This window comes from Haliscomenobacter sp., assembly GCF_041740695.1.
GTDB lineage: Bacteria > Bacteroidota > Bacteroidia > Chitinophagales > Saprospiraceae > Haliscomenobacter.
In genome coordinates this window covers 57,672-155,687 of record NZ_JBGSLK010000053.1, presented here as the reverse complement: position 1 = coordinate 155,687, position 98,016 = coordinate 57,672, and the positions used below count along the sequence as shown (strand labels likewise).

Here is a 98,016-nt window from a genome sequence, read left to right as displayed (position 1 = left end):
TTTCAAGACTAACCTTTAAGTTTTCCACATTTTTTTGTGGAATTAACAAAAGAAAAAAGAACCAAAAAAGAAAAACTATACATGATTATTATCTTAATGTATAAACTTTTTCTTTTTTACAAACCTAAAGGTCGTCGTGTTGAAAGATTTGGCGAAGCCGAATCCAATCCATTCGTTGTATTTATGCAACTAATAAGTCTTTAGATAAAGAAGTAAGTGAGGAGTTACCGCACCAGCGTAACGCCCCCATACCGCACATGTTCCCGCCCATCCGCCAGAATGAGCGTAGCCACATAGGTATACAAGCCTTCGGGAGCGGGTTTGGTGCGGGCAGAACCGTCCCAAAACGCAGCCTCATCCCCCGGTGGCACATCACGGGCGGACCAGACCAAACCACCCCAACGGTCAAAAACATGAAAGGAGGCAATCCTTTGTAGTTCTTCACCGCCATAAAAGCCAAAGCGGTCGTTTTTACCGTCGTCGTTGGGACTAAAGCCCGTGGGGAAGAATATTTTGTAAAAATCAAGGTGAAGCAGCACCGTACTGTCACAACCAATCGTCGATTTGAGGGTGGAGAGAAATTGCCCTGGGGAGCCGTATAACCGACTGCCTACCTTAAATTGTTCTCCCTCCAAAATGCGGGCCTGAACGGTATCCATCAAATCGTCTTCAATGCTCAAACTCAGGCGTACAATGCTGTCACAATTGTAAATGGTCTTGACGGTGTCGATGTATTCCCCCGCATTGCGGAGCAACCTTTGGTTAAAATTGTAACTGGTCCCCGGACAGATTTTTTCAGCGATAAAATTGGTGGAACGGGGAAACAAATGCACGTAAGGCACTGTAACCCGGCAGCCTTCATCGTCACTAATGCGCACCTGATATCGCCCCTCGCCAGTTTTGACCTGAAGGCTGGCTTTGGTTTCGCCAACCAGCGCTACCCCTTCTTTGTACCATTGGTAACTGGAGCCTTCTACCACAGGGACTTCCAGAAAAAACTGATCATTGGTACAAGGAAAACCTTTGGCGCTGATGCGGTAATCGAAATTCCGTCGTTCGTCAAGGACTAAGTTGTCGAAAAAATAATAGGGATCGGTGGCTTGAGCAGAAACCGCGCAGTCTGGCCCAATGGCCATGGCATGAATATTTTGCTGAGGAGTGACGTTGATTTCATATTGGATCCACTGATTGACCCCCTGAATGGATACCCGTCCCAGTTCAACCCAACCAGGGCCATTGAGCGGACAACCATAGGCCGTGTTGCCTTTGCCAAAAGGAAGTACCGCACAATCGGTAGCACCGTAAAAAACAATATTGGTAGCTGGTGATTGACTTGCAACAGTAAAGCCAACCCAAAATTTAAATTTATAAGCCGTTTGGGCTTTTAATGGACCCAGCAAACAAGCCCCTGCGTATTCTTTCCAGTTTGGATCGTCCATTTGTTGATTGAACCGGCCATTGCGAAAACCCACTACGGCGTTGCCATCTGGGAAGGGGAGCGGAACGGGCAAATTTTCCCACCCCATCCAGCCACAAGTGTGTAAATAATCGGTGGTGGCTTCGGAAGCCTGGATCCAGGTTTCAGCACAATTGAGTTGACTACGGGTTTGGGGGCAACAGCTGAATTCTTCAAAAGAGGGATTGGGAATCAGAGACTTGGGTTGAATGAGCGCACAGGCGCAATCGGGATCATTGAGGTCGACGAGCCCGTCGCGATCGTCGTCGCGGCCATTGTCACAAATTTCACCTGCCGATTGACCAAAACAGTTCAGCGGTAGATGAAACATACCCAGGCAGAGTAGCAAGACGATACAATAGGGCAATTTTCTCATGGCAATCGCTGGTTTCAATGTTGACATCACTAAATTAAGGTACAACAAAACTTGGATAAACTTGTTGCAAACAATTGATTTTCAGGCAAAATGCGCCACTTTGTTATTCTCGGCCTTTTGTCATATACACCCATTTGACCATTTTATTGTATCCAAAAGGTTTACTCACGGGAAATGTCGGCAACTCCCCCTGCAAATTGCCATCACTACTTTTTGAAACCGCAAGCCGCGTAAAAGAATACACCCCTTTTTCATAATCAAAACTCACCCCATCATCGTCGTACAACTGAAAACTGCCCGTAGACTCACCATAATGGCGAACCTCTAGCTGCAAAATTTCACCAGCTTTGGGTGCCTGACGACGAGTCGGAATCATCGGAATAATTCCTCCATCTTTTACAAACAGCGGAATTTTGTCCAAAGCGGGGCTGATGCTGATTTTTTGGTTTTCACCAACAAATGCACCAGTGTAAAAATCGTACCATTTCCCAGCAGGCAAATAGACCTCCCGACTACTTTCCCCGGCAAACATGGGCGCAACCAGCAAACAGTCGCCCATCATGTACTGGTCTTTGATGTCTTTTTTGATGCTCATGGCATAGGGATTGGCCGTGGCATCCAATTGGCCTGCGGTATTGGTAGCAGTGAACCCGAATCCCTCCACGAGGTTCATGGCCCGAAAAGGTGGTTTGCCTTCAAAATGGTACTGCGCAAAGGTGGAATACAGATAGGGTAGGAGCTGCATGCGCAAACTGGCGACCTCATTCACCGCTTTTTCTACCTCAGGGAAAGACCAAGGCTTGGTGCCATCCGCCCAGGCATTGAGCATGGCCATGGGGGAAAAACAGACGGACTGCATGCGGCGCACCCATTCCTCGGCGGTTTTGGATGCGCGTACTTCGGGCGTCCACAATACGCCAATGAAGCTGCTATTGACCAGCGCCGTGATGAAATCCTTATGGCTGTAATAATCGTTGTAAATCACGTAGGGAAAATTGCTGGAACCCGCGTTGGAAGCGCGCACCAGGCCATAAGTGCGTTTGTTGATTTCCTTGTACCAGGAGGCAGTCATACTTTGTACCAAATTGCCATAGACCTGCCGCATTTGTTCGGCACTAAAACCGGAAGGGAAGGTTGCTACATCGGGCCATACCCAAAAATCGTAACCATCTACTTCGTCCACCTTGTAGCCGCCCACGCCAATCGCCAAGTGGTTTTTCATAAAATGGTCCTTAAACAGTTGCCGGGTTTGGGGTAGGGTAAAGTCGGGCACAATGCCATTCCAAACCGTATGCGAGCCCGACAAGGGTTTGATTTTAGGATACAAACTGGCTTTGGGCGAAACATAAGGGTTAAGCCAAAGATTGGCACTGAGCCCCTTTTTTGCCAAGGCATCCAAAAAACCTTTGGGGTCGGGAAAACGGCTTGGATCCCATTCAAATGTACAAGGGTAGGACATGCTGTGCCAGCCGGGCTCAACACCGATGAAATCGAGCGGAAAATTGTGTTCCTCAAAACTGGTTGCTTCTTTCAAAATGTCATCCTGAGTATATAAAGTAGGTACACGTTGAGTGAATCCCAAACCCCATTTGGGAGGCAAGTAGCCGCCGCCATTCATCAAATTGTAGCGCTGAACAGCTTGCATAGGGGTAGGGCCGGCAAAAACATAAAGAGTTACGCCCTCGGCAGGCACCAGGATTTCGACTGCGTCAGAATAAGGCTGGGCGTCCCATTCCTTATTGGTGTTGCGGTCGTACAACACCGGTGGATGTTGGCTCTCCCGGCGCACACCCGTACCCGCGTATACGGTCAGGTAGCGCGCAGCATCGATCAAAACGCCGTAACCTTTGGAAGAAACATAAAAGGGGACTGGTGCGTGAGTGCGGCCATTGTCTTTGCCGCCGTAATGGTCGACGTGCAGGTCCAGGATACGTCCACGTTGGTTAACGGTTTGGAAATTGAGCCCCAGCCCAAAGAGTTGTTCAGCCTGATCTAGAGGAAAACGCAGGTAGACTTTATGGTCGATGAGTTTGACGCCGATTTCGGCTTGGTTCAGCGGGAAACTGCTTTTGGGCAATTTGGCCAGAGCTGCTACATTGGCACTGGCCCCAGCAGCGCTGAGCAGACTGATTTTTTCAGGTTGTCCAACCGTGGCTTTCCAAATTCCGGGGTATTGCTCCCGCCATTGCAGTTTAATTTGGGCAAAATTATAGCATGGAAAAAGGAGTAAGCAGAGGAGAATCTGAATGAGTTTCATGTGTTGATTTTTCATTTGGCTACATCCGTTTTTACATACTGCCAGTCTTGATCAAAAAAACCAGTCGCTTTGATGGCTTTGGCTCCTACTCCGGGCATTTCAGCGTTAAAAATGAGGTAATCAGGAAAACCGCTGCCTGCGGCAAAATACTGATTTGCCCAGGCCGCTTTCATGCCCATTGCCCCCGTACCTGCCACCACCGAAACGGAAGCAGTCTCACTATCTGCTCGAGGGTAAGTAAAATACACCCCCAAGTCAGAGCCCGAATAGGTTTCATCTCCCAATTTGATGCTGCCTCGGGTGACTTGTAGTGGGCAGTTGGTCAACAATTTAGACCAGGCTTTATTGGTAGTGGCATTGCCAAAAAGAATGACGCCCCGATCGGGGTAGGCGGCTGGATTGAAGTCCTTGTCCGCAATTAAATCCACTGCGCCATTGCCCCGATAATACCAGCTTTCAGCATCAAAAACCGCTTTTTGGTAAGCCCATTCATTTTCCTCCTGATTGCCTCCTGTGCCGTAGACAAACAGCATGTGGTGGTTGAACGCTTCCTTGAAGCTGCCATTGCGTTGGGCATTCCGTTGTTGAGGTCCAGGAGTGGAAGTCGCTTCCCAATTTGTATTTTTGGTAAAAAACAAGGGCGTATCACTCGTTTTACAATTGCTACATACCTCTTGACCATCAATGCTCAATTTGAAGGGTTGATCTTTGGGAAATGCAGCGGGTAGGAGTTTGAGGATGCGCACATTATCTGTTTTGATGGCAATGCTTTTGGCAGCGGAATTGCGTTTGACCGAAATATTGCTGTACACCAGTGGGGCAGTTTGCTGCTCAATGCCAATCCAGTGATAAGTAGCCGAGATGGCTGGGTTGGCGGTGGTGAAATTTAGACTATCCACGTCCTGTGCTTTGGGGATGCTGTGCCATTTGAAAAAATCAAACAATGCAGGCCAATCTACGCTGTGGTCGCCGTACCAGTGGGCACCATTGGGGTATTCGTAGTAGGAAAAATCATTGTGAAAAGTGCCCAGCACCTTGCGCATTTCGCGGGCGTATTCCACCGAAACGGTGCGGTCGGCGTCGCCGTGTAGGATGTAAATGCCACTGGCTTTGTAATTGGGTGCCAGGGCCAGCACGTTGCTGGGATTACTCGCCCGCAGGAGCATCCGTTCAGCTGGATTTTGGCTGCTTTCGGGAATTTTACCATCGGCTGAGCCATAGCCCATCAAGGTGGGATAGCCAGCACAAGGGGCTACTCCGGCCCACTTTCCCGGATAAGTAGCTCCCAGGTACCAGGAGCCGTGGCCCCCCATCGAATGCCCGGTCAGGTAGATTTTTTGGGGGTCGGGTTGGAATTGTTTTTGCGCGATTGCCAATACTTCCAGGGCGTCCAAACGACCCCAGTCTTCCCAGTTGAAGCCACGTGGCCGCCGATTGGTGGGGGCGACCAGAGTACCCCAATCTTTGGGTTTGTAGGCGCGAGCTTGCCCGATGGCTTCTACCTCGGCTCCGTGCACGGATAAAAACAGGGCCGAACCCGGCTTGTTGCCACCTACCTGAGGCGCCACGGCATAGTATTGTACACTGCCATCAATGTCGCTGATGAAGGTATTGCTGTGGTGTTCGCTGGCGGAAAGGGCAGCTAAGGTGATGTTTTTTTCATCGATTGGCTTTCCATCTTGTAGCAGAGTAAGGGTACAGGTTACGTTGCCTTTTTGGGTCACAGCGGCAGGATTCATCTGGAAAGGCACTTTGCGGGAGGTCATCGCACTGATCAAAGGTACATCGCTCAGCACCTTATTGCCGCCGATATTGGCTTGCAATTTGAGGTTTTTCAAGGATTTATCACTCAAATTGATCAAAACAATACCACCCCAGAGCGGATCTGTCGTTTTTTCAATCAGGATATGGGGCAAGGTTGCGTCGGGGGTACTGATGGCCACTGGTTTTTCGGGGAAAATCAATTTCGCAGTGATGCCTTGAAAACGGCCTCCTTGCCCGACCCGTACGTACAATTCATTCAGCCCTTTTTTGAGCTTGATGGGGTGAAACAACCAACCGTAGCGGTACATGTCGCCGGAAAAAGGCACGCCATTAAAAAACAAACCACTGTGCCCAGAAATCTGTAGCAATGCTGTTTTTTCTTCACTTGAGGGGTAAGTCAGATACAAATAGCCATTGGTCAAACTGGCGTCGCGCAGTCGATTGGCGGTATCGGCCTGGACGGATTTCCAGAGGATGGCTTTGCCCGTTTTATCTGTGGCTAGGGTGCTGCCCTCGTTGGGGGTGTTGAGTTTGCCTTGAATGAGTTGATGCACCAAAAGGTCGGTGTAGAGGGCTTCTCGGCCGTATTGATGGCAGGGCCCTGCTGCAAGGCCTTTGGTGAAGATGTAATTACTTTGAGCTAAAAGGGTGTGGCAAAAGAAGAAGAGGAAGACAAAGTAGCGCGATGTTTTCATTTGGCTTTATTTGTTTAGGCGGATACAATTGGTAGTGGGGCAAAAATAAGTGCTCATTTTTCTTGAGCCAAAGGATTAGACAAAACACTTGAAATGAATCGTTTAATTGTCTAATCCTTTGGCAAAATGAGCACTTATTTTTTTATCGCCCCTTGGCCAGTAAAGTAGCGAAAAGAAGCGGCACTTCAATACGATAAGAGTCAATTTTTTGGCTGTACTTCTCCTTTTTTCGGGCTAAGCAACCCTGATTCTTAGTTGCTTTTTAGAAAGGTTTCGATTATATAATTTTCAGTAAAAGATTTGTTTTGAGCTATTTGTACCAATTTAGCCTTAACCTGTCCATTTAAAAGCTGTCGATTTTCAGCCAGGTAATTCAAAAAAGTGCTCAATTGGTTTTTGGACATTTGTTCCAGGTCATTCACCAAACTATTTACCACGCTGGGATGGGCATATTTTAAATTATTGAGCAACAAAGTTCGGGTGTTGATGTCAACACCTGCAAAGGTTTGAAAAAAAGACTGGCTTATTTTTTCATCCTTCCATAGCTCCTTGGGTAATTTCTTGAGGATGTACAAACGAATACCAGGAGAGGTGCGGTTAAAAATTTCCTGGACTTGGGGAAGCAGCCGCACTAAGGTATTTTGATCCAATTGTTTGAGGGCAAACAACTGGTAATCTTCAGCAGGGGAACCCAAAAAGGTCTCGGCCAATGTCGCATCATAATACGTGAGTAAGTTTTGTTCAATTTGTTCTTTGATGTTGCCATGGGCCAAATGCCAGGCGGTAAAACAGGAATACAAAGCCCCTTCAACGACGGACTCTTTGATCTCTGCCCGGGTGGCACCGGATACCGCATCGACCTCTTCCCCGTTAAAAGTGATTTTTTCTTTGGCGGCGATACTTTGATCGAATAAGTCGGCCATGGTTTTGCGCTCCAGGATCGAGTGTTGATCCAGCAAAAGGGTGTGGAGTTTGGCATAATCCGTCGGGGTAAAGGCTTCATGGTCAAATTTGGTCAACAAATTGTCCTGAAATACCCCATACCCCACGTAATGCCCCACTAAATTCCAATACAGGGTGATGTACATCGGTTTGCAAAGGCCGTCGATGCACACCGGAGTGATCACGTCGGAGCAATACAATAAGGGCCGCTGCTGCGCATCGGACAACAACCAGACCTGGTGTTGCAGGAGGCTATCGGTTCCTGGCAGTGTAAAGACCATTTTTTCATGTACCACGCGGGCATACTCCTGGGGCATGGCCATGTGTAGCGGTGCATTTTTGGCCAATTCAATGGAGCTGGAGTAGAGCAATACTAGCCCTAAGCTTGTCAAGAGTACAAGACGGGACAGCAAAGCTCCAACTCCGATTCCTCGCAACATGGTTTAAGGTTTTATAACTTGTTGTGCTGTGATTGTGCCCATATACTCTTGCAAATGTTTTTCATACACGGCCCGTGGTTGCACTTTGTACTTGTGGCAAATGGCTGCGGCAAATCCTACGGCTGCACCCATTTGCCCGGTCGTGCGCATGACCCTGGGGCCACCCAAACCGATGTGAGAGCAACTAAAACAACGACCCGCCATAAACAGGTTGCTGACATTTCGGGAATACAAACTGCGGTAAGGAATGTAGTAGTTTTTAGTTTTGTAAAACAGCGCTTCAGACAAAAAATCCGGGTTTTCTTCGTCTTGCAAGTTGCGTTGGAAATGCACGTCAATGTCTCGGGTTTCTACCACTACCGAATCGGGAAACTGGGTATGGTTGACCACGTCATTAAAGGTAAAAACGTGATCGCCGATCAGGCGGCGCGATTCGCGCTTGCCCAACAAATACGAGACCCATTGGAGGCGGTATTTTTCATTGCCAGGCTGTTGTTTGGCATTGGAAAAGGAACCGTAAATGGCGCGAAGCAGATGGTCACGGATTTCTTCTCCATCATCAATCTGGTGCAAGTCATTGCGAGAAAATTCCCAGTACCATTCGCCAGCCGTAGCTTTGTGTTCTTTTGCAACGGTTACAGCCCAGGGCACTGCCTGGAATGTTTGAGCTTGTTCGGCCACTTCTGTGCGCCAGAGGATGGAAGAGCCCATCACAAAATTGTCGGCTTCTTCGGGGCTCCAGAGCTCGCCCCACTTGTTCCATGCCTCTCCGTATTTGTGCACACTCTCCCGTCCGTACGAGTACTCCGCACCGGCCCAGTAGCCGATCCAACCATCTCCAGTGGCGTCGGTGAAGAGTGGGGCTTTGAAGCGGATACGTTTCCCATTGGAAGTATGTTGAGCGTCAACGTATTGGATGACGCCACTGTCCGCTACCGCATTGTAGGCCCGCCAATTGTAGTGGATGTCGATGTTGGTATACTTTTGGACGTTGCGGTCCCTTTTTTCCTGGTCTTTTTGCGCTTCCGGGGAACCGTTAGGATAATGCTCGGTATCGATCATGCGCAGGATGCGTTCAAATTTGCCGTAGATGCCCAGGGTGTGGACCCGGATCTCGCTACTGGCATTGCCACCCAAAACCGGGCGGTCGTGGATCAAAGCTACTTTTAACCCTTTCTCCGCCGCTGCAATGGCTGCTGCACAACCTGAAATCCCACCACCACAAATGACCAGGTCGTAGGTTTTGGTTGTTTCAGGAGCGAGGGGTTCGCGCAGCTTTTTTTTGCGCCATTCCACCAGTTCAGTCCCACCTTGAGGCGGTGCTTCCTTGATTTTACTCAAATAAATTGCATCACAACGGGCATTGAAGCCGGTGAGGTCAATCAATTCGAGGTTGAGCTCCTTGCTGCGGAGTTGCACTTCTCCGGCATATTCCCAGGTCCAGTTGGGGATTTTCCCAAAGACATGGTTTACCTTTTGGCCATTGACGGCGATTTGAAATTGCCCTGGAGCGTCCCAATTGCCTGGTGCCCAGTTTTTGGTTCTGGCCCACAGGTGGTATTTTCCTTTGGCGGGCATGGCTACTTTGGTTGACGCATTTTTAACCGGAATGCCCATGCCATGTGCCATCAGGTAGGATGAGCCCATCTGTTGCACGAATTGGGGGTCGGTCACCCAGTAGCCTTTGTCGATGAAGCTCTCGGCTTCAATGAGGGCGTCTTTTTGGGCAAAAGTTGTGCATGGCAATAAAAAAAATAGGTAAAAAAAGGAGCGACAAAGGTTTTTCATGGCTTGCGATTGAGTTGATCGATTTTGCCCATAAGAGAGCAGCTTACTTCTGCGGGATGAAGTAATTTGAAGCAAGATGGATAAAAATAATTTCACTTCGGAGGCCTGAATCGGAATTAAATATGGTTTTCCTATCGGGAACCTTCCCATTTTGTAAGAAAAACTACGAATGCAATATTATTTTTAGAAAAAAAGAAAAAGAGGCCACTAAAGACACGAGTCGGAGCGCTGTCAACGTCTAACTTTGTGTCCTTGGTGTCCTCTTTTTTTCCTTTGTGCTAATTTTCTTCGTTTTGGTTTTACCTTGAAAATTCGGGATGATTCGTACCTACAATTCCATCGGCACTTCCATCAATAAAAACTCAGTGTCACTGCTCGCCTCAATCGAGAATTTATCGGTATCCCAAATACCCAAGCCATCGCGGGTATTGAGCGCTTGACCGTTGATGCTGACATCTCCCTTTAGCACAAAGGCGTAGACTCCATTGCCAGCCTTGTGTACCTGGTATTCCGCCGTTTTTCCGGCATCAAAATCGGCCAGGTGAAACCAGGCATCCTGATGAATCCAGACTCCGGCGTCATCTGCATTGGGCGAGATGATTTGTTGGAGTTGGTTTTTACGGTCAGCGGCATTCAAGGTGATTTGGTCGTAACGGGGCTGCACGTTGCGTTGATTGGGGTACACCCAGATTTGCAGGAACTTGACCAAATGGTCGCGGTTTTTGTTGTACTCGCTGTGTTGTACGCCCGTACCTGCACTCATCACCTGGATGTCGCCATTGCGGATCACGGTGGTATTGCCGATGTTGTCCTTGTGTTCCAGGTCTCCTTCCAACGGGATGCTGATGATTTCCATGTTGTCGTGGGGGTGGGTTCCAAAGCCCATACCCGCTGCAACAGTGTCGTCGTTGAGCACCCGTAGCGCGCCAAAATGCACCCGCTCAGGGTTGTAATAATTGGCAAAACTGAAGGTATGATAAGAATTGAGCCAGCCGTGATTGGCGTGGCCTCTGGTTTCGGCTTTATGGAAAACGGTATTGGCCATTTTATTTTTTGTTTGAATGAACAATCAAATTGACAGTACAAAGATCGGGGCAGTTGGGGGGTGATGCCAATAACCTAGATTAAGAAATGCTGATTAATTACTTTGCTTGCCAAGCATAAACACGATCTACACCTACGTTTTCTAATCGTTTTACCCCCGCCTCACTAAGCTCCGTCTCATTCAAATTCACCGCTTCCAGATGTTTTAACCCCGCCAAAATTTCCACGACTCCGTCCCCAATTGGATTCTTTGCCAATTTCAATTTCTCCAGGTTCTGGCAGGTTTTTAACCACTCCAAATCTTTTTCCGAAAACCCATTATCCGACAAATTCAACCAAACAATACTCGGCGCTACCGCTTGTAAGGCTGGCATGAGTTCTGAGGCAGGTTTTCCCGCTTGGGCAGGCAAGGTAATGTCCAGCATGACGGGCCGTTTCAACATATACCGCACATTAAAACCCAATTTGCGCAATTGTTCAACCGCTTTAACATCCACTTCCAAGGGCAGATCGGGATTGACTTTGGGCAATTCTAAGGCGGTGCTATCCACTACAGTAACCCTGCGGATCGGTATTGCTGGTGCATTCGCCGCCCGCCAGGAGAGGTAATCACTGCCATGGGTCAAACTACCACCTTGGTGCCCGGTATAGGCAATCACTCCGCCCAGAGCCAACAACAAGGCACTCAACCAGCGCGAGCCTGCCTGGCTTTGTTTCCGAAAAAATACGCCGCTGAGCAACCAAAGTACGCCACTCGCACCTGCTACCATCCAGCCTCCTTGTTGATGTACTTGCAAACTCGCGGGCTCATAATCGCCCGAACTTGCCAGCAAATATCCCGTACCACAGGACAAAAGCGCCGCCACAAAACCAAAAAATAAAGTACTGGGCACCGCAGCGCGGTACTGAACAAACGCGCTGCGGTAAGCCAACAGATCCATCAAAATGGCCAGCAGCAAAAAGCCGATGGGCAAATGAACCAATAGTGGGTGGAAATAGCCCATTTAGACTCTGGTTAGTTTAACGGGAGTACTATGATTGGCATTCCACTGACAGACGTAGACGTTTTTGTCATTGTCCACACAAACATCGTGGCCGTGGTGGAATACCCGCTCGCTCAGCGCCAGTGAAGGCTGCAAAACGCCATTTTTGTAAGTAGGCGCGGTGCCGCCAGGGTTGGAAACCACCTTGTTGTTGGCATCCAGAATGGTTACAAAACCGGAACCATTCTGCCGATTGCCTGTCGCGTCCTTAGACCAACACACCCCAGCATACAGGTTTTGACCATCCAGCACTGGACGGCATACGTATAAACCAGGAAGGTCGATCCGCTTGATGTATTTGCCATCGAGGCTGAACACTTTGAAGCAGTTTTCTTCCCGTGAGGTACAAACCAACACTGGATTTTTCGGATCACGGGTATCGACTACAACGCCGTGGGCATTGACCAGGTTGTGTTCCTTGTTGGCGTTGTTGCGGCCACCAAAATGGCGGATGTATTGCCCCTTGCTGTTGTATTGGATGATGTAATCGGAGCCATACCCATCGGCTACGTAGAGGTCGCCATTGGGGGCTACTGCGGTTTCGGTGGGTTGAAAACGCTCCTCATCTTTGTAAATACCGATGGTGCGGGGGTGACCGATGCTGAAGAGGATGCGCCCGGTCAAGTCGGTTTTGATGACTTGTCCAGACTGGGCTTTCCCAGCGCCGTACTTGTCCTGGTAATACCCACAGTCGACGATCCACAAAAAGTCTTCGCCCCCTTCTTTGCTGATGGTCAACCCGTGGCCACCGGGGTAGGAATGCCCCCAGGAATCGAGCAAGTTGCCCGATTGGTCAAAGATCAGAATGTTGTTGTTGGTATGGTCGCCAATCATGATTAAACGGCCTTTGCTGTCCTGAACCATCTCGTGGCAGTTGATCAGTGGGTTGGAATTGGCGCTGATTTTAGCCCAACCTTTGTTGACTTTGTAGGTGAACTCGCCATGCCCGATGATGGTGTCCTCAGGTTGAAGCTCTGGATGCAAAATTGAAAAGCCAAAGCTGGGACTGGCCACTGCGGCAGCGGAGGCCAAAGCGGCATTGCGAATAAATTTTCTGCGTGGATGCATAACTGATGTATGTTGGTGTGAGGTTGAGGAAAGTTGAGGAGGTTGAGAAGGTTGAGGCTACCGCAACGATTGTGACAAAGCCGTCTAAGTCACTGCGGTAGCCTCAACCTCCCTCAACCTTCTCAACCTTTCTCAACCAAAATTTAAGCCAAAATTCCCTTCACCACTTTCCCCTGCACATCCGTCAAACGGAAGCGCCGCCCCTGAAACTTGTAGGTCAACTGCTCGTGGTCAATGCCCAGCAAGTACATTAAAGTCGCATGAAAATCATGCACATGCACCGGGTCTTTGACAATGTTGTAACTGAAATCATCGGTTTCACCAAAACTAAATCCCGCTTTGACCCCAGCACCTGCCATCCACATCGTGAAACAACGCGGATGGTGATCCCGACCGTAATTGTCAGCTGTAAGAATACCTTGAGAGTACACCGTACGCCCAAATTCCCCACCCCAAATCACCAGCGTGTCCTCCAACAAACCCCTCCGTTTGAGGTCGGTGATGAAGGCCGCCGTAGGCTGATCGATGGTTTGGCATTGCTGCTTCATGCCGCCAGGCAAACCGCCATGGTGGTCCCAGCCTTGGTGGTACAATTGTACGAACTTAACATCTTTTTCCAAAAGTTTCCGAGCCAAAATACAATTGGCGGCGTAAGTTCCCGGATCCCGGCTCGTTGGCCCGTACAATTCAAAGGTTTCGTCCGTTTCTTCGGAAATGTCCATGACTTCGGGTACCGAGGTTTGCATGCGATAAGCCATTTCGTATTGGGCAATGCGGGCATTGACTTCAGGGTCGCCATAGGCCTCATTTTGCAGTTGATTGAGTTGTTTGAGGTAGTCGAGCATCTCCTGGCGATCGGTACCGTCGTAACCTTCGGGGTTGTTGAGGAACAAAACGGGGTCTTTTCCCGATCGAAACTGCACACCCTGGTGTTCGGAGGGCAAAAAACCATTGCCCCACAAACGGGCATACAGCGGCTGATCGCGCGGAGCATCTTTAGACACCAGGACGATAAAGGTTGGCAAGTTTTGATTGTCAGAACCCAGGCCATAACTGATCCAGGAACCAATCGAAGGCCGCCCCGGGAGCTGATTGCCAGTTTGGAAAAAGGTCAAAGCTGGATCGTGGTTGATGGCTTCGGAAAAAACCGATTTGACGATGCACAAGTCGTCGACTATTTTGGCGGTATGGGGCAACAAGTCGCTGACCCAGGTTTGGTTTTGCCCGTGCTGATTGAATTGGCAAAAAGCAGGAGCGATGGGTAAACTGGCTTGATTGGCGCTCATTCCGGTCAGGCGCTGGCCTTTGCGCACCGAGTCGGGCAAGTTTTGGCCCAGCATGTTTTGGAGCTTGGGTTTGTAATCAAAGGTTTCAAACTGCGAAGGGCCACCACTCATGAACAGGTACACGATCCTTTTGGCTTTGGGGGCAAAATGTGGTAATGCGTCCAACATCGCTTTTTGAAAATCTGCGCCTGGATTGCTCGAAGCTCCTCCTGAAATCGAGCGGGTGCCCAATAAAGTCCCGGTGGCTATCGCCCCCAAACCCAGCGCCGTTTTGAGCAAAAAATTGCGCCGATCCCATTGTTTGTTCAAGGAATCAAATTCGGGGGTATGGAGCCGAAATGGGTCGTGGTTATGGGTGGACATTTTAGTTGTTTTGAAGTTGAGGAAGGTTGAGGAAGGTTGAGGAGGTTGAGGCTACCGCAGTGACTTAGACAAGAGCTAAGTCAAAAACGCTTGCGGTAGCCTAAACCTTCTCAACCTCCTAAACCTTCCTAAACCATTTTATCGTTTACTCAGGGTCGCATCCGAATTCATAATCGTATTCGCCACCACCGCATTCGCCGCCAGCATCGCTTTATCCAGTTTGGAATTCAGTTTGTACAAACCCGCATCAAGCCAGCCCTTCGCTTTTTCAGGATGAAGTTTGAAATTTTCCTGCTGGGCACGTTGCATTTTTAACAACAAAGCCAATTCCGCCTTCGAAGGCTGCAAACCCGTCAACTTCCGGTATACCGTAGCAATGGCCTTCGGCGCATCCGAAATCTTGCACATTTGTTCCCCCAATACCTTCGAAGCTTCAATAAAAGTTGGATCGTTCAAGGTCACCAGCGCCTGCAAGGGGGTATTGGTCTTTTGCCGCCTAACCACGCAATAGCTCCGCGAACCTGCGTCAAAAGTCGCCAGGGTCGGATTGGGCACGGAACGTTTGATGAGGATGTACAAACTCCGACGGTACACCGCATCGCTGGTATCCGCGGTGTAGCTTGCACTGTTGATTTCCCACAGGCCCGCAGGTTGGTAGGGTTTGATACTTTTGCCCCCAATTTTTGGATTCAACAAACCACTGGCCAACAGGGCATTGTCGCGAATTTGTTCTGCTGAAAGCCGAAAAGCCGGGCCTCGCGCCAGCAGGCGATTTTCGGGGTCTTTCTCCCGCAAGCTTTTGTCCACCCTCGAATCCTGCCGATAAGTGGCCGATAAAACGATGAGTTTTTGCAGGGCCTTGACATCCCAACCCGATTCAATAAAACGCAGCGCCAGCCAATCCAGCAGTTGCGGATGGCTGGGCATTTCGCCCTGGTTGCCAAAGTCTTCCGTGGTTTTGACCAGCCCCGTGCCAAAGTAGTTTTGCCAGAATCGATTGACCGCGACCCGAGCTGTTAGCGGATGTTCAGGTAGGCACAGCCATTGGGCCAAACCCAGGCGGTTTTTGGGTAGATTTTTAGGCCAGGCCAAAATGGAGGCAGGAGTATTGGGAAAAACCTGCTTGCCGGGCATGTCGTAGTTGCCCCGATTCAAGAGGAAGGTCTTTTTGGGGTGTTTCATTTCCTGCATCACCATCAATTCTTCGATCTGCTCGCTGGAGTCGGAGAGTTCGGTGCGGCGCGACTGGAGGGTTTTGCGGGCTTCTTGTAGAGGGGGCGAAACGACCTGCTGGTAATAAGCCAATAAATGCCCTTTTTTAGCTTCGCTCAATTGTGCAACGGGTTTGTTCGAGACCTTGGCCCAAGTCTGTTTTTGCGCCAGCACGCCCACCTCAAAGGGCGTCAACTCACGCTTGTACACGCTGATGTCGTCCACCTGCCCACCTTTGAAGCCGAGGCCGCGCCACCAGGCACCGATTTGTAGGCCAGGTTGGGGATTGCCAACCAGGAGGATGTCTTTGTACAGTTGATCCATGGTCGTTTCCATCGCGAGCGCTTGTCCATCCAGGTACAAGTTGAATCCCGAAGCGCGTGCCGAGCCATCATAAGTGAGGGTCAGGTGCAACCAGCGATCGCGCGGCACAGGCGCTCGACTCACCCGTGTAATCGCATTGGAGGGGGCGGTATGCGCCATATTGATTTCGAGGCGATCGTTTTTGAGGTAAACGTGAAAGCCCCGGAAATTGTACAAACGTTCGGCGCTGCTTTTGTGGAACAATACGCCTTCGTTCAAAGACTTTGGAATCAAAGCCTTGATGCCGATGCTGAAGGGTTCGGATTTGCGGAAAATGCCCACTTCGCCAAGGTCGAGGTACACATCGCCGTCGAGTGCGAGGGCTTTGCCCGCGTTGGCGTTGATGAAGTTGGGTTTGTCTCCGGTCATGCCTGTTTCCCGCTTCATGATGCCGACTTGTTTGGCGTTGACCTGGTTTTTTAAGTCCCTGGCATCGAAGCTATAGTGGGCTTGCAGGCCGGATTGGGGGATTTTTTCAGCGGCCAGTTTTTGCTGCTGACCTTTGTTTAGCCATTCCTGAAATGCCGCTATCGTTTGAGTGCTGAGTTTTTCCACCTGCTGTTCTTGCTCGACAATGGATTTTTGGATGGTGGCCAGCATTTTTTCCTGCTTTTTGGTGGGCAAAAGCAAAGTTGGTGTAGGCAAGGCGCCATCCCAGGAGATCTGACCGGCCTCTTTGACGTTGTTGAAAAAGGAAAAAATTTCTTAATAATTCTCCTGCGAAAGGGGATCGTATTTGTGGTCGTGGCATTTGGCGCAGCCCAGCGAAAGTCCTAAAAAAGCGTCGCCAAAGGTGTTGGTGCGGTCGATGACGTATTCGGTTTGAAACTCTTCTTCGATTATGCCACCTTCCAGGTTTTGGGGGTGGTTGCGATTAAAGGCAGTGGCGATCAACATGTCGCGACTGGGTTTAGGCAGCAAGTCGCCGGCCAATTGCCATTGGATGAATTGGTTGTAAGGTTGGTTGCGGTTGAAGGCCTGGATGACCCAATCGCGGTAAGGCGACATGTCGCGCAGGCGATCCACAGTGTAGCCATGAGAATCGGCAAAACGCGCCAAATCCAGCCAGTCCACCGCCATTTTTTCACCGTAATGGGGCGATTGGAGTAAGCGATCTACCTGTTTTTCGTAGGAATTGGGCGATTTGTCTTGTTCAAAAGCGTCGATTTCGGCCAGGGTAGGAGGGAGCCCGGTCAGGTCGAGGGACAAACGGCGCAAGAGGATGGCTTTGGGGGCTTCTGTGTTGGGCTGGAGTTTTTCGGATTCCAGTTTTTGCAACACGAAGTTGTCGATGGGGTTTTTGACCCAGTCCTTACTTTTTACGTTGGGAATTTTAGGTTGTTTTGGTGCTACAAAAGCCCAGTGGGGCTGGTATTCCGCCCCATTTTTGATCCATTGGATGAGGATGGCTTTTTCCCGATTGCTCAAACTGAGGTGGGACTCGGGCGTGGGCATGAGGTATTCAGGGTCATCGGAAATGATGCGGTGAAACAGCTCGCTGCGGCGCAGGCTGCCTTTGCTGATGGCGACTTTGCCGGGGCTTTCTTCCAGTTGAGCGTAAGCACCTTCGGGTAGGTCGAGACGCAGGCCCGCTTTTTGTTTGGCTTTGTCGGGCCCGTGGCAGGCGAAAAACTTGTCGGAAAGGATGGGTTTGACGTGGAGGTTGTAGTCCAGATCAGGGGGGAGGGCAGCGAGCTCTGCTTCCAGTTCCGGCGGGAGCTCGGTGGAACAGGCACAACATATGAGCGCGACGATGAGGCCAAAAAACCATTTTTTTTCTAACATTCTAAATTTCCTTGATTCAGCTATGCCAAAATAAGAAAATTTAGAATGATCCAACCCTATAATAAATGAATTATTTGTTTTGTTTTTTTATTGAATAAAACTAATTTTGGGTTTTGGCAAAACAAAACACCTGTCTTTATGGCCAAACCCATTGATTATGACGCTTTATTAAAGGATTTCATCAATGATTTTTTCCCAGATTTCATTGCTTTCGTAAATCCAGCACTTTTTGAAGCCATCGACTGGAGCCAAGGATATGAGTTTTTGGAACAAGAACTCATCAATGCCATGAGGGGAAAGTTCAAAATACGTGGCAAAAGAAAACAAACGGATAAACTGGTCAAAGTACACTTAAAAGTTGGTGGCGAACATCATGTTTTTGTACATGGAGAATTTCAGCACAAACCGGAACCAGGATTCTCCTACCGAATGTACAACTATCGAGCTTTAATTGGATTGCGCTACAATATTGAAAACATAACCGCAATCGCTGTTTTTACAGGTGCTCCACCCCCTCAAGAAGAACGAAGCTATAATAATTTGACCTTTGAAACGACCCTAGAGTATAAATTTAAATCTGTTGTTGCGATAGAACTGGATGAGCAAGATTTGATTAATGCATCTGATAACCCTTTTGCCATTGCTATGTTAGCCGCTCAATATGCCTTTCGTAGTCGCAATGATTCCAAACTTCGGCTTCAATTGAAGGTTCAGCTCTTCAATTTGGTTCGATCCAAGCAACGCCTTTACATTGACAAAGTTATCAAATTGCTTATCTTTGTAAGAGATTTTGTAGATTTACCTAAGGACTTGGAGAATGAATTTCAGCAAACTCAATTTTCATTGGCATTTCCAAACGAAGAAAAGATGATCATCAGTGAAGGAACCAAGGACTTTGCATTAGGCTTGTACGAACACATCTTCGGGTACAATCCAATTCAGGCATTGAAAGAAGAACGCCAAAAGGCGGAAGAAGAACGCCAAAAGGTGGAAGAAGAGCGCCAAAAGGCGGAAGAAGAACGCCAAAAGGCGATTGAAGAAGAGCGCCAACGCATCAATACCACGATTCTCAATCTCCATCAATTAGCCAAGATGCCTGCAAGCGAAATAGCCACTATCGTAGTAATGGATTTGGAGTATGTTGAAAAATTGATCGCGGAGTATCAAAATTCAGTGCACAACTCGTGATTAGGGCTGCTTTCCTGAAATTAAAATTTGGGCTGATCTCTATTTTTTCAAATCCAAAACGACCACCGTATCCTCCGCCAGTTCAGTAAAAGTGTAAATTTTCACCTTCCCAATGTGCATTTTGCTTATAAAACCTGGAAATGCATTAAAAGCCTCGACCAGCTCTTGAAAAATTTATCGGAGCATTCATCAAAATTTTACTCGCCACACGTGGGCGCTCGTCGATCTTTTACTGACGCCAAAGGCGTCAAGCTCGACGGTCGCAGGTGCGAAATCCTACCTCGCGCTCGATATTCGGAATTGCGCTAAAAGGAGTAAGTTCTATCACCGCCCATAAAAAAACTCCAAACCCCGCAACACTTTCCGAAACACCCGATCCTGAATCAGCATAAAATCCCCTGAACTATGATCTACAAAATAGCGCTCCACAGTAGCTCCATCGGCGCTGATCCATTGCCCTGTTTTGGGGTCAAGCGACAGGATGGCGTCCGGGAAAATGGGGAACAATTTGGCTTGAGTGGTTTTGCCCTGTTTGTTGGTCAAGGTAATCACGCTGAAGGGGATAATTTGCCGCACGGAATCTTTGGCTGGGGTTTCGTTTTCAAAAGCTTCCGCCACCAGGCTTTCAAAACCAATCAAAAAAGCCTCCGCGCTGCCCTCGCGATAAGGCAAACGAAGATTGGGCGTGATTTCGTAAAAAGGCCGGATGTCAAAACTGCTGCCGCCCTTGCGCTCTAGTTTAAAGGAGCGATTTTTTTGTTTTGGGTATTCAATACTCACGCTTTGGATGTTTTCGGGATCTTCGGCGAACACTGTTTTGTCGCGCCAATCATCACCCCGTAAATTGTAGCGGTAGCGCAAATTGCCTTCCCAGCCGGGGATGTGGCAAACGAAGGGCTGATCAAAACCATCCATTATCATGTACACGCCGCGTTCGTCCTGTGTGCCACTGCCGATGTAGTAGGTTTTGATGGGTTGGTCGCCCGATTCGTACAATTCCACCTTGATACCTTCCCCTGCCAGGTTTTTGACGATGTTTTTGATGGCTGCTTTGGCGGGGATGTGGTCGATTTCAACCCGTTGAATGGCATCGAGTAAATTTTCCATGGCATTGGGACGGGCTTTGAACTTGCCGTTGTAGAGCCACTCTGCGCCTTTTTTTTCCAATAGTGTCGTCTCCCCATCGCGTTGAGCGATGAAGATTTTTTGCAGACGGCTAACGTCTTTGACGGCAAAATTGCGCTCGGCTTTGAGGCCACGCATAAGGGCGTCTTCGCGGTTGAAATAGATATAACCCACGGCAATAACGCCGAGGATAAAGAAGGAGAGTAAAAGCCAGGTGGTACGGTTCATGTAAACAAATTAGTTAATTAACGCAGAAAAATTAACTTCCCGATTTTGGGTTTTGAATAGGAAGTCGAACGTTTCATTTCAAGTGAGCTTCCTATTCAAAAGCCTCCTAAAAAATCGGGAAGTAATTTTTTGCGTCATAATAATCCGAAATGGTGTGCAAAATTGGAAAAAATCTACATTGGGTTTTAGCTTTTGGCAGTCATTTAATGAAATTATTTGCTTTATTTTGAAGAGGAGGGAACCCATGTTTAGTATTTCACGTTAAGACGGCATTATGAAAAATCAAGACATATTTGAGCAATTTGACGCAATTCTAAGTTCTAAAGACCCTCAGAAAGCTTACGAATTTTATCAACTAGACTTTTCTGGATGCACTGAAGATGAGGTTATCCAGATGGAAATGAAATTATTTGATGAGACTTGGCATACCCTCCACGATGAGTTGGCTAACGGCTTTCAAATTAAGCGGAACCCAGCGGTAGTTCAACTACTCTGCAAAACGGTATTAGATGGCAAGATTCCAGAGTTAGAATACAAACCTATTTCACGGAAATGTACGTGGGCTTTAGCCGATATTGGTACAGAAGAAGCACTGGAATGTTTAAAAGCCATTGCCCAATCAAAAGATGAAGTCCTTGCCGAATATGCGCAAAAGCGTATCCGACTATGGGAAGATGAATTAGATCGAAAAGGGCAAATGATTCGAGCTTCAAGGGTGCCATTTGGGAAAAGAATACGCATTGAACCTTATTACTCGTACCTCGATCGAATTCCCAAAACGGGTAAAAGGATCATTGGTTTCCAAACGGACGATGAAATGGTGGTGTATCAGGCTTACAAACCTTCAATTGCCGAGTATGCAGTTGAAAAGCAAACTTTGGGAGGGCTAGGTTTTAGTTTCAAGCGTATGTCCTGGATCAAACCCAATTTTTTGTGGATGATGTTTCGCTCTGGCTGGGCAGAGAAGATAAATCAGGAGCGTGTTCTGGCAATTTGGGTGAAAAAGAAAGCTTTTGAACAAATTTTAAATCAGGCCATACTTACCACTTTTGATGAAGAAATCTATGGTATGCGTGAAATTTGGCAAAGGCAACTATCTGTTAAAAGAGTAAGGGTACAATGGGATCCTGATCATGACCCCCAGGGCAATAAATTAGAACGCAAGGCCATTCAACTGGGTTTGGCGGGCGAGGCTTTGCATTTTTTTGCAAACGAGGCCATTCAATACGTCGAGGACATTACTCCCTTTGTCAAAAAGCAAAGCTTGTATGTGAAACGGAATGAATTGGATAAACTGTGGGTTCCAGTGGAAAGTGAAAGTGATTACACCATCAATTTTCACTAGGCTTATCTACACATGATCAAATTGTCCACTGGTCATGGACGATTGCAACCAAATATATTTTGTCATCCGAAACCTTGTAGACCAAACGGAGGGCTCCCCAATCCATAAAGCTGTATTTGTCTGAGCCTTTACAGTAGTATTCTATAAAATCGTAACCAGGAAAAACTTCTTCAAGATTATTAACCGTATTACCTACTGCGGTAGTCTCATTGATTGGGTTGGCACCACATTTTAAATAATCTTTGTCCGTTACAAATTTGTCGAAATATTCAGCTAGATTTAATTCAATCGGATCACCCGTTCCATCGTACTCGCCCCAATTGATTTTCTGTTGCTGAGTTGCTGCTTGTTTTAGTTTTTCTTTGGAAAATCTAATTGCTGAGGTAGTGTCGATATACCCATAAGGGGAAAACAATAAATCCTGCCCCATTTCAATTTGTTCAGCCAGAGCAACGAAGTCTTTACGAATTAGGATATCCATCACCTTAGCGGCATGCTTTTCAAGGCTTACATTTTTATCCTCTATTTGGTTTGTTTCAGCTTGAGTTTTTTGAGTCCCCTGGTTTACACAGGAAAAGCTCAGTAAAAGCATGCTATAAATTAAGTTTTTCATTGGTGTAAAATTATACGATTATAAAACACTTACACTCGTGCATACTTCCGTTTCCGCCACCAGCTATACCCAAAACCAAACAAAGCAATCAGTAGCAAGGGGAACACAATATTCACCAACTGCCACCAAGTTTTTTCATCCTGAGCACGAGTCGTGTCCAACATGCGCAAGCGCACCTCTTTGCCTCGCGCTGCTATGATGCCATTTTTGTCCAAAAGGTATTCCACTGCGTTTTGCAGGAATTCCTTGTTGGCGTAAATGAAGTTTTCCACGTCGTTGTAGCCGAGGGGAACTACTTGTTCGCGGGTGGGCAAATACTTGTTTTTGGCCACGTCCCCATCGGACACGACGATCTGGCGGGTCGGAACACTCACACTTTTGTATTGTAAGCCCAATTGGGTCAGGCCACTTACCATTTCTGGTGTCAGGCGGTTTTCGTACATCGAAGGAAAAGTACCTTCCATGGCTACTGCTACCACTTGTGGCCCTTTGTTGAATTTCTCAGGGTCGATGTAGCGCAAAAAATCCAAACCCAGGCGTGCAGGCAGGTATTGCAGGCGGGTGCGGGGAGTGGTGCTCAGCAGCGCCGTTTTTTTAACCGGAGTTTTGGTACGAATGGCCGTATCGATGGTACTCGCGAAGAGCAGATTTACCGGAGCGACCGATTTGGATACCGGATGATCAGGGTTGGACAAAGTTAGGATATGGTAAGGGAAAGCAATCGGCTGGCGCTGTTGCTGCGTGCCTTGTTTGCCCGTTGCGATCCAGATGGGCGAGCATTGTAGGTCGAGCACCAGATTGGGCTGCACCCGCACGCCGTAACGAAACAGCAGGTCATCCAGATTGAGTTGGTAGTCGCCGGGGATGTATTCGGGGTGAGCGAAGAGGCTGTCTTTGTCCATCCTCACCATGTCGAGCAGCCAGAGGATTTTTCCGCCGCCCATCACGTATTGGTCAATTTTGAACTTGTCTTTTTCGGAAAATGGGCGGAGCGGTTTCGCGACAATCAATGCCGAAATCTCGGGACTGATGGAAGTGACGCTGTCCAAGAACAGAGTGCCCGTATTGCAAAACTTGCGCAGCGAACCTTCAAAATCTTTGCGCTCATTTGTACCTATTTCACCGTGGCCCATGGTGAAGGCCACATTTGGTTTGTTGGTTTCTTGTAACTTTTGAATGGCATTAGCGATTTTGTATTCAAGCAGGGATACAGCGTTGTTGAGCACTACATCCGAGGATTGGGTCATGTCCTGATTTTCCATCAGGTTCACTGGATAAGCTCGGCCTTTGTAGTTGACTATGGCATACGGGAATATCGGGGTCTCGTCGCGTTGGGCTCCTTTCTTCACGGTAAAGGACATGGGGAACATGCCTTCTTTGCGCAGTTGTTCCATCCGCGCATTGACCTGTTCTGGTTTACCAGCCATGGGATTTTCAAAGTCGTAATCCACCAAACTGGATTGACCACGAAAATCATCCAGGATGTCGATGGTGGAGGCCCGCAGGCGCTTCAACTCGGCGGGCAGTTTGCCATCCAGCATCACTTTGACATAAACCACCTCATCCAGATTGCGCAACAGATTTTTGGTGCCATCGGTGAGGGTGAAACGTTTTTCCTCGGTGAGGTCAAAACTGCGGTACAAGGCGAAATTGCCCAGTCGGGCATTGGCCAGGATATTTATGAAGACTACAATCCCCAGGAAAAGCCCCATTTGAATCAGGGATTGTGTTTTTTTACTTTTACTCATGTTTACCATTTTCTTCTTTCCAGTGAAAAGAGCGTTAAGGCCAAAAATAAAGTGCTCACGGAAAAAAAGTACACCACATCCCGCGTATCCACAATACCTCGACTGATCGAGTTGTAGTGGTAATCGATGCCCAATTTTTGAATCAAATCATCAAAACGCCCTACAAATACAGGCAATTTGCTGAAGTAATAAAATCCGTAATAAAACAAAAAACAGAGGAAGGTGGCCAGCAAAAAGGCCAAAATCTGATTGCTGCTCAGGGAGGAAGCAAAAATCCCAATCGCTGCAAAAATGGCGGCCAACAAAAACAAACCAATGTAAGAACCCAGGATTGCTCCGGCATCCAGATTCCCCTGCGGTGAGCCCAATTGATACACCGTGTAGTAGTACAAAACGGTGGGCAATATTGAAAATAACACCAGCGCCAGGGCCGCAAAATATTTCCCCAAAATGATGTCAATGTCGCGCACGGGTTTGGTGGCCAGGAATTCGATGGTGCCCGTTTGTTGTTCTTCGGCAAACATCCGCATGGTGACCGCCGGGATGAGGAACAAAAACACCAAAGGTGCCGTGTCAAACAAGGGGGCCAGGGTGGCAAACTTGTTTTCCAGAATACTGGTGTCGGCAAACACAAACACAAACAGCCCCAAAATCACCAAAAAAACGGCGATGGCAATGTACCCAATCAGGGAGCTGAAAAACGTGTTTACTTCTTTTTTAAAGATCGTCCACATAAATGTTATGGTATGGGTTGAGGAAGGTTGAGGGAGGTTGAGAAAGTTTAGGCTGCCGCAGCGACTTTAGCTAAACCTTCTCAACTTCCCTCAACCTTCCTCAACCATTCATTTTAAATAGAACGGATTTCGCTCATTGTAAGACAGTACCATCCTGGGCAGTTGCTCGGCAGTTTTATCTGGCGCAATGGCCTTGACCGCCTTTTGCAAATCGGGGTAATCCGCCACCCATTGGGTCAAAGTTTGTTGACTTAAAGTGGCCCATTCGCCATTCTCCAAGCGCAGCATCTTTTCCTTGATCAGCGTTTCGCTATTCCGCACTTTGCCTTTGCGAAAAGGGATGCCAGTATCGGGAAAATAAGCTTTGATTTCGACCAATCTTTCTACCTCTGTTTCGTAATTGAACAAACAGATGTTGCCAACCACCTGCAACTCAGCAAAAATAGCCAATTTACGCTGTACACTATCCGCCGGAATCCGAATATAAGGCCGCCCACGCCAACAAATGCCCCAAATGGAATCCAGATGCAAAGTATCGCCACGTTTGTGCCGAATCCATTCCACCTGCACTACCTTTTTTTCTTCGTTCACCACGGCTGAAAACTCCACATTGAACATAGAATACTGCGGTTTGTCCGCTTGGAATGCCGCCAAATTGGGGTATATCCCGTCCTTGAAGGTGTAATTGGGTTTTACAGCAGTGCGGTTTTGAGCGCTGACCGTGGAACTCCCCAAGAAGCAAGCAAAGATGCAGAGGTAGGTTAAAAGTCGAATCATTTTGTTTGAGTAGCGGGACAAAAATGTTATCGCCCCTTAGCGGTCAATTTTTGGAAAACATCTTCTACGGAATAAGCCTCCTTGTGCATTTCAATCAAGGTCAAACCCTGATCAACTGCAAAACGGAACACTTCCGGGCGAATATCTGCTTTGGAGTCGCTTGACAACTGCCAAATGTTTTGGTTGATTTTTTTGACGGAATTTACCCCTTTGATTTTTTTCAACAACTCGGCTTTGACTTCTTCCAAAAACGCCACACTGACCATGGCTTCCCCCTTGATCAGGTTGGGCAATTGTTCGATGCGGTCATCGGCCACAATTTTACCATTGTTGATGATCAAAACCCGGTTGCAGATGGCTTCTACCTCCTGCATGATGTGGGTGGAGAAAATCAGGGTTTTTTCTTTGCCCAATTGTTTAATTAGGCCGCGGATTTCGACCAATTGGTTGGGGTCAAGGCCGGTGGTGGGTTCGTCGAGGATGAGGACTTCCGGGTCGTGCAACATGGCCTGAGCCAGACCCACCCTTTGGCGATACCCTTTAGAAAGAGCGGCAATGGGCTTGTGTTGTTCTTTTTCCAGACCAGTCATGTCAATCATTTCCTTGATTCGTTGCATGGGTTTTTTCAGATGGTGCAAACCCGCCACAAACTCCAGGAACTCCTTCACATACATGTCCTTGTACAGGGGATTGTGTTCGGGCAAGTAGCCGATGCGTTTGCGCACTTCCAGCGGGTTTTTGATCACATCAAAACCACATACTTCAGCATCACCTTCCGTTTGAGGAATAAACCCGGTGATGATTTTCATGGTGGTGGTTTTCCCGGCGCCGTTTGGCCCCAAAAAACCTAAAATTTCACCCTTTCCCGCCGTGAAAGAAACCTGATCAATGGCTTTTTGCTCTCCGTAAATCTTGGTCAACCCTTTGACTGTTACCGACATGCTCTGTTGTTTAACAAACTCTGATGGATTTGCGCGCAAAACTATAAAAGTACAAGCATTTCCAACTAACTTATTTTGAACTTGATCCTAAGGGCGATAAAAAAATAAGTGCTTCATTTTGTCAAAGGATTAGATAAGTAAACGGTTCATTTTAAGTTTCTTATCTAATCCTTTGGCTCAGGAAAAATGAACACTTATTTTTGCCCCACTACTAACGGTGAAATTGGGGGTGTTCAGTATGTGGCAGCAATTTTTTGTTAATGTCCGGTTGACTACTTTTTTAGCCCACCAATTGTAACCCCGGGAACATTTCTGCCGTATAAAGCTACCTAGTTTTGCCCCGGTTATCAGCAGTCAGCTGTCAGCAATGAGCGATCAGCCAACTCTTCACTAATCATTCATCACTAATCATTAATAAAACACCTAATCATGCCAAAAATTTCAATTTCCCTTATCCTTGCCCTGGTCGCTGCGGTCATCATGCTGCAAACCTTGTATTTCAAATTTACCGCTCACCCGGACAGCGTCTACATTTTTACACAATTGGGGATGGAACCTTACGGTCGCATTGGGATTGGGGTAATGGAACTGATTACCTCTATTTTGCTGCTGATACCCCGTACCCGGCCTTTTGGGGCAGTTATTGGGGTTGGTATCATCAGCGGGGCCTTGTTTTTTCACCTGACCAAGCTGGGCATCAACGTCAACAACGACGGGGGGAACCTTTTTGGCCTGGCTTTAGCTGCCTTTATTTGTTGTGCCATTCTGGTGGTTTTGGAACGCAAAAAACTGCCGATTCTCAACAAGTTATAGAGTAGCGAATCAAAAGGATGGTTGGATTCCGGGTGAATTTTTTTTCAACCATCCTTTTGACCACCAAAACTGACTTTTTGTAGGGCTACATCAAGATGTAGTTGTTGAGATTGAATTATTCTCTATCTTTACTGACCGCTTTCGAGCATAAACGAGCGCTTATAATCCTGCAATGATGAAACCCATATTGATCGTTTTTAGTCTTTTGTGTTTTTCTCATTTTTTAATTGCCCAGGATGTTGTTGCCATTGCCGAAAAAAAAGTACAACTCAACCAGTACCTTTCTCAAGCTCAACAACTCTCTGCCCAAGGCAACCATTCGCAAGCCGCTGAAGTCGGTGAAAAAGCGGTAGCGATTGCCTCCGAGCTTTACGATTTCTCCTATTTGGCGACTGCCCTCAATGTGTACGGCAAAGCCCTAAACGGCATGGGTGGAAAGCAAAAAATCAAAGCCATTGCCAATTTGGAAAAAAGTTTACAGTTGGCGAGAGGCAAGAGGATGATTGAGCTGCAAAAAGAAAACCTGGAGGTTCTCTCGATCATCGCGCGTGAACGGGGCAAAGACCGGGATTTGAAGGAATACACCGATCAATTGATGGCCTTGAATGGGGTAGCTATGCCATTGCCACCTAAAGCTCCCACCGTTATTTTGGACAACAAGTCCATTCTCAAAGATGAAAACGCCAAATTGTACGAGCAGGTAGCGGTATTGTCGTCGGAATTGTCCAATAGCCATCAAAATAAATCACAAAGCCAGGAATCCATCAATCGCGAACGCCAAAAATTGGTGGACATCATCAGCACCCAGCAGGAAGCGATCAAATACATGAATGAAAAGCAGGCCAAAGATGCCTTGCTGCTGATGCAACAAAAGAAAATGGTCGACTCTCTATCCTTTCTCAAGGCATTTGACTCCATCCAGTTGGCCACCAATAAAATGGCTTTGAGCCAAAAAGACGCTGAATTAAAACTCAAACACAGCGAACGCAACCTCTTGCTGGCCCTTGCCGGGGTCATTTTTATCATCGCAGCAGGCTTGTACAACCGCTTCCTCAATTTCAAGCGCAACAACGCGGTGCTGGAAGAAAAAAACCGCATCATCCAGGAAGAACGCCAACGTTCAGAAAACCTCCTGCTCAATATCCTTCCTTCCTCCATCGCCGAAGAACTGAAAACACTTGGCCATGCCAATACGCGTCGTTACGACAGTGTGTCGGTGCTCTTTGCCGATTTTAAGAACTTCACCAGCATCGCGGAAAAATTGACTCCGGAGGAACTGGTTTCTGAACTCGACTTGTGTTTCAGAGGTTTTGATAAAATCATGGGCAAATACGGCATGGAAAAAATCAAAACCATTGGCGATGCGTACATGTGTGCGGGTGGTTTGCCCGATCCTTATCAGTCCAATCCCACCAAGGTGATTCAGGCTGCATTTGAGATGCAAAACTTCCTGGAAGTGCTCAAAGAGCAACGAATGCGTGAAGGTCGGCCTTTTTTTGAAGCCCGTATCGGGATTCATACTGGCCCCATCATTGCCGGGGTAGTGGGCGAAAAGAAATTTGCCTACGACATTTGGGGCGATACCGTCAATGTGGCTGCACGGATGGAATCCAACAGCGATGCGGGAAAAGTCAATATTTCTTCCTCAACGTATGAGTTGGTGAAAGACAGCTTTAAGTGTGAATACCGGGGCAAAATCAGCGTGAAAAACAAGGGTGAAGTAGAGATGTATTGGGTGGAGAATTGAGAGCCGCCAAAAATCGCTCATATTCGCCATTATCATAATTTTTTACAGGCTCTGAACTTAATTATCATGCGCCCGCCCCTGAATTTTTCCCTTTTTTAAAGTAGCCTCCAGCGCCTTCATTTCTTCCAGTTCCTTTTCATCAGGCTTGAAACTGAGCTTGCGCAAATCCGGCTTGCCCGCATCTACCCAGGCACTGTACCAGGCACTGCTCACCGCCTGAATGGATGCCCGCCAACGGGCTTCAACCATGCCCCGCATTGCCTCCTGGTACGCCTGTGCAAAGGCCGTACATTGGGTGCGAATGGTCACGCCGAGCCGTTCTTCAAAACAAAATTGCTCATCGGGCCGCAGGGTTTGTTTCAGGCGTTTTTCAATCAGCAAAACTGAATCGACCAAACTGTTGCTAGCCAAGACCATTTTCCAATAATGATCTTGCGGATTGGAGATGTACTCGGCGACCCCCACAAAGTTGTCATACACTTTATCTGCAAACAACTCCGGAATGCGGCTTTCCCAAAAGGCATGGATGCCGTTTTGATCAGTTAATTGGCCGTTGTAGTTTTTGGTGGTGTGCAGCGGCACATGGGCATCGCCGATGTAATGCCCAATTTCAGCGGACAAACGTAGGATAGCGGCTACATTGCGCGTATAAAATGCTTCGGTCAGGCGGCGCTGCATGTGCAGAAGGTTGTAGGGCAAGACGCCGTGTTCGGAAAGCCGATCTTCAGCAAAAACGCTGCGGCAGGGGAGTGGCGCGCCTAATAATTTGGCTAAACTGTCGGGGGCGACCTGCCAATTTTCTTCGTAGTATTGGGGAAAGATGTTTTCGTTGTAAAAACTTTGGTAGTCTTTCCAACTGATACCCCTATTGTTGATGCTCCGGTTGTTGTCGAGGCCAATCAGCCGTTGGTTTTCGAAACGCGTGGCTCCTGTTCCAATGATTTTGATGGTGTCGCCCTGCAGATCAACAAGAAAAACATCGGTATAACGAGCCAGTGCCTCGTTCCAGCCCCTGGGTAAATCCGGAAAAGGCGCTTGACCATACTGATCCAGGTCGATAAAGTGCCGAGGCCCCTCGTGGCGGCTGGCATAGCGCCGTTTGTCAGGATCCACGGCGTGTTCGGTGATGTACTCGATATTTTGTTTGTAAAATGGAATCAACTCTGGTGGCAGCGCAAAAACGGCCAGGCGATTGATGCGGCGGTGGCCAAAAAAGCCCCAATCTGGCTCTGGACCAGGATCGGTGCCATTGGCGAAGCAAGTGATGGACAAAAGGAATAGGCAAGAAAAAAACTGAATTTTCATGGTGGATAAGCTTGGGACAACAATTCTGCCTCAATTTAGGATGTTCTGCGCTTATTTTGCGCAAGTCGGGATAAGCTTTTTGTAAAAATAAGGCTGGTGCATGATTGCAATGCACCAGCCTTAGACATACTCTTAGTTATCTATTTTAAGGTAAACCCAGCCTCCTTTACCTCACTGCTACTCGTTCCCACAAACACCAGGAACTCACCTGGCTCGGCTACGAATTTTAGTTCTCCGTTGTAAAATTTCAAATCTTCCACACGAAGTGCAAAAGTCACGGTCTTGGATTCCCCTTTTTTCAAAGCGATCTTTTGGAAACCCTTCAGTTCTTTTACGGGTGGCGTAATGCTGCGCACCTTGTCGCGAATGTACAATTGCACGACCTCTTCGCCGTCGTAATTGCCCGTATTGCTGATGGTCACACTGACATTAATGACGTCCTTGGGAACCGCCATTGCCAGGGTATTTTTGCTCAAAGTCACCGGGCTGTACTCAAATTTGGTATAACTCAAACCATAGCCAAAAGGGTACAAAGGGCTATTGGGCACATCCAGGTAATTGGATTGAAATTTTGCAAAATCCACCCCGTTGCCGCCATAAGGACGACCGGTGTTTTTGTAGCTGTAATAAATCGGGATTTGCCCGGCATTGCGCGGGAAGGTAGCCGATAATTTACCCGAAGGATTCACATCGCCAAACAACACATCAGCGATGGCATTACCCGCTTCAGTACCGCCAAACCATACGTTCAGAATGGCGGGAATGTTGTTGTGCTCCCATTGAATGGCCAGTGGGCGGCCGGTGAAAAGTACCAAAACGACAGGTTTGCCGGTTTTGATGAGCGCTTTCAACAAGTCGCGCTGGTTTTCCGGGATCTCGATGTCCGAACGGCTGGAAGCTTCCCCACTCATTTCAGCGGCTTCACCCAGAGCTGCTACCACCACATCCGCTTTCTGAGCAGTGGCTACGGCTTCCGCAATCATGTCCGCATCGCTGCGGGGATCGCGGTTGGTTGCTTTGCCAAAGATGCTCACGTTGGCATCCAGGCGGGCATCGCTGTAGATGTTGCTGCCACGAGCTTTGAGGATGGTGACATTGCCCGCTACACTTTTGATGCCTTCTTCGAGGGAAACACACTTGGTAAAGTCACCAGATACGCTCCAGGTACCCGCCATGTTTTCCTTGTTGTCGGCAAGTGGGCCGATCAGGGCAATGGTACCGCGTTTGGCCAGAGGCAAGGTTTGTTTGTCGTTTTTCAGCAAGACAAAAGATTTTCCAGCGGCTTTACGCGCTTCGGCGCGGTGTTCGGCGGTGAAAATTTCCGTTTTGGCCCGGTTTTCATCACAATAGCGGTAAGGATCGGTGAACAAACCCAGGTTGTATTTCATCTCCAAAACCCGGCGGCAGGCCAGGTCAATTTGAGCTAGAGTTACCTTTTGCTCCTTCAGCGACTTACCCAGGGTATTCACGTAACTTTCACTGACCATGTCCATGTCGTTGCCAGCCATCAGGGCTTTGGCAGCTACGGTTTGTGTATCGCCCACTCCGTGGTAGACCATCTCGGGTATGCCCGTATAGTCGGATACTACCAGCCCTTTGAAACCCCATTGGCGGCGCAGCAGGTCGGTCAGCAACCACTTGTTGGCGGTGGCAGGCACGCCGTCAATCTCGTTGAAAGAAGCCATGATCGAACCTGCTCCTGCATCCAGTGCGGCTTTGTACGGGGGCAAGTATTCGTTGTACATGCGCACCTTGCTCATGTCGGTGGTATGGTAATCACGGCCAGCTTCGGCGGAGCCGTAAAGGGCAAAGTGTTTGACGCAAGCCATAATGGTGTTGGTCTGGTAAAACCCATTGCCTTGATAACCTTTGACCATCGCTCTGGCGATTTGGGATCCCAGGTAGGGGTCTTCTCCTGAGCCTTCGGCAATGCGGCCCCAGCGTGGATCCCGCGCAATATCGACCATCGGAGAGAAAGTCCAACAAATGCCATCCGCTGAAGCTTCTACGGCAGAAATCCGTGCCATTTTTTCAATCAAGCCCAAGTCCCAACTGCTGGAGATTCCCAGCGGAATGGGAAACAAGGTTTTATACCCGTGGATCACGTCCATCCCAAAAAACATCGGGATTTTGAGGCGGCTTTGGTTGACCGCCAGCTCCTGGGTTTTGCGGATGCGGGTGGGGGTGGACATGCTGAAGATACCCCCAATTTTGCCTGCTTTGATTTTGGTTTCCACATCGGTGCTAACCGCAGAGCCAGTGGTGGCTTCCCCTCCAGTGACGAGGTTCAATTGGCCCAGTTTTTCGTCCAGGGTCATTTTTTTCATCAAGCCAACTACATATGCCTCACGTTTGGCAAGATATGCGGCATTAGGTATTTGTGCAAAAAGACTCAGCGCGGTGCTGAATGCTAAAAAGAGTGCGAGTTGATGCTTCATGATGTAGTTTGTATTTGTGAGTTGCTAGGTTAGCAGCTCTGAAGGACAATTTTGGGGAATCAAGTTAAATCAAAGATTGATGAGCGTAGTCTTTATGGGGAGGTTTTTGTCAATGAAGTAGTCAGAGTGAGGTGCCCTCCAGGCCATGACCTTTCTATTAGTGAAATGGAACGCCTCAATAAAATGTTCTTTTTGTATCTGTATTTTACGAAATAGTCCTTGTATTGCATTATTATTCCTATCAATTTTGTGCCTTCAAGCATTCACAATCAAGCTCAATATTTAAGGTTTAAGCGACTCAATGGTAGCCATTCGAGCAGATATGGCTATTTATTTATGTTGCTTTAGTATCCACGATTCTCTAATTGAAACCACCTGTATGAGAACTTCGATTATGTGCATGCCTTTAGTCCAGTTTTTGGCGGGAAAGAACTTTGGATTGCCCTGGGATTTGGGCTGAACACAAATCCTTTTTCTTCAAATTTCAAAACCAAAAATCATGAAACCCAATCCTTTTCTTCAACTCGTTCTATTAATGGCCATCATGCCCATTTTTCTTGGTTGTCAACCACCTTCAGCCAATACCTCTTTTGTTCAGAAAAAATTGCTTGATGTTGCTTACGCCAGTACTTCCGCAGCCCAAAGAATGGACATTTATCTCCCCAATGAGGGTCCGGGACCTTTCCCCGTGATCGTTCACATTCACGGAGGTGCGTTTAAAATGGGGACAAAGCCGATGGCCAATTGACGCCTGTATTGGAAGCACTCAAACGTGGCTATGCCATTGCCAGCATCAATTACCGTTTGAGTGGCGAGGCCATCTTTCCTGCTCAAATTTTTGATGTGAAAGCAGCTATTCGTTTTATTCGCGCCAATGCCAAAAAATACCAGCTTAATCCTGATAAAATAGCAACCTGGGGTGGTTCAGCAGGTGGACATTTGGCAGCCATGGCAGGTACCACAGGAGGTGTTGCTGCATTGGAAGACCTCACGCTGGGCAATGCCAACGAATCAAGCAGAGTACAGGCGGTAGTTGATTGGTTCGGCCCCATCAATTTTAATACGATGGATTTGCAATTTAAAGCATCGGGCAAGGGCCGCGCAGATCATGATGAGGCTAATTCCCCAGAATCCCTTTTGGTGGGTAAAAAAATCACCGAAGCTCAGGATTTGGTCGCCAAAGCCAGCCCCGCTAGCTACATTACGAGAGATGATCCCCCCTTTTTTATTCAGCACGGCACTGCTGACCAACTGGTTCCATTTGAACAATCGGTAGATTTTGCCAAAATTTTGACCGCAAAATTGGGCAAGAAAAAAGTGCAATTTATTCCACTGGAAGGTGCCAAACACGGAGGGCCTGCCTTTGGTACACCCGAAAACCTGGCAAAGGTATTTGTCTTTTTGGACAAGTTGCTTAAATGATTTCACTGCCCCTTTCCTTTGCCCGGTACTCCATCGGAGAATACCCAGTGTATTTCTTGAACAGCCTGGCAAAGTAATTGGGGTATTCAAAATTGAGCTGATAGGCAATTTCCGAAACCGAGTAGGAAGTATGGGTCAGGTATTTTTTGCCTTCACCAACCAAGTGTTCCTGCACCAATTGGATGGCTGGCTTGCCAGCAACTGCTCTACAAATGCGGTTTAGGTGTACCGTAGTAATGGCGAGCTCGGCGGCGAACTGCGGAATACTTTTGGGGAAACTGGCACTCTTGATGTTTTTTTGAAACTTCCGAAAGTAGCTCATCATCAAATTGTCTTTTTCATGTGCAGCATGATCAACGATTTGTCGGTAAAACTGGATGAAAAAAGTTGCGAAATGAGCATGAAGCAATTGCTCGCGGGCAGGTTTTTCGCTGAATAACTCTTGTTCAATGGATTGAATGAGCTGAATGAATGCGGAAAAAGGAAAATCTAGCTCGAAATCCTGGAGGATTTGAGCCTGCTGAAAAGTTTGCCACAAAGGGGATGATGTTGGAAAAATAGCCTCAACGATGCTTTCTGAAAGCGTCAGAATATGCCCGTGTACATCTGGACTATAGACCAGCCCGTGCAGTACAGTAGGTGGGAAAAGTAGTATGCACGGAGCGTTCAAATCCAAACTCGTCGTTTCACTTTGAAAACACACCTTCCCTTTTTCAATGATAAAAAATTGAAACAGATGGGTATGCAAATGTGGGGCAATGTTCCAATCAAAATCCTTGCTCCGGGTAGCAATGAGCTCCAAAAAGATGTAATCAGCTGAATACTTGGTGCTCAGGTCACCGTACAAGCCTTCAAAATTGAGCAAGGGTTTGATTTTGCCCATCTGATGTTCGATTTTTATCTACAATACTAAGGATAGTTTTCGTGGATTCTGAACAAAGCTGCCGAAATTTGACCTTTACATCAGCAGCAGTTACACCAACTTATGAAAACCATCATTCGCGATTTGGCCCATTTGGCGCATGTAGAAATGTACACGCCCAAGCTGGATCAAAGTGCCCGTTTTTTTACCGAAATCATGGGCATGTCCGTCAGCGAGGCGAGCGGAGACTCTATCTACCTGCGGGCTTACGACGACTATGAGCACCATACGCTCAAACTTACTGCTCATCACCAGGCGGGCATTGGCCATTTTGCCTGGCGTACCCAAAGCCAGGAGGCGCTGGAGCGAAGGGTAGCCGCCCTGGCCAAAAGTGGAGCAGGAATTGGCTGGCACGAAAGTGAGGGGCATGGCCCCGCCTATCAGTTTCGTTACCCTAGCGGCCATCTGGCAGAGTTGTATTTTGAAAGCCACAAGTACAAAGCCGAAGGAGAAATGGCATCGGCTTTAAAAAATACTGCCAGCAAGTTTCCTGCCAGGGGCATCAACGTGAGGCGCATCGACCACCTAAATTTATTGGCACCGGATATCCGCGCTTTCCGCGATTTTCAGTTGGAAACCCTGGGGGGAGTCCTGACCGAAACCATCATCGACAACATGGAGGATGAAAATCCCTTGGCGGTTTGGTTTCAAGTCAATTCTAAATCCTACGACCTGGCCGTTACAGGCGACCACCTCGGCTTGGAAAATCGGTTGCACCACGTCACTTACGCCGTGAACAGCCGCGAAGAGGTGCTGATCGCCGCCGACATTTGCCTGGAAAATGGCATTTTTATCGAAACGGGTCCCCACAAGCACGCTATTCAGCAAACCTTTTTCCTGTACGTATACGAGCCCGGAGGCAACCGTGTCGAAATTGCCAATACCACCGCTCGTCTAGTCCTTGATCCCGACTTCGAAACGGTCAAATGGACCTTGGAGGAGCGGAAAAAGGGGCAGGCCTGGGGCTTGGCTACGGTGGCGAGTTTTCATACACGGGGTACACCAATGCCTGATATTGAAGGTTGATTTACCACCTTAGAAATTATGCGCCTACGGCGCGTGTAGCTGTTAAGAGTTGAGGTATTTCCTAAACAATCACCTATGAAAAAGAAACTATTGGTCGTCGGAGCCCACTCCGGCGATTTCGTGTGGCGCGCTGCGGGCACCCTCGCCAAAACCATCGAAGAAGGGGCCGAAACCCTGGTCATCGCCTTGTCTTATGGAGAGCGTGGAGAATCCGGCGAACTCTGGAAAGAAGACCCCAAGCGCAGCGAAGAAAGTGTGAAAATCATCCGCCACGAACAAGCCCAACGCGCGGCGGACGCCATTGGAACTCCCATTCAATTTTGGGATTGGGGCGATTATCCGATGCTCTTGTCAGACGAGCGAATTGCACAATTGACTGCACTGGTGGGCGATTTTGAACCAACAGTCATCTTGACCCATTCGGAAAAAGACCCTTTTAACCCCGACCATCCCCTGGCTTTTCAGGCCGTGCAACGTGCCCGTCTGCTTTCCTCCGGCGCCGGGGTGCCCAGCGCTTTCAAAAACATCGACCCGCCCGCCTGGTACAGTTTTGAGCCGCACCAACCAGAATTGTGCGGCTTTGTACCTGATACTTTTATCGACATTACTTCAGTGATGGACAAAAAGTTGGCTGCGATGGCCTGTATGGGTGCTCAAAACTACCTGCGCGACTACTATGCAGAACTGGCGGCTCGTCGGGCCAACCACGCCCGCCGGATTTCCGGGCAAAAACAGGTTCAATTTGCCGAGGCGCACCAAAGTATGGTGCCCCGGATCGTTTCAAGCATTTTTTGACATGGATGCCATTCAACAACTCAGTCAATTTTCGGCAGCGACCCTGCACGAAGCCCTGGGGCGAACGGGCAATCTGCCCTCGGCCATCAGACCCATTCAGGCTGGCATGAAGGTCTGCGGCCCCGCTTATACGGTACAAACCATGCCGAGGGACAATGTCCTGCTGCACCGCGCTTACGCCTATGCCGGGCCAGGATCAGTGCTGGTCGCCAGTTGCTCCGGCTTTTACGAAGCTGGCTATTGGGGCGACTTGATGAGCCTGGGTGCCAAAACCAAAGGCATCGCTGGCCTCGTCATCGATGCTTGCGTACGCGATGCCGACGACATTGAAGCCATGGGTTTTCCGGTGTTCAGTCGGGGCCTTTGTATTCGTGGAACTACGAACTATGGCGAAGGCACCCTCAACGAACCTATTATCATTGGTGAATGCCTGATCCATCCCGGTGACATCATTGTGGGGGATCGCGATGGGGTAGTGGTGGTACCCCAAAACCGGATTGATGAAGCCATCGAAAAAGCCAGTGCCCGGGAGGCCCGGGAGGAAGCGGTAAGGGTTCAATTGCGTCAAGGTAAAACGTCTATCCAAATTTATGGCTGGGATGAAAAATTCGGATACTAACCTGCGCATCGCCATTTTAGGGTTAGGGGAAGCGGGTAGTCATTTTGCCCGGGATTTGGCTGCACTGGGTATCCAGGTGCAAGGTTGGGATCCCAATCCTCAACGACCCTTGCCTGCCGATTTTATTCTGGCAGAAAATAATGCCGCTGCAGTAAAAGGTGCTGATCTTATTTTTAGCGTCAATCTTTCTACGGTATCTGAGCAGGTCGCTCGGGAGATTTTGCCGGTATTGTGGCCCGAACAAGTGTTTTTGGAAATGAACACCTCAGCACCGGAGAAAAAACAGGCCATTGCAAAAATCCTCAATCCTTCTGGAGTACAGTTTGTGGACTTAGCGATTATGGCTCCGGTGCCACCAACGGGCATTCGAACGCCCATGTTGGCTGCTGGACCCGGTGCAAGTTTGTTTCAGCAAAAAATGACGGATTACCCCTTACAAATGGAAGTGTTGCCGGATGCCGCCGTTGGTGCCGCTGCCGAACTCAAACTCTTGCGCTCGATTGTCTACAAAGGTATTGCTGGGGTGATTTATGAAGCGGTTGAAGTAGGTCTAGCCTTTGGGCAGGAAAGGTACATCCGGGAGCAGATTAGCTCCATCATTGGCGGCAAAGATGAGTTGATTGATCGTTTTGTAACAGGGACTTATATCCACGCTGCCCGTCGCAGGGAGGAAATGGCCGCGGTGGTGGAGATGCTGGAAGCACAACAACTCGACCCTTTGCTGAGCAAGGCTACGCGGGATCAGTTAGAAAAATTGGTGCAACAAAAAATTTGACATGCTAAAAGCCATTCCATTCATGCAATTCAGAGGTGGCAGCTCAAAAGGCCTGTTTTTTTTGAGCCAAGACCTACCTGAGGACAAAGAAGCCATCAAACGCACCGTTTTGCTGGCTATGGAAGGTACCACCGAGGGAGATCCCCGCCAGATTGATGGCTTGGGCGGCGCACATTCACTGACCAGCAAGGCCGCCGTCGTTGGCCCTTCAACACATCCTGATGCTGATGTGGATTACCTTTTTTTGCAGGTGGTGGTGGGCAAAGGGCAGGTTTCGACGGGACAAACTTGTGGGAATATTCTGGCCGGGGTGGCCCCATTTGCGATTGAGACGGCTTTGGTCAAAGCGAGCGAGCCAGTTACTCGGGTGCGCGTAAACATGCTGAATACCGGGGGGATTTGTGAAGTGTTGGTAGAAACGCCTGATGGACAAGTAAATTACGCGGGGATAGCAAGTATTGATGGCGTTCCAGGCACGGCAGCTCCGATCATTTGTAATTACCTGGATGTGGCCGGAAGCACTTGTGGGGCTTTGTTGCCGACGGGGAATGTGCTGGATGTGGTGGATGGGCATCAGCTGACCTGTATTGATAACGGCATGCCAGTGGTGCTGCTCCGCGCTGCTGATTTTGGCCTGAGTGGCTATGAATCGGTGGAGGATTTGAGCAAGAATTTGGAATTGAAAGCCAAAATTGAACAAATTCGGCTCAAGGTTGGCCCTTTAATGAATTTAGGTGAAGTGGCGCAAAAAACGGTGCCCAAAATGTGCCTGATTGCTCCACCACTCCAAGGCGGCATACTGCATACCCGCATGTTCATTCCGCATGTGGTGCATGATGCCATTGGAGTATTGGCAGCGATTTCGGTGGCGACGGCGGTGGTGGTTCTGGGGAGTATTGCAGAAGGAATTGCACGGTTGCCGAATTCGGACACCCAGCTTTTTTCCATTGAACATCCTTCGGGGGAATGTAGTGTGCAGTTGGATTATGAGTTGATGGAGGGGAAAATAGTGATGAAAAAGGCGGGGGTGTTAAGGACGGCGCGGTTGTTGAGCAGGGGGGAGATGTTTTTTTAAATTTTGGGGCTGATGTTGTTGGACTATTCAAGAGTATGGTTACTTTGCAATGTTTTTAAGACTAAACGACAAAATAGTTATGAGTAATGTTCCTTTAGTGGTGGGTCGAATAAGTTGGCTCGGCTTGGCAGTACAATTTGCCATTATTTTTGGGTTGTATTGGCTTTTTAGACAGATTTCCATTTTTGATCCGATTTTACTTGCTGCAATTGCCCATGCAATTTTAGCCAGGGTATTGAGAAGCCTGGTAGCTAAAAACCATCGTAAAGGCATGCGTTTGGTGCATGCTAGTCAATTTGAATCGGCAATTCCTGAATTTGAAAAGAGTGTTGAAAAATTCAAAAAGCACAAATGGCTGGATCAGTATCGGGTGATTACAATGTTGAGTTCAGCGGGAACTTCCTACCTTGTAATGGGGTATACCAATCTCGGGTTTTGTCATAGTCAAATTGGCCATAAAGAGGAAGCCAAGCAATATTATCAAGAGGTTTTAGCGCTTGATCCAGGTAATGGTAGTGCAAAGGCAGCGCTGAATATGTTGAATTGAGGCTGCTTTGGGCATAGAAAAAGAATTCTGCGCTTTCCTACAGCGGCAGCGCCGCGAAACGTCATTAGAAAGTATAGTTGCGTTTTTGGATGGAGGTGCAGCGCACCGGAACAATCCTATTCGCATTTTCTGGGCATTGTTCCGGTGCTGCACCTCCTATTTAATAGCTTACCTTGAATTCTAGTGACGTTTCGCGGCTCTGCCGCTAGCCGTTCGTGCAAAACACTTCAACTCACTTCGGATACACCCAAGGCTTCCGATACTCCCTCACCAACAATTTATTCGCCGCCTTATCCCCCACAATCATGTCCTTCTCATGATCCCACTCAATCGAGCGACCCAATTTGGCGGAAAGGTTGCCCAGCAGCGCCATATTCGTCGCATGCCGGCCCCGCTCAATGTCTGCAAAAGGCCGTTTGCCGGTCGGGATACAATCCAGTAAATCCTTCCACACCAGATCGATGTTTTGCTGATCGGGCTCGTTCATTTTGGCCGCTTCTTTGATGATTTCCTTTTTGGTATCGTTGGGGTAAAAAGCCCAGCCTCTTTGCCAGCCCATGTGGAAGACGCCCTCGGTACCGTGGAAATAAACCCCTACGTTTTCTCCCTGGCGTTCGGGGTGGTTGCTGAGCAGGGTGTGCTCCCAGGTGCAGATGAAGGATTCAAATTCGTAAACCGCCCGTTGCTCCTCTGGTGCATTGGCCAGGGAGTTGCGGATGTCCGATTTTTGGGTGGAGTAAATTTTGCGCGGCATTTTTTCCTCTGTCCACCACAGGATTTGGTCAAACCAGTGTGGCCCCCAGTCGCCGATGTTGCCGTTGGCAAATTGGGTGTATTGGCGCCAGCCGCGCGGGTGCATGCCGGGATTGTAGGTACTCAGTGGGGCTGGGCCACAGTAGAAATCCCAATCCAGGCCAGCTGGCGGGGCACTTTCTTCCTCTTTTTTACCGGGGCCATTGTTGTAATGCACAAATGCTCGGACGCTGTGGATTTTACCCGCTTTGCCCGACTTCAAAAAATCCATGCCACTCACGTTGTGGGGGGAATAACGGCGGTGAAAATCGACGATGCAGACCTTTTGGGCGTCGCGGGCCGCTTTTTCAATGGCGCTGCCTTCCTTGACGGTATGCGAAATGGGTTTTTCCAAAAAGACGTGGGCACCACTGTGCAGAGCCTCTATGGCGATCAGGGCATGCCAATGGTCGGGGGTGGCATTGATGACAATATCGGGGCGCTCGGCTTTGATGCATTCGCGGTAGTCTTTGTACACTTTGGGTTGGTCGTTGCACAATTTGTCGACTTCAGTTTTGCACTTTTTGAGTTGGTTTTCATCCACATCACAAAGGGCTGCTACCGTAACCTGTCCACTGCGGATGGCTTCGCGCAGGATATTGAGGCCCCACCAGCCGCTGCCGATGAGCACGGTTTTGTATTTGGCGGGTCGATGAGGAATGAGGTAAGGCGGAGTCATCAGTACGGCGCTGGCCATCCCGGTCTTTTGAATAAACGATCTGCGATCCATGCTTTTGATTTGTTTACGTTGAAGCGAAAATAGGGATTAGTCTTTGAAAAGCGGACTGCCAAAATTGCGACTTTTTGGCATGAGGTTTCAATATTTGCATGACAGTGTGGCTGAAAACAACATTTGGAACCAGATTTGTAATGCAAAGACTAAACTAAACCGCATCATCAACCCGAATTCTACAACTATGACTGTACAACATTTCACGGAAGGAAAAATTTACTTCGATGATGAGCTGAGCAAAAACGCCTGGGAAATGGCGCAACAACTCAACCCTCCATCGCTGAGCCCCAATCCCGCACTGAACATCAAGGAGAGCACCAAAGCTTTTTTGATTGAGCTAGTGGTGCCTGGATTGACCCACGAAGACCTGAACATCCACTTAGGGGACAACAACATGTTGGTCCTGCAATACAATCGCGATAATAATACCTTCGAATCGGTTTTGACTCAACGTCATTGGCGACAAGAGTTCAAAATGCGCTCTTTTGAGCGGCAGATTCCGGTTCATCCCGAGATGGTGGAGCTGGATCAGATCAAGATCACTTCCAAAAATGGCATCGTATCGATTCGTTTGCCCAAAACGGAAGCATTGAGTGGAAAGGTGATGCCCGTCATGCCTTTCTCCAATAACTAAAGAAGTATTTTTGTAGATTCTTAGCCTTAGGTGTCTCTTAGGTGTCTAAGGTTTCTTAGGTGGTGAAAAATACGCTGCCTGCTCCGCAGGCTTTTTTCCTCACCACCTAAGAAACCTTAGACACTTAAGGGGCACCTAAGGGGAGCGTTATTCTTGAAATAGCGGCAGGTCAAAATAGAAATTCGCTCCCTGCCCAAGCTGACTGGCTACCCCAATTTTGCCCCCCATCGCCTCCACAAAATCCTTACTGATGGCTAGCCCCAAGCCTGTACCACTGGATTTGCTACCCGGGGCTTTTACATATTTTTCAAAAATTTTCTCTTGATATTCCGACGCAATGCCTGGGCCTTGATCCTGGATCGAAAAATGAATCTGTCGATCCGCCGTTGCTTCAATTTCCACCCTCAAATGATCTCCCTCAGAGGCATGCCGAATGGCATTGGACAAGAGGTTGATCAGCACCCAAATGGTTTTTTCAGGATCCGACCAGACCTTGGGCAATTGGGGCGCAAACTGCGTGTTGATTTGCAATTTTTTGTCCTGACTTTGCGGATAAAGTGCTTGTAAGGCGGTACGCACCAAATCGGCGGGGTCATTGGCCTGCAAAGTCAAGTCAATTTTCCCGGTTTCCAATTGCGTCATGTTCAACAACTCGCTGGTGATGCGCAGCAGGCGGTCACTTTCACCGTGAATGTCGTGGAGAAGGCGCAGTTGATCGGGGTTGAGGGCACCCGTTTTGGGGTTTTCCAGCAATTGTAAACCCAGTTTGATGCCCGAAATCGGCGTTTTGAGTTCGTGCGAAATGGTTGCCAGGAAATTGGTTTTGGCCACATCTTTTTCCAAAAAGGTGGTGATGTTTTTGAGTACATATACCGTGCCGGGCTCTTCATCTACCTGGATTTTATATGAATCGAGCAGAAAGTAATTCTCTCGATTGTCCATCACAATTTTGAAGGGTGAGGTGCCGGAAGGATTGTCAAGTATGAATTTGAGTAAATCATTGTGTGGAACGATGTCTTGGGCGGCTTGCCCAATGGTGTTTTCGGCATCTAAACCCAACAATTGCAAAGCTTTTTGATTGGCAAACAGGATGGTTTGGTTTTTGTCCATGCCGATGCTCGCGTCATCCAGGCTGTTGATGACCGCTTCGGCGCGTTTTTTTTCAAACATCAATTGGGCCAAATTGCTGTGTTCGTACTCGTCCAGTTTGCCCGCCATTTGATTGATGGCCCCGGCTAGCTCTCCAAACTCATCGGCTGTATCGATGTGCATCCGGTAAGTATAATTTTTGCGACTCAGCTCTTGAATGGCTTCGTTGAAACGACGGATTGGCCCGGCAATCAAACCCGGAAAATTGAGGACAAAAGTGAAACCAATCAGGAACAAAAAACCGGACAGGGTTGAAATATAAAATTTAGCCTGTTGGGCGGCACGGATGGCAATGTCGTTTTTGCGTCGAATGGCCTGGAGGTTGATTTGCAGGATTTGCAGGATGTTTTGGCGTACTTGCAAGATGGCACTAGTGTCAAGTTTGAGCTGATCGAAAGCTTTGCGCAGCGCGACTGTTACGGCAGCCTCTCCCTTTTCAGTGACGTTTTTTTCTTGCAAACGCAAATAGGCATCAAACCTGTGATGGGCTTTTTGTTGAGCCGGATTTTCCCGATTGATCACGGCCAGCATGCCGTGGCAATAATTTAGACTTTCATAATTGTCTTTCAATACCTCCTGCGTGACACTCTTTTGCTCTGAAATGTAATACATGCTGATGCCGCCAATCAAGAGCAACATCAGGAACAAAAAAGTGGTGCCGAGGGCTATTTTGTTTTGTAAGGTCATATTTTGGGGGAGGTTGAGGAGGTTGAGAAGGTTGAGAAGGTTGAGGCTACCGCAAGCTACTTAGACAAGGACTTTGTCAAAATCGCTCGCGGTAGCCTCAACCTTCTCAACCTCCTCAACTTTATGATAAAATTACCACATCCACTTCATTTTCTTTTAAAGCTCGCAGCAATTGATTAAAAATGCCTGTGTGCAAGACGATTTGCCAAAAACTCAAATGCGGCTTGCCAATACAAATGGTGGTGATTTGTTTTTCTTTAACTACCTCCAAAATGGCTTTACCAATGTCGGGCACTGCTACGTTGATGGCTTTGAGGGGGATGGCAACGGGCACCAACCAACGATTCAAACGATTGGCTGCCTGGGCCTGAAGCACTTCCGCGCCAAGTTCAACGGCCAATTGGAAATTGTTGATCAGGTGCCGCTGCTTGTCCAGGGGGATTTTGTCGAGGCTTTCATTGGGGGTTTGGACGTACAAAACGTACCATTTGCTCTGATAATACCGCGCCAGTCGGGCTGTTTTGCGGATGATTTTACGGGCGGTGGCCTCATTGCTGCTGATGCAGGCCAAAAACCGTTCGTGGCGTACTTTGGCGTTGCGTGGCACTTCCTGCTCCACTTTGCGCTCTACCTGGGTCGCCACTTCCTTGAGCGCCAACTCGCGCAATTGCAGGATTTTTTCAGGCTGAAAAAAATTGCGCAGGGCCGTTTCTACCTTGGCCGGATCGTAAATTTTGCCCTCTTTCAAGCGGGTAATCAGGTCTTCGGCACTCAAGTCAATATTGACAACCTCGTCGGCTTTTTGCAAAAAATCGTCGGGCACCCGTTCCTGCACCTGAATGCCCGTGATGCGATGCACCTCATCGTTGATGCTTTCGATGTGCTGGATGTTGACAGCCGTGATCACATTGATGCCTGCTGCCAGTAGGTCCATTACATCTTGCCAACGTTTGGGATTTTTGCTCCCCGGGATATTGGAATGCGCCAGTTCGTCGACCACCACCCAGGTTGGATGCAAGATCAGAAGGGCATTGAGGTCGAGCTCGGTCATTTTTTTTCCCTTGTAAAACACTTCACGGGGGGGCAGGATGGGCAAATCTTCCAGCAGCGCTTCGGTTTCCTTACGCCCGTGCGTCACCACCAAGCCGAGCACTACCTGAATGCCTTGTTGTAGCATTTGTCGGGCCTCCTGGAGCATCCGGTAGGTTTTGCCCACCCCGGCACTCATGCCAATGTAGATTTTGAGTTTGCCTCGCCCAGCGCTACGGAGCTGGGCCAGGTATTGATCCGCCAGTTGAGTGCGTTCGTCATTCATGCCTTAAAAAGCTATGGCTAAAGCGGTGGTGAAAAAGGTGTTACTGGAACTGCGCTGGCCATCCCGATTAAAAAAGTAGTCTAGTGCATTAACTCATAGGTTGTGATACACTAAAGCGTAGCAATTTTGAGATCAGGCTAGGCGTAAAAAAATGCGCATAGCCAAAGCTCTGTAAGTTTTTTTCAACGAAGCCTGGCCTCGAAAGAGCAAGCTAGAGTGTGGCAGAACTTATGAGTTAATGCACTAGAATCATCCATCAATTCTTGCGTTGCCCCGATTTTATCAGGCATTCATTTGAGTTGATCTAGTGCAAGGTTCAAAGTTAGCACATTTACCTTTTCTGGACCGAACAAACCGAGTAACGCTTGTTGGGTGTGTTGTTCGATCAGCTGCTCCAATTGTTGCGCTGGAATACCACGGGCTGCACTGATGCGGGCGACTTGAATTTTTGCCGAGGCTGGGGAAATGTCCGGGTCGAGGCCACTCCCGGAGGCGGTAACCAATTCCGCAGGGATGTCTTTTTTGGTTACTTGAGGATTGTGGACCAAAAAACTGTCAATTCGACTTCGTACCAGCACGAGGTAATCGGGGTTGGAAGGCCCTTTGTTGCTCCCACCTGAACCTGCACCATTGTAATCGACGGCGGAGGGGCGGCCCCCAAAATAGCGGTCTTGGCTAAAGCTTTGCCCCACTAATGCTGCGCCTACGGCTTTGCCATTGTGGTAAACCAATTCGGCCTTGCCCTGGGCTGGGCCAATGAATTGGGCAAAACCCCAGATTAGCAAGGGATACAATACGGAGACCAAAATTAGGCTCACCAGGGTGAGTCGGATTGCAGGAAGAATATCTTGTTTCATGGTAAAGTTGAATTTTAAACCCCGAAAGGGTGAAATGATTATAGAAAAAATCAATGAATTAGGATTTTCCAAGAGAAACCCCGAAGGGGTGGTATTTTTGGATTGTTTTTCGGCGTTTTATAATGCCACCCCTTCGGGGTTTCTCTTGAAAAACGGTGGTGCCTGCTCAATTGCTATAATCATTTCACCCCTTCGGGGTTTGTATTGAAAAATGATTAAAACCAAATGGCGATCAACAAATCGATCAACTTGATCCCGATAAAAGGCAGAATCACGCCACCTACACCGTACACCAACAAATTACGCCGCAAGAGCGCCTCCGCACCAATTGGGCGATAAGCCACCCCCCGCAGCGCCAGTGGAATCAGCATCGGAATGATGATGGCATTGAAAATCACTGCCGATAAAATGGCACTTTCCGGGCTGTTCAAGCCCATGATGTTGAGCGACTGCAAGGCTGGCAATGAAGCCATGAACAAAGCCGGAACGATGGCAAAATACTTGGCCACGTCGTTGGCAATGCTGAAAGTGGTCAGCATCCCTCGGGTGATCAGCAACTGTTTGCCAATTTCAATCACCTCAATGAGTTTGGTAGGGTCATTGTCCAGGTCCACCATGTTGCCTGCCTCTTTGGCCGCTTGGGTACCGCTGTTCATGGCTACCCCTACGTCGGCTTGCGCCAGGGCGGGGGCGTCGTTGGTACCATCGCCCATCATGGCTACGAGGCGGCCATCGGCTTGCTCGCGGCGGATGTAAGCCAGCTTGTCTTCGGGTTTGGCTTCGGCGATGAAGTCGTCTACTCCCGCTTTTTCGGCAATGTACTTGGCGGTGAGTGGGTTGTCACCAGTGACCATCACGGTTTTGACCCCCATGCGCCGCAGGCGTTCAAAACGTTCGCGGATGCCGGGTTTGATGATGTCTTGCAACTCGATGACACCTTGCACTTGACCATTTTTGGCGACTACCAGCGGGGTTCCACCATTGCTGGAGATGTCTTTGACCGCTTGGCTAGTCTCAACGGGGAAAGCATTTCCAGCTTGTTGCACGAGGCGCAAAATGGCATCTTGGGCGCCCTTGCGGATGTCGGTCTGGTCACGCAGAACGACCCCACTAGTGCGGGTTTCAGCAGTGAATTTGATCAGTTGTGCGCCAGTGATGCTGGCACTTTTGACCACCTGTTCACCCGCCAGTTCCAGGATACTTTTGCCTTCGGGTGTATCATCCGCCAATGAACTCAGTACACAAGCTTCAATGAAGTCGGTTTGATTCACGCCAGGAGCGGGGTAGAAGCGCGTTGCTTTGCGGTTTCCGATGGTGATGGTTCCGGTTTTATCCAATAGCAATACGTCGATGTCGCCAGCGGTTTCTACTGCTTTACCTGATTTGGTGATGACGTTGGCCCGCAAGGCGCGATCCATACCCGCTACACCAATGGCCGACAACAAACCTCCGATCGTGGTGGGGATCAAACAGACAAACAGGGCCACAAATGCGGCAACGGTAATGGGCGCGCCTGCATAATCCCCAAAAGGTTTCAGCGTTACACAAACCATGATGAAGATGAGTGTAAAACCAGCCAACAAAACGGTCAAGGCGATTTCGTTGGGCGTTTTTTGGCGGGAAGCCCCTTCGACCAGGGCGATCATTTTATCCAAAAAAGATTCGCCTGGTTGGGTGGTGACTTCCACTTTGATGCGGTCAGAAAGCACTTTGGTACCCCCGGTAACGCTACTTTTGTCGCCACCCGCTTCCCGGATCACGGGTGCAGATTCTCCAGTGATCGCCGATTCGTCGATGGTGGCGAGTCCTTCAATGATTTCGCCGTCCATGGGGATGGTGTCCCCTGCTTCGCAGATGAAAACATCTCCTTTTTTGAGGACTGACGAACTGACCATTTCCTGTTTGCCATTGCGCAGTACTTTGGCGGGCGTATACTCCCGGGTTTTGCGCAAGGATTCGGCTTGGGCTTTGCCGCGAGCTTCGGCGATGGCTTCAGCAAAATTGGCGAACAAAACCGTCAAAAATAGGACGATGAAGACCATCAGGTTGTATCCAAAACTACCCTGGCTGCTGTCCCCGCTGAGCAAGGCGCAGATGCTCATGACGAGCATAATGGCTGTGCCAAGCTCTACGGTGAACATGACTGGATTGCGGTACAACAGGACCGGGTTGAGTTTTTTAAAAGCCTCCACTAAGGCCGGGCGCACGAGCTCAGCGGCAAAGAGCGAAGGATTTTTTTGATGCGTTGACATATGATTAGCGAATTAATACATGGAAAAATACTCGGCCAGTGGACCTAGCGCCAAGGCAGGGAAAAACGACAAGGCCGCTACGATGAAAATCACCGCAAAAGTCATCAGTCCAAAAGTTGGGGTATCCACCCGCAGGGTGCCCGAACTTTCCGGGATGTATTGCTTTTGGGCCAACAAACCAGCGATGGCTACTGGACCGATGATCGGCAAAAAACGCCCCATGATGAGCACAATGCCGGAGCTGAAGTTCCAAAAGAAATTGTTGTCGCCCAGCCCTTCAAAACCACTGCCATTGTTGGCCGAAGCAGAAGTGTATTCGTACAACATTTCGCTGAAACCGTGATTGCCGGGGTTGTTCAGCCAGTTGCCTGGTTTTACGGCCCAGGCCATGTCTGGATGATGTACCACCAAATAACTACTCAAGGCTGTACCAACCAGAATCAGGAAGGGGTGCAAGAGGGTAATCAGGGTGGCAATTTTCATTTCCCGGATCTCGACCTTTTTACCCAACAACTCCGGTGTTCGCCCCACCATCAACCCACTGATGAATACAGCGATGATGATAAAAATGTAGTAGTTGAGCAAACCCACGCCGACTCCACCATAAAGAGCGTTGATCATCATGTCCAACATTTGTAAAAAGCCGCTGAAGGGTGTCATGCTGTCGTGCATGGCGTTGACCGAACCATTAGACGTGGCAGTGGTGGCGATCCCCCAAAGCGCGGAAGCTTCGGCACCTAGACGAACTTCTTTGCCTTCCATGCTACCCAAGCTTTGATCAATGCCCATGGCAGTGATGGCTGGATTGCCAGCGGTTTCCGCTCGGATGGTACCGACTACAAAGCTCAGAAAGCCAATCGACATCACCCCGAAAATGATCCAAGCCAAGCGTCGACGCCGCAGGTAATACCCCAGGGCAAATACTATCGCCATGGGGATGAGCAGAATGGAAACGGTTTGCAGGATGTTGCTGAGGAAATTGGGGTTTTCCAGCGGGTGAGCCGAGTTGACCCCAAAAAAACCGCCACCATTGGTTCCCAATTGCTTGATGGCAACCATAGCCGCCGCGGGGCCTTGAGAGATGCTTTGCTGCACACCTTGCAGCGTGGTGAGGTTTATTTTTCCATCAAAAGTCATCGGTGTGCCAGAGGCAATGAGCACGATCGCCAGCACAATTGACAGGGGTAACAACACCCGAGTGATGCTTTGTACGAAGTACACATAAAAATTGCCGATGGTATTCGACTGCTTTTCCTGCATGGCTTTGTACACCCCCGCCAGGGCCGCCATCCCGGTCGCTGCGCTTACGAATTGCAGGAACATAATCACGCCCGTTTGGGTGAGGTAGGTAAGCCCGGATTCGCCGGAATAGTGTTGAAGGTTACAATTGACCACGAAACTAATGGCCGTATTGAAGGCCAAATCGGGCGTCATACTGGCATTCCCGTCGGGATTGAGTGGCAAAACGCCCTGAAGAAACAACATCAGGAACGCAAAAATGAACCACAACATGTTGATGGTCAACAATGCCCGAATAAAGCGTTGCCAGCCCATTTCTTCGCCAGGATTTACACCACCTAGGCGGTAAATCAATCGTTCCAGCGGTTGCAAAAAATCGGTCCAGACCCGCTCGCCCTGATAAACTTTGGCCAGGTAGCGGCCCAGTGGAATGGCCAGCCCTACACTCAGGGCCAAGGTGGCAAGCACGCCAAGTAAGTTGGTATTCATTGGTTTTGAATTGAAGGATTAGAATTTCTCTGGCCGTAAGAGTACGTAAATGAGGTACCCAAACACCAGCAAACAAAGGATGAATAGTGCGCTGAACATGGTGATGGTTTAGATGTGATCAAAGCGATTGGTGACCCAGTAAAAGAGGGCGAAACAAATCAAGCCCCCGAAAAGCAATGCTGCTGCAATGAGCGTGTCCATATGTTTGGATTTTGATACGCTGCAGTAATGCCAAAATTGGTGCCGAAAAAATGGTGGGCGATTTTTGGGTTGAAAATCAGAGAGATGTGGAGAAATGGGAGGGAATGGGGCGAGGGGAAAGTATGCAGAAATGGAAAAGGGTATGCGGAAATGGAAGGGTGGGGGATAGGTTAAACATTGAACTCGTATGCTTGATAGCCATGCTTTCCGAACTTGTCAATAAGTTGGAAAAGTAGTTAATGATGTATTTTGCTGTTTAGTTGTCCACGTTACCTCCGTTAGGGTTGGTAGCTAACACCTGTTAGCGGCTGCCCTTTTTCGTACTTGGATTATATTTAGTCAAACTTAAAGGCACTCATAGAAAGGTTTTTCCATTGAAATGCTTCGTAAATCTTCGTTGGTTGTCCACCGAAAGCACTTGCAAATACTAAAGGTAAAAAATGTTCTGATGTTGGGTGTGATTTGAAAAACTGCTTATGATTGTATGCTGAAATTATTTTGTCAGCATAGTTTGTGTTTGATTTGTCGGCCAGTTCCTTTGTAATAAAGTCGTCAAACTCTTTTGCCCATTTATCTGGCTCAATTTCGTGTCCACCAAATTTTTGAATTTCGCTGCGATTATGCACTAAACCGCCACTGCCAATGAATAAAATATTTTCATTGCGAAGTGGATTTAGTATTTCGGCAATTCTTTTGTGAAATTCTGGGTCAATATTATAGTGTTGTGAAATTTGCAAAACAGGAATATTGTCATTTGGGAAAAGTAGCATTAAAGGAATTAGAGCACCGTGGTCAAGTCCACGATTATTTTCTGCTTTTGCTTTAATGCCATTTTCTGTAAGCATTTCAAGGATGCGTTTGGCTAATTCAGGGTTCCCAACTGTTGAATAATTCGTTTGAAACTCTATCGGAAAACCTTCGTCCATCTGAATCATTTTTTCAGTTGTTGTTATAGAAATAGTTTCCGTCTGCCAATGTCCCGAAAAAAGAACAATTGCAGAGGGAGTATTTTTTAGATGTTCCTTACGAAGTTTTAGGAAGTTTAATTTTAACTGATTGCTTTTGAAGGCTTCATAAATTGTTCCGTGAGAAACAAATATGCTTGGTTGCTTTAGTTGCACCATAGTTTTTGTTTATGAAATTGTGGTGGTTTAAAGAATACCTCCATTTACTTGTATTACTTGTCCATTAATCCAATTCATTTCAGGCATACATATTTTGTTGTTTATTTAATTGCGAGTTGCAAAAGTAATTCCTTCACTATATTTTTGCAAGTGGTTACCATAAAGTATACTAGTATACTTCTAGAAAGTATCGTTTATAATCAAAGGTTTAGTAATGGAAAAAAATAGAAAAAATGTTTGTGCAGTAAGTCACGCTATGTCGGTAATAGGTGGTAAATGGAAAATTGTTGTCATAAGCAATTTGGTCAACAAAGGAATGCACCGCTACAAAGAGTTGGAAAGGGCAATTCCAGAGGTTACACCCAAGATGCTTGTCAAGGTGCTAAAAGAATTAGAAGAAGAAAAATTGATTTTGCGTAAAGTCTATGCAGAAGTTCCTCCAAGAGTTGAATATTCTGTCACGCCTCTTGGTCTAACTTTAAATGATTTGATTTTAGAAATAAATAAATGGGGTGAATATCATTTGTCCAACAGTTAGTTCTCGGTCGGGGTCTGTCGGTAGGGTTCTATTGATTCAGGGTGGACAATCTATACTACAAACCGGGCCATTTACAACTTTTGAACCGCGCTAGCGGTGGCAAGATGAAGCTGTTTTTCAAGTAGAATCTCTGATATTGGGCCAAATCAGTGTAGCACCCCCTTTTTAACCCCAACGCACCCAATTCGTCATTCGTCATTCGAAAAACTCGTCATTTGCTCTAATGCAGCGGCCGCTTCTTAATCATCCCCCCCTTTGTATCATTAATACTATGCATCAAAATAAACGCATTGGGATCGATTTTTTCAATTTCAGCTTTGAGGTTGCTCAATTCCAGGCGGGTAATCACGGTAAAAATAATGTCGATTTCACTGTCGCGGTGGCCCGTTTTGCCAAAGCCCCGTTCACCTTTGTAGATGGTCACACCCCGGCCAATGTCGTGGATGATCATTTGGCGGATGTCTTCGGATTTGGGGGAAATGATCGTCACTCCGGTATATTCTTCGATGCCTTCCACAATAAAATCAACCGTTTTGGAGGCAGAAAGGTAAGTCAAAACGGAATACAAGGCCGTTTCGATAGACAGCAAATAGGCCGCAACCGAAAAGATGATCACGTTAAAAATTAAGATCAAATCGCCAACGGATAGTCCGGAACGTTTACTGATGTTGAGCGCCAGTACTTCTGTCCCATCGATCACGCCGCCGCCGCGCATGGAAAGCCCAATCCCGGCCCCCAGAAAAAAACCACCGAAGACTGAGACCAACAATTTATCCTCCGTAATTTGTGGATAAGGAATCACTTCTACCGCAATTGCCAAGGCGATGATGCCAATGGCTGTTTTGATAGCAAAATCAACCCCGATTGTGCGGAGCCCTAGTACAACAAAAGGAATATTGACCAGGAGCAACAACAAAGAAAGTGGCCAGTCGGTAACCACGGAGATCAACAAGGAAATCCCCACTGCTCCTCCATCGATGAAATGATTGGGCAACAAAAATCCTTTCAGGCCAAATCCCGCCGACAAAACCCCCATACCCAACAAAAAGAACTGAATGAGACGCCGTTTGAATACGATCTGGAATTGCTTCAAACCTTTGGCGAGTACATAATTGCTGTATTTACTCAGCTTTTTTTTGCGCAGGGTGGTGTTGAGGATGATTTTGGTCCATAGTGAATTCATGTTTGCGATAAGTTTGGTTCAGAGCATGTCTAAAATTTTTGTTTAAGCCTTATCTGCGATCCTGCTAGAGGTGGGTTTTTAAAACTTAACGCCCCCGGCTTGGGAAAAGTTTGCATAAGGCACTGGTCAATATCCTGTTTTATAACTGGTACTCCTTGATTTTGGCATAAAGTGTGGTTAATCCAATGCCCAATAATTCCGCGGTTTGGGTCTTATTGCCATGAGTATGTTCCAGCATGCGCGAGATGTGCCGTTTTTCTCCTTCCCTCAAAGACATTACCCTGGTGATGTCGCTGTTGACTTGATGTAAAAAATCCCAGGGCAAGGCATCACTTTCCAGTTGCGAGGTCTCGCTGAGGATACAAGCGCGTTCAATGGTATTGCGCAGCTCGCGGATGTTGCCCCGCCATTGGTGCTGTTGCAGCGCTTTTAAAAAATCGGGATGGGCACTGCTGATCTTTTTATTGAGTTTTTGGCTGAATTGTTCCATAAAATGCTGGACGAGTAGGGGGATATCTTCCGGCCTTTCGTTCAAGGAAGGCAAATGAATGGCAAAGGTGGCCAGGCGGTAGTACAAATCCATCCTGAACTGGCCATTGTTGCTGTCTTGTTCGAGGTTGCGATTAGTGGCGGCAATGATGCGGACGTCCACTTTTTGGGTTTTGGTTTGGCCGACTTTCAGAAATTCTCCATTTTCCAGCACCCGCAGCAACTTGGTTTGCAATTCCAGAGGCATTTCCCCAATTTCATCTAAAAAAAGCGTGCCTTCATGGGCTTCTTCCAATAAACCTTTTTTGTCTTTAATCGCCCCGGTGAAGGCACCAGCTTTGTGGCCAAATAATTCACTTTCAATGATTTCTCTGGAAAAAGCGGCACTATTGAGCGCAACAAAAGCTTTGTCTTTGCGCAAACTAGCCTGGTGGATGGCCTGGGCAAAAATATCTTTTCCCGTGCCCGTTTCTCCTGTAAGCAAAATGCTGGCATTGGTGGGCGCTACCTTACAGGCCAGCGCAATGGCCTTTTGAATGGTTGGAGATTGACCAATGACATTTTTGAAATCAGCGAGAGCTTTGGCCTGAGTACCTGAACTGGAACTTGCCCTGGCCCGCAGCGCTTTTTCAGAAGCCTGAGACAATAGGGTGATGATGCGGTTGTTGTCGTCACCTTTTACCAAATAATCAAAAGCGCCATTTTTGATCGCTTGCACCCCGTCGGGAATATTGCCGTAGGCGGTGAGCAGGATAACCTCGGTAAGCGGATATTTTTGTTTGATTTCTGCGGTAAGTTGTACGCCATTGCCGTCGGGCAGTTTGACGTCACAAAGCACCACCGGGAAATCTTGCTGGGCCAGTTTTTTAAGCCCGGATTGGCAATCACCTGCCTCACTTACTTCGTAATCCTCCAATTGCAAAAGGCGGGAAAGCAAACTGCGGAGTTTGACTTCGTCGTCGATGATGAGTACTGCCGTTTTCATATCCTTGATCTTGACTCAAAAGTAAGGCAGGAAGTGGAAAAGAAATCGAAAATAAAAGCAATTAAAAGTGTTTGTTTTTGTGTTTTATAAATTTTTTATTTTTATTTTAGCGCTTGGTATAAAAAATTGTCCTGACACAAATGCCTAATGCCATGCCTACCGTCAATGAAGTCATGCAGGTGCTGCAAGAGTACAACAGCCCCAGTACCAAGAATACTTTGATGAATCACGGCGCCCGTGAGCCTTTTTTCGGCGTAAAAGTGGGCGACTTAAAAACCATCACCAAGGAACTCAAGCTCAAAAAAGAGTACCAACTCGCTCTTGATCTTTATGATACTGGCAATTCTGATGCCATGTACCTGGCGGGTTTGATTGTGGACGAAAAAAAAATCAGCAAAGACGATTTGCGCCATTGGGCCAAGGCGGCTTATTGGCACATGTTGCACGATTATACGGTAGCTTGGGTGGCCGCAGAATCGCCACATGGCCTGGAATTGGGCTTGGAGTGGATTGAATCGCCAGAAGAAACCATTGCTTCGGCAGGTTGGGCAACACTGTCTTATTGGGCACAACTGCGACCGAATGCCGAATTAGACCTGCCTTTGTATCAAAAACTATTGGAACGGGTGCAAAAAAACATCCACCAGGCCCAAAACCGGGTGCGCTACACCATGAATGGTTTTATCATCATGGTCGGCTCACAATTCCCCGAGCTAACCGAGCACTGTATTGAACTTTCAGAATCCTTGGGTACCGTCTATGTAGATATGGGGGGAACCTCCTGTAAAGTACCCGATGCCGGAGAATACATTTACAAAGTCCAAGAAAAGGGAACCATCGGGAAAAAGAAAAAAATGGTAAGGTGTTGATTATTTTGAACCCGTTCCTCAGTTGGATTGCCGTGGTAGTTACTTCCGCTTAACCATTTTCATCAAACGGCCTTTACCCGCATCGCTCATCCTGAGGTGTAAGGAATCGGGAGTCAATAGCAAGATTTCCACTGCTTTTTCCGTAGAAGCCCGATTGAGGGTGTCCATGGTAAACAGTCGTTTGTCGAGGATGTAATAAGTACCTGATTCGTGGTAATTGAGGGTGCTTTTGAACGTGTAGCCTTCATTTTTGTTAAAGGTAAATTGGACTACCTTAGGGTCTATTTGTAGGGAGTCTCCTTCTTGTGAGATGGCTATGGCCTGCCATTCACCAACCAAATCACGTTGGCGATAAGGTGAACAGCCCAGCAATAGGCTCATGATAACGATCAAAACGGGACTAGCAAACGATTTATACATTTTCTGACTACTTGTGAATAAACATGCACGAAACAAAGAAAACACAAAAGTAAAGCCCCAGGTGTGTATCCTCACTACAATTAACAGGATTTTAAGTAAAATTCCACAAATTGGAATTTTTTTGAAGCCCGATTGGTTAAATCAATCTATTTTTGCCCCACTTTATAATGCACAAAAGGGATATGGTAAAAATTGCGCAAGTTGAATTGGGAGAATTTCCCCTGCTTTTGGCACCCATGGAAGATGTGAGTGATCCACCTTTCCGGGCTTTGTGCAAAAAGCAAGGTGCAGATATGATGTACACCGAGTTCATCTCGGTGGAAGGTTTGATTCGGGATGCGACCAAAAGTTTGCAGAAACTCGACATTTACGATGAAGAACGCCCCATCGGCGTACAAATCTTCGGCGCAGAGCTCGACTCTATGATGCGCGCTGCCGAAATCGTCGAGGCGGCCAAACCCGAAGTACTGGACATCAATTACGGTTGCCCGGTACAAAAAGTGGTGTGCAAAATGGCGGGGGCAGGCATTCTGCGCGATGTCAAAAAGATGGTGGAACTGACTGAAGCCGTGGTTAAATCGACCAATTTGCCAGTGACCGTAAAAACCCGTTTGGGTTGGGATTCCAATACCATCTTTATTGAAGACGTAGCTGAGCGACTGCAAGATATTGGCATCAAAGCCCTGTCCATCCATGCCCGTACCCGCGTGCAGATGTACAAGGGAGAATCTGATTGGAGTTGGATTGCCAAAGTCAAAAACAACCCACGTATTCACATCCCTATTTTTGGCAATGGTGACATTGATACCCCGCAAAAAGCCAAGGAATACCGCGACCGCTATGGAGTGGATGGCATCATGATTGGGCGGGCGAGCATCGGTTACCCTTGGATCTTCCGCGAAATCAAGCATTATTTCGCCACGGGTGAGCTTTTAGCTCCACCCGATATTCACGAGCGGGTAGATGCGGTACGCCAGCACCTGCAACACTCCATCGATTGGAAAGGGGCCAAACTAGGGGTGGTAGAAATGCGTCGGCATTACACCAATTACTTCCGGGGATTCCCGGGTATAAAGGAGTTTCGTGGCCAATTGGTTACCGAAGAAACGCCCGCGATTTTATTTGAAATACTCGACCGTTTGGAAGATCAGTACAGCGCAGTCGAGGCCGAATCGGTATTTTAACCTAAAACGTAGTGGTCTTTAAAATTCAAGATAACGAACGCAAGATCCTGGAGATCGTTAGCCATGCTGCCTCAAAGATGCAGGTGCCTGCTTATGTGGTGGGTGGATATGTGCGAGACCGTTTGTTGGCGCGTACTTCCAAAGACATCGACATTGTTTGTGTAGGCTCTGGTATCGAATTGGCTGAGCGGGTGGCTGGCGAATTGCATCCAGTACCCCGGATTGCGGTTTTTCAACGTTTTGGAACGGCAATGATCAAACACCGCGACCTGGAAGTGGAGTTTGTGGGCGCGCGCAAAGAATCTTACCGCCACGATTCGCGTAAACCGGCGGTGGAGAATGGCTCTCTGGAAGATGACCAAAACCGCCGTGATTTTACCATCAATGCCCTAGCGGTTAGTTTGAATGAGCCGGATTTTGGCAACATCATCGATCCATTTGATGGGCTAGGAGATTTGGAGCGAAAAATCATTCGTACCCCCCTGGAACCAGGCAAAACCTTCTCGGACGACCCCCTAAGGATGATGCGCGCCATTCGTTTCGCTACTCAGCTGGATTTCATCATTGAACCGGATACGTTTAAAGCCATCAGTGTTTATAAAGAACGCATCAAGATCATTTCAGCGGAACGCATTGCCATTGAATTGAACAAAATCATCCAGGCGCCCAAACCTTCGGTCGGTTTCAGACTCTTGTTTGATTCAGGGTTGTTGCACATCATTTTTCCAGAAATGACCGCCTTACACGGCGTGGAAATCCGCAATGGCCGGGGCCACAAGGATAACTTTTACCACACGTTGCAAGTACTGGATAACCTTTGCAAAAAAACTGAAAACCTCTGGTTGCGTTGGTCGGCCATTCTGCACGACATTGCAAAACCACCCACCAAACGGTTTCATCCAGAGCAAGGTTGGACTTTTCATGGGCATGAAACCTTGGGTGCCAATATGGTCCCGATCATCTTCCGCCGTTTCCGCCTGCCGATGGATCACAAGATGAAGTATGTGCAAAAGTTGGTTCGACTGCACCTGCGCCCCATCAGCTTGACCAAAGAAGAAATCACCGATTCCGCCATGCGCCGCCTATTGGTGGATGCAGATGAAGACCTGGAAGACCTAATGCTGCTTTGTGAAGCGGACATCACCTCCAAAAATCCCGATAAAGTCAAACGTTACCTCGAAAACTATGAGTTGGTGCGCCAACGCCTGCAAGTAGTGGAGGAACGCGACCAGCTGCGCAACTGGCAGCCACCGATTACGGGCGAAATCATCATGGAAACCTTTGGGATCGGCCCTTCACGCGAAGTGGGCGATATCAAAAACTATGTGCGGGAAGCCATTTTAGATGGGGTAATCCCCAATGAGTTCGAGGCAGCGTATGGGTTGATGGTGGAAAAAGCTGGGGAAATGGGTTTGGTGAAGGTGGGATAATACTTTAAAAATAATGCCAGCTTACACCTCCTTCATCGCCAAAATCGCTGGATACTTCGCACTCGTATGCATCACCAACTCTCCAAATAAGGTATTCGCCCAGGCAAACCACTTCCGCGTAAAATTGTTTGCATCATCCTTGTGGAAAGCTTCGTGCATGAAGCCAGTGCCCGCGTGCGTAGTCTTGAGCATGTGCAAACATTGCGTTACCTCAGCCGCATTGTTCGAGGTCAAACCACGCATGGTTACACTCAGTGGCCAAATCATGTTCATCCCGGCGTGAGGGCCACCGATGCCCTCGGCTGCTTTGCCTTTGAAAAAGAAAGGATTGTTGGCAGACAACAAGTACTTCCGCGTATTCTGATACACCACATCGGTGTTTTTGACCGCGTCCAGATAGGGTAGGGACAAGAGACTGGGAACATTGGCATCGTCCATCAAATTGAAACTGCCGTAGCCGTTGACCTCATAGGCGTACAAGCGCCCATACGTTTGATGGTTGATGATGGCGTGTTGTTGCAGGGCTTTTTCCACTTCCATGGCCAGCACTGTACATTTTAGGGCGAGGGCCGTATTGTTGAGCACTTTATTCAACAATTCAGCAGCTTGGCGCAAAGAGACCACTGCAAAGAAATTCGCCGGAATGAGGAAGGGGTAAATGGTCGCGTCATCACTAGGGCGGAATACCGAACAAATCAAACCCACTGGTTTCACCGGATATCCATAACCGGAAAGCGGCACCCCATCGGTTGCCCAGTAGGTGTTGCGCTGAAAAGTATAAGGGCCATTGCCATCCTTGCGCTGCTGTTCTTTGAAGGTTTGTAGGGTCAATTCGATGCTGCGGACCCAATCGGCGTCAAAAACGCTGGTATCCCCCGTCGTTTTATGATAATGATAAGCCAGGCGAATGGGGTAGCACAAGGAGTCAATTTCCCATTTGCGTTCGTGGATGCCGGGCTTCATGGTGGTGTAGTCCTTTTTCCATTCACTCTCCTTATTGACATCCTTATAAAAAGCATTGGCGTAAGGATCGAGGAGGATGCATTTTTTCTGGCGATTGATGACGCCAGCAATCAGCTCTTGCAATGGTTTATCCTCCTTGATCAAAGGCAAATAAGGCCAGACCTGGGCGGTGCTGTCGCGCAGCCACATGGCGTCAATGTCGCCAGTGATGACATAGGTATCGGGTTTGCCATCAATGGTTTCAAATTCAACAGTGGTATCCAGCGTATTGGGGAAACAGTTTTCAAACAACCAAGCTAGTTCAGGATCGGCAATTTGTTTTTTTAATCTATCAATGGTCGCTTCGACCGCCACACTGCTGAATTTCCGGTCGCTCAACGCAGGGCGTTTGCTTTCAAAACTATGGTTATTCCAAGCCCAAGCGTGGGACTGACTGAACAAAACCCCACTGCTCAATAAACCGGCTTGTTGGATGAATTTTCTTCTGGATTGCATGATGGAAGCGATTTTGCCCCCAAGATAAGACAGCAGCAATGAAAGTGATTTTTCTCCAAGCTGATTATTTTTTTATCGCCCCAAAGGAACTCCTTCGCAGGAAGACTTGTACCTTTGATTTTTTAAATCAATCATTGACAATGGCAATTCTCGACGGGAAACAATTGGCCCAAACCATTAAAGCGGAACTCCGCATAGAAGTGGATCAACTCAAAACCCAAGGCGGCAAAATTCCTCATTTGGTCGCAGTATTGATAGGTGACAATCCAGCCAGCCAGGCTTATGTGCGCAATAAAGTGCGCTCCTGCGAAGAAGTAGGCTTTCAATCCACTTTGATTCATCGCCCAGCGGACACCACGGAAAAAGAATTGCTCGAAATTGTAGAACAGCTCAATGGCGACAGTTCAGTTGACGGTTTCATCGTACAATTGCCCTTGCCTAAACACATTGACGAGCACAAGGTGACTTTGGCCATCGAACCACGCAAGGATGTGGATGGATTTCATCCAGTCAATTTTGGTCGGATGGCGCAAGGCTTACCATGTTATTTGCCTGCTACTCCAATGGGAATACTGGAGATTTTGCGCCGTTACGAGATTCCTACTTCCGGGAAAGAGGTGGTGGTGGTGGGGCGCAGCAACATTGTTGGTACACCCATCAGCATCCTATTGTCGCGCAAAGGCTACCCAGGAGACGCGACGGTTACGGTTTGCCACAGTCGTACTGCTGATTTGGCTGCACATACCCGCAAGGCCGATATTCTGATTGCGGCCATTGGTGCGCCCGAATTTGTCAAAGGAGACATGGTCAAAGAAGGGGCAGTCATCATTGATGTGGGCATCAATCGGGTCGAAGATCCAACATCCAAATCGGGTTATAAACTCGTAGGGGATGTAGATTATGCAGCAGTCGCCCCCAAAGCAGCCTGGATCACCCCAGTACCCGGCGGCGTAGGGCAATTGACGGTAGTCGCCTTGCTGATCAATACGCTGAAGTCTGCCCGCAACGAAGTGTACTAAGCCAACCCACAAGAAAGGGTGTGGGTGTGAAGTGTGAAAGTGTGGGTGTGGTAGAACCGCCTTCCATTCCCGCATGATACCCCGCCAACCCACGGATTTATCCGTGGGAGGCCACCCAAAAGATCAACCCATGGATTTATCCGTGGGAGAACCACGGATAGGTCCGTGGGAAAAAGCACAAAAATGAACGGAAAAGAAGGCATCATCAACATCGTCAATCAAATCAACGGTATCCTGGCCAGCATTGAGGACCAACTCTACAAAGCCCCCCTGGCCATTTACAACGGATCCTCGATTGGCCAGCATTTTCGGCACATTCACGATTTTTTTCGTTGTCTGGCAATTGGAGCATCAGAACAGGTCGTAGACTATGCCCAACGCGAACGCGATTTACGGATTGAACAGGATCCCCTTTTTGCCATGAAGGCTTTTGTACAAGAATTGGAACAACTGCTGTCACTAGAAGAATACACACCAGTAAAGGTGCGTGGTGATTTTTCAATCCAAAACGACGCTACACGCCCCGAATATCCTTCTTCATTGGGTCGCGAAATCACCTTTCTGCACGACCATGCGGTGCATCATTTGGCGATCATCAAAATTGGTTTACAAATTGAAGCCCCAGAATTGATCAAAGACCATACCTTTGGGGTTGCTCCATCAACGGTGAAATTCCGTAAACAAGAAGCTTAGGCACGATGAATTATTTACAATACTCTTTTCCTGCATCAGCAGAACTACAAGAAATTTTGGTCGCCTTATTGGGCGAACTTCCTTTTGAGATTTTCGAAGAAGGTAGTGAGTTTCTCCAAGCCTTTGTGCCCTTACCTGCGGATGTCGCTGCGTTTAGTGCTGAAGTACAAGAAATTGTGGAGCCGTTTGGCGTCAGTTTTACGGTTGAAGAGATTCCTTATCAAAACTGGAACAGCATCTGGGAATCCAATTTCCAACCCATTACGGTCGGTAGCTTTTGTGGCGTAAGGGCTGATTTTCACGAACCAATGCAAGGCGTTGAACACGAGATCATCATTAACCCCAAAATGGCTTTTGGTACCGGGCACCACGAAACGACCCATATGGTAATGCAATTGATGGCTGATCTTGATTTTCAGGATAAATACGTATTCGATTTTGGCTGTGGAACGGGGATTTTGGCCATTCTGGCGGCGAAATTGGGTGCGCGATTGATCGATGCCGTGGACATCGAACCCCCATCCTACGAAAATACCTTGGAAAATGCGAAAATTAACGGAGTGTCGGGAGCTATACATGCACTTTTGGGCGATCTGAGCGTTGTAGTGGGGAACGGTTACGATATTATTTTAGCGAATATCAACCGTGGTGTAATTTTGGATGCTTTTCCAACGTTACATCAAAAACTCAAACAAGGCGGTATTTTGCTCATTTCCGGGATTCTTAAGACAGATCGGGAATTGGTCGAAGCGGAAGCACGCCAACATGGTTTTTCTCCGGTACAATCTTTAGAGAAAGGCAATTGGTTGGCGCTGAGGCTGCATTGAATCATAGTCTGACGTGTTTTCGCGAAGGACCCCAAGTTGAAGATTTCCTGTAAGGTCCCGGACAAACACGGTTTCATGAAAATCTTTTTTCGCCATTCGATTGCCACACTTTTTTTTCTAGGCTTTTCCCTGGCGCTATTTGCACAACGACCAGAAAAATTCGCGGTAGAAACACCCGAATTTTTGTCCCAGCTAGGGGCATTCATGACCTCTTCTAAAAATGAGGTACTGGAAAAAACCTATAAGGAATTTGATGGGATATTTCGGGCTGGAAGTTTCAGTACCGTGGAAGGGGAACGCGTGATCCGCACCTGCAATTATATGCTTACCAGGCGGCTTAGCCCCAATCCCCATTTTCAAGCCTACCTCAATGCTTTGATGGCCTTCAAAGGTACTTTGCCCGATGAGCAGAAGTTTGGTGAGTGGCACCTCATTCTCGATTCTTTGCTATTATCCGGGAACCATCAAACTACGCAATTCAGCGATTTTATTGGATTTTCCACTCAATTTTTCAAAAATAAGGCTTTTAATAAGGCTGAACCTGCCAGCACAGTCTGGAAAATTTACTCCGACAAGATCCATCTCCGCTACAAAAACAAGCAGCCCTACTTGATGATGGAAGAAGGAAATCTGGTAGCATCGCGTAAAAACGACTCCATTCGTCTGGCCAATACCAGTGGTACGTATTATCCACTCAAGGGGGAATGGGTTGGGAAAGGTGGCCAGGTTGGCTGGCAAAGGGTTGGCCTGGACTCCACGGTAATCACCGAGTTGGGCAACTACAAACTGGATGTCAACAAAGGCATTTACGAAACCGATCAAGCCTTTTTGGTTTACCCGCAATATTTTGGCAGTCAAAAAATTCCCGGGCAGTTCAGCGACAAGGTATCCGTAGATGGCCAGGGTTCCTATCCCCGGTTTAATTCGGCCAATAAGGATATGGAGATCAAAAATTTTGCCGACGGGGTAAGATTCAAGGGTGGATTTAACTTGGAAGGAACTACTATTTACGGCACAGGTTCAGATAGCCGAAGGGCCGTTCTGGAGATTTACGATAAAAAGAACCAACGCATCTTCAAAGGCAGTGCCCGGCGTTTTTCAGTGCGCCGCGGGCAACAAATTGGAGGAGAAGGGGTAGAGGCAGTATTTTATTACAAACAAGATTCACTTTATCACCCCTCCGTCAATTTCCGCTACACCATCAAAGATCAGGTGCTGCATTTATACCGGGGTGAACGGGGCAGTGACCGCAACCCATTTTTTAGTTCCAATCACCAAATCAATTTTGACGCAGATAATTTCAAGGCGTATTTGTCTAAAGACTCGGTAGTTATTGGCGACAAATCAGTAAGTTTTGCCCGTAAAGAACCCGTCAAGTTTGAATCCTTACAGTATTTTAACAAGAAGGACTACGACCTGTTGCAAAGCATTTCTACCTCAAATCCATTGGCAAAACTGAAACAACTGACGGATGAAATCGGAGTAAAAGACATTTACGCTGATGAGTTCGCAAGAAAGCTCAATCCAACGTTTAAGGTGGAAAACATCACCTCTTTGATCTACGATTTGGTCGGTCAGGGGTTCATCCGTTACGACGCTGATAGTTTACTCATCCATGTACAAGACAAGGTTCAGCATTACTACAATTCCTATATGCAACGTTCGGACTACGATCAATTGCGGATTTTATCCAAAACTGATAGTGCCAATGCGACCTTGAATTTGAAGGACAACTCTATACGGATTATTGGTGTGAAATGGCTGGAATTCAGTCGTTTACAACAGGTTGGGGTGGTGCCAGACAGTGCCACCATTGTCATGCGTCAAAACCGCGACATCGACTCCAAAGGTATGCTCAAAGCGGGTTTCAGTGAAATGCGGAGCAATAAACTGCATTTCGATTATGGCAAGTTTTCAGTCACCAGTGATTCCATCAAATACTGGCGCTTGTTTGTCCCCGACAAATTGCCGAAGACGCATAAAATGGAGGAAATCAACCCCTTCGCTTTGACTTCCGACATCGAAAATTTTAAGGCTACCTTAATCATCGATGCAGAAGGCAACCGCAGCGGGAAAAATGATGTGCCCATTTTCCCGAACCTCAACAGCCGATCCACTAGCTACGTGTATTACGATGGCAAATATTACGATGGCAAAAAGAACCCTTTTGTCAAAGACACTTTGTACAAACGTGATTCCTTTTACTTTGAACTAAAACCCTTCTTTTTCAATAGTTTGGACAACTACGTCAAAGAAATGGTCAACTTCCGGGGCAAAATGGTTTCATCTCAAATTTTCCCCGATTTTGAAGAAACCCTCAAGGTGCGGGAGCACGATTATTCGCTGGGCTTTGTACATAAAACGCCCGAAAAAGGTTACCCAGTTTACAAAGTGAAGGGTCGTTTTTCTGGCGAAGTTGACATGAGCAATAAGGGACTTTGGGGCAAAGGCAAAATTCAATACCTGGGCGCTACCCTTGAATCCGAAGATGTCCATTTTTTACCCAAACAAATGTCGGCCAGTGCCAAAGACTTTGACCTCGCCGAAAAACGCAGCAAAGAAGAGGAAGTACCCCAAGTACATGGTGAATTGGTACGCCTGAACTGGAAGCCTTACCGCGACAGTATGTATGTGCAATCGGAAAAGAACGCCTTCCAGATTTTTAAATCTGGTGAACATACCCTCACAGGCACATTAGCTCTGACTCCAGGTGGTTTGAAAGGTAATGGTTTATTGGACTGGCCACAGGCAGCCATGACGTCCAGACAATTCAATTTTGGCGCGTTTTCGGCCAAAGCTGACACGACTGCCCTAAACATCAAGGCCGAAGAAGTTGGTGCAATTGCCATCCAATCCGATCGCTTGCGCAGTGACGTGGACTTCGACAAACAAGTGGGCCGTTTTAAAGCCCTGGACGAATACCTCGAAACCAAACTGCCACTCAACCAATACGTCACTTCGATGAACGAATTCATCTGGGAAATGAATAACTCGATGATTCGCTTTAAATCGGATTCGACCAAAATGGGGACTTTTACCTCCGTTCATCCTACTCAAGATTCACTGCGCTTCAATGGCAAAAGAGCATCCTACGACCTCAAAACCTATTTACTCAAGGTAACCGAGGTGCCTTTTATCAAATCAGCCGACGCAATGATTATTCCAGATAGTGGCACGGTTTACATTCAGCCCAAAGCAATCATGGATTCTTTGCACAATGCCACCATCATCTGTGATACCTTGAACAAAAACCACAAGATCAATCGGGCTACAGTGAGCATCAATGGCCGCAAAGATTATCGCGCCCACGGTTTTTATGAATACAATGTGGCAGATAAAAAGCAGGAAATTGAATTCAGCAGCATCGTGGGCCAACGCATTGGAAAAGGGAAAGCCAGTGAAAAAGCAACTGCCACCCGTGCAGAAGGAACCGTTGCAGAAGAAGACAGTTTCATCATTGACCGTAAAACCTCATTTTATGGAACCATTAATTTGTCCTCCGAATCCAGAAACCTGAAGTTTGATGGTTTTGCCCGTTTGGAAGCCGATAAATTGCCGGTGAGACATTGGTTTACCCTAAAAAGTGAAGGCGATAAGAGCAATCTGGCCATCAAGTACGATTCTCCCAAAAGTATGGATGGAGTACCGCTGGAAACGGGTTTTTACCTGAGTAAAGAAATGAGTTTTGCCTATCCTACTGTGATGATGCCCCTGTATTTCCGCAAAGACCGCCCTATTTTGCCGACCAAAGGGGTATTCAAATACGATGCTGTCAAGGACATTTTTACATTTGGTGATTCCACCAAAGTGATCGCCAATACCTTGCATGGCTCCCGCTTAACTTTTAACAACAAAACAGGCAAAGTTGAGGGCGAAGGAAAAATCAACATCGGCTCAGCCCTCAAATATGTGAAAATTGATGCAGCGGGTAGCATCACTGGTGAATTTGCCAATATCCCGGATAGTTTGGTTGGAAAAACGCCACCGCCACCGGTCGATATTGACGTGATCTCGGGCCTGAGTATGCGTATTCCGGATAAACTGATGCGCATCATGCAAAACGAACTCGAAGCCGCTGGCTTTGGTTCAGAAACCGTCAATTACCTCACGGATTTGCCCTACTACCAACGGCGGATGACCATGCTTTTTCCGCAGGATGAAAGTGTGGACAAGGCCATTGCGGAGATCAGCACGGGTTTGGTAGAATTGCCTAAAAAATACAACACCTACAACTTCTTGCTCTCGGGCTTGAAGATGCGCTGGGATATGGATTACCAATCCTTTGTAAGTACCAAGGATAAGATTGGCTTGATCTCAATGAATGGAACGATGGTCAATAAGGTGGTCACTTCCTACGTGGAGTACAAGATGCCGAGCAACGATGATGATCGGGTATATTTCTACCTCAAACTACCCAACGACATCTACTATTACTATGGCTACAAACAAGGCATCCTGGAAATGACTTCCAACGATAGCCGCTTTATGGACGAGGCCAATAAGATGAAAAAAACCGAGTTGGTGCTCAAAATGGAAGATGGAGAGAATTTTGAAATCCAGATTGTGGACAACAACCGTGCCCAGGCTTTTGTACAACGGGTAAAAGTGGCTGGGAAGAAACAATAATTGTAAATGTCTGATGGTAGAGACGCACGGCCGTGCGTCTCTACCTCTATTGGGTTAGGAGGCTGAATAGTAGGTTCCCAATACCTGGATAGCCTGGAAACCGGCACTGACAAATGAGCCTGGTCCATCGCCTTTATAAACCAACACATCATTGCCTTTTTCATTGCCATTGGTTGACAATACGTAGAAGGTATTTTTGAAGGAAACTTCCAATGAACTTGTAGTTGCTCCATCACCTGCACTTCCTGTACTTACCCCATCATTTAGGTAGTACATCGGTGAAAATGATCCATCGACTCCATAACAATTGCCAGCGTAATTGACGCTAATGCTTGATGGTTCCGAATATCCACTAAAGGGTTTCCAATTGAACATCGGCCCTTCCATAGAGGTGAATTGAAGACAGGCATCTCCATTTGGTGCAATTGGAGCTATCATCCAGAGGTATCCCCCCCCGTAATCCAGGTCTTGCACTTCCGGCATTTGCCCAATTTGTTCACCCTGACCACTGGTTTGGATTGTCCACAGGGTTTGACTTTCCGTGTAGTACAAAGCACTGTCTGCACGAGAACCCGTGAGGAGTACTGCTCCAGGAACATTAGAAAAGGCTGTCCAATTGCCATCTCCTGTACTCCAAGAAAGTTGCGCACCTCCAGAAAGCGGATCAGTGCTGATCGCCCAGATGGTGCCATTTTCAGAAATGGCAATGACCTGCGCAAAACCTTCATTCGATAATGTGTGGATGTTGTTGTTCGCATCAACTCCAAATACCTGATTTTGGGCATTGATCCCTAATGCAGGATAAACATTTGCATTCGTGTTGGGCATAAGAAAATGTATTATAGCTTGTGATGTAATGACAACAGAATTGTACATCCAACCTATTGGTACTTATGGTAGCAATCAACTAAAATCATGAAACTTATAGATGCTTCACAATATACATATTTTTAGACACCGCTAAAAGCTAAAAATCCCCCATCCACATTAATGGTTGTTCCAGTGACAAAGGAGGCAGCATCGCTCAACAGCCAAACGAGCGCGCCAATGAGTTCGTCCGGATCTCCCAAACGTTTGAAAGGTGTATTTTGAACAATCAGTTCACCGCGAGAGGTAAAGCTACCATCAGGATTGGTCAACAAACTGCGGTTTTGTTCAGTGAGGAAAAAGCCGGGTACCAGCGCATTCATACGTACTTTATCACCATACCGATTGGCCAATTCCAGGGCGAACCAGCGGGTGTAACTGTCAATCGCTGATTTGCCCATGCTGTAGCCCAATACACGCGTAATGGCTGAAGTAGAAGATACTGAAGAAATATTGACGATACTTCCACCATGTTCAGCGATAGTCCGGCCAAAAACTTGAGTGGAAATCAACGTACCGTACAAGTTCAAATCCATTACTTTGCGCATGCCCTCCATATTCAGGGCAAAGATGTCGCCGCCCGGCGGAACAACTCCTTCCGGCATGTTGCCACCGGCACCATTGACCAGGCCATCAATACGCCCAAAAGTATCCAACATTTTATCCTTGGCTGCATTGAGTTGTGCTTCTTGCATTACATCGGCAATCAGTGCAATCGCCTTTCCGCCCGCTTGGTTGATGGCAGCGGCTCTAGACTGAGCCACTTCTTCATTTCTACCTAAAATACCTACGGCCCCGCCAGCGGCGGCAATACCTTTGATAAACGAGCCTCCTAAAATTCCGGTACCCCCAGTAACAATTACGGCTTTACCCTGTAGTGAAAACTGTGCATTCATAAATGTTTTTTTTGCTTATAGTTCGGTTCGGCCCAAGTTTTAATGGATGCCAAAAGAAAAGGGCAAGGTATATAATCTGTACACCCTGCCCAATTCAATGACAAAAAATATTTATTTCGGTGGCTGAGCGAAGTCGAAGCCTAGTACTTAAACACTTTCCCTCCAGCCAGAACTTCCTGACGTTTGGCATCAAAAGTAACTTTTTCACCCGTGCGCCAGGCGGCGTTGGACATGATGGTGGCAATGGAGTGTTGGTAGCCCGCTTCAATCGGTGCATTGGGCTCCTTGCGGCTGCGTACACATTCCATCCAGTTTTTGATGTGGTTGAAAGTTAAGGTATCTCCACCCGTATTGGCATCCGTTTCTACCTTGATGCCTTCCAGTTTTAGCGGTTGCAACAAATTCGCTTTCAGCCCCATTGCACCTGCTTCACGCTCGCGCAAGCCACCAGTAGCAGAAATCTCATTGGTGTCCAGATTGATCATGCCACCATTGGAATAGTACAATTCCTTGGTATCTCCAGCCGCGTTGGAAAAACGGGAAGTGAACTGTACCTGGAAGCCAGACTTTGGATCATTGGCGGGGCCGTAGTCAAATACCACTGTAAGGGTATCCGCGTTTGAACGGCCATCTTTCCACTGATAAATTCCGCCATTGGCCACTACACTACGCGGATGTGGCAAACCACTAAACCAGTGCACAGTGTCGATCTGGTGACTCATCCATTGGCCAGGGATTCCGGAAGAATAAGGCCAGAACAAGCGGTATTCCAAATATTTGCGTGGATCAAAAGCTTCAAAAGGACGGTTCATTAAATACCGCTTCCAATCCACATCGGATTCTTTGAGGTTTTTGACCAACTCCGGCCGACGCCAGCGCCCAGGCTGATTGACGTTCCACATCAATTCCACCATCACGATTGGGCCAAATTTGCCCGATTTGATGTAATCATTTGCGGCATGGTAATTGGCACCACTGCGGCGCTGCGAACCAATTTGTACGATTTTTTTGGAATCCCTTACGGCTTTGAGCACCGCCCGGTTGTCTTCCATGGTTTCGGCCAAGGGTTTTTCCGAGTAGGAATCACAACCCGCTTTTACTGCTTCGATGGTATGCAGTGCGTGTTGGAAGTCGGCGGTACTGATGAACACCGCATCCACCATTTTGGACGCGTACAGTTCGTCGTTGTTGTTAAAAACCTTGACGTCACTGCCCAATTGTTTGTCAATAAAGGCTTTGCCTTCTTCCCGGCGGCGATTCCAGATATCAGATAAGGCCACCATTTCGAAGTTCATCTCTTTCATCAAAGCTTTGAAAGGAGGAACGTGAGATGACCTGAAACGATCTGAAAAGCCGACACAACCCACTCGAACGCGGTCGTTGGAGCCAAGTATCTTAGCGTAGCTCTTGGCCGAAATTCCAACCGCTGCACCAGCCATAGCTGTTTTGATGATAAATTCTCTGCGCGATGCCATATTTGACAAATTGAATGTTTGAAAAAGTTTGATAGTTAAAAGACGGCTGAAATGGGATTTACCCGCAACGGAATGACTGTTTTTCTCGTAAAAGTTTAGAAGCTGCACAGCCGCCCCTCCAAAGATATCAAAATCAATCCTATCATTGAAATTTTCCTGAAGCTTAGGGAAAGTAAAACTTAAACGGGATTTCCATGTTTTCGTTTTAGTGCTCTCCTAGGAAAATCGTGCATCATCCTGGACAATACCATCTACTTTGAGCTACAAGCCACCTTCTCAAACGAATAAGATGATAGATAGAGATACCATCAAACTACTAAGGATCCCTTTTTCACTTTTACTCATGCCTGTTTTTATATTGGCATTGAGCCAAGTCCAGCGCTCTTTTTCGTGGATTGACGCATTGTACCCCTTTTTAATCATCCATTTTTTGGTTTATCCCGCCAGCAATGGTTACAATAGTTATGTAGACAAAGATCAAGACAGCATTGGCGGTTTAGAAAAACCACCAATGCCTACCATCCGGTTATTTTATGCCACTTTGATCATGGATATTGCTGCTATCCTTTTATCCGTATGGCTGGTGAACATTGCCTTTGCTTTGTGTTTGCTGACCTGTATTGCGGCTTCAAGAGCGTATAGCGCAAGACAAATTCGCTTGAAAAAATATCCCTACACCGGTTTTTTGGTCGTGGCTTTTTTTCAAGGGGGCTTCACTTATTACATGTCTTATTTGGGGATTGCAAAAGAATTTTTGGAGCTGAATGCAAGCAATATTTGGGTGATGCTGGCGTGTTCGTTTCAAATCGCTGGAGTATATCCACTCACGCAGATTTATCAGCACAAGCAAGATTTGGACGACGGTGTAGTCACCATAAGTTACAAATTGGGCTACCGGGGCACTTTTGTTTTTTCGGCCATCATGTTTGGCATCTGCAATCTTTGTTATTTTATCTATTTCAGCAACATCAATCAAATCGCTAGTTTCTACATCATTCAAGCCTTCTTCTTACCGATCGCGGTCTTCTTCGGGTATTGGTTTAGTCAAGTCATTAAAGATACACGCAACGCAGATTTCAAAAATACCATGCGGATGAACATCCTCGCGGCAGTTTCGATGAACATCTGCTTTATTGTTTTATGGTTGAAAAATTAACTTCCTATGAGTTACATCGTTAACATTGCCACTGCGGTACCCGATTACGGATACGAGCAGCATGTGCTTACCCAATTTTACAGTAACTCGATTGATGATTTGGGTGTAAAAAGAAAAGTCAAAATTCTCGCTGACAAATCGGGGACTTCCACTCGTTATTCAGTGCTAGAAGATTACGGATTGCCCGCAGAACAATTCACTTTTTTTCCCAAAAACACCCAACTCATTCCTTCGCCCGGGCTCACGCAACGGATGGAACGGTTTAAACAAGAGGCCTTACCGCTCTCGCTGAAAGCCATTCAGAAGTTACCGAATTTTGCAGCCATCAAAAGCAGCATTACTCACCTTATTACTGTGACTTGCACGGGTTTGTCGGCACCAGGCTTGGACATTGAATTGATACAAGCGCTTGCTTTGCCGCCGACCACGCATCGCAGCAGTGTCAATTTTTTGGGTTGTAATGCGGCCATCATCGCCCTCAAGCAAGCCGATGGCATCTGCAAAAGTCAGCCCGATGCCAAAGTCTTAGTGGTCTGTACCGAGTTGTGCACCTTGCATTTTCAGACCATTTACAACCAGGATTATTTGCTCTGCAACGTTCTTTTTGGCGATGGTAGCGCGGCAGTATTGCTCAGCAGTCAGCCCGCGGAGGAGGAACCAAACCGGAATGTAAAAATAACCGGTTTTGATTCATTTTGTATTCCCGATAGCCGCAATGAAATGGCCTGGCAACTTTCTGAAACGGGGTTTATCATGAACCTGACATCCTATGTCGGCGATTTGATCAAAAACAACATCAAAAGGATGCTGGACAATGTGGGAATCGATCCACAAGCCATCGACCATTGGGCCGTTCACCCAGGTGGTAAAAAAATTGTGGACAGCTTCGCGGAAGCCCTGGGACTTTCGACCACCGATTTGGCGGCATCTTATCAGGTACTCAAGGATTATGGCAATATGTCGTCGCCTACGGTATTGTTTGTATTGAAAAACATCCTGGACAACCTCGGCTCCAATCCCGAAGGCAAAAATATTTTTGCCGCCGCTTTTGGGCCAGGCTTGACGGTTGAAACCATGCAATTGTGCCATGTTTAAACAACGCAGCCTAAAAAAAGAACTGTTGGATGCCGAGGACATCCCGACCGCGGACTTGTACCAAAACCTGCGCGAGCTGGACCGCATCAATACCTTGTTGGGGGGGTACGACATCACGTTTTCCGCTTTGAAAAAAGTGATCCAACCCGAAAAAGCCTACATCCTCATCGACATTGGTTGTGGGGGCGGGGATACCCTTAAACGCATTCAACAGTGGCAGCTACGTAAAAAGCTAGAACTACAACTTATGGGCATTGACCTAAAATCCGTTTGTATCGAATACGCGACTCAGCACAAGGCTCGCCCCGACATCCAGTTTATTTGTGATGATTACCGAAACATGTTCCGACACGTACCCCAGATTGACATCATTCACGCCTGTTTGTTTTGCCATCACCTGGACGAACAGCAATTGATTGAACTCATTCAATTCGCTTTGAAAAAAAACACAGTATTGATCATCAATGATTTGGAGCGAAACTGGTTTGCTTATTGGTCCATCAAAATACTCACTGCCTTTTTTTCAAAATCGTATTTGGTTAAAAACGATGCGCCGTTATCTGTAGCGCGGGGATTTGTGAAAAAAGAATGGCTGGCCATCATCAAAAAAGCTGGGGCCAAACATTTTTCAGTCAAAAACAAATGGGCTTTTCGCCACGAAGTCATCATCTATGGAACTGGACAATAAAATTTACCCTTGCGCCATCATTGGTGGGGGCTTAGGCGGCTTGTGTCTGGCGATTCAATTGGCCCGGCAAGGCCAGGAAGTGATCTTGTTTGAAAAAAACACTTACCCGCAGCACAAAGTATGTGGAGAGTACATTTCGATGGAAAGCTGGGGTTTTTTACAAGACTTGGGCTTGCCTCTGGACGATCTTGATCTGCCTCGACTCACACAGTTGGGCATCTCGGCAGAAAGTGGATTTATGCTCAATAGTACCTTGCCTTTGGGTGGTTTTGGCATCAGCAGGTATACGCTGGATGAGCAATTGTGTCAGCTTGCGCGCAAGTGGGGCGTTACCGTTTTGGAAAATTGTAAGGTCTTGGACGTACAAAATGCGGATACTGCTGTGGCTGAAATCACCACCACAATGGGCAAATACCAGGCGAATTTGCTGTGCGGAAGCTTCGGAAAATACGCTCCCTCGTTTGCTAAAGCGCCTGACAAAATTGCCAATCAACTGCCCAACTACATTGCGGTTAAATACCACATAGAAACAGACCTTGCTCCCGACCGGATTGAACTGCACAACTTTCAGGATGGCTATTGTGGGGTTTCAAAAGTAGACGGGAACCGTTACTGTTTGTGCTATCTGTCCAAATCCAGCAATTTGCAGCGCAGTGCCAACGATCTTAAAGCCATGGAGGAGGCAGTATTGTACAAAAATCCGCTCCTCAAAAAATACTTTACGCAGTCTACCTTCTTATACGACAAACCACTGGTAATCAGTAATGTGTATTTTCATCCGAAGGACACCTACCTCAACGGCATGTTGATGCTGGGTGACGCGGCAGGCGCCATTACTCCACTTTGTGGCAATGGCATGAGTATGGCCATGCGGGCATCGAAACTTTTGGCTGACCTAATGCCAGCATATGTGGAGGGAAACATCAACAAAACTGAGTTGGTGAACCAGTATTCACTTGCATGGAAAGCCAATTTCAGCACACGCATTTGGGCCGGGCAGCACTTGCAGCATTTGTTTGGCAAAAAAACCAGTACTCACCTGGCGCTCAAAACGCTTCATTACGCACCGGCATTGACCCGGAGCTTGATTGGTTTGACTCATGGGATGCCCTTTTAGCGGGGTGAGGGTTTTAATAACTATCGATTACCCACAAATCTAATTTGAGAATTTGTGGGTAATCGACAGGTTTCAAGATAGGCTCTCTCCTGTTTTTTGAAAAAAGTAGTAGTAGTAGTAGGAACAACTGCAGCAAGCGCCAACCGCAGAGGTTTGGGAAAACCCGCGCCTCTGTGGTTACGCACTCATTATGAACAAAAACTGATTAATAACCTGGGTTCTGAGGGAAACTGGTTTTACCGTCAGTAGTCCGGTCGATCTGATCCTGTGGAATTGGGCGCAAAACGTGGAAATCCTTGATGTTTGGCGCACCATCTACGTTGTACGTCCGTACGCGTTGTACGAGATTGCCCCAACGCTTCAGGTCAAACCAGCGGTGCATTTCACCCAACAATTCACGCTCTCTTTCTTCCATGATGAAGTCCATGTTTGCTTGAGCTTCCGTGATTTCCATAGCAGCTTGTTTGCCAGGCCAAGCAGCACGGCGACGTACGGCGTTGATGAGTGGAACTGCTTCGGCAGCCTTGTTCTGCGCAATTAAAGCTTCAGCGGCAATCAGGTATGTCTCTGCCAAACGGAACATAAAGAAGTCGCGGCTACCCGGCTCATACGTACGGTCTGGACGGGTTTGGTCCATGTGCTTGATCAGGGTAGGGAAGAGGTTGGCACGATACAAGCTGGGCACTAGCACCTGGTACTTGCGCTTGGCCCTTTCTTCCAAAGACATTTCGTAACCTGGAATGAACATTGTTGTATCGCCTGAAGCAAAAGTCAAAGACGTCTTGGACTTGTCAAACAGATTGGTATACGTACCAGGTTTATTGCACAGCCAGGTATCGCGGAATGTCTTCTTGTAGCGGGAATCATTCACCCGATCGGCTTCTTTGAACACCACATTCAGGGTGTAATTGGTTGGCATAAAACGTTTGAAGGGGCGGCCCCAAAATACATCCCGCTGCATCCCTGCCTGGGTATCGTATTCCATGCCGAAATACAAGTGACCGTTGTTGCCATTACCACTGCCGTTGCCACCAATACCACTATTAACATTGTTGGTACCTACCGTTGCGCCAATGTTGGTGAGCGGATCAGCGGAGTATTGACAGGCCATGATGACTTCACTGTTGATTTCAGCGCCGCCTTGTTCCCATAGTTTGGCAAAATCAGAAACCAGGCTGTAGCTATAGTTTTTGATCACATTCTGAGCATGAGTAGCGGCCTTGGCAAAATCGTCAGCTGCTTTGGCTTCAGAAGTAGCTTTGGTCAAATAAACCCGTGCCAGCAAGTGCTCACAAGCCCCTTTGGTCACCCGACCATACTGTGCCTGGCTAACTGGTAAGTCTGCTAATGCAGATTCCAGGTCGGCCAAAATGGCTTTGTAAATTTCGGGAACAGGAGTACGAGAAGCTTCTTTTTGCACTACTTTGTTTTCTGTCAAAGTAAGATGGATTGGGCCAAACATTTGCACCAAGAGGAAGTAATCGTGCGCACGCAAGAATTTCACTTCCGCAACCCGAGTTTTTTGTACTGCAGGATCCAAACCAGGAACACTAGTGCCAGCACGGTCAATCACTGCATTGGCCGTGTTGATGGCTGTGTAAAAGAAGTTCCAAATATCCCGGGTAGGCGTCAAACGGCTATCCATTTGGGAAGTGTACTGGTTCACAAACTTGAAACTTCCGTCGGCACCCATGGTATAGGTATCCGTACCAAATACGGTCAAGGTAAAGGCACTTTCGCGGCCATACCAGTCGCGCAAGGTAGAATAGGTTGCTTCTACCGCATCTTCAAAACCTGCCCGGGAGTCGAGGTACAAACCACTGACCTGGCTGACTGGAACTTCGTCCAGCAGATCTTCACAAGCGGGTGTAAACAACAACACCGCTGCAAAGGCTATAAACTTAATAACATGCACTTTTTTCATGTTATGACTATTTTATTTGAATGAGTGATTTAAAAATTAAAACTTCGCGTTGATACCAAAAGTAATCTGGCGCACGGAAGGGGTTTGATTCTGGTTAACAGTTCCTTCGGTTTCGTTGTCGATCCCTTTGTATTTCGAACGGTATTCTGACCAAATGAATGGCTGTTGAATACTAGTAAAGATACGCAAACCCGCAATCTTTTTGGTGGGTACATTGTAACCAAAGTTGATGTTGCGCAATTTCAAAAAAGTACCACTATAATAAGTCAAAGTAGATTGATAGACGGGAGCCTCCTGGTTTTGGTTGGGACGTGGGAACTCATTGGTTGGGTTGTTTGGCGTCCAATAATCAATATTCAGGTTGTTGTAACGACCAGCCAAAGAGTTGTAAGTAGAATGGAAACCACTCTGGAACATGCTGCCTACCCGTGCAAAGAAGAAGAAAGACAAGTCAAACCCTTTGAATTCAAACCGGTTGGAAATCCCGGCACTCCAATCTGGCACTTGTGAACCCAGAATGGTCCGGTCAGCAGCATCGTTTTTGCCATCACCGTTCACATCTTCCACCTTGATTTCACCGGGTTTACGCTGGAATTTGGTCGCTTGATCCAATTCGCTGGTTTGCCAAATGCCGATTTTTTTGAAATCAAAATAAGCAGTCAAGGGTTGGCCAATGAAACGGGCGTTGCCGATGTCATCCACTTTGCCGTTGAACAATTCCAGGATGGCTTCTTTGTTGTGGGTGAATTGTAGGTCAGTGCTCCAACGGAAGTCTCCTTTGTCGACGTTAACCGTAGACAGGGTAACTTCCAAACCTTTGTTGCGGGTACTGCCTACGTTGCGCAATACACTAGAGAACCCACTGGTCAATGGCAATTGGTCGTTCAACAACAAGTCGCGGGTATCGGCTTGGTATACTTCAACCGAACCGTAGACCCGGCCAGCCCAAAGCGAGAAGTCCAAACCAATGTTGGCGGTAGAGGTGGATTCCCATTTCAGGTCAGGGTTACCCAATACGTTTGGGCGGTAACCATAAGCTCCGGCAGTTCCGAACAAATAAGTAGTCCGGCTCAATGATGTTTGGGTTTGGTAGGGGTTGATGGCGGTGTTACCGATCGAACCATAGCTGACTCTCAGTTTCAATTGCTCCAACCACTTGGAGCCTTTCAGGAAACCTTCTTCGCTGATGTTCCAGCCAATGGCTGCTGAAGGGAAGAAACCGTATTTGGTGTTGGCACCAAAACGAGAAGAACCATCGTAACGGCCAGTCAAGGTCAATAAATACTTTCCCTTAAAGTCATAGTTAATCCGACCCATGTAAGAGTTAAGTGCCCACTGGGTAATCCCAGTCCCTGGGTTGTTGATAACGGAAGCCTGACCCAATGCATAAAACAATTGAGTTTCAACTGGAATCCCATCTACACTGATGTTGGCCGTTTCAAAATCATCCTTCTGCAAGGATTGCATAGCGGTGATGTTCAGGTTGTTTTGACCAAAACTTTTGCTATAGTTCAGGATGTTCTCCAGCGTATAGTTGAAGGAATAGCTGTAGCTGGTATTGGCTACGGCCTGGCCACCCCGGCGAGCGTTGGTTTGGCTACCAATAAAACGCCCTCTGCGGCTATCCGTAAAGTCTGGTCCAAAATTGACGCGGTATTTCAACCCTTCCAAAATTTCCCATTCGCCATACAAACTGGTGAACATACGGATGCGTTTGGTTAAATCAATTTGTGCACCAGGGATAACTTCGGCAATCGGGTTGGTCCGCAAGCCATCCGAAGTAGGCAAAAAGATCAGGTTGCCATCATCATCGTAAGGTTTGCCCAGTGGGTTTTCCTGTAAGGCACCTCCATAAGGATTGAAACCCTCGCCGTTGCGCTCACTGTACACCAGTAGGGTAGAAGTACCTACTTTCACGTTTCTGCTGATTTGGTGATCCAGGTTCAGGCGGAAAGTATAACGGGTGAAATCCTGATTGTAGATGATCCCCTTGTCGTTGAAATAGTTGGCAGAAATATTGAATTGTGTTTTTTTGTCTCCACCCGATACCCCCAATTGGTGGCTTTGGATGGTTCCTTGGCGCAGCAAGAAGTCTTGGTAGTCAGTGGTACGGTTTTTAGCGATACCATCCAATTCAATGGGTTCAAATAGTATGGCGTCGGCAGCAGCAGTAGCTGGCCCGGCTGGGTAAGTATTGATGGCCCGGCGAGATTCACGCTTGTATTCGGCAAATTGTGGGCCATCCATTACATCAATACGTCCCAATGCATCAGAGATACCATAATAAGTGTCGAAACTTACGACCGATTTTCCCGATTTTCCTCTTCGGGTAGTAATTATTACTACCCCATTGGCACCACGTGAACCATAAATAGCTGTAGCCGAAGCGTCTTTTAATACTTCCATGGATTGAATGTCTTGCGGGTTGATGTCATCGATACCTCCAGCAAGTGGAATACCATCTACTACGTACAATGGATCGTTGGAAGCCTGGATCGAGCGGCGACCACGAATCCGTACCGTTGGACCTGTTCCCGGACGGCTACCCGCTTGTACAACGTCTACCCCTGCAGCCCGACCTTGCAATGCCTGACGAGCATTCGTAATCGGCAATTCAGTAATCTGCTTGGCAGAGATCGAAGAAATGGCTCCGGTCAATTGACTTTTGCGCTGGGTACCATAACCCACCACTACAGTTTCAGCCAATTGGTTGATGTTTTCGTCCAGTGTAATGTCAACCACTGTTCTGGTTCCTACCGTTTCTTCTTTGGTATTGTAACCAGTGTAACTGATGACCAATACTGATTCATTGCTCACTGCTAAAGTAAAAGCTCCGTCGGCGTCAGTAACAGTTCCTGTAGTAGTTCCCTTTACCGCGATCGAAGCGCCAATCAGGCCTTCTCCAGCAGTGTCGGTAATTTTGCCCGAGATTTGTCGGGTTTGGGCAAATGCGAATTGACAGCTCAGTAGAAGTGTCAAAACTAGCATCATTCCGTGTAATGGACTTTTCATGCTGCGAAATGTTGTTTGGTTAAAATTTTATTCTAAAAATTTAATGAGTGCGGTACAAATGTCGGAATTTGCAAGTAGATGGAATACTGATATTTTGTTGATTTCTGATACTTTTATGCTCATATTGGGGAATATTCTGGAAAAAATCCATTATTTTTAAGGTAAAATGTGCGACATTTAAACCATGAAGCCGCAATTATTAAAAATTACACCACCTCCCAACTCGTCCTTCAATTTTTTTGCACAGGATGCAGCTTTTTTTGCTACGCCCTGGCATTACCACCCTGAATACGAGATCGTTTTGGTGTTGGAAAGCACTGGAAAAAAATTTGTAGGCAGCAACATCTCCCACTTCAAACCCGGAGACCTGTGTATGATTGGGTCTTATTTGCCCCATTATTACCGCAATGATGAGCAGTTTTATGCCAAAGACGCGAACATACGCGCGAAGTCTTTGGTGATTCATTTTTTGGAAGACTTTATGGGCGGGAATTTTTTTGATTTGCCGGAATGCCAGGCCATCAAAAATTTGCTAGAGCGTTCCAAGTTAGGTTTGAATTTTGGCCACCAAACAGTAAAAAAAGTGGCAGCCAAAATTGAAGGATTGCAATACCTTACGGGAATCAACCGCCTGTTGGAATTGATTGCAGTTTTGGCAATTTTGAGTGAAAGTGAAGACATGCAAGAGCTCACCACCAATTCCATGTCCCTGCAAAATGAAGTAGATTCAGCCAGGATCAATGGAGTATTGTCCTACATCGTTCAGAATTATCAACAGGAAATCCAGTTAGCTGAGGTAGCGAAGTTGGCCAATATGAGCGAATCGGCTTTCAGTCGGTACTTTAAAAAAAGAACCCGTCGCACTTTTTCACAATTCATCGCCGAAATCCGGATAGAACACGCCTGTAAACTGCTTGTTCAAGACAAAATGAGCATCTCGGCCATTGCACTGGAAAGTGGTTTCAACAACTTATCCAACTTTAACCGACAATTCAAATTGCTCAAAAAAACAACTCCGCTTGCTTATCGCAGCACCTTTAACCGATAAAACCCGGGCTCATTCAGTACTCGGACTATCCTCTGGCTTTTCTATGTTGTTGTCGGCTTTTTTTCCTTTTTTTTCCTTCTTAGGGGCATTGGAATTTTTGTTGTCCACTGGTTTGTTTTCCAACGAGTTGAACAATCCATCCCAAACCAAATTTTGCAAACGTTTCTTGTCACTCATCTCTTCTCCTGGTTTTTTGTCCTTTTTCATAGACACAATGAACAATTAGGTTGAAGAACACCAAAGGGTGCCGACAACGCAACATAAACGACATGGATTAGCGCATCAAGGTTCACATTGACTAATCACAGTGTTTCTAAGGTAAATTGTACGAGGGGAATTAAGAGATGTATTACAGCGGAAGGAATCAATTTGCTGCAAGATACCAGAGAAAGCCAAAAAATGAAAACAGGTTTACAGATTCTTTGGATTTTTATAGGGCCACTATGTTGTTTTTTGAAAATTAAGCAGTAAAAGATAGAAAAATTGCTTGTTTTTGAATTGGAATGAGTTTTTTCTCCTCCGCAACCTTCAACAAATGACTTACAGCTGCACGACCATGCCCACCTAAATCGGCAGAATACTGATTCACGTACAGGTCGATGTGCTGACGACGGACGGCGGGATCCATTTCCTGAGCATGTTGGGCAATGAAGGCTTCAGAGGCAGCCGGATTAGCCCACGCGTATTCGACACTGCGCCGGATAATTCGATTCACTTTTTGTAAAATGGACTCGGGTAAATTACGCTTGATGACAATTCCACCCAAAGGAATGGGCATACCCGTACTTTGTTCCCAATACTCGCCCAAATCAATCAATTTCACCAGGCCTTTATCGGCATAGGTGAAACGATTTTCATGGATGATCAGGCCAGCATCTACAGTACCGTTTAATACGGCTGACTCAATTTCGGAAAAAAGCATTTCCACTTTTTGCGTGGCATTGGGAAAGGCTAGGCTGAGCAGAAAATTAGCCGTTGTCAATTTGCCAGGGATGGCAATTTTGAGATCAGAGATGTTTTCAGAAGGAATCTGCGACTTGGCAATCAAGAGTGGCCCACAGTTGTTTCCTAGGGCGCTTCCAGCATCCAACAAGATGTACTTTTCGGTTAAATGGGCATAGGCGTGGTAACTAAGTTTGGTAATGTCCAAATCTGCGACCCCTGCCCGGCGGTTCAATTCTTCTACATCGCCCAAAAAAACCTCGAATTCCAGCCCCTCGGTATCGATTCGACCATGAATCATGGCATCAAAAATAAAAGTGTCGTTGGGACAGGGGGAAAAGCCAAGCGTTAATTTCATAACTTTGCGGTATGAACTTACAAGTAATCTACGAAGATAATCATCTCATCGCGGTAAACAAGCCCGCGGGCATTCTGGTTCAAGGTGACGATACCGAAGATACCCCCTTGGTGGACTATGTAAAAGACTACATCAAATTCCGGTACCAAAAACCTGGTGATGTATTTCTTGGCGTAGTACACCGTTTGGATCGCCCCGTAAGTGGTGCCGTTATTTTTGCCCGGACCAGCAAGGCGCTGATCCGCATGAATGAGCTGTTTAAAGAGCGGAAAGTCGAAAAACGCTATTGGGCCATTACTGAAAATCGCCCTTTCCCGGAATACGGTCACCTGACCCATTACATCCTTAAAGATCAGGAGCGCAATGTTTCCAGGGCGCTGGATCAACTGAGTAATCGCTCTAAAGATGCGAAAAAATCCGACCTGGATTATGAACTCATCGGCAACCTAGAGGCGAGATACCTTTTGTTGGTCAAACCCATCACAGGGCGGCCGCACCAAATCAGGGTACAATTGTCCAAAATTGGTTGCCCCATCGTGGGTGATGTGAAATATGGCTACAGCCAGGCCAATCAAGATGGCTGTATTTACTTGCATTGCCGTTCGATGTCGTTTATGCATCCCGTCAAGCAGGAATTGATCACCGTCACTGCCGATGCTCCAAATGAGCGGATGTGGAACCAGATGAGCGCGTTGGGGGAATAAGGAGAAGTTGAAATGTTGAAATGAAGTTTAAAGTTAGATAGTATAAAAGACCAATGGTCAATTGAACTAATCAGCTTTTTAACTTCATTTCAACATTTCAACCCTAAACTTTTCAACCCTTCTGCAGGCAACTCCGCAATGCCTTCTCCAAAGCCTCCCGTTTCAGTCCCTTACCAATGATCACGATCCTGGACAAACGGGGTTCATCATCGGGCCAATCTCCTGCACGGGTAAAGGCCGATTGAGTCCGTACAGATTGAAAAACCATTTTGGAAACTTCTTTGCCTACATTCAAAATTCCTTTGATGCGGTAGATGTTTTTGCCTTGAATCATCAGCAAGACCTTACTCCAATGGATAAAGGCAAGCAGATCAAAAGCTTGTTCGAAGGTAAAACTGTGCGCAGTGACATCAGCATGGTGGTGATGATGCTCATGGGAATGACTATCCTGAACCACAACTTTGATGCGTTGTTCCAATTGACGAGCTTCGTATGCATGCAAAGCTAAAAGCTCCGCCTCAGTACGGCCATAATTGGCCAGGCTGATGGTGGCCAGCGGGTTCATTTCACGAAGATTGGATTGGAGCGCCTCCAGGTAATGGGCCTGTACATCGGCGGCTTTGTTGATGACAATATGATCCGCGAAGGTGATTTGTTTGACGGCTTCTTCCCGTTCAGCCAAGGTCTCCTGTACGCTGACCGCATCCACCAGGCAAATGGTGCCATCCAATTGAAAAGCAGATTGGATACCTGGATCACTGACAAAAGCAGCGGCTACGGCGTCGGGTTCGGCCATGCCAGTGGTTTCGATGATCAAATGGTCAAATGTTTTGCCGGAATCGAGGAGCTTTTCCAGGGTTTCGACCAACTCGCCATTGAGGGAACAGCAAATACAGCCATTGGCCAATTCAAAAATAGCATCGCTTGCGCCAATCACCAAATCACCATCGATGGGCACTGCCCCAAATTCGTTTTCAATGATGGCAAATTTTTTATCGGGATGATTGGCAATGAGTTGGTTGAGCAGGCTGGTTTTGCCAGCGCCAAGAAAACCGGTGAGGATGGTTACGGGGATGGGCATATGGGATTGTTGGGGGCAACGTTGGGGCAACCCTTTGTGGTTGCCCTTTGTGGTTGCCCTTTTATGGGAACGGGCAGCCGCAAGGGCAGCCCCTACGGTTGCCTGGATAACGGGGCGACCACAAAGGGTCGCCCCTACAGTTGTTATATATGAATGACCTCTCCGTATGCCGCCGCCGCCGCTTCCATTACTGCTTCGCTCATGGTGGGGTGCGGGTGAACGGATTTGATGATTTCATGGCCGGTGGTTTCCAATTTACGGGCAGTAACCACTTCAGCGATCAATTCGGTTACGTTTTGACCGATCATGTGCGCACCCAGGAACTCGCCGTATTTGGCGTCAAAAATGACTTTTACAAAGCCAGTTTTGTCCCCTGCAGCACTGGCTTTACCTGAAGCGCTAAAGGGGAATTTGCCCACTTTGATCTCGTAGCCTTTATCTTTGGCTTGTTGTTCCGTAAGGCCAACCGAGGCGACTTCCGGTACACAATAGGTACAAGATGGAATGTTGTTGTAATCGAGTGGTTCTGGATGGTGACCAGTGATGTTTTCTACACAGATGATGCCTTCAGCACTGGCTACGTGGGCTAATGCTGGAGTGGGAATGACATCACCGATGGCATAAATGCCTGCTACGTTCGTGTGGTAAAATTCATCCACCAGGATCATGCCGCGATCCGTTTTGATGCCCAAGGCTTCCAGGCCAATATTTTCGGTATTGGCCGCTACTCCGGCTGCAGAGAGCACAATGTCACACTTGATTTCTTCGACGTTGCCAGTTTTGCGGTCTTTTACTTTGACCAGACAGCCTTTCCCGGAAGTGTCTACACTTTCCACGGCAGCGTTGCCCATCACCCTGATGCCTTTTTTGCTGTATACTTTGCCCAATTCTTTGGAAATATCGGCATCCTCACGGGGCAACAAGCCCTGCTCCATATATTCAACAATGGTGACTTCGGTACCAATTGCGGCGTACACATAGGCAAATTCCACCCCGATCGCACCAGCTCCGATCACAACCATACTTTTTGGCTGTTTTTCGAGAATCATTGCTTTACGGTAGTCGATAACTTTTTCGCCATCGATGGGTACGTTGGGCAAACCCTTGGCACGGCCACCAGTTGCTATGATGATGCTTGTTGCCGTGTATTGGGTTTTGGCACCTTGAGCATCGGTTACTTCTACTTGTTTGTCGGCGGTCAAAACACCATTCCCGGTGATGACGGTAATTTTATTTTTTTTCATCAGAAAACTGATCCCTTTGCTCATGCCATCCGCTACGCCACGGCTGCGTTTGACGATGCTTTCCCAATCAGCTTTGGCACTGCCAACTTTGATGCCATAATCTTCAGCATGCTGAATGTATTCAAAAACCTGGGCACTTTTGATGAGTGCTTTGGTGGGAATGCAACCCCAGTTGAGGCATATCCCGCCCAATGATTCACGTTCGACCACGGCCACTTTCAAACCCAATTGAGACGCACGAATGGCGGCAACATAACCACCAGGACCGGTGCCAATAACGATAAGATCAAAATTCATGATGACAGGTTGAATTAATGTAAAGTAGAGTTTGTTGTGCAGATAGGGTCACTTTGAACCCTTTCGCCCCGCGAAGATAGATACTTAGGGGCGATAAAAAAATAAGTGCTTCATTTTGTCAAAGGATTAGATAAGTAAACGGTTCATTTTAAGTTTCTTATCTAATCCTTTGACTCAGGAAAAATGAACACTTATTTTTGCCCCACTAATTAGTCCATATACAAAACAAAAACTCCGCTGACCTGGTTGGGTAGCGGAGCGAATTTACTAACTTACTGATACTTAATATGGTGGCATAACAGCGTCATCCTGGATAGGAGACGGTTACGGGAGCCTCAAATGAAATAGTGATTATTCCGTAGGATGATCAGGAAAATTCCCAACGATAGGCCAGTTGCACAACGAAATTGAAGATCGTTGACTCAGGTAGGACACTATTGGGTTGCTAGGTGTGGTTGAATACTGCATTTCCCGACGATTCGCTTAATCAAATTTGTAGATAAGCCTGCGATTAAAAACTTCCTCAAAATTAGGGAAAGCCAGAGCCGAAGTCAAGTTTTTCAAGTGCAAATTTGTCAGTTCCGGTTTTGCTAAAGTCTATCATTTTTTTGCTTAAAAATTTGATAGATAGTTGATTATGAATATTTTTTATCTCTAAAAATATAAAAGTAATATTGATTTTAGCTACAACTAACTGATTGTGAGTGCTTTGGTTTTTTCGACGAACGAAAAATGCCTAAGTTGAATAATTGGAAAGGACAATGATCAGGTAAACCCTGTCATTGCTGGTGATGCGGTCGATTTTGGTGTAAAAGCCACCTTCCAAAACTTTGGTTTCGGCGAGGCGAATGTCATCTTTTTGCGCCCTGATCATCATGACCCAATTGCTCAATGGCATGAGTTGTGGATCCAAAACTGCCAAAGCTGCCAAATTCAAAATGGCCTGATCGGTCCAAAAGGCAGCATCGTCCTGGCTGGGTTTCTCTTTCAGCTCAAAACGAAATTCCTGGCGAATTTTTTCACAACCACTTTGCAGAATCGTCAGCGTTTTACCATTGGCAAACTTGACAAATTCTTCACTTTCAATCCCACTTACTTTAAATTGGTGTTCCGCTACGCCCCGCATGCCTTCCCGCAACATGGCTTGTGGTTTGGTTTGACAATCCGTTTCTTTATTCCCGGTATTTTGGCAGGCGCTAAGCGCTAAGAAGAGGAAGAGGGTGGTGAGTCGAAGCATAAGATGAAGTGAAGAGTGAAGAGTGAAGAGTAAAATGGTACACAGGAAAACCAATGTCCTTCCTGCTTTTCATTTTTCACTCTTCACTTTTCACTTTAAACGTTGCGGTTGATACAATTCAAATCCTCAAATGCAACTTTCAGGCGTGAGATGAGGCTTTTTTCCCCTTCCCGTAGCCATACGCGTGGATCGTAGAATTTTTTATTTGGCTTGTCGTCACCTTCGGGATTGCCGATTTGGCCCTGGAGGTAACCTTCATTTTTCACGTAATAATCCTTCACGCCAGCCCAGTATGCCCATTGAATATCGGTGTCGATGTTCATTTTGATGGCACCGTACTCGATCGCCTCGCGGATTTCTGCACGAGAAGAACCGGAACCGCCGTGGAATACAAAGTTAACGGGAGTATCACCACTCAGGTTGTGTTTGGCTTTGATGAAATCCTGAGAGTTTTTCAGGATTTTGGGGGTCAGCTGTACGTTGCCGGGTTTGTATACGCCGTGTACGTTACCGAAGGCAGCTGCAATGGTGAAGTTGGGGCTGACTGCTTTCAGGTGCTGATAGGCGTAATCTACTTCTTCTGGTTGAGTGTAAAGTTTGGAGTTGTCCACGTCCGAGTTATCCACACCGTCTTCTTCGCCTCCAGTTACCCCCAATTCAATTTCCAGGGTCATGCCCATTTTAGCCATCCGCTTGAAGTATTCCACGCAGATTTCGATGTTCTCATGCAGCGGTTCCTCCGACAAGTCGAGCATGTGTGAGCTGTACAATGGCTGACCGGTAGCGGCAAAATGTTTTTCGCTGGCATCGAGCAAGCCGTCAATCCAGGGCAAAATATTTTTTGCACAGTGGTCAGTGTGCAAAATCACCGGTATGCCGTATGCCTCTGCCACCTGATGAACGTGCATCGCACCGGAAATACCGCCAATAATGGAAGCCTTTTGGCCGGAGTTGCTTACGCCTTTTCCTGCAAAAAAAGAAGCGCCACCATTGGAAAACTGAATGATCACTGGTGAGTTGACATCACGAGCAGTTTCCAAAACGGCATTGACAGAGTTGGTGCCAATTACATTGACGGCTGGCAATGCAAAGTTGTTTTCATTGGCATAATTCAGCAACTCGGTTACTTCTTCTCCAAAGAGTACCCCAGCGCGAAAACGGGTAGCTGTTGACATGGTTAAAGTGTTTGTGTTTTGTGGTTGAGTTGAGGAAGGTTGAGGGAAGTTGAGGGAGGTTGAGGCTACCGCAGCGATTTTGACAAAGCTTGTGTCTAAGTCACGGCGGTAGCCTCAACCTCCCTCAACCTTCTCAACTTCTCAACTTTAAATAACTCCTTTGGCGGCCAAATAACGCTCTGCGTCCAATGCAGCCATACACCCGGTTCCAGCCGCAGTTACAGCTTGGCGGTATACGTTGTCTTGGGCATCGCCACTGGCGAAAACTCCTTCTATATTGGTTAGGGTACGACCTGGTACCGTTTTGAGGTAACCAGTTTCATCCATGTCCAACCAACCTTTAAAAATATCGGTATTCGGTTGGTGGCCGATGGCTACAAAAAATCCTTTGACCGGAATCACGGATGTTTCACCCGTTTTGTTGTTGAGGAGTTTTACGCCCTCAACCTCGTTTTCACCGAGGACTTCCAACGTTTCGGAGTTCCAATGTATAACGATATTCTCAGCATTTAAAACTCTTTCCTGCATAATTTTCGAGGCGCGCAGCTGATCACGGCGTACGATCAGGTGTACTTTAGGGCAGAGTTTGGCCAGATAGGTGGCTTCCTCGGCAGCAGTATCGCCGCCACCTACAACCGCCACTTCTTGTCCGCGGAAAAAGAAACCATCACACACGGCGCAGGCAGATACCCCTTTGCTCCAGAATTTTTTCTCCGACTCCAGGCCCAGCCATTTGGCAGTGGCACCGGTGGCAATGATGACCGCATCAGCGTGAATTTCCTGCTCAGCTTCCGTCCAGATTTTGTGTACTGGACCACTCAAGTCCACCTTGGTGATCATTTCGTAACGAATCTGAGTCCCAAAACGCTCTGCTTGTTTGCGGAAATCTTCCATCATTTCGGGCCCCATGATGCCAGTGGGATATCCAGGATAGTTTTCGACATCGTTGGTGATCATCAACTGACCACCGGGGTCTTTACCGGTGAATAGTACGGGGTTCATGTTGGCTCTGGCCGCATAGACGGCGGCGGTGTACCCGGCTGGTCCGGAACCGATGATGACGCAGTGCAGATGTTCTGCTGTGTTTGCCATTGTTCACTGTTTTTATGTCCTTAGAGCATATCTAAAAACTTTAGACATGCTCTTTGCGGAATTGTGCGCAAATTTAATCAAGCTATGCATATGTAGTGCAAGGTAGCGTGCAATACTACTGATGATTTCATGCACTAGGCTGTAATATTTATCACAGACTTGCCAGAAACAAACATATTCGGTTCAGGATCGGTTGAAAAGAAAGGTTTTATCCCTGGAGAATGTCCGTTGGGCGATTATTCCCAAATAGAGTGGCATGGTAAGGTGGAAAAGCTTAAATTTCACCCAAATTTAAATCCTGACTATGATCGCGTTATATGGTCTGAGTTTTGCCGTAGCCTTCGTGGCATTGGCACTTTGGTTCGCTTTAAAGCGCGAATTGGCTGAAAAATATTTTAGCCGTTTGATGTTTTTGGCGCTGGTATTGTACTCTATTAGTATGGTGACGGCAGCTGCGCCGATGGTGTACAAGTTTCAGACGGTTTTTCGGGATATGCTCTTTTTGGGGGTATTCGGGGCGATCTTCAGCCGCATGGCTGGTTGGAGCAAAGGTTTTTGGGTAGGGGTCCTTTTGGCAGGCGTTGCCTTATTTTGGTTCTACCGTCAATTTGTAAGTACCACTTTCCCTTACCACAACCAGATTCCACTGGACGCTCAAGGTGAAATTTTGTTGGAGTTAAAAGAAGGGCATCAGGTGGCGGAATTGGATAAAATCTCCAAAAAATACGGACTGAACCTGCGGCGGGCCTTTTTCCCCAAAGACGCTAGCTCTACGGAACTCGATAATTATTACCTGGTTGATATTCCAGATGCAAAGGCTAAAAATGTCGTGCGCATTGAGCAACGACTGAGCCGTTCCAGCGCGGTGCTATGGACTGAAGAAAACGAACTCATCCAGATAGAGCCGCTGCGCAAAGCCGAAAACCCCACGAAATTGCCTTCCAAATTCGGGATCAACGACCCTGGTGTCGCCAACCTCTGGGGCTTCGAGCGCATGCAAATGGATCAGTTGTACGATTATCTGGATCAAAATAAGGTGCAACCCGTGCGCAAGGCCCTAATTGCCATACTGGATACCGGAGTAGATGGCAACCACGAAGACCTCAAAGCCAATTTTAAATCCATTGACGCCGCATCCAATCGTGACCTCAAAGGGCATGGTACCCACTGCGCAGGCATCGCCGGAGCAGTATCCAACAATGGGGTAGGGGTGGCCTCTTATTCCCGCGACAACCGCTTTACCACCATCACCAGTGTAAAAGTATTGGGCGATCAAGGTTTCGGCACCCAACAAACCATCATTGATGGCATCATCAAAGCAGCGGATGCCAATGCGGATGTGATCTCGCTGTCGCTCGGCGGCCCGAGTAACCAAAGTCGGCAAAAAGCCTACGACAAAGCGGTCAAGTACGCCAATAATAAAGGTGCAATCGTCGTGGTTGCTGCCGGAAACTCCAATCGCAATGCTGCCCAATTCAGCCCTGTCAATTCCAAAGGTGTCATTGGTGTCTCTGCGGTGGATAACGACCTCAACCGCGCGGAATTCTCCAATTTTGTTCAAGACATTCCATTTGGGGTTGCTGCTCCCGGGGTAGGCATTTATTCCACCATCCCCAACAACCGCTATGAGACGTACAACGGCACTTCCATGGCTACACCATATGTAGCAGGTTTGCTGGGTTTGATGAAAAGTATTGACCCTAAGTTGACCACCGAGCAAGCCCATAAAATTCTGGCAGAAACCGGGATCAATACCCGCAACTCCAACTTGACGGGCAAATTCATCCAACCACTGGCGGTAGTGAAACGATTAAAGTGATTTTGTAATCAAATAAGTTACATTGAGAGTGTTTAATAGCACTCTCAATGTACAAAATCCACGATTAAAGGGACATATGAATATATGTTCAAGTATTTTGACATCAAAAAAATGATAAAATTTCCTTAAAATAATTGCACGAGAAAAAAAATGCCCCTATACTTGCACTGTGAAATCACGCTAGTGCAAGCAAAGACACGATAGTCAAACAAATTGCGATGCGACTGGCCCAAAACACAAAAATATGCTCGCAATATCCAAGCCACTGTCCACACTGAATAATCCAACGATGGGTTGTTGTTGTGCGTGCTGTTGCAGCCGACTGGCAGGGGTATAGCTTGATGTGTACATATATTGTCCTTTAGCATAAAAAGCCCTGCCGGATTGTACCCGACAGGGCTTTTTTTAATCCAAACCACTCCACGATAGATTCGTCGTGGGCCATACACAAAAACCATGAGCAATTACGAACACGATTTTTCTACCGTAAATGCAGCTGATCAAAAAGACATCCAGGAATTGGAGCGCCGCATCCACGATTTTCAGCGGGGCAAAGAAGATACCGAGCGCTTCCGCTTGTATCGCCTGACCAGGGGTGTGTATGGCCAACGCCAGGAAGGTGTACAAATGTTTCGCCTAAAATTGCCTTATGGCCGCATCAATGCGGATCAATTGGTGCGTATTGCGGATGTATCGGATCGTTATGCTACGGGTAACCTGCACATTACTACCCGCCAAAACATCCAGTTGCACTATGTGAAACTGGCGAATTCTCCCAAAGTATGGACAGAATTGGCGCAAATGAACCTCACCGCGCGTGAAGCTTGTGGCAACACCGTACGGAATTTCACTGCTTCTCCTACTGCCGGGATCGACCCAAAAGAACCATTTGATGTTTCCCCTTATGCGGAAGCATCTTTCCAATACTTTTTGCGCAACCCGATCTGCCAGGAAATGGGCCGCAAAATCAAAATTGCTTTTTCTTCCAGCGAAGAAGATTCTGCCTTCACTTATTTCCACGATTATGGTTTCATCCCCAAAGTACAAGTGGTGGATGGCCAGGAGCAACGTGGCTTCAAAGTACTGGTCGGTGGTGGTCTGGGTGCCCAAGCGATTACTGGTTTAGTAGCCTACGAATTTTTGGCGGAAGAGCAAATCATTCCTTTCATGGAAGCTGGTCTGCGGGTATTTGACCGCCACGGCGAACGTGAAAAACGCATGAAGGCGCGCATGAAGTTCCTCATCCAAAAACTCGGTTTTGAAGCCTGGATGGAACTGGTAACTCAAGAATGGAAAGCGCTGAAAAATAAAACGGTTGCCATTGATCGCAACCTGGTGCCCGAAGAAGCGCCAATTGGACAAGGCATCATCCCCGCTGAGGTAGCCCCCGTAGACGAACACTGGTACCAGGAATGGAAGCGCACCAATACTTTTGAACAAAAACAAAAGGGATATTATGGCGTATATGTTCGCGTAGTATTGGGTGATTTACCTTCCGATAAGGCGCGTGCTCTCGCCGAGGTCATCAAACAATACACTGCGGACGACATTCGATTCACCATTAACCAAGGCATATTGCTGAAGTTTGTGCGTCCCGAAGCATTGCCATTGGTATTCAATAAATTACATGAATTAGGTTTGGCTTTGCCTGGTGCTGATTCTACTGCTGACATTACCGCTTGTCCAGGCACCGATACTTGTGCACTGGGGGTAACGAACAGTACTGGCTTGTCCAGAATTTTGGAAGAATTGATCCGGGAAGAATACCCTGAATTGATCGACGAGAAGTTTTTTAAAATAAAAATAAGTGGTTGTATGAACGCCTGCGGCCAGCACATGGCTGCCAATTTGGGTTTCCACGGCAGTTCATTCAAACACGGGGATTTGGTTATTCCAGCTATGCAGGTCGTTTTGGGCGGTGGAGTTGCCCCTGATGGGCGCGGCTTCATCGCCGACAAAATTGTCAAAGTACCCACCAAACGTATCCCCGACGTGGTAAGATACGTCTTGGATGACTTTGAAAAAAATGGGGGCGAAGGAGAATACTACAACGATTATTTCCTGCGCCAGGGCGACAAGTACTTCTACGCACTGCTAAAACCATTGGCCGATCTCAAAACCCTGACTCAGGGCGACTATTTCGACTGGGGCCAAGATCGCCTGTACAAGCAGGAAATTGGGGTAGGCGAGTGCGCCGGGGTCATGCTGGACATGGTTGGGGTGATCCTCAAAGACGCCATTGACAAAATTGCGGTGGCTAAAGAATCCCTGGAGCAGGGCTTGTGGTCGGATGCCATTTATTCCAGCTACGCTGCTTTTGTAGTGGCTGCTAAAGGGATGTTGCTGAGCAAAGATGTGAAGTGCAACACCCAAAAAGGCGTCATCGACGATTTCCAAACCCACTACGTAGCAACGGGCGATTACACCCTGCTGAAGGATTTCACTGCAACGGTTTTGCAAATCAACCAATACGAGCCTGAAGAAAACTTCGCCAGCGACTACGTTGCTCAAGCGGATGCTTTTGTACACTCAGTCATCGCACAGCGCGGAGCTCAACTGGAAGAAAGCAACGGCATTGACAAAAAGGTAGTTGGCGATTACTACCGCGCTTAACCCACGGCTTTAACCGTTTAACCCTGCAACCCATGACTTTAGTCGTGGGCCAGACAGCTAGATCAAACATGAACACTCCCATCATACCCAAAATAACCCTCGTTGGTGCAGGTCCTGGTGATCCAGAACTGCTCACGATCAAAGCCTGGAAAGCACTCCAGCAAGCCGACGTCGTGCTCTACGACGCCCTGGTAAGCGACGACGTGCTCGACATGGTGCGCCCTGGGGCTATACTAGTGGATGTAGGCAAACGTGCTTCCAAACACACTCACCCTCAGGAAGACATCAACTGGATGTTGGTAGAATACGCCATGAACCATGGCCACGTAGTACGCCTGAAAGGTGGTGACCCCTTCGTTTTTGGCCGTGGCTATGAAGAAATGGCACATGCGGCCATGTTTGGCATCAAAGTGGACATCGTTCCAGGGCTTTCTTCCTGCATCGCCGTTCCTGGCCTGCAAGGCGTCCCGGTAACTTGTCGGGGCATCAATGAAAGTTTTTGGGTGGTAACGGGTACAACCCGCTCGGGCAGCATCTCCAAAGATGTAGAACTGGCGGCTCAGTCGAGTGCCACTGCGGTCATCTTGATGGGCATGCGCAAGCTCGGGGACATCATGAACATTTATGCGGCCCTTGGCAAAAAGGATACACCGGCAATGGTTGTTCAAAATGGTTCTACGCCCGAGGAAAAAGTTGTTCTGGGGCGTGTATACAACCTGGCTGAACGTGTAGCAATGGCTGATGCGAGCTCCCCTGGTATTATAGTTATTGGAGATGTAGTAGCTTTGCACCCTCAATACAAACAAGCCGAGCCAAATTATGTGGCTTTGTCAAAAAAGGGGAAAGTTACCAATGAACACATCAGCGTCTAAGATGGAGCAAAACGAGTTGTATCCGGTTTTTTTGAAACTGCATACCCTGCGAACCCTCATTGTAGGTGCCGGGGAAGTAGGCTACGAAAAACTCTCGTTCATCCTCAAAAGCAGCCCCAAAGCCCAGGTTACAATGGTAGCCACTTGGGTAAACCCGGAGATTGAAAAATTGCTAAGCAAACTCGAAACCCACTTTGTGCAGATTCAGCACAAAGCTTTTCAGGTCGAGGATCTTCAGGGGCATGACCTGATCATTGCCGCAACGAATATCCCCGAGCTAAATCGCGAGGTGCAACAAGCCGCCAAAGCAGCGGGCAAGTTGATCAATGTAGCCGATACCCCTGATCTCTGTGATTTTTACCTCGGATCAATCGTGACCCGCGGACCTTTGAAAATTGGTATTTCAACGAATGGGCAGTCGCCCACTTTTGCCAAACGTTTCCGCCAGGTATTGGAGGCCGCGTTGCCTGAAGAAGTGGAAGACCTGCTGCCCAAACTCAACGAAATCCGGGATCGCCTCGGTGGCGATTTCGCGCATAAAGTGCGGATGCTCAATCAAATAACTTCTACCTTGCTAACGGGCATGGCGGGCTGTGAATGTGGGGGCAACTGTACGGGAGATTGTATTGAATTTTTGAAAAAAATAGGATAGTTGAGGAGTTGAGGAGTTGAGGAGTTGAGTGCCCGGTCGCTGAGCGAAGCCGAAGCGATGGGTACTCAACTCCTCAACTCCTCAACCCCTCAACCCCTCAACACAACAAATAGCATGTCGACATCACAAGCCTTACCTACTCCTGAACTCGACGTAGAGGAGTATAGTGTAGAGTACCTGAATGAGATTTTTGAGCCACTGAATTTTGAGGAGCGTATTCAGAAGTTGTATGAAATTTTCGATGACAACGAAGTCTTGATGACTTCTTCTTTTGGTGCAAGTGCTGCATTTTTGCTTCGCTTGATTTCGGAGCATCGGCCCAGCCAAAAGGTATATTTCATCGATACCACCTACCATTTTCCCGAAACTTTAGCCTACAAAGAAGAACTCACCGAGTTGTACCGACTCAATGTAATCGATGTTCTTCCTGACCCATCCCAAAACGCCCTGACTCGTGACGAGGAGTGGTGGAAAGACCATCCCAAAATGTGTTGCTCTATCAATAAAGTGGTTCCATTGGAGCCCCTCAAGGAGGAGCACAAGGTATGGATCTCGGGTTTGATGGCGTACCAAACAGATTTTCGTTCGCACCTGCGCATTTTTGAGCAGCAGGGCGACATCATAAAATTCCATCCATTGATCGACCTGACTGAAGGCGATTACTTGTACTGGTCTACCTGGTTCAAGTTGCCTCAGCATCCCCTGGAAAGTGAGGGTTACGGCTCAATCGGATGTACCCATTGTACCCAAAAAGGCAAAGGCCGCGAAGGTCGCTGGGCAGGAACTGGAAAAACGGAATGTGGATTACATCCCGGTTTTTTCGTCAACAAACACAAATAATCGTTGTAAATTTGTGCACTTTTTCTGTTAAAATTGATCCAAACAAATGATCCAGACAGACATTCTCATTGTAGGAGCAGGGCCAGTAGGGCTTTTCGCAGTATTCGAGGCCGGATTGTTGAAAATGCGCTGCCACTTAGTGGATTCACTGCCAGTACCTGGTGGTCAATTGGCTGAAATTTATCCAAAAAAGCCGATTTACGATATCCCCGGGTATCCTTCTATTTTGGCCGGTGATTTGGTTGATCGCCTAATGGAGCAAATTGCACCTTTTAAGCCCGGCTTTACCCTGGGCGAGCGGGCTGAAAAGTTTGAACAACTCGAAAATGGTCACTTTCTACTGACTACTAGCAAAGGCACCCAAATTCAGGCACCCGTGATCGCCATTGCGGGCGGATTGGGTTGTTTTGAACCCCGCAAACCACCACTTGAGAACCTGGAACGTTTTGAAGACAAAGGCATCGATTACATCATTCGGGATCCAGAAAAATACCGCAACAAACGGGTAGTGATCGCTGGTGGAGGTGACTCTGCGCTGGATTGGACGATTTTCCTGGCCGAAGTAGCCAGTGAAGTGACCCTGATTCACCGCCGCAAGGACTTCCGTGGCGCACCAGATTCAGTAGAGAAAGTACACGAATTGGCCCACAGCGGCCGGATCGACTTGTTGACCGACTCTCAAACTACAGGCCTGCGTGGCAATGGTGTGTTGACCGATGTGGTCATTGATACCAAAGAAAAAGGGGAAGTGATTCGTTCAACGGATTATTTTATTCCACTTTTTGGTTTGTCTCCAGAACTCGGGCCTTTGGGCAGCTGGGGTTTGAACGTGGATAAAAATGCCATCGAAGTGAATACCCTGGATTACAGCACCAACATCCCGGGAGTGTACGCCATTGGTGACATCAATACTTATCAAGGCAAGTTGAAACTGATTTTGTGTGGCTTCCACGAAGCTACCTTGATGTGCCAATCTGCCTTCAAACGGGTGAATCCAGATAAAAAGTTGAGCTTTAAATACACCACCGTTAACGGGGTAAATGCATTTTAAACGCATAAATCGCTCTATAATTATTCTCGCTTATTTACACCATTTGAGGTGATACAAAAGAAGGCAAGTCAGTTGAACTGAACTTGCCTTCGCCATTTAAACCCGACTATATTTAGGAATTAATGCCTTCCGTAGACGAATACAGTAGCCTTATTGCGTGCTGCATTTTTGGTGTCGTACCAAAATTCGATTTTTTCAACCAAGCGATTGTTGCCGCGTAGATCCAATATTTTTGAATCGCTGCCTCGGCCAAAATTGTGTCGCAAGTCGATTTCCTGCTTGCCCCCATTTTCAAAGTGAACCACACATTTACGCATGTTCAAAGCACCTCCTTTGACTTCAATTTTGAGCCCGTCAAAAGCGCCGTCGCGCCAGGTAACCGGGATCACATCGCGATCCAAACCATAATTGACGGTACGTTTGCCTAAAAATTCCCAGCGGCCTTGTGCTTGTGCATCAACAATACCGAGCAAAAACATCGGCGCAATCAGCGCCAGCAGAGCAATCATCTTTTTCATAGTAAACAGGATTTTTTGGTTATTTGTCCATTAGACTGGCTCGAAAAGCTCCAGTTTAAAGCGTGGTGAGGGGTGTAACTTTACTTTAACATAACTGCCAAAAATCCTTTCGTTTTGAAAAGAAATTAGGATTGTTTTAACCAAAAAAAATTATTTGCAAAAGATTTTTTGCAAAAAAAGCAACCTATGCTGGGGGGCACTCGTCCTTTTTAGCATCTCAGAAAGAGAATACTAAAAAACACTTCGATGAAATCATTAAGCTCATTTTTCACCCTGACTTTATTACTGACTAGCCTATCCATATCCGCCCAAAACTCCTGGGGTTGGGGCAATAGGGTACAAGGCAAAGGCGCCATTGTACGCAAAACTCTAGACGTTTCTTCCTTTGAGGGATTTAGCCTGACTTTTTCGGGCAATGTTTACTTGCGCCAAGGCAGTGAACAAAAAATAGAAGTAGAATCACACGAAAACCTGATCGGTTTGCTCTCCAAAGAAGTGGTAGACAAACATTGGAAGATCCGCTTCACCGAAAATGTAGGCCGCTACGACAAATTCAATGTGTACATCACCGTGCCTAAACTGAACGCAGTGAAACTCAGCGGCTCAGGCGACATCAAAGGGGAAACCGCATTCAAAAACTTGGGCAATCTGGCTTTGGGTATTTCTGGTTCAGGCAACCTGAACCTCGAATTTGACGCCACTGATGTAGAAGTGCGCATCAGTGGTTCTGGTGACATGAACTTGAAAGGAAATGCCAAGTCCTGGAATTCCAGCGTCTCTGGTTCTGGGGATATTTCTGCAATTGGTTTGCAGGTGGAAGCCGCTACGATCCAGATTTCTGGCTCCGGCAACACGTCGATTCACAGTACTGAAAACCTGGATGTGCGCATCAGCGGCTCTGGTGATGTGTATTACAAGGGGCGGCCACGGATGAGCTCGAAGGTTTCGGGTTCAGGGGATGTGGTGAGTAGAGAGTAACTCCTGA

77 protein-coding genes and 1 pseudogene are annotated in these 98,016 nt (G+C 47.4%); 34 read left to right on the top strand and 44 right to left on the bottom strand.

Annotated elements, in window-relative coordinates; all coding sequences use genetic code 11:
• Nucleotides 1-224: 224 nt before the first annotated feature.
• The 10 genes and pseudogenes from ACEW9O_RS12045 to ACEW9O_RS12000 all read right to left on the bottom strand — a co-directional run bounded on the left by ACEW9O_RS12045 (nt 225) and on the right by ACEW9O_RS12000 (nt 17,882).
• A complete protein-coding gene (locus ACEW9O_RS12045) occupies nt 225-1,832 on the bottom strand; it encodes a gliding motility-associated C-terminal domain-containing protein (protein WP_373550411.1) in 1,608 nt (535 codons plus the stop codon).
• A gap of 103 nt (nt 1,833-1,935) precedes the next feature.
• Complete coding sequence (locus tag ACEW9O_RS12040; RefSeq protein ID WP_373550410.1) at nt 1,936-4,104, bottom strand: TIM-barrel domain-containing protein; 2,169 nt, start codon at nt 4,102-4,104, stop codon at nt 1,936-1,938.
• On the bottom strand, nt 4,101-6,548 hold the full coding sequence (locus ACEW9O_RS12035) for an alpha/beta hydrolase-fold protein (protein ID WP_373550409.1): 2,448 nt from the start codon (nt 6,546-6,548) through the stop codon (nt 4,101-4,103). Before ACEW9O_RS12035 ends, ACEW9O_RS12040 begins: the two co-directional genes overlap by 4 nt.
• Nucleotides 6,549-6,799: 251 nt before the next feature.
• Nucleotides 6,800-7,930: a hypothetical protein gene (locus tag ACEW9O_RS12030; RefSeq protein ID WP_373550408.1), complete on the bottom strand. Its 1,131-nt coding sequence runs from the start codon at nt 7,928-7,930 to the stop codon at nt 6,800-6,802.
• 3 nt (nt 7,931-7,933) lie between these two features.
• Entirely contained in the window at nt 7,934-9,718 is a 1,785-nt protein-coding gene (locus ACEW9O_RS12025; RefSeq protein ID WP_373550407.1) for an FAD-dependent oxidoreductase, read from the bottom strand.
• A gap of 328 nt (nt 9,719-10,046) precedes the next feature.
• Nucleotides 10,047-10,763, bottom strand: coding sequence for a pirin family protein (locus ACEW9O_RS12020; RefSeq protein ID WP_373550406.1), 717 nt, complete (start codon nt 10,761-10,763; stop codon nt 10,047-10,049).
• 97 nt (nt 10,764-10,860) lie between these two features.
• Nucleotides 10,861-11,766, bottom strand: coding sequence for a DUF2231 domain-containing protein (locus ACEW9O_RS12015; RefSeq protein ID WP_373550405.1), 906 nt, complete (start codon nt 11,764-11,766; stop codon nt 10,861-10,863).
• Complete coding sequence (locus ACEW9O_RS12010; RefSeq protein ID WP_373550404.1) at nt 11,767-12,873, bottom strand: 6-bladed beta-propeller; 1,107 nt, start codon at nt 12,871-12,873, stop codon at nt 11,767-11,769. It abuts the gene before it with no gap.
• 143 nt (nt 12,874-13,016) lie between these two features.
• Nucleotides 13,017-14,522, bottom strand: coding sequence for a DUF1501 domain-containing protein (locus ACEW9O_RS12005; protein WP_373550403.1), 1,506 nt, complete (start codon nt 14,520-14,522; stop codon nt 13,017-13,019).
• 138 nt (nt 14,523-14,660) lie between these two features.
• Nucleotides 14,661-17,882: pseudogene (locus ACEW9O_RS12000) on the bottom strand (DUF1553 domain-containing protein).
• Between the two features lie 138 nt (nt 17,883-18,020).
• Between ACEW9O_RS12000 and ACEW9O_RS11995 the strand changes: the two are divergent.
• On the top strand, nt 18,021-19,070 hold the full coding sequence (locus ACEW9O_RS11995; RefSeq protein ID WP_373550402.1) for a hypothetical protein: 1,050 nt from the start codon (nt 18,021-18,023) through the stop codon (nt 19,068-19,070).
• A gap of 324 nt (nt 19,071-19,394) precedes the next feature.
• Here the strand turns inward: ACEW9O_RS11995 and ACEW9O_RS11990 are convergent, their stop codons facing one another.
• Nucleotides 19,395-20,423, bottom strand: coding sequence for a DUF4340 domain-containing protein (locus ACEW9O_RS11990; protein ID WP_373550401.1), 1,029 nt, complete (start codon nt 20,421-20,423; stop codon nt 19,395-19,397).
• Between the two features lie 274 nt (nt 20,424-20,697).
• Here ACEW9O_RS11990 and ACEW9O_RS11985 point away from each other — a divergent pair, with 274 nt between their 5' ends.
• Nucleotides 20,698-21,768, top strand: a complete 1,071-nt coding sequence (locus tag ACEW9O_RS11985) for a DUF4291 domain-containing protein (protein ID WP_373550400.1) — start codon at nt 20,698-20,700, stop codon at nt 21,766-21,768.
• A 16-nt stretch (nt 21,769-21,784) separates the two neighbouring features.
• Here the strand turns inward: ACEW9O_RS11985 and ACEW9O_RS11980 are convergent, their stop codons facing one another.
• From ACEW9O_RS11980 to gldA, 5 genes are all read right to left on the bottom strand, one after another.
• Complete coding sequence (locus ACEW9O_RS11980) at nt 21,785-22,381, bottom strand: hypothetical protein (RefSeq protein WP_373550399.1); 597 nt, start codon at nt 22,379-22,381, stop codon at nt 21,785-21,787.
• Between the two features lie 29 nt (nt 22,382-22,410).
• Nucleotides 22,411-24,129, bottom strand: coding sequence for a gliding motility-associated ABC transporter substrate-binding protein GldG (gene gldG, locus ACEW9O_RS11975; RefSeq protein ID WP_373550398.1), 1,719 nt, complete (start codon nt 24,127-24,129; stop codon nt 22,411-22,413).
• Between the two features lie 2 nt (nt 24,130-24,131).
• On the bottom strand, nt 24,132-24,863 hold the full coding sequence (gene gldF / locus ACEW9O_RS11970) for a gliding motility-associated ABC transporter permease subunit GldF (protein WP_373550397.1): 732 nt from the start codon (nt 24,861-24,863) through the stop codon (nt 24,132-24,134).
• Nucleotides 24,864-24,971: 108 nt separating this feature from the next.
• Nucleotides 24,972-25,640 carry a hypothetical protein gene (locus ACEW9O_RS11965; protein WP_373550396.1) on the bottom strand — a complete coding sequence of 223 codons (669 nt, stop codon included), beginning with the start codon at nt 25,638-25,640 and terminating at the stop codon, nt 24,972-24,974.
• Nucleotides 25,641-25,666: 26 nt separating this feature from the next.
• Nucleotides 25,667-26,581, bottom strand: coding sequence for a gliding motility-associated ABC transporter ATP-binding subunit GldA (gene gldA, locus ACEW9O_RS11960; protein ID WP_373550395.1), 915 nt, complete (start codon nt 26,579-26,581; stop codon nt 25,667-25,669).
• 429 nt (nt 26,582-27,010) lie between these two features.
• Between gldA and ACEW9O_RS11955 the strand changes: the two genes are divergently transcribed.
• A complete protein-coding gene (locus ACEW9O_RS11955) occupies nt 27,011-27,394 on the top strand; it encodes a DoxX family protein (RefSeq protein ID WP_373550394.1) in 384 nt (127 codons plus the stop codon).
• Between the two features lie 175 nt (nt 27,395-27,569).
• Nucleotides 27,570-29,141 (top strand): adenylate/guanylate cyclase domain-containing protein, encoded by a 1,572-nt coding sequence (locus ACEW9O_RS11950; RefSeq protein WP_373550393.1) that lies wholly within the window; start codon nt 27,570-27,572, stop codon nt 29,139-29,141.
• Between the two features lie 57 nt (nt 29,142-29,198).
• On the opposite strand, the gene ACEW9O_RS11945 is transcribed toward ACEW9O_RS11950, so the two are convergent.
• Nucleotides 29,199-30,446 (bottom strand): zinc dependent phospholipase C family protein, encoded by a 1,248-nt coding sequence (locus ACEW9O_RS11945; RefSeq protein WP_373550392.1) that lies wholly within the window; start codon nt 30,444-30,446, stop codon nt 29,199-29,201.
• Between the two features lie 140 nt (nt 30,447-30,586).
• Nucleotides 30,587-32,884, bottom strand: a complete 2,298-nt coding sequence (bglX, locus tag ACEW9O_RS11940; protein ID WP_373550391.1) for a beta-glucosidase BglX — start codon at nt 32,882-32,884, stop codon at nt 30,587-30,589.
• Between the two features lie 499 nt (nt 32,885-33,383).
• Here bglX and ACEW9O_RS11935 point away from each other — a divergent pair, with 499 nt between their 5' ends.
• Both ACEW9O_RS11935 and ACEW9O_RS11930 read left to right on the top strand, forming a co-directional pair.
• On the top strand, nt 33,384-33,632 hold the full coding sequence (locus tag ACEW9O_RS11935; protein WP_373550390.1) for a hypothetical protein: 249 nt from the start codon (nt 33,384-33,386) through the stop codon (nt 33,630-33,632).
• A complete protein-coding gene (locus ACEW9O_RS11930; protein WP_373550389.1) occupies nt 33,629-34,306 on the top strand; it encodes a prolyl oligopeptidase family serine peptidase in 678 nt (225 codons plus the stop codon). The genes ACEW9O_RS11935 and ACEW9O_RS11930 overlap by 4 nt, the downstream gene beginning before the upstream one ends.
• On the opposite strand, the gene ACEW9O_RS11925 is transcribed toward ACEW9O_RS11930, so the two are convergent.
• Nucleotides 34,299-35,189 (bottom strand): helix-turn-helix domain-containing protein, encoded by an 891-nt coding sequence (locus ACEW9O_RS11925; RefSeq protein ID WP_373550388.1) that lies wholly within the window; start codon nt 35,187-35,189, stop codon nt 34,299-34,301. The genes ACEW9O_RS11930 and ACEW9O_RS11925 overlap by 8 nt on opposite strands.
• Before the next feature lie 102 nt (nt 35,190-35,291).
• Here ACEW9O_RS11925 and ACEW9O_RS11920 point away from each other — a divergent pair, with 102 nt between their 5' ends.
• From ACEW9O_RS11920 to ACEW9O_RS11895, 6 genes are all read left to right on the top strand, one after another.
• Complete coding sequence (locus tag ACEW9O_RS11920) at nt 35,292-36,254, top strand: VOC family protein (protein WP_373550387.1); 963 nt, start codon at nt 35,292-35,294, stop codon at nt 36,252-36,254.
• Between the two features lie 75 nt (nt 36,255-36,329).
• The gene (locus ACEW9O_RS11915) at nt 36,330-37,049 is read left to right on the top strand and encodes a PIG-L deacetylase family protein (RefSeq protein WP_373550386.1); all 720 of its coding nucleotides are present in this window, start codon (nt 36,330-36,332) and stop codon (nt 37,047-37,049) included.
• 1 nt (nt 37,050) lies between these two features.
• Nucleotides 37,051-37,668, top strand: coding sequence for a 4-carboxy-4-hydroxy-2-oxoadipate aldolase/oxaloacetate decarboxylase (locus ACEW9O_RS11910; RefSeq protein ID WP_373550385.1), 618 nt, complete (start codon nt 37,051-37,053; stop codon nt 37,666-37,668).
• Nucleotides 37,649-38,443, top strand: coding sequence for an NAD(P)-binding domain-containing protein (locus tag ACEW9O_RS11905; RefSeq protein ID WP_373550384.1), 795 nt, complete (start codon nt 37,649-37,651; stop codon nt 38,441-38,443). Before ACEW9O_RS11910 ends, ACEW9O_RS11905 begins: the two co-directional genes overlap by 20 nt.
• Nucleotide 38,444: 1 nt before the next feature.
• Nucleotides 38,445-39,518 carry a 4-oxalomesaconate tautomerase gene (locus ACEW9O_RS11900; protein WP_373550383.1) on the top strand — a complete coding sequence of 358 codons (1,074 nt, stop codon included), beginning with the start codon at nt 38,445-38,447 and terminating at the stop codon, nt 39,516-39,518.
• Between the two features lie 79 nt (nt 39,519-39,597).
• The gene (locus ACEW9O_RS11895) at nt 39,598-40,065 is read left to right on the top strand and encodes a tetratricopeptide repeat protein (protein ID WP_373550382.1); all 468 of its coding nucleotides are present in this window, start codon (nt 39,598-39,600) and stop codon (nt 40,063-40,065) included.
• Between the two features lie 232 nt (nt 40,066-40,297).
• Here the strand turns inward: ACEW9O_RS11895 and ACEW9O_RS11890 are convergent, their stop codons facing one another.
• Nucleotides 40,298-41,587, bottom strand: a complete 1,290-nt coding sequence (locus tag ACEW9O_RS11890; RefSeq protein ID WP_373550381.1) for a Gfo/Idh/MocA family protein — start codon at nt 41,585-41,587, stop codon at nt 40,298-40,300.
• A 79-nt stretch (nt 41,588-41,666) separates the two neighbouring features.
• Here ACEW9O_RS11890 and ACEW9O_RS11885 point away from each other — a divergent pair, with 79 nt between their 5' ends.
• A complete protein-coding gene (locus ACEW9O_RS11885) occupies nt 41,667-42,224 on the top strand; it encodes an Hsp20/alpha crystallin family protein (RefSeq protein ID WP_373550380.1) in 558 nt (185 codons plus the stop codon).
• Nucleotides 42,225-42,371: 147 nt separating this feature from the next.
• On the opposite strand, the gene ACEW9O_RS11880 is transcribed toward ACEW9O_RS11885, so the two are convergent.
• The 7 genes from ACEW9O_RS11880 to ACEW9O_RS11850 all read right to left on the bottom strand — a co-directional run bounded on the left by ACEW9O_RS11880 (nt 42,372) and on the right by ACEW9O_RS11850 (nt 51,537).
• On the bottom strand, nt 42,372-44,060 hold the full coding sequence (locus tag ACEW9O_RS11880; RefSeq protein ID WP_373550379.1) for a PAS domain-containing sensor histidine kinase: 1,689 nt from the start codon (nt 44,058-44,060) through the stop codon (nt 42,372-42,374).
• A gap of 121 nt (nt 44,061-44,181) precedes the next feature.
• Nucleotides 44,182-45,375, bottom strand: coding sequence for a sensor protein KdpD (locus ACEW9O_RS11875; protein ID WP_373550378.1), 1,194 nt, complete (start codon nt 45,373-45,375; stop codon nt 44,182-44,184).
• A gap of 290 nt (nt 45,376-45,665) precedes the next feature.
• On the bottom strand, nt 45,666-46,232 hold the full coding sequence (locus ACEW9O_RS11870) for a K(+)-transporting ATPase subunit C (protein WP_373550377.1): 567 nt from the start codon (nt 46,230-46,232) through the stop codon (nt 45,666-45,668).
• A gap of 215 nt (nt 46,233-46,447) precedes the next feature.
• Nucleotides 46,448-48,484, bottom strand: a complete 2,037-nt coding sequence (gene kdpB / locus ACEW9O_RS11865; protein ID WP_373550376.1) for a potassium-transporting ATPase subunit KdpB — start codon at nt 48,482-48,484, stop codon at nt 46,448-46,450.
• A gap of 12 nt (nt 48,485-48,496) precedes the next feature.
• A complete protein-coding gene (kdpA, locus tag ACEW9O_RS11860) occupies nt 48,497-50,212 on the bottom strand; it encodes a potassium-transporting ATPase subunit KdpA (protein ID WP_373550375.1) in 1,716 nt (571 codons plus the stop codon).
• Nucleotides 50,213-50,230: 18 nt separating this feature from the next.
• On the bottom strand, nt 50,231-50,311 hold the full coding sequence (gene kdpF / locus ACEW9O_RS11855) for a K(+)-transporting ATPase subunit F (RefSeq protein ID WP_373550412.1): 81 nt from the start codon (nt 50,309-50,311) through the stop codon (nt 50,231-50,233).
• 437 nt (nt 50,312-50,748) lie between these two features.
• A complete protein-coding gene (locus ACEW9O_RS11850; RefSeq protein ID WP_373550374.1) occupies nt 50,749-51,537 on the bottom strand; it encodes a class III extradiol ring-cleavage dioxygenase in 789 nt (262 codons plus the stop codon).
• 214 nt (nt 51,538-51,751) lie between these two features.
• On the opposite strand from ACEW9O_RS11850, the gene ACEW9O_RS11845 reads away from it, so the two are divergent.
• A complete protein-coding gene (locus ACEW9O_RS11845; RefSeq protein WP_373550373.1) occupies nt 51,752-52,075 on the top strand; it encodes a winged helix-turn-helix transcriptional regulator in 324 nt (107 codons plus the stop codon).
• Between the two features lie 220 nt (nt 52,076-52,295).
• Here the strand turns inward: ACEW9O_RS11845 and ACEW9O_RS11840 are convergent, their stop codons facing one another.
• Both ACEW9O_RS11840 and ACEW9O_RS11835 read right to left on the bottom strand, forming a co-directional pair.
• Complete coding sequence (locus ACEW9O_RS11840) at nt 52,296-53,258, bottom strand: YitT family protein (protein ID WP_373550372.1); 963 nt, start codon at nt 53,256-53,258, stop codon at nt 52,296-52,298.
• A 139-nt stretch (nt 53,259-53,397) separates the two neighbouring features.
• Complete coding sequence (locus ACEW9O_RS11835; protein ID WP_373550371.1) at nt 53,398-54,732, bottom strand: sigma-54-dependent transcriptional regulator; 1,335 nt, start codon at nt 54,730-54,732, stop codon at nt 53,398-53,400.
• Between the two features lie 152 nt (nt 54,733-54,884).
• On the opposite strand from ACEW9O_RS11835, the gene ACEW9O_RS11830 reads away from it, so the two are divergent.
• A complete protein-coding gene (locus ACEW9O_RS11830) occupies nt 54,885-55,601 on the top strand; it encodes a DNA alkylation repair protein (protein WP_373550370.1) in 717 nt (238 codons plus the stop codon).
• A gap of 39 nt (nt 55,602-55,640) precedes the next feature.
• On the opposite strand, the gene ACEW9O_RS11825 is transcribed toward ACEW9O_RS11830, so the two are convergent.
• Nucleotides 55,641-56,021: a lipocalin family protein gene (locus ACEW9O_RS11825; RefSeq protein ID WP_373550369.1), complete on the bottom strand. Its 381-nt coding sequence runs from the start codon at nt 56,019-56,021 to the stop codon at nt 55,641-55,643.
• 182 nt (nt 56,022-56,203) lie between these two features.
• On the opposite strand from ACEW9O_RS11825, the gene dusB reads away from it, so the two are divergent.
• Entirely contained in the window at nt 56,204-57,205 is a 1,002-nt protein-coding gene (gene dusB, locus ACEW9O_RS11820; RefSeq protein WP_373550368.1) for a tRNA dihydrouridine synthase DusB, read from the top strand.
• An 11-nt stretch (nt 57,206-57,216) separates the two neighbouring features.
• Nucleotides 57,217-58,635, top strand: a complete 1,419-nt coding sequence (locus ACEW9O_RS11815) for a CCA tRNA nucleotidyltransferase (RefSeq protein ID WP_373550367.1) — start codon at nt 57,217-57,219, stop codon at nt 58,633-58,635.
• 21 nt (nt 58,636-58,656) lie between these two features.
• Here the strand turns inward: ACEW9O_RS11815 and ACEW9O_RS11810 are convergent, their stop codons facing one another.
• Entirely contained in the window at nt 58,657-60,093 is a 1,437-nt protein-coding gene (locus ACEW9O_RS11810) for a glycoside hydrolase family 125 protein (protein ID WP_373550366.1), read from the bottom strand.
• Between the two features lie 140 nt (nt 60,094-60,233).
• Between ACEW9O_RS11810 and folD the strand changes: the two genes are divergently transcribed.
• The 4 genes from folD (at nt 60,234) to ACEW9O_RS11790 (ending at nt 67,258) form a co-directional block, all read left to right on the top strand.
• Nucleotides 60,234-61,112, top strand: coding sequence for a bifunctional methylenetetrahydrofolate dehydrogenase/methenyltetrahydrofolate cyclohydrolase FolD (folD, locus tag ACEW9O_RS11805; protein WP_373550365.1), 879 nt, complete (start codon nt 60,234-60,236; stop codon nt 61,110-61,112).
• Nucleotides 61,113-61,295: 183 nt separating this feature from the next.
• Nucleotides 61,296-61,805 carry a hypothetical protein gene (locus tag ACEW9O_RS11800; RefSeq protein ID WP_373550364.1) on the top strand — a complete coding sequence of 170 codons (510 nt, stop codon included), beginning with the start codon at nt 61,296-61,298 and terminating at the stop codon, nt 61,803-61,805.
• A gap of 5 nt (nt 61,806-61,810) precedes the next feature.
• A complete protein-coding gene (gene prmA / locus ACEW9O_RS11795; protein ID WP_373550363.1) occupies nt 61,811-62,632 on the top strand; it encodes a 50S ribosomal protein L11 methyltransferase in 822 nt (273 codons plus the stop codon).
• A 75-nt stretch (nt 62,633-62,707) separates the two neighbouring features.
• Nucleotides 62,708-67,258: a hypothetical protein gene (locus ACEW9O_RS11790; protein WP_373550362.1), complete on the top strand. Its 4,551-nt coding sequence runs from the start codon at nt 62,708-62,710 to the stop codon at nt 67,256-67,258.
• A 54-nt stretch (nt 67,259-67,312) separates the two neighbouring features.
• On the opposite strand, the gene ACEW9O_RS11785 is transcribed toward ACEW9O_RS11790, so the two are convergent.
• The 3 genes from ACEW9O_RS11785 to ACEW9O_RS11775 form a co-directional block, all read right to left on the bottom strand.
• A complete protein-coding gene (locus ACEW9O_RS11785; protein ID WP_373550361.1) occupies nt 67,313-68,086 on the bottom strand; it encodes a hypothetical protein in 774 nt (257 codons plus the stop codon).
• A gap of 122 nt (nt 68,087-68,208) precedes the next feature.
• Nucleotides 68,209-69,021, bottom strand: a complete 813-nt coding sequence (locus tag ACEW9O_RS11780) for an SDR family oxidoreductase (protein ID WP_373550360.1) — start codon at nt 69,019-69,021, stop codon at nt 68,209-68,211.
• A gap of 140 nt (nt 69,022-69,161) precedes the next feature.
• A complete protein-coding gene (locus tag ACEW9O_RS11775; protein WP_373550359.1) occupies nt 69,162-70,496 on the bottom strand; it encodes a Gfo/Idh/MocA family protein in 1,335 nt (444 codons plus the stop codon).
• 289 nt (nt 70,497-70,785) lie between these two features.
• On the opposite strand from ACEW9O_RS11775, the gene ACEW9O_RS11770 reads away from it, so the two are divergent.
• The 4 genes from ACEW9O_RS11770 to ACEW9O_RS11755 are packed head-to-tail and all read left to right on the top strand — an operon-like array spanning nt 70,786 to nt 74,552.
• A complete protein-coding gene (locus ACEW9O_RS11770; RefSeq protein ID WP_373550358.1) occupies nt 70,786-71,652 on the top strand; it encodes a UbiA family prenyltransferase in 867 nt (288 codons plus the stop codon).
• Nucleotides 71,653-71,658: 6 nt separating this feature from the next.
• A complete protein-coding gene (locus ACEW9O_RS11765) occupies nt 71,659-72,747 on the top strand; it encodes a type III polyketide synthase (RefSeq protein WP_373550357.1) in 1,089 nt (362 codons plus the stop codon).
• Entirely contained in the window at nt 72,740-73,435 is a 696-nt protein-coding gene (locus ACEW9O_RS11760; RefSeq protein ID WP_373550356.1) for a methyltransferase domain-containing protein, read from the top strand. Before ACEW9O_RS11765 ends, ACEW9O_RS11760 begins: the two co-directional genes overlap by 8 nt.
• Nucleotides 73,419-74,552 carry an NAD(P)/FAD-dependent oxidoreductase gene (locus ACEW9O_RS11755; RefSeq protein WP_373550355.1) on the top strand — a complete coding sequence of 378 codons (1,134 nt, stop codon included), beginning with the start codon at nt 73,419-73,421 and terminating at the stop codon, nt 74,550-74,552. The genes ACEW9O_RS11760 and ACEW9O_RS11755 overlap by 17 nt, the downstream gene beginning before the upstream one ends.
• Nucleotides 74,553-74,757: 205 nt before the next feature.
• Here ACEW9O_RS11755 and ACEW9O_RS11750 read toward each other — a convergent pair whose 3' ends face one another.
• Both ACEW9O_RS11750 and ACEW9O_RS11745 read right to left on the bottom strand, forming a co-directional pair.
• The gene (locus ACEW9O_RS11750; RefSeq protein ID WP_373550354.1) at nt 74,758-76,476 is read right to left on the bottom strand and encodes a RagB/SusD family nutrient uptake outer membrane protein; all 1,719 of its coding nucleotides are present in this window, start codon (nt 76,474-76,476) and stop codon (nt 74,758-74,760) included.
• 36 nt (nt 76,477-76,512) lie between these two features.
• Nucleotides 76,513-79,488, bottom strand: coding sequence for a SusC/RagA family TonB-linked outer membrane protein (locus tag ACEW9O_RS11745; RefSeq protein ID WP_373550353.1), 2,976 nt, complete (start codon nt 79,486-79,488; stop codon nt 76,513-76,515).
• A gap of 184 nt (nt 79,489-79,672) precedes the next feature.
• Here ACEW9O_RS11745 and ACEW9O_RS11740 point away from each other — a divergent pair, with 184 nt between their 5' ends.
• Nucleotides 79,673-80,536: an AraC family transcriptional regulator gene (locus ACEW9O_RS11740; protein WP_373550352.1), complete on the top strand. Its 864-nt coding sequence runs from the start codon at nt 79,673-79,675 to the stop codon at nt 80,534-80,536.
• 9 nt (nt 80,537-80,545) lie between these two features.
• Here the strand turns inward: ACEW9O_RS11740 and ACEW9O_RS11735 are convergent, their stop codons facing one another.
• Both ACEW9O_RS11735 and ACEW9O_RS11730 read right to left on the bottom strand, forming a co-directional pair.
• On the bottom strand, nt 80,546-80,743 hold the full coding sequence (locus tag ACEW9O_RS11735) for a hypothetical protein (RefSeq protein WP_373550351.1): 198 nt from the start codon (nt 80,741-80,743) through the stop codon (nt 80,546-80,548).
• 253 nt (nt 80,744-80,996) lie between these two features.
• Nucleotides 80,997-81,836 (bottom strand): menaquinone biosynthesis family protein, encoded by an 840-nt coding sequence (locus ACEW9O_RS11730; RefSeq protein ID WP_373550350.1) that lies wholly within the window; start codon nt 81,834-81,836, stop codon nt 80,997-80,999.
• Between the two features lie 11 nt (nt 81,837-81,847).
• Between ACEW9O_RS11730 and ACEW9O_RS11725 the strand changes: the two genes are divergently transcribed.
• Nucleotides 81,848-82,540 (top strand): RluA family pseudouridine synthase, encoded by a 693-nt coding sequence (locus ACEW9O_RS11725; RefSeq protein WP_373550349.1) that lies wholly within the window; start codon nt 81,848-81,850, stop codon nt 82,538-82,540.
• A gap of 112 nt (nt 82,541-82,652) precedes the next feature.
• On the opposite strand, the gene ACEW9O_RS11720 is transcribed toward ACEW9O_RS11725, so the two are convergent.
• From ACEW9O_RS11720 to trxB, 5 genes are all read right to left on the bottom strand, one after another.
• On the bottom strand, nt 82,653-83,621 hold the full coding sequence (locus ACEW9O_RS11720; protein ID WP_373550348.1) for a GTP-binding protein: 969 nt from the start codon (nt 83,619-83,621) through the stop codon (nt 82,653-82,655).
• Nucleotides 83,622-83,764: 143 nt separating this feature from the next.
• Nucleotides 83,765-85,162 (bottom strand): dihydrolipoyl dehydrogenase, encoded by a 1,398-nt coding sequence (lpdA, locus tag ACEW9O_RS11715; RefSeq protein ID WP_373550347.1) that lies wholly within the window; start codon nt 85,160-85,162, stop codon nt 83,765-83,767.
• A 736-nt stretch (nt 85,163-85,898) separates the two neighbouring features.
• Nucleotides 85,899-86,399, bottom strand: a complete 501-nt coding sequence (locus tag ACEW9O_RS11710) for a hypothetical protein (RefSeq protein ID WP_373550346.1) — start codon at nt 86,397-86,399, stop codon at nt 85,899-85,901.
• A gap of 95 nt (nt 86,400-86,494) precedes the next feature.
• Nucleotides 86,495-87,574: a class II fructose-bisphosphate aldolase gene (gene fbaA / locus ACEW9O_RS11705; RefSeq protein ID WP_373550345.1), complete on the bottom strand. Its 1,080-nt coding sequence runs from the start codon at nt 87,572-87,574 to the stop codon at nt 86,495-86,497.
• A gap of 147 nt (nt 87,575-87,721) precedes the next feature.
• Nucleotides 87,722-88,666, bottom strand: coding sequence for a thioredoxin-disulfide reductase (trxB, locus tag ACEW9O_RS11700; RefSeq protein ID WP_373550344.1), 945 nt, complete (start codon nt 88,664-88,666; stop codon nt 87,722-87,724).
• Between the two features lie 304 nt (nt 88,667-88,970).
• On the opposite strand from trxB, the gene ACEW9O_RS11695 reads away from it, so the two are divergent.
• The 6 genes from ACEW9O_RS11695 (at nt 88,971) to ACEW9O_RS11670 (ending at nt 96,513) form a co-directional block, all read left to right on the top strand.
• Nucleotides 88,971-90,485 carry a S8 family serine peptidase gene (locus ACEW9O_RS11695; protein ID WP_373550343.1) on the top strand — a complete coding sequence of 505 codons (1,515 nt, stop codon included), beginning with the start codon at nt 88,971-88,973 and terminating at the stop codon, nt 90,483-90,485.
• Between the two features lie 456 nt (nt 90,486-90,941).
• Nucleotides 90,942-93,098, top strand: a complete 2,157-nt coding sequence (locus ACEW9O_RS11690; RefSeq protein WP_373550342.1) for a nitrite reductase — start codon at nt 90,942-90,944, stop codon at nt 93,096-93,098.
• A 68-nt stretch (nt 93,099-93,166) separates the two neighbouring features.
• Complete coding sequence (gene cobA / locus ACEW9O_RS11685) at nt 93,167-93,970, top strand: uroporphyrinogen-III C-methyltransferase (RefSeq protein ID WP_373550341.1); 804 nt, start codon at nt 93,167-93,169, stop codon at nt 93,968-93,970.
• Entirely contained in the window at nt 93,951-94,622 is a 672-nt protein-coding gene (locus tag ACEW9O_RS11680; RefSeq protein ID WP_373550340.1) for a bifunctional precorrin-2 dehydrogenase/sirohydrochlorin ferrochelatase, read from the top strand. Before cobA ends, ACEW9O_RS11680 begins: the two co-directional genes overlap by 20 nt.
• A gap of 114 nt (nt 94,623-94,736) precedes the next feature.
• A complete protein-coding gene (locus ACEW9O_RS11675; RefSeq protein WP_373550339.1) occupies nt 94,737-95,462 on the top strand; it encodes a phosphoadenylyl-sulfate reductase in 726 nt (241 codons plus the stop codon).
• Between the two features lie 46 nt (nt 95,463-95,508).
• Nucleotides 95,509-96,513 carry an NAD(P)/FAD-dependent oxidoreductase gene (locus ACEW9O_RS11670; protein WP_373550338.1) on the top strand — a complete coding sequence of 335 codons (1,005 nt, stop codon included), beginning with the start codon at nt 95,509-95,511 and terminating at the stop codon, nt 96,511-96,513.
• A 119-nt stretch (nt 96,514-96,632) separates the two neighbouring features.
• Here the strand turns inward: ACEW9O_RS11670 and ACEW9O_RS11665 are convergent, their stop codons facing one another.
• Nucleotides 96,633-97,031, bottom strand: a complete 399-nt coding sequence (locus tag ACEW9O_RS11665; protein WP_373550337.1) for a hypothetical protein — start codon at nt 97,029-97,031, stop codon at nt 96,633-96,635.
• Between the two features lie 246 nt (nt 97,032-97,277).
• Between ACEW9O_RS11665 and ACEW9O_RS11660 the strand changes: the two genes are divergently transcribed.
• Nucleotides 97,278-98,009: a head GIN domain-containing protein gene (locus ACEW9O_RS11660; protein WP_373550336.1), complete on the top strand. Its 732-nt coding sequence runs from the start codon at nt 97,278-97,280 to the stop codon at nt 98,007-98,009.
• Nucleotides 98,010-98,016 lie beyond the last annotated feature (7 nt).

Bases quoted from the DNA above. Each gene is read 5' to 3' on its own strand.
- ACEW9O_RS11885 (WP_373550380.1), top strand. From the start codon at position 41,667: ATGAGGTTTCAATATTTGCATGACAGTGTGGCTGAAAACAACATTTGG.
- ACEW9O_RS12015 (WP_373550405.1), bottom strand. From the start codon at position 11,766: ATGGGCTATTTCCACCCACTATTGGTTCATTTGCCCATCGGCTTTTTG.
- ACEW9O_RS11990 (WP_373550401.1), bottom strand. From the start codon at position 20,423: ATGAACCGTACCACCTGGCTTTTACTCTCCTTCTTTATCCTCGGCGTT.
- ACEW9O_RS11735 (WP_373550351.1), bottom strand. From the start codon at position 80,743: ATGAAAAAGGACAAAAAACCAGGAGAAGAGATGAGTGACAAGAAACGT.
- ACEW9O_RS11950 (WP_373550393.1), top strand. From the start codon at position 27,570: ATGAAACCCATATTGATCGTTTTTAGTCTTTTGTGTTTTTCTCATTTT.
- ACEW9O_RS12040 (WP_373550410.1), bottom strand. From the start codon at position 4,104: ATGAAAAATCAACACATGAAACTCATTCAGATTCTCCTCTGCTTACTC.
- ACEW9O_RS11765 (WP_373550357.1), top strand. From the start codon at position 71,659: ATGAGTTACATCGTTAACATTGCCACTGCGGTACCCGATTACGGATAC.
- folD (WP_373550365.1), top strand. From the start codon at position 60,234: ATGGCAATTCTCGACGGGAAACAATTGGCCCAAACCATTAAAGCGGAA.
- ACEW9O_RS11895 (WP_373550382.1), top strand. From the start codon at position 39,598: ATGAGTAATGTTCCTTTAGTGGTGGGTCGAATAAGTTGGCTCGGCTTG.
- ACEW9O_RS11905 (WP_373550384.1), top strand. From the start codon at position 37,649: ATGAAAAATTCGGATACTAACCTGCGCATCGCCATTTTAGGGTTAGGG.
- ACEW9O_RS11760 (WP_373550356.1), top strand. From the start codon at position 72,740: ATGTTTAAACAACGCAGCCTAAAAAAAGAACTGTTGGATGCCGAGGAC.
- ACEW9O_RS11845 (WP_373550373.1), top strand. From the start codon at position 51,752: ATGGAAAAAAATAGAAAAAATGTTTGTGCAGTAAGTCACGCTATGTCG.
- ACEW9O_RS11945 (WP_373550392.1), bottom strand. From the start codon at position 30,446: ATGAAAATTCAGTTTTTTTCTTGCCTATTCCTTTTGTCCATCACTTGC.
- ACEW9O_RS11965 (WP_373550396.1), bottom strand. From the start codon at position 25,640: ATGATTCGACTTTTAACCTACCTCTGCATCTTTGCTTGCTTCTTGGGG.
- ACEW9O_RS11670 (WP_373550338.1), top strand. From the start codon at position 95,509: ATGATCCAGACAGACATTCTCATTGTAGGAGCAGGGCCAGTAGGGCTT.
- ACEW9O_RS11755 (WP_373550355.1), top strand. From the start codon at position 73,419: ATGGAACTGGACAATAAAATTTACCCTTGCGCCATCATTGGTGGGGGC.
- bglX (WP_373550391.1), bottom strand. From the start codon at position 32,884: ATGAAGCATCAACTCGCACTCTTTTTAGCATTCAGCACCGCGCTGAGT.
- trxB (WP_373550344.1), bottom strand. From the start codon at position 88,666: ATGGCAAACACAGCAGAACATCTGCACTGCGTCATCATCGGTTCCGGA.
- ACEW9O_RS11840 (WP_373550372.1), bottom strand. From the start codon at position 53,258: ATGAATTCACTATGGACCAAAATCATCCTCAACACCACCCTGCGCAAA.
- ACEW9O_RS11720 (WP_373550348.1), bottom strand. From the start codon at position 83,621: ATGCCCATCCCCGTAACCATCCTCACCGGTTTTCTTGGCGCTGGCAAA.
- ACEW9O_RS11810 (WP_373550366.1), bottom strand. From the start codon at position 60,093: ATGCAATCCAGAAGAAAATTCATCCAACAAGCCGGTTTATTGAGCAGT.
- ACEW9O_RS11780 (WP_373550360.1), bottom strand. From the start codon at position 69,021: ATGAATGCACAGTTTTCACTACAGGGTAAAGCCGTAATTGTTACTGGG.
- ACEW9O_RS11915 (WP_373550386.1), top strand. From the start codon at position 36,330: ATGAAAAAGAAACTATTGGTCGTCGGAGCCCACTCCGGCGATTTCGTG.
- kdpB (WP_373550376.1), bottom strand. From the start codon at position 48,484: ATGTCAACGCATCAAAAAAATCCTTCGCTCTTTGCCGCTGAGCTCGTG.
- ACEW9O_RS11790 (WP_373550362.1), top strand. From the start codon at position 62,708: ATGAAAATCTTTTTTCGCCATTCGATTGCCACACTTTTTTTTCTAGGC.
- ACEW9O_RS11745 (WP_373550353.1), bottom strand. From the start codon at position 79,488: ATGAAAAGTCCATTACACGGAATGATGCTAGTTTTGACACTTCTACTG.
- kdpF (WP_373550412.1), bottom strand. From the start codon at position 50,311: ATGTTCAGCGCACTATTCATCCTTTGTTTGCTGGTGTTTGGGTACCTC.
- ACEW9O_RS12035 (WP_373550409.1), bottom strand. From the start codon at position 6,548: ATGAAAACATCGCGCTACTTTGTCTTCCTCTTCTTCTTTTGCCACACC.
- ACEW9O_RS11935 (WP_373550390.1), top strand. From the start codon at position 33,384: ATGAAACCCAATCCTTTTCTTCAACTCGTTCTATTAATGGCCATCATG.
- ACEW9O_RS11695 (WP_373550343.1), top strand. From the start codon at position 88,971: ATGATCGCGTTATATGGTCTGAGTTTTGCCGTAGCCTTCGTGGCATTG.
- ACEW9O_RS11830 (WP_373550370.1), top strand. From the start codon at position 54,885: ATGCCTACCGTCAATGAAGTCATGCAGGTGCTGCAAGAGTACAACAGC.
- ACEW9O_RS11925 (WP_373550388.1), bottom strand. From the start codon at position 35,189: ATGGGCAAAATCAAACCCTTGCTCAATTTTGAAGGCTTGTACGGTGAC.
- ACEW9O_RS11750 (WP_373550354.1), bottom strand. From the start codon at position 76,476: ATGAAAAAAGTGCATGTTATTAAGTTTATAGCCTTTGCAGCGGTGTTG.
- gldA (WP_373550395.1), bottom strand. From the start codon at position 26,581: ATGTCGGTAACAGTCAAAGGGTTGACCAAGATTTACGGAGAGCAAAAA.
- ACEW9O_RS11665 (WP_373550337.1), bottom strand. From the start codon at position 97,031: ATGAAAAAGATGATTGCTCTGCTGGCGCTGATTGCGCCGATGTTTTTG.
- ACEW9O_RS11725 (WP_373550349.1), top strand. From the start codon at position 81,848: ATGAACTTACAAGTAATCTACGAAGATAATCATCTCATCGCGGTAAAC.
- ACEW9O_RS11825 (WP_373550369.1), bottom strand. From the start codon at position 56,021: ATGTATAAATCGTTTGCTAGTCCCGTTTTGATCGTTATCATGAGCCTA.
- ACEW9O_RS12020 (WP_373550406.1), bottom strand. From the start codon at position 10,763: ATGGCCAATACCGTTTTCCATAAAGCCGAAACCAGAGGCCACGCCAAT.
- ACEW9O_RS11660 (WP_373550336.1), top strand. From the start codon at position 97,278: ATGAAATCATTAAGCTCATTTTTCACCCTGACTTTATTACTGACTAGC.
- ACEW9O_RS11680 (WP_373550340.1), top strand. From the start codon at position 93,951: ATGAACACATCAGCGTCTAAGATGGAGCAAAACGAGTTGTATCCGGTT.
- ACEW9O_RS11880 (WP_373550379.1), bottom strand. From the start codon at position 44,060: ATGACCTTACAAAACAAAATAGCCCTCGGCACCACTTTTTTGTTCCTG.
- ACEW9O_RS11955 (WP_373550394.1), top strand. From the start codon at position 27,011: ATGCCAAAAATTTCAATTTCCCTTATCCTTGCCCTGGTCGCTGCGGTC.
- ACEW9O_RS11995 (WP_373550402.1), top strand. From the start codon at position 18,021: ATGGCCAAACCCATTGATTATGACGCTTTATTAAAGGATTTCATCAAT.
- lpdA (WP_373550347.1), bottom strand. From the start codon at position 85,162: ATGAATTTTGATCTTATCGTTATTGGCACCGGTCCTGGTGGTTATGTT.
- ACEW9O_RS11985 (WP_373550400.1), top strand. From the start codon at position 20,698: ATGAAAAATCAAGACATATTTGAGCAATTTGACGCAATTCTAAGTTCT.
- ACEW9O_RS11835 (WP_373550371.1), bottom strand. From the start codon at position 54,732: ATGAAAACGGCAGTACTCATCATCGACGACGAAGTCAAACTCCGCAGT.
- ACEW9O_RS12025 (WP_373550407.1), bottom strand. From the start codon at position 9,718: ATGAAAAACCTTTGTCGCTCCTTTTTTTACCTATTTTTTTTATTGCCA.
- dusB (WP_373550368.1), top strand. From the start codon at position 56,204: ATGGTAAAAATTGCGCAAGTTGAATTGGGAGAATTTCCCCTGCTTTTG.
- ACEW9O_RS11675 (WP_373550339.1), top strand. From the start codon at position 94,737: ATGTCGACATCACAAGCCTTACCTACTCCTGAACTCGACGTAGAGGAG.
- cobA (WP_373550341.1), top strand. From the start codon at position 93,167: ATGAACACTCCCATCATACCCAAAATAACCCTCGTTGGTGCAGGTCCT.
- ACEW9O_RS11900 (WP_373550383.1), top strand. From the start codon at position 38,445: ATGCTAAAAGCCATTCCATTCATGCAATTCAGAGGTGGCAGCTCAAAA.
- ACEW9O_RS11920 (WP_373550387.1), top strand. From the start codon at position 35,292: ATGAAAACCATCATTCGCGATTTGGCCCATTTGGCGCATGTAGAAATG.
- gldG (WP_373550398.1), bottom strand. From the start codon at position 24,129: ATGAGTAAAAGTAAAAAAACACAATCCCTGATTCAAATGGGGCTTTTC.
- ACEW9O_RS11740 (WP_373550352.1), top strand. From the start codon at position 79,673: ATGAAGCCGCAATTATTAAAAATTACACCACCTCCCAACTCGTCCTTC.
- ACEW9O_RS11980 (WP_373550399.1), bottom strand. From the start codon at position 22,381: ATGAAAAACTTAATTTATAGCATGCTTTTACTGAGCTTTTCCTGTGTA.
- ACEW9O_RS11730 (WP_373550350.1), bottom strand. From the start codon at position 81,836: ATGAAATTAACGCTTGGCTTTTCCCCCTGTCCCAACGACACTTTTATT.
- gldF (WP_373550397.1), bottom strand. From the start codon at position 24,863: ATGTGGACGATCTTTAAAAAAGAAGTAAACACGTTTTTCAGCTCCCTG.
- ACEW9O_RS11775 (WP_373550359.1), bottom strand. From the start codon at position 70,496: ATGGCATCGCGCAGAGAATTTATCATCAAAACAGCTATGGCTGGTGCA.
- ACEW9O_RS11770 (WP_373550358.1), top strand. From the start codon at position 70,786: ATGATAGATAGAGATACCATCAAACTACTAAGGATCCCTTTTTCACTT.
- ACEW9O_RS11875 (WP_373550378.1), bottom strand. From the start codon at position 45,375: ATGAATGACGAACGCACTCAACTGGCGGATCAATACCTGGCCCAGCTC.
- ACEW9O_RS12005 (WP_373550403.1), bottom strand. From the start codon at position 14,522: ATGTCCACCCATAACCACGACCCATTTCGGCTCCATACCCCCGAATTT.
- ACEW9O_RS11800 (WP_373550364.1), top strand. From the start codon at position 61,296: ATGAACGGAAAAGAAGGCATCATCAACATCGTCAATCAAATCAACGGT.
- ACEW9O_RS12030 (WP_373550408.1), bottom strand. From the start codon at position 7,930: ATGTTGCGAGGAATCGGAGTTGGAGCTTTGCTGTCCCGTCTTGTACTC.
- ACEW9O_RS11890 (WP_373550381.1), bottom strand. From the start codon at position 41,587: ATGGATCGCAGATCGTTTATTCAAAAGACCGGGATGGCCAGCGCCGTA.
- ACEW9O_RS11850 (WP_373550374.1), bottom strand. From the start codon at position 51,537: ATGGTGCAACTAAAGCAACCAAGCATATTTGTTTCTCACGGAACAATT.
- ACEW9O_RS12045 (WP_373550411.1), bottom strand. From the start codon at position 1,832: ATGAGAAAATTGCCCTATTGTATCGTCTTGCTACTCTGCCTGGGTATG.
- ACEW9O_RS11710 (WP_373550346.1), bottom strand. From the start codon at position 86,399: ATGCTTCGACTCACCACCCTCTTCCTCTTCTTAGCGCTTAGCGCCTGC.
- ACEW9O_RS11910 (WP_373550385.1), top strand. From the start codon at position 37,051: ATGGATGCCATTCAACAACTCAGTCAATTTTCGGCAGCGACCCTGCAC.
- ACEW9O_RS12010 (WP_373550404.1), bottom strand. From the start codon at position 12,873: ATGCATCCACGCAGAAAATTTATTCGCAATGCCGCTTTGGCCTCCGCT.
- ACEW9O_RS11870 (WP_373550377.1), bottom strand. From the start codon at position 46,232: ATGAAACAAGATATTCTTCCTGCAATCCGACTCACCCTGGTGAGCCTA.
- prmA (WP_373550363.1), top strand. From the start codon at position 61,811: ATGAATTATTTACAATACTCTTTTCCTGCATCAGCAGAACTACAAGAA.
- ACEW9O_RS11690 (WP_373550342.1), top strand. From the start codon at position 90,942: ATGAGCAATTACGAACACGATTTTTCTACCGTAAATGCAGCTGATCAA.
- fbaA (WP_373550345.1), bottom strand. From the start codon at position 87,574: ATGTCAACAGCTACCCGTTTTCGCGCTGGGGTACTCTTTGGAGAAGAA.
- ACEW9O_RS11785 (WP_373550361.1), bottom strand. From the start codon at position 68,086: ATGCCCAACACGAATGCAAATGTTTATCCTGCATTAGGGATCAATGCC.
- kdpA (WP_373550375.1), bottom strand. From the start codon at position 50,212: ATGAATACCAACTTACTTGGCGTGCTTGCCACCTTGGCCCTGAGTGTA.